General features: G+C 67.3%; 101 protein-coding genes, 1 tRNA gene and 2 riboswitches (2 of these 104 only partly in view). Of the genes, 25 read left to right on the forward strand and 77 right to left on the reverse strand.

What is annotated here, in order from left to right; genetic code table 11:
* The 5 genes from ligA to ACFOPH_RS08390 form a co-directional block, all read right to left on the reverse strand.
* Positions 1-1,263: the 5' portion of an NAD-dependent DNA ligase LigA gene (gene ligA / locus ACFOPH_RS08370; protein ID WP_379734724.1), read on the reverse strand. Its footprint begins 1,083 nt before the window's first position; only the first 1,263 of its 2,346 coding nucleotides appear in the window; it begins with the start codon at positions 1,261-1,263; its stop codon lies off the left edge, out of view.
* Between the two features lie 7 nt (positions 1,264-1,270).
* A complete protein-coding gene (locus ACFOPH_RS08375) occupies positions 1,271-2,497 on the reverse strand; it encodes a cell division protein ZipA C-terminal FtsZ-binding domain-containing protein (protein ID WP_379734726.1) in 1,227 nt (408 codons plus the stop codon).
* Positions 2,494-6,018, reverse strand: a complete 3,525-nt coding sequence (smc, locus tag ACFOPH_RS08380; protein WP_379734728.1) for a chromosome segregation protein SMC — start codon at positions 6,016-6,018, stop codon at positions 2,494-2,496. The genes ACFOPH_RS08375 and smc overlap by 4 nt, the downstream gene beginning before the upstream one ends.
* Before the next feature lie 177 nt (positions 6,019-6,195).
* Positions 6,196-6,666 (reverse strand): hypothetical protein, encoded by a 471-nt coding sequence (locus tag ACFOPH_RS08385; RefSeq protein WP_312553227.1) that lies wholly within the window; start codon positions 6,664-6,666, stop codon positions 6,196-6,198.
* Positions 6,667-6,720: 54 nt separating this feature from the next.
* Complete coding sequence (locus tag ACFOPH_RS08390; protein WP_379734730.1) at positions 6,721-9,327, reverse strand: DUF1631 family protein; 2,607 nt, start codon at positions 9,325-9,327, stop codon at positions 6,721-6,723.
* Positions 9,328-9,587: 260 nt separating this feature from the next.
* Here ACFOPH_RS08390 and ACFOPH_RS08395 point away from each other — a divergent pair, with 260 nt between their 5' ends.
* Both ACFOPH_RS08395 and ACFOPH_RS08400 read left to right on the forward strand, forming a co-directional pair.
* Positions 9,588-10,874: a methyl-accepting chemotaxis protein gene (locus ACFOPH_RS08395; protein ID WP_379734732.1), complete on the forward strand. Its 1,287-nt coding sequence runs from the start codon at positions 9,588-9,590 to the stop codon at positions 10,872-10,874.
* Between the two features lie 214 nt (positions 10,875-11,088).
* Entirely contained in the window at positions 11,089-11,409 is a 321-nt protein-coding gene (locus tag ACFOPH_RS08400) for a hypothetical protein (protein ID WP_313705641.1), read from the forward strand.
* 309 nt (positions 11,410-11,718) lie between these two features.
* Here ACFOPH_RS08400 and ACFOPH_RS08405 read toward each other — a convergent pair whose 3' ends face one another.
* Both ACFOPH_RS08405 and ACFOPH_RS08410 read right to left on the reverse strand, forming a co-directional pair.
* Positions 11,719-12,693: an IS1595 family transposase gene (locus ACFOPH_RS08405; protein WP_379734734.1), complete on the reverse strand. Its 975-nt coding sequence runs from the start codon at positions 12,691-12,693 to the stop codon at positions 11,719-11,721.
* 155 nt (positions 12,694-12,848) lie between these two features.
* The gene (locus ACFOPH_RS08410; protein WP_379734736.1) at positions 12,849-13,409 is read right to left on the reverse strand and encodes an ATP-dependent Clp protease proteolytic subunit; all 561 of its coding nucleotides are present in this window, start codon (positions 13,407-13,409) and stop codon (positions 12,849-12,851) included.
* 136 nt (positions 13,410-13,545) lie between these two features.
* A riboswitch (glycine riboswitch) is annotated at positions 13,546-13,632 on the forward strand.
* A gap of 16 nt (positions 13,633-13,648) precedes the next feature.
* Positions 13,649-13,746: riboswitch (glycine riboswitch) on the forward strand.
* A 63-nt stretch (positions 13,747-13,809) separates the two neighbouring features.
* On the opposite strand from ACFOPH_RS08410, the gene gcvT reads away from it, so the two are divergent.
* The 3 genes from gcvT (at position 13,810) to gcvP (ending at position 18,364) form a co-directional block, all read left to right on the forward strand.
* Positions 13,810-14,928, forward strand: a complete 1,119-nt coding sequence (gene gcvT / locus ACFOPH_RS08415) for a glycine cleavage system aminomethyltransferase GcvT (protein ID WP_379734738.1) — start codon at positions 13,810-13,812, stop codon at positions 14,926-14,928.
* A gap of 53 nt (positions 14,929-14,981) precedes the next feature.
* Positions 14,982-15,362, forward strand: coding sequence for a glycine cleavage system protein GcvH (gene gcvH, locus ACFOPH_RS08420; RefSeq protein WP_313705638.1), 381 nt, complete (start codon positions 14,982-14,984; stop codon positions 15,360-15,362).
* A 122-nt stretch (positions 15,363-15,484) separates the two neighbouring features.
* A complete protein-coding gene (gene gcvP, locus ACFOPH_RS08425; RefSeq protein ID WP_379734740.1) occupies positions 15,485-18,364 on the forward strand; it encodes an aminomethyl-transferring glycine dehydrogenase in 2,880 nt (959 codons plus the stop codon).
* A gap of 296 nt (positions 18,365-18,660) precedes the next feature.
* On the opposite strand, the gene ACFOPH_RS08430 is transcribed toward gcvP, so the two are convergent.
* The gene (locus tag ACFOPH_RS08430; protein WP_379734742.1) at positions 18,661-20,379 is read right to left on the reverse strand and encodes a methyl-accepting chemotaxis protein; all 1,719 of its coding nucleotides are present in this window, start codon (positions 20,377-20,379) and stop codon (positions 18,661-18,663) included.
* 233 nt (positions 20,380-20,612) lie between these two features.
* Between ACFOPH_RS08430 and ACFOPH_RS08435 the strand changes: the two genes are divergently transcribed.
* A complete protein-coding gene (locus tag ACFOPH_RS08435) occupies positions 20,613-21,686 on the forward strand; it encodes a DUF3108 domain-containing protein (protein ID WP_379734744.1) in 1,074 nt (357 codons plus the stop codon).
* 7 nt (positions 21,687-21,693) lie between these two features.
* Here the strand turns inward: ACFOPH_RS08435 and ACFOPH_RS08440 are convergent, their stop codons facing one another.
* The 9 genes from ACFOPH_RS08440 to ACFOPH_RS08480 form a co-directional block, all read right to left on the reverse strand.
* Positions 21,694-23,871 (reverse strand): TonB-dependent receptor plug domain-containing protein, encoded by a 2,178-nt coding sequence (locus ACFOPH_RS08440; protein ID WP_312551468.1) that lies wholly within the window; start codon positions 23,869-23,871, stop codon positions 21,694-21,696.
* Positions 23,872-24,098: 227 nt separating this feature from the next.
* On the reverse strand, positions 24,099-25,778 hold the full coding sequence (locus ACFOPH_RS08445; RefSeq protein ID WP_312551466.1) for a peptide chain release factor 3: 1,680 nt from the start codon (positions 25,776-25,778) through the stop codon (positions 24,099-24,101).
* Positions 25,779-25,887: 109 nt separating this feature from the next.
* The gene (locus ACFOPH_RS08450; RefSeq protein ID WP_379734746.1) at positions 25,888-30,540 is read right to left on the reverse strand and encodes a pilus assembly protein; all 4,653 of its coding nucleotides are present in this window, start codon (positions 30,538-30,540) and stop codon (positions 25,888-25,890) included.
* Between the two features lie 55 nt (positions 30,541-30,595).
* Positions 30,596-31,189: a pilus assembly PilX family protein gene (locus ACFOPH_RS08455; protein WP_379734748.1), complete on the reverse strand. Its 594-nt coding sequence runs from the start codon at positions 31,187-31,189 to the stop codon at positions 30,596-30,598.
* Positions 31,186-32,385 carry a PilW family protein gene (locus tag ACFOPH_RS08460; RefSeq protein WP_312551462.1) on the reverse strand — a complete coding sequence of 400 codons (1,200 nt, stop codon included), beginning with the start codon at positions 32,383-32,385 and terminating at the stop codon, positions 31,186-31,188. The genes ACFOPH_RS08455 and ACFOPH_RS08460 overlap by 4 nt, the downstream gene beginning before the upstream one ends.
* Positions 32,382-32,810, reverse strand: a complete 429-nt coding sequence (locus ACFOPH_RS08465; protein ID WP_312551461.1) for a prepilin-type N-terminal cleavage/methylation domain-containing protein — start codon at positions 32,808-32,810, stop codon at positions 32,382-32,384. The genes ACFOPH_RS08460 and ACFOPH_RS08465 overlap by 4 nt, the downstream gene beginning before the upstream one ends.
* A complete protein-coding gene (locus ACFOPH_RS08470; protein ID WP_312551459.1) occupies positions 32,807-33,448 on the reverse strand; it encodes a GspH/FimT family pseudopilin in 642 nt (213 codons plus the stop codon). The genes ACFOPH_RS08465 and ACFOPH_RS08470 overlap by 4 nt, the downstream gene beginning before the upstream one ends.
* On the reverse strand, positions 33,445-33,873 hold the full coding sequence (locus ACFOPH_RS08475) for a type IV pilin protein (RefSeq protein ID WP_312551457.1): 429 nt from the start codon (positions 33,871-33,873) through the stop codon (positions 33,445-33,447). The genes ACFOPH_RS08470 and ACFOPH_RS08475 overlap by 4 nt, the downstream gene beginning before the upstream one ends.
* Before the next feature lie 148 nt (positions 33,874-34,021).
* The gene (locus ACFOPH_RS08480; RefSeq protein ID WP_312551470.1) at positions 34,022-34,903 is read right to left on the reverse strand and encodes a LysR substrate-binding domain-containing protein; all 882 of its coding nucleotides are present in this window, start codon (positions 34,901-34,903) and stop codon (positions 34,022-34,024) included.
* A gap of 240 nt (positions 34,904-35,143) precedes the next feature.
* Between ACFOPH_RS08480 and ACFOPH_RS08485 the strand changes: the two genes are divergently transcribed.
* The gene (locus ACFOPH_RS08485) at positions 35,144-35,347 is read left to right on the forward strand and encodes a hypothetical protein (RefSeq protein WP_312551456.1); all 204 of its coding nucleotides are present in this window, start codon (positions 35,144-35,146) and stop codon (positions 35,345-35,347) included.
* On the opposite strand, the gene ACFOPH_RS08490 is transcribed toward ACFOPH_RS08485, so the two are convergent.
* Positions 35,328-36,653 carry a sensor histidine kinase gene (locus ACFOPH_RS08490; RefSeq protein WP_379734752.1) on the reverse strand — a complete coding sequence of 442 codons (1,326 nt, stop codon included), beginning with the start codon at positions 36,651-36,653 and terminating at the stop codon, positions 35,328-35,330. The two genes, ACFOPH_RS08485 and ACFOPH_RS08490, sit on opposite strands and share 20 nt — an antisense overlap.
* A 24-nt stretch (positions 36,654-36,677) precedes the next feature.
* Positions 36,678-37,343, reverse strand: coding sequence for a response regulator transcription factor (locus ACFOPH_RS08495; RefSeq protein WP_312550866.1), 666 nt, complete (start codon positions 37,341-37,343; stop codon positions 36,678-36,680).
* Between the two features lie 279 nt (positions 37,344-37,622).
* On the opposite strand from ACFOPH_RS08495, the gene ACFOPH_RS08500 reads away from it, so the two are divergent.
* The gene (locus ACFOPH_RS08500; RefSeq protein WP_312550867.1) at positions 37,623-38,435 is read left to right on the forward strand and encodes a Crp/Fnr family transcriptional regulator; all 813 of its coding nucleotides are present in this window, start codon (positions 37,623-37,625) and stop codon (positions 38,433-38,435) included.
* Positions 38,436-38,463: 28 nt separating this feature from the next.
* Here ACFOPH_RS08500 and ACFOPH_RS08505 read toward each other — a convergent pair whose 3' ends face one another.
* From ACFOPH_RS08505 to ACFOPH_RS08555, 11 genes are all read right to left on the reverse strand, one after another.
* Positions 38,464-40,026 carry a CHASE3 domain-containing protein gene (locus ACFOPH_RS08505; RefSeq protein WP_379734754.1) on the reverse strand — a complete coding sequence of 521 codons (1,563 nt, stop codon included), beginning with the start codon at positions 40,024-40,026 and terminating at the stop codon, positions 38,464-38,466.
* A gap of 257 nt (positions 40,027-40,283) precedes the next feature.
* Complete coding sequence (locus tag ACFOPH_RS08510; protein WP_312550869.1) at positions 40,284-40,916, reverse strand: response regulator transcription factor; 633 nt, start codon at positions 40,914-40,916, stop codon at positions 40,284-40,286.
* Between the two features lie 230 nt (positions 40,917-41,146).
* Positions 41,147-41,551: a MerR family transcriptional regulator gene (locus ACFOPH_RS08515; protein ID WP_312550871.1), complete on the reverse strand. Its 405-nt coding sequence runs from the start codon at positions 41,549-41,551 to the stop codon at positions 41,147-41,149.
* 7 nt (positions 41,552-41,558) lie between these two features.
* Positions 41,559-41,912, reverse strand: a complete 354-nt coding sequence (locus ACFOPH_RS08520) for an integration host factor subunit alpha (protein WP_290424311.1) — start codon at positions 41,910-41,912, stop codon at positions 41,559-41,561.
* Positions 41,913-42,014: 102 nt separating this feature from the next.
* Positions 42,015-44,441: a phenylalanine--tRNA ligase subunit beta gene (pheT, locus tag ACFOPH_RS08525; protein ID WP_379734757.1), complete on the reverse strand. Its 2,427-nt coding sequence runs from the start codon at positions 44,439-44,441 to the stop codon at positions 42,015-42,017.
* A gap of 96 nt (positions 44,442-44,537) precedes the next feature.
* Positions 44,538-45,554: a phenylalanine--tRNA ligase subunit alpha gene (gene pheS / locus ACFOPH_RS08530; protein WP_312550873.1), complete on the reverse strand. Its 1,017-nt coding sequence runs from the start codon at positions 45,552-45,554 to the stop codon at positions 44,538-44,540.
* Between the two features lie 194 nt (positions 45,555-45,748).
* Positions 45,749-46,108, reverse strand: coding sequence for a 50S ribosomal protein L20 (gene rplT / locus ACFOPH_RS08535; protein ID WP_078031238.1), 360 nt, complete (start codon positions 46,106-46,108; stop codon positions 45,749-45,751).
* Between the two features lie 20 nt (positions 46,109-46,128).
* On the reverse strand, positions 46,129-46,326 hold the full coding sequence (rpmI, locus tag ACFOPH_RS08540; protein WP_026354218.1) for a 50S ribosomal protein L35: 198 nt from the start codon (positions 46,324-46,326) through the stop codon (positions 46,129-46,131).
* A gap of 427 nt (positions 46,327-46,753) precedes the next feature.
* A complete protein-coding gene (gene infC, locus ACFOPH_RS08545) occupies positions 46,754-47,281 on the reverse strand; it encodes a translation initiation factor IF-3 (protein WP_312550889.1) in 528 nt (175 codons plus the stop codon).
* A 41-nt stretch (positions 47,282-47,322) separates the two neighbouring features.
* Positions 47,323-49,233 (reverse strand): threonine--tRNA ligase, encoded by a 1,911-nt coding sequence (gene thrS, locus ACFOPH_RS08550; RefSeq protein WP_379734760.1) that lies wholly within the window; start codon positions 49,231-49,233, stop codon positions 47,323-47,325.
* A 260-nt stretch (positions 49,234-49,493) separates the two neighbouring features.
* Positions 49,494-49,570, reverse strand: a tRNA-Val gene (locus ACFOPH_RS08555).
* A 146-nt stretch (positions 49,571-49,716) separates the two neighbouring features.
* On the opposite strand from ACFOPH_RS08555, the gene ACFOPH_RS08560 reads away from it, so the two are divergent.
* Together ACFOPH_RS08560 and ACFOPH_RS08565 are read left to right on the forward strand one after the other, a co-directional pair.
* Positions 49,717-50,655 carry a cation diffusion facilitator family transporter gene (locus ACFOPH_RS08560; protein ID WP_379734762.1) on the forward strand — a complete coding sequence of 313 codons (939 nt, stop codon included), beginning with the start codon at positions 49,717-49,719 and terminating at the stop codon, positions 50,653-50,655.
* An 80-nt stretch (positions 50,656-50,735) separates the two neighbouring features.
* Positions 50,736-51,728, forward strand: coding sequence for an NAD(P)/FAD-dependent oxidoreductase (locus tag ACFOPH_RS08565; protein WP_379734764.1), 993 nt, complete (start codon positions 50,736-50,738; stop codon positions 51,726-51,728).
* A gap of 26 nt (positions 51,729-51,754) precedes the next feature.
* Here ACFOPH_RS08565 and ACFOPH_RS08570 read toward each other — a convergent pair whose 3' ends face one another.
* The 8 genes from ACFOPH_RS08570 to ACFOPH_RS08605 all read right to left on the reverse strand — a co-directional run bounded on the left by ACFOPH_RS08570 (position 51,755) and on the right by ACFOPH_RS08605 (position 61,405).
* The gene (locus ACFOPH_RS08570; RefSeq protein WP_379734766.1) at positions 51,755-54,499 is read right to left on the reverse strand and encodes a bifunctional diguanylate cyclase/phosphodiesterase; all 2,745 of its coding nucleotides are present in this window, start codon (positions 54,497-54,499) and stop codon (positions 51,755-51,757) included.
* A 111-nt stretch (positions 54,500-54,610) separates the two neighbouring features.
* Positions 54,611-55,297 (reverse strand): hypothetical protein, encoded by a 687-nt coding sequence (locus ACFOPH_RS08575; RefSeq protein ID WP_379734768.1) that lies wholly within the window; start codon positions 55,295-55,297, stop codon positions 54,611-54,613.
* Positions 55,297-55,968: a hypothetical protein gene (locus ACFOPH_RS08580; protein WP_379734770.1), complete on the reverse strand. Its 672-nt coding sequence runs from the start codon at positions 55,966-55,968 to the stop codon at positions 55,297-55,299. The genes ACFOPH_RS08575 and ACFOPH_RS08580 overlap by 1 nt, the downstream gene beginning before the upstream one ends.
* On the reverse strand, positions 55,965-56,894 hold the full coding sequence (locus tag ACFOPH_RS08585; protein WP_379734772.1) for an MlaD family protein: 930 nt from the start codon (positions 56,892-56,894) through the stop codon (positions 55,965-55,967). The genes ACFOPH_RS08580 and ACFOPH_RS08585 overlap by 4 nt, the downstream gene beginning before the upstream one ends.
* Positions 56,895-56,909: 15 nt before the next feature.
* Positions 56,910-57,716: an MlaE family ABC transporter permease gene (locus tag ACFOPH_RS08590; RefSeq protein WP_379734774.1), complete on the reverse strand. Its 807-nt coding sequence runs from the start codon at positions 57,714-57,716 to the stop codon at positions 56,910-56,912.
* Between the two features lie 180 nt (positions 57,717-57,896).
* On the reverse strand, positions 57,897-60,134 hold the full coding sequence (locus ACFOPH_RS08595) for a RelA/SpoT family protein (protein ID WP_312552975.1): 2,238 nt from the start codon (positions 60,132-60,134) through the stop codon (positions 57,897-57,899).
* A gap of 3 nt (positions 60,135-60,137) precedes the next feature.
* On the reverse strand, positions 60,138-60,488 hold the full coding sequence (locus tag ACFOPH_RS08600) for a RidA family protein (RefSeq protein ID WP_312552977.1): 351 nt from the start codon (positions 60,486-60,488) through the stop codon (positions 60,138-60,140).
* Between the two features lie 26 nt (positions 60,489-60,514).
* Entirely contained in the window at positions 60,515-61,405 is an 891-nt protein-coding gene (locus tag ACFOPH_RS08605) for an alpha/beta fold hydrolase (protein WP_312552980.1), read from the reverse strand.
* Between the two features lie 137 nt (positions 61,406-61,542).
* Here ACFOPH_RS08605 and ACFOPH_RS08610 point away from each other — a divergent pair, with 137 nt between their 5' ends.
* Together ACFOPH_RS08610 and ACFOPH_RS08615 are read left to right on the forward strand one after the other, a co-directional pair.
* Positions 61,543-62,325 (forward strand): 3-hydroxybutyrate dehydrogenase, encoded by a 783-nt coding sequence (locus ACFOPH_RS08610; protein ID WP_379734776.1) that lies wholly within the window; start codon positions 61,543-61,545, stop codon positions 62,323-62,325.
* A gap of 297 nt (positions 62,326-62,622) precedes the next feature.
* A complete protein-coding gene (locus tag ACFOPH_RS08615; protein WP_379734778.1) occupies positions 62,623-63,261 on the forward strand; it encodes a CatA-like O-acetyltransferase in 639 nt (212 codons plus the stop codon).
* On the opposite strand, the gene ACFOPH_RS08620 is transcribed toward ACFOPH_RS08615, so the two are convergent.
* A complete protein-coding gene (locus ACFOPH_RS08620; RefSeq protein WP_379734780.1) occupies positions 63,251-64,768 on the reverse strand; it encodes a tetratricopeptide repeat protein in 1,518 nt (505 codons plus the stop codon). The two genes, ACFOPH_RS08615 and ACFOPH_RS08620, sit on opposite strands and share 11 nt — an antisense overlap.
* A gap of 141 nt (positions 64,769-64,909) precedes the next feature.
* On the opposite strand from ACFOPH_RS08620, the gene ACFOPH_RS08625 reads away from it, so the two are divergent.
* From ACFOPH_RS08625 to ACFOPH_RS08640, 4 genes are all read left to right on the forward strand, one after another.
* Positions 64,910-66,214 carry a metal-dependent hydrolase family protein gene (locus ACFOPH_RS08625; protein ID WP_312553589.1) on the forward strand — a complete coding sequence of 435 codons (1,305 nt, stop codon included), beginning with the start codon at positions 64,910-64,912 and terminating at the stop codon, positions 66,212-66,214.
* 503 nt (positions 66,215-66,717) lie between these two features.
* Complete coding sequence (locus tag ACFOPH_RS08630; RefSeq protein ID WP_312553588.1) at positions 66,718-68,019, forward strand: dicarboxylate/amino acid:cation symporter; 1,302 nt, start codon at positions 66,718-66,720, stop codon at positions 68,017-68,019.
* A gap of 149 nt (positions 68,020-68,168) precedes the next feature.
* Positions 68,169-68,996: an acyl-CoA thioesterase gene (locus ACFOPH_RS08635; RefSeq protein WP_312553586.1), complete on the forward strand. Its 828-nt coding sequence runs from the start codon at positions 68,169-68,171 to the stop codon at positions 68,994-68,996.
* Positions 68,997-69,198: 202 nt separating this feature from the next.
* Positions 69,199-70,425: a choice-of-anchor Q domain-containing protein gene (locus ACFOPH_RS08640; protein WP_379734783.1), complete on the forward strand. Its 1,227-nt coding sequence runs from the start codon at positions 69,199-69,201 to the stop codon at positions 70,423-70,425.
* Positions 70,426-70,646: 221 nt separating this feature from the next.
* Here ACFOPH_RS08640 and paoC read toward each other — a convergent pair whose 3' ends face one another.
* Genes paoC through paoA form a run of 3 tightly spaced genes read right to left on the reverse strand, consistent with a single transcriptional unit; the run spans position 70,647 to position 74,472 of the window.
* Positions 70,647-72,848, reverse strand: a complete 2,202-nt coding sequence (gene paoC, locus ACFOPH_RS08645) for an aldehyde oxidoreductase molybdenum-binding subunit PaoC (RefSeq protein ID WP_312552848.1) — start codon at positions 72,846-72,848, stop codon at positions 70,647-70,649.
* A gap of 2 nt (positions 72,849-72,850) precedes the next feature.
* A complete protein-coding gene (locus tag ACFOPH_RS08650; RefSeq protein WP_312552850.1) occupies positions 72,851-73,804 on the reverse strand; it encodes an FAD binding domain-containing protein in 954 nt (317 codons plus the stop codon).
* Entirely contained in the window at positions 73,801-74,472 is a 672-nt protein-coding gene (gene paoA, locus ACFOPH_RS08655; protein ID WP_312552853.1) for an aldehyde dehydrogenase iron-sulfur subunit PaoA, read from the reverse strand. The genes ACFOPH_RS08650 and paoA overlap by 4 nt, the downstream gene beginning before the upstream one ends.
* 244 nt (positions 74,473-74,716) lie before the next feature.
* Here paoA and ACFOPH_RS08660 point away from each other — a divergent pair, with 244 nt between their 5' ends.
* Positions 74,717-76,018: an amidohydrolase gene (locus tag ACFOPH_RS08660; RefSeq protein WP_379737888.1), complete on the forward strand. Its 1,302-nt coding sequence runs from the start codon at positions 74,717-74,719 to the stop codon at positions 76,016-76,018.
* A 3-nt stretch (positions 76,019-76,021) separates the two neighbouring features.
* On the opposite strand, the gene ACFOPH_RS08665 is transcribed toward ACFOPH_RS08660, so the two are convergent.
* A complete protein-coding gene (locus ACFOPH_RS08665; protein ID WP_312552855.1) occupies positions 76,022-76,726 on the reverse strand; it encodes an SIMPL domain-containing protein in 705 nt (234 codons plus the stop codon).
* 156 nt (positions 76,727-76,882) lie between these two features.
* On the opposite strand from ACFOPH_RS08665, the gene ACFOPH_RS08670 reads away from it, so the two are divergent.
* Both ACFOPH_RS08670 and ACFOPH_RS08675 read left to right on the forward strand, forming a co-directional pair.
* On the forward strand, positions 76,883-77,266 hold the full coding sequence (locus ACFOPH_RS08670; RefSeq protein ID WP_312552858.1) for a BlaI/MecI/CopY family transcriptional regulator: 384 nt from the start codon (positions 76,883-76,885) through the stop codon (positions 77,264-77,266).
* Positions 77,263-78,549 carry a TonB family protein gene (locus tag ACFOPH_RS08675; RefSeq protein ID WP_379734786.1) on the forward strand — a complete coding sequence of 429 codons (1,287 nt, stop codon included), beginning with the start codon at positions 77,263-77,265 and terminating at the stop codon, positions 78,547-78,549. The genes ACFOPH_RS08670 and ACFOPH_RS08675 overlap by 4 nt, the downstream gene beginning before the upstream one ends.
* Positions 78,550-78,620: 71 nt before the next feature.
* Here the strand turns inward: ACFOPH_RS08675 and ACFOPH_RS08680 are convergent, their stop codons facing one another.
* Positions 78,621-79,271: a 3-oxoacid CoA-transferase subunit B gene (locus tag ACFOPH_RS08680; protein WP_312551431.1), complete on the reverse strand. Its 651-nt coding sequence runs from the start codon at positions 79,269-79,271 to the stop codon at positions 78,621-78,623.
* 13 nt (positions 79,272-79,284) lie between these two features.
* A complete protein-coding gene (locus ACFOPH_RS08685) occupies positions 79,285-79,983 on the reverse strand; it encodes a CoA transferase subunit A (RefSeq protein ID WP_312551429.1) in 699 nt (232 codons plus the stop codon).
* Between the two features lie 152 nt (positions 79,984-80,135).
* On the opposite strand from ACFOPH_RS08685, the gene ACFOPH_RS08690 reads away from it, so the two are divergent.
* Entirely contained in the window at positions 80,136-80,696 is a 561-nt protein-coding gene (locus ACFOPH_RS08690; protein ID WP_312551427.1) for a PAS and helix-turn-helix domain-containing protein, read from the forward strand.
* A 185-nt stretch (positions 80,697-80,881) separates the two neighbouring features.
* On the opposite strand, the gene ACFOPH_RS08695 is transcribed toward ACFOPH_RS08690, so the two are convergent.
* The 23 genes from ACFOPH_RS08695 to ACFOPH_RS08805 form a co-directional block, all read right to left on the reverse strand.
* On the reverse strand, positions 80,882-81,517 hold the full coding sequence (locus ACFOPH_RS08695; protein ID WP_312551425.1) for a 4'-phosphopantetheinyl transferase family protein: 636 nt from the start codon (positions 81,515-81,517) through the stop codon (positions 80,882-80,884).
* Positions 81,514-81,960, reverse strand: coding sequence for an excinuclease ATPase subunit (locus ACFOPH_RS08700; RefSeq protein ID WP_312551424.1), 447 nt, complete (start codon positions 81,958-81,960; stop codon positions 81,514-81,516). Before ACFOPH_RS08700 ends, ACFOPH_RS08695 begins: the two co-directional genes overlap by 4 nt.
* A 70-nt stretch (positions 81,961-82,030) precedes the next feature.
* On the reverse strand, positions 82,031-82,618 hold the full coding sequence (locus ACFOPH_RS08705; protein ID WP_312551423.1) for a hypothetical protein: 588 nt from the start codon (positions 82,616-82,618) through the stop codon (positions 82,031-82,033).
* Positions 82,619-82,632: 14 nt separating this feature from the next.
* Positions 82,633-83,871, reverse strand: a complete 1,239-nt coding sequence (locus ACFOPH_RS08710) for a beta-ketoacyl-ACP synthase (RefSeq protein WP_312551422.1) — start codon at positions 83,869-83,871, stop codon at positions 82,633-82,635.
* Positions 83,868-84,602, reverse strand: coding sequence for a 3-oxoacyl-ACP reductase FabG (gene fabG, locus ACFOPH_RS08715; RefSeq protein WP_312551421.1), 735 nt, complete (start codon positions 84,600-84,602; stop codon positions 83,868-83,870). Before fabG ends, ACFOPH_RS08710 begins: the two co-directional genes overlap by 4 nt.
* Complete coding sequence (locus tag ACFOPH_RS08720) at positions 84,599-85,057, reverse strand: ApeP family dehydratase (protein ID WP_312551420.1); 459 nt, start codon at positions 85,055-85,057, stop codon at positions 84,599-84,601. The genes fabG and ACFOPH_RS08720 overlap by 4 nt, the downstream gene beginning before the upstream one ends.
* Complete coding sequence (locus ACFOPH_RS08725; protein ID WP_312551418.1) at positions 85,054-86,235, reverse strand: beta-ketoacyl-ACP synthase; 1,182 nt, start codon at positions 86,233-86,235, stop codon at positions 85,054-85,056. The genes ACFOPH_RS08720 and ACFOPH_RS08725 overlap by 4 nt, the downstream gene beginning before the upstream one ends.
* Before the next feature lie 8 nt (positions 86,236-86,243).
* Entirely contained in the window at positions 86,244-86,789 is a 546-nt protein-coding gene (locus ACFOPH_RS08730) for a DUF3261 domain-containing protein (RefSeq protein ID WP_312551416.1), read from the reverse strand.
* Complete coding sequence (locus ACFOPH_RS08735) at positions 86,767-89,130, reverse strand: MMPL family transporter (protein ID WP_379734791.1); 2,364 nt, start codon at positions 89,128-89,130, stop codon at positions 86,767-86,769. Before ACFOPH_RS08735 ends, ACFOPH_RS08730 begins: the two co-directional genes overlap by 23 nt.
* Positions 89,130-89,738 carry an outer membrane lipoprotein carrier protein LolA gene (locus ACFOPH_RS08740; RefSeq protein WP_379734793.1) on the reverse strand — a complete coding sequence of 203 codons (609 nt, stop codon included), beginning with the start codon at positions 89,736-89,738 and terminating at the stop codon, positions 89,130-89,132. Before ACFOPH_RS08740 ends, ACFOPH_RS08735 begins: the two co-directional genes overlap by 1 nt.
* Positions 89,735-90,169 carry an acyl-CoA thioesterase gene (locus ACFOPH_RS08745; protein WP_312551410.1) on the reverse strand — a complete coding sequence of 145 codons (435 nt, stop codon included), beginning with the start codon at positions 90,167-90,169 and terminating at the stop codon, positions 89,735-89,737. Before ACFOPH_RS08745 ends, ACFOPH_RS08740 begins: the two co-directional genes overlap by 4 nt.
* Entirely contained in the window at positions 90,162-91,721 is a 1,560-nt protein-coding gene (locus ACFOPH_RS08750; RefSeq protein WP_312551409.1) for an HAL/PAL/TAL family ammonia-lyase, read from the reverse strand. Before ACFOPH_RS08750 ends, ACFOPH_RS08745 begins: the two co-directional genes overlap by 8 nt.
* Entirely contained in the window at positions 91,708-92,655 is a 948-nt protein-coding gene (locus tag ACFOPH_RS08755; RefSeq protein ID WP_379734795.1) for an LpxL/LpxP family acyltransferase, read from the reverse strand. Before ACFOPH_RS08755 ends, ACFOPH_RS08750 begins: the two co-directional genes overlap by 14 nt.
* Complete coding sequence (locus tag ACFOPH_RS08760; protein ID WP_379734797.1) at positions 92,646-93,383, reverse strand: glycosyltransferase family 2 protein; 738 nt, start codon at positions 93,381-93,383, stop codon at positions 92,646-92,648. The genes ACFOPH_RS08755 and ACFOPH_RS08760 overlap by 10 nt, the downstream gene beginning before the upstream one ends.
* Position 93,384: 1 nt before the next feature.
* The gene (locus tag ACFOPH_RS08765) at positions 93,385-94,461 is read right to left on the reverse strand and encodes an SAM-dependent methyltransferase (protein ID WP_312554194.1); all 1,077 of its coding nucleotides are present in this window, start codon (positions 94,459-94,461) and stop codon (positions 93,385-93,387) included.
* Between the two features lie 6 nt (positions 94,462-94,467).
* Positions 94,468-96,171: an AMP-binding protein gene (locus tag ACFOPH_RS08770; protein WP_379734799.1), complete on the reverse strand. Its 1,704-nt coding sequence runs from the start codon at positions 96,169-96,171 to the stop codon at positions 94,468-94,470.
* Positions 96,164-96,709: a COG4648 family protein gene (locus ACFOPH_RS08775; RefSeq protein WP_379734801.1), complete on the reverse strand. Its 546-nt coding sequence runs from the start codon at positions 96,707-96,709 to the stop codon at positions 96,164-96,166. The genes ACFOPH_RS08770 and ACFOPH_RS08775 overlap by 8 nt, the downstream gene beginning before the upstream one ends.
* A 4-nt stretch (positions 96,710-96,713) precedes the next feature.
* Positions 96,714-96,986, reverse strand: a complete 273-nt coding sequence (locus ACFOPH_RS08780; protein WP_312550217.1) for an acyl carrier protein — start codon at positions 96,984-96,986, stop codon at positions 96,714-96,716.
* Between the two features lie 9 nt (positions 96,987-96,995).
* On the reverse strand, positions 96,996-97,250 hold the full coding sequence (locus ACFOPH_RS08785; RefSeq protein WP_229436664.1) for a phosphopantetheine-binding protein: 255 nt from the start codon (positions 97,248-97,250) through the stop codon (positions 96,996-96,998).
* Positions 97,243-98,016, reverse strand: a complete 774-nt coding sequence (locus ACFOPH_RS08790) for a lysophospholipid acyltransferase family protein (RefSeq protein WP_312550216.1) — start codon at positions 98,014-98,016, stop codon at positions 97,243-97,245. Before ACFOPH_RS08790 ends, ACFOPH_RS08785 begins: the two co-directional genes overlap by 8 nt.
* Complete coding sequence (locus tag ACFOPH_RS08795) at positions 98,009-98,743, reverse strand: beta-ketoacyl synthase chain length factor (RefSeq protein ID WP_379734804.1); 735 nt, start codon at positions 98,741-98,743, stop codon at positions 98,009-98,011. Before ACFOPH_RS08795 ends, ACFOPH_RS08790 begins: the two co-directional genes overlap by 8 nt.
* Before the next feature lie 358 nt (positions 98,744-99,101).
* A complete protein-coding gene (locus tag ACFOPH_RS08800) occupies positions 99,102-99,521 on the reverse strand; it encodes an acyl-CoA thioesterase (protein WP_379734806.1) in 420 nt (139 codons plus the stop codon).
* A gap of 52 nt (positions 99,522-99,573) precedes the next feature.
* Positions 99,574-100,350: an SDR family oxidoreductase gene (locus ACFOPH_RS08805; protein ID WP_312550213.1), complete on the reverse strand. Its 777-nt coding sequence runs from the start codon at positions 100,348-100,350 to the stop codon at positions 99,574-99,576.
* Between the two features lie 185 nt (positions 100,351-100,535).
* On the opposite strand from ACFOPH_RS08805, the gene ACFOPH_RS08810 reads away from it, so the two are divergent.
* Complete coding sequence (locus ACFOPH_RS08810; protein WP_379734808.1) at positions 100,536-102,212, forward strand: electron transfer flavoprotein-ubiquinone oxidoreductase; 1,677 nt, start codon at positions 100,536-100,538, stop codon at positions 102,210-102,212.
* Positions 102,213-102,472: 260 nt separating this feature from the next.
* Positions 102,473-103,696 carry a porin gene (locus ACFOPH_RS08815; RefSeq protein ID WP_379734810.1) on the forward strand — a complete coding sequence of 408 codons (1,224 nt, stop codon included), beginning with the start codon at positions 102,473-102,475 and terminating at the stop codon, positions 103,694-103,696.
* Between the two features lie 148 nt (positions 103,697-103,844).
* On the opposite strand, the gene ACFOPH_RS08820 is transcribed toward ACFOPH_RS08815, so the two are convergent.
* From ACFOPH_RS08820 to ACFOPH_RS08855, 8 genes are all read right to left on the reverse strand, one after another.
* The gene (locus ACFOPH_RS08820) at positions 103,845-104,507 is read right to left on the reverse strand and encodes an amino acid ABC transporter permease (protein WP_379734812.1); all 663 of its coding nucleotides are present in this window, start codon (positions 104,505-104,507) and stop codon (positions 103,845-103,847) included.
* A 10-nt stretch (positions 104,508-104,517) separates the two neighbouring features.
* The gene (locus ACFOPH_RS08825) at positions 104,518-105,378 is read right to left on the reverse strand and encodes a transporter substrate-binding domain-containing protein (protein WP_379734814.1); all 861 of its coding nucleotides are present in this window, start codon (positions 105,376-105,378) and stop codon (positions 104,518-104,520) included.
* A gap of 74 nt (positions 105,379-105,452) precedes the next feature.
* Entirely contained in the window at positions 105,453-105,860 is a 408-nt protein-coding gene (locus ACFOPH_RS08830) for a hypothetical protein (RefSeq protein ID WP_312550209.1), read from the reverse strand.
* Between the two features lie 69 nt (positions 105,861-105,929).
* Positions 105,930-106,145, reverse strand: a complete 216-nt coding sequence (locus ACFOPH_RS08835; RefSeq protein ID WP_312550208.1) for a hypothetical protein — start codon at positions 106,143-106,145, stop codon at positions 105,930-105,932.
* Positions 106,146-106,332: 187 nt separating this feature from the next.
* Complete coding sequence (locus tag ACFOPH_RS08840; RefSeq protein WP_379734816.1) at positions 106,333-106,806, reverse strand: metallophosphoesterase family protein; 474 nt, start codon at positions 106,804-106,806, stop codon at positions 106,333-106,335.
* A gap of 20 nt (positions 106,807-106,826) precedes the next feature.
* A complete protein-coding gene (locus ACFOPH_RS08845; RefSeq protein WP_379734818.1) occupies positions 106,827-107,117 on the reverse strand; it encodes a DUF378 domain-containing protein in 291 nt (96 codons plus the stop codon).
* A 108-nt stretch (positions 107,118-107,225) separates the two neighbouring features.
* Positions 107,226-107,864, reverse strand: coding sequence for a YcbK family protein (locus ACFOPH_RS08850; RefSeq protein WP_312550205.1), 639 nt, complete (start codon positions 107,862-107,864; stop codon positions 107,226-107,228).
* 116 nt (positions 107,865-107,980) lie between these two features.
* Complete coding sequence (locus ACFOPH_RS08855) at positions 107,981-108,505, reverse strand: GNAT family N-acetyltransferase (RefSeq protein ID WP_312550204.1); 525 nt, start codon at positions 108,503-108,505, stop codon at positions 107,981-107,983.
* A 222-nt stretch (positions 108,506-108,727) separates the two neighbouring features.
* Between ACFOPH_RS08855 and ACFOPH_RS08860 the strand changes: the two genes are divergently transcribed.
* From ACFOPH_RS08860 to ACFOPH_RS08870, 3 genes are all read left to right on the forward strand, one after another.
* Positions 108,728-109,741, forward strand: a complete 1,014-nt coding sequence (locus ACFOPH_RS08860; RefSeq protein WP_312550203.1) for a sulfate ABC transporter substrate-binding protein — start codon at positions 108,728-108,730, stop codon at positions 109,739-109,741.
* Positions 109,742-110,003: 262 nt separating this feature from the next.
* Complete coding sequence (locus tag ACFOPH_RS08865) at positions 110,004-110,972, forward strand: serine hydrolase (RefSeq protein ID WP_312550202.1); 969 nt, start codon at positions 110,004-110,006, stop codon at positions 110,970-110,972.
* 206 nt (positions 110,973-111,178) lie between these two features.
* Positions 111,179-111,337 (forward strand): hypothetical protein, encoded by a 159-nt coding sequence (locus tag ACFOPH_RS08870; RefSeq protein WP_379734821.1) that lies wholly within the window; start codon positions 111,179-111,181, stop codon positions 111,335-111,337.
* A 137-nt stretch (positions 111,338-111,474) separates the two neighbouring features.
* On the opposite strand, the gene ACFOPH_RS08875 is transcribed toward ACFOPH_RS08870, so the two are convergent.
* Positions 111,475-112,105 carry the 3' portion of an MFS transporter gene (locus ACFOPH_RS08875; RefSeq protein WP_312550200.1) on the reverse strand. It continues 626 nt past the right edge of the window, so 631 of the gene's 1,257 nt are visible here — the last part of the coding sequence; the start codon falls outside the window, past its right edge — the gene reads right to left on this strand; it ends in the stop codon at positions 111,475-111,477.

Genomic DNA, 112,105 nt, shown 5'->3' on the forward strand with positions numbered 1-112,105 from the left:
TTCGCGCACGACGTGCGAGCCGCACACCGGGCACTGGGCCGGCAGCGTGTACACGGCCGGTTCCGGCGTCGGGCGGCGCTCCAGCACCACCGACAATACTTCCGGGATCACGTCGCCGGCGCGGCGCACGACGACCGTGTCGCCGATGCGCACGTCCTTGCGCCGCACCTCGTCCTCGTTGTGCAGGGTGGCGTTGGTGACGGTCACGCCGCCGACCGAGACCGGTACAAGTCGAGCGACAGGAGTGATCGCTCCTGTTCGCCCGACCTGGACGTCGATCGCCGAGACCACGGTCAGCGCTTCCTCGGCCGGGAATTTATGCGCCAGCGCGAAACGCGGGGCGCGCGAGACGAAGCCGAGCGCGCGCTGGTCCGCCACGCGATCGACCTTGTAGACCACGCCGTCGATCTCGTAAGGTAGAGCGCCGCGCTTTTCGCCAATACTGCGGTAGTAGCCGAGCAAACCCTCGCAGCCGCGCACCACGGCGCGCTCTTTCGAGACCGGCAGGCCGAGACGCTCGAACCAGTCCAGCACCGCCGAATGCGATTGCGGCATCTCGGCGCCTTCCAGCAGGCCGATGCCGTAGGCGAAGAAGCGCAGTTTGCGCTGGGCCGTGATGCGCGCGTCGAGCTGGCGCAGGCTGCCGGCGGCGGCGTTCCTCGGGTTGGCGAATTCCTTCTGGCCGGCCTCGCGCTGGCGCTCGTTGAGGCGCTCGAAATCCTGCTTGAACATCAGCACTTCGCCGCGCACCTCGAGTACGGCGGGCACGTCGTCGCCATGCAGGCGCAGCGGAATCACGCGCACGGTGCGGATGTTCGCCGTGACGTCCTCGCCGGTATAGCCGTCGCCGCGGGTCGCGGCCTGCACGAACACGCCGCTCTCGTAGCGCAGGCTCATCGCCAGGCCGTCGAACTTCAGCTCGGCCGCGTAGTCGACCTGGCCGGCGTCGAGTCCTTCGCGCACGCGGCGGTCGAAGTTGTCGATGTCCTCGTCGCTGAAGCCGTTGTTCAGCGAAAGCATCGGCACCGCGTGCGTCACCTGCCTGAACTCGGGGATGGGCGCGGCACCGACCCGCGAAGTCGGCGTGTCGTTCGACACCGCTTCCGGGTGCGCCGCTTCCAGTTCCTGCAACTCGCGGAACAGCTTGTCGTACTCGGCGTCGGGAATGGTCGGCGCGTCGAGCACGTGGTAGTTGTAGATGTGGCGGTTCAGTTCCTTGACCAGCCACGCCATGCGTCCGAGATAATCCTGCGCTACGCTCATCGCGGCCTCAGCTGAACAGGCGCAGTGCACGCGTGGAGCCGGCCGGGATGTCGGCCGCTTCCATCTCCTGGTAGAAGTCCTTCACCTGGCCGGCGATCTCGTCCAGCGCGGCGTCGAGCAGCGGCTGCTCGAAGTCGTCGACGATGGTCGCGTCCAGGCGCAGCGCCAGCGCTTTCGCACACTTGACCATGGCGCCGAAGCCGTCGCGGGCCGGGGCCACGCAGGGCACGTCGAGCAGCAGGGTCAGGCGGTCGGTGGTCTCGGCGCCGAGGTTGACGTTGGTCGACAGCGTAAACAGCATGCCGCCCGCGCCGTCGGGCATCGCGAAGCGGCCGCTCGGGCCGACGTCGAAGCCGGCGTTTTCCAGCGCGCCGATCAGAGTCGTCATCGCCCACGCCGCGCCGTTCGAGCGCAGGTTCACGCCCAGCTGGGCGTCGTGGCCGGCAACGAACTTGTGCAGGGTGCGCGCATCGCTCATCACCTCGATCATGTCCGGCACGTCCGGCTCGGCGCCGATCTCGTCGGCCACCGCGCGCAGGCGCGTGACCAGCTCCGAGTATTCGAGTTCGTTCAGGGCCGTGGTGCGGGTCGCCATCTGGACGCCGGCCTGCAGCTCGGTATAAACGCCGCCGTGGACGATCGGCTCCCACTCGCCGCTGACGGCTAGGCCGACGAAGTGGATCGGCTTGTTGCCGACGCGGCGCAGCTTGAGCAGCGACGGCAGGATCCTGTCGCCGCGCGCGGCGCCTTCGAGCTTCAGCGGGATCATGCAGTCGATCAGCGGGTCGACCAGCTTCTCGGCCGCTTCCGAAGGCGCGGGGGCGGCGGCAGGCGCGGTCGCGGCGCCCGCCAGCGGCGCCAGCGGCTCGGCGGCGTCGGACGCGCCGGCGCCCGCAGCGCCGGACGACACGGTAGCTGGTGCGGCAGCCGATGCGGCAGCTGGTGCGGCGGCAGGCGCCGTGCCGGCGACGGGAACGTCGCTCACGGTCTCGGGATTCGCCGCCGCGCCATAGCTCGGCTCGACGGCTTCGGCGCCGGGCATGCCGACGTCGAGCACCGGCTCCTGGCGGTCGCCGCCGGTCGCGCCGGTGCGCATCAGGACGTCGTCATGGTCGGAGGCAAAGGCGCGCTCGACGGTTTTTCTCGCCTTGTACTCCTGCCACTTGTTGTAGGTGATGACGCCGACGACGAATACGCCGCCCGCCGCGATCAAGCTCATTTGGAAGTCTGTCATGCTGCTTGTGCCTCTTGTGCGAAGTTCGCGGCGGACTCCATGTCCACCGCCACGATGCGCGATACGCCCTGCTCCTGCATCGTCACACCGATCAGTTGATTGGCCATCTCCATCGCAATCTTGTTATGGGAGATGAAAAGGAATTGGGTATGCTCCGACATGCGCTTGACCATGCGGCAGAAGCGCTCGGTATTGGCGTCGTCCAGTGGCGCGTCGACCTCGTCGAGCAGGCAGAACGGCGCCGGGTTCAGGCGGAACATCGAGAACACCAGGGCCGTTGCGGTGAGCGCCTTTTCGCCGCCCGACAGCAGGTGGATGGTGGCATTCTTCTTGCCCGGCGGCTGGGCCATGACCTGCACGCCGGAGTCGAGGATCTCGTCGCCGGTCATCACCAGTTTCGCCTGGCCGCCGCCGAACAGGATCGGGAACAGCTCCGAGAAGTGGGTGTTCACGCGGTCGAAGGTGTCCTGCAGCAGTTCGCGCGTTTCCTTGTCGATGCGGCGGATCGCGTCCTCGAGCGTGGCGATGGCCTCGTTCAGGTCGGCGTTCTGCGAATCCAGGAAGCGCTTGCGCTCGGTGGCGGTGGCCAGTTCCTCGACCGCGGCAAGGTTCACCGCACCCAGCGCGGCAATCGCATTGGTCAGGCGCGTCACCTCGCCCTGCAGGTACTGCGGCTTCATCTCGGGATTGAGCTTTTCCGCCAGCGCCTTCTCGTCGGCGCCGGTGGCGGCCAGCGCCTCGGCGAACTGCTCCTGGTTCAGGCGCGCGGCCTGCTCCTTGAGCTGCATTTCCGTGATGCGGTCGCGCTGCGGCTGCAGGCTGCGCTCGTTGCCCATGCGCGACTCCTCGGCATGGCGCAACTGCTGGGCCACCTGGTCCAGTTCGTGGCGCGCATCGGCCAGCGCCTTTTCCTGGTCCGTCCTGCGCTCGAGCAGTTCCTGCAGGCCCTCGTGGGCGGTGCCCGCTTCCAGCGCGGCCAGTTCGGCCCTGCCGGACTCCAGGCTCTCCGCCACCTGGGCCGCCTGCTGCTGGGCGGTGGCGATGCTGCGCCGCAGTTCCTCGATCCTGGCGCGGCCGGTTTTCTCCGCGAACAGCGCCTCCTGGGCGCCGCGTTCGAGTTCGCGCAGCTTGTCGCGCGCCTCGGCCAGCGCCGCCTCGCGTTGCAGGAAGACGCTCTGGCCATCCTCGTGGCTGCCCTGCAGTTCGGCCAGTTCCATGTCGAGCTCCTCGAACTCGGCCTCCGCATTCGCTTGCACCTCGCGCTGTTCGGCTTCCTGGGCGGCGATCTCGAGCAGGTCGGCGTTGATCTGGCTGCTGCGTTGGCTGAAGCGGGCCTCGATCTCGCCCTGGCGCACCACCTCGATCTGCAGCGCGTGCACTTCGCGCGTGAGGGTGGCGACGCGGCCGCGCGCGTCCTGCAGGCGGCGCTGCAGGTCGGTGACGGCAGCCTCGGCGCGGGTGGCGCGCGCGCGCGCCTCGTCCAGCAGCAGGGCCTGGGCGCGCAACTGCTTGCCCAGGTTCTCGATGTCGTGCTGGCGCGCCAGCATGCCGTCCTGCTCGGCGTCGGCGGCGTAGAAGCTGACGCTCGACTGCGACACCACATGACCCTGGCGCGTCACGAAAGAACCGCCCTGCGGCAAGCGCGCGCGCTGCGCGAAGGCGGTCTGCGCATCGTCGGCGGCGAACACCAGGTGCAGCCAGTCGTTCAGCACGCCGCGCAGGCCGGGGTCGTTCAGTTTCAGCAGGCTGGCGAAGGGTTTCAGGCCGGGCGCTTCCGCCGCGGCCGGCGCGGCGGGCGCCGGCGAATACATCGCCATGCGTGCCGGCGGCGCATCGTTCAAGAACGCGCGGGTCCAGTCGATGTTCGACACTTCGAGCGCGCCGGCGCGTTCGCGCAGCACGGCCTCGAGCGCGGTCTCCCAGCCCTCCTCGACCTGCACCTGCTTCCACAGGCGCGGCAGCCCACCCAGCTCGTGCTTCTGCAGCCAGGGCTGGACCTTGCCCTGGGCCTGGACGCGCTCCTGCATGCCCTTCAGGGCCGACAGGCGCGCCTCCAGCTGGGCGTTGGCCGCGCTCTCGGCGGCCAGTGCCGCCTGCGCTTCGCGCCGCTCGGTCTCGACCTGCTCCTGGCGCTCGCCCGCCTCTTCCAGCAGCATGCTCTGCTCTTCCAGCGCCTGCTGCTTTTCCTCGAACTGCAGGCGCAGGTTGGCCAGCTGGGTGCTGTCGGGCGGCGCCAGGCCGTTCTTTTCCTGCTGCAGGCGCTCGCGCCGGCTGGCGAGATTGTTCAGGATGTTCGCGGCATTGCGCTGATGCGCCGCGGACAGTTCGATGCGCTGCTGGACCTGCATGATGCGCGCGCGCGATTCGTCGGCTTTACGCTGCGCTTCGCGCCAGGCTGCGTCGAGTTCCGGCAGGCGCTCGCCCGCCGCTTCGACCGCGATCTGGGCGCCTTCGGCGCGCGCGGCCAGCTCCTCGACGTTGAAGCTCGCTTCCCCGATCTGCTCCTCGTACTCGGCCGCCTGGGCCAGCCACCCGTCGCGCTGGGCCGCCAGCGTGCCGAGCTGGTTCTGCAGGCGGGTGCGCGACTCGACCACGAACTTGATCTGCGCCTCCAGGTTGCCGATCTCGGAATTGGTCTGGTACAGCGCGCCTTGCGCCGTGTGCAGGCGGTCGCCCACCGAAAAATGGTGCTGGCGCAGGTGTTCCAGTTCCAGCTCGACGTTGCGCAGCTTGGCGGTCTGCTCTTCCAGGTTGTTCTGGGCTTCTTCCATCTCGCGGAAGTAGCGCTTCTGCTCGGCCTCGGCCTCGTTCTTGCGCAGCAGCCAGAGCAGCTTCTGCTTTTCTTCCTGGTCGGCCTGCAGCTGGTGGAAGCGGTTCGCCACCGCGGCCTGGGCTTCGAGCTTTTCCAGGTTGGCGTTCAGTTCGCGCAGGATGTCCTCGACCCGCAGCAGGTTCTCGCGCGTGTCCGACAGCCGGTTCTCGGTCTCGCGGCGGCGCTCCTTGTACTTCGAGACCCCTGCCGCTTCCTCGAGGAAGACGCGCAGCTCTTCCGGGCGCGATTCGATGATGCGCGCGATCATGCCCTGGCCGATGATGGCGTAGGCGCGCGGCCCGAGGCCGGTGCCCAGGAAGATGTCCTGGATGTCGCGCCGGCGCACCGGCTGGCTGTTGATGTAGTAGGTGGAGGTGCCGTCGCGCGTCAGGGTGCGTTTCACGGCGATCTCGGCGTACTGGCCCCATTGGCCGGCCGCCTTGCCCATGCTGTTGTCGAACACCAGTTCGACCGAGGCCCGGCCCGAGGGCTTGCGGTGGGTCGAGCCGTTGAAGATCACGTCCTGCATCGACTCGCCGCGCAGTTCCGAGGCTTTCGATTCGCCCAGCACCCAGCGTACGGCATCGATGATGTTCGACTTGCCGCATCCATTCGGGCCGACGACGCCGACCAATTGACCAGGCACCTGGAAATTGGTGGGATCGACGAAAGACTTAAATCCCGACAATTTAATGGAGGATAGGCGCACCTTGCTTCGGCTACTCGGGAATCGTTAAAGAATGCATCATACCACCTGTCGCTTGCATTTCGGCCAAGTTTGGACTATGGCGGACACGGCAGGCAAGCGCCGGGGCGGCGGCATTCTACAGAAGATTAACGAAATGAAACAGTAGCGACGGCCGGCGGACGACGCTAGCCCGGCGCATCAGCCGGGCCCCTGGAAGTGGCGCACCAGGGCAAGCACCAGCACCACGCCGAGGAACAGCAGCTTCACGCCGGTCGCCACCTTGCGTCCACGCGCCATGCTGGGCGGGCGGCGGGCCGCGGCGATGGCGGCGTCGCGCTCGGCCTTGTCGTCCGGGTGCACGTAGCTGTCGTTCGGGCTGCGCAGGGTCTCGAGATCGTCGTTGCGCACGCGCGCGCCGAGGTGGCCGGCCAGTTCGATCATGGCCTCGACCAGGGGCTCGCCGGGGTTCTTCGCCCATAGCTCCTCGTCTTCGCAGACGATGAGGTCGCGCTCGTCGCCGAGGACGGGCATGTAGAGCTGCGTGCCTTCGCTGCCGGGCAGGAAGGCAAGCTTGCCGTTCATCCGCGCCAGCGCCTGGTCGAGCTCGTCCTTCGGGATGCGCCGCGGCTTTCCCGACTCGGTGCGTACGATGTAAAGGTAGTAGCCCATGCTGAATGTGCCCCGCGAATCGATCCGGACATTCTAGCAGGACACCCTTGCCGTTCAGGCCAGCGCCGACAGCGGCGCCGGGTCGTTGACCGCCTCGCGCAGCGCCTCGGTCAGCACGCGGCCGACCACCCCTTCCATGGCGACCAGGGTGACGCTGCCGCTGCGGAAGGCTTCGACCAGCTTCTCGGCCGGCAGCGAGAAGGCTTCCTGGCGCGGTCCGGTGGAGAAGATGAAGAGCGTGCGGCGCGGACTGACCCAGGCCAGCTTGACCTTGCGCACGCTGCCGTCGGGCTCGGCGAATTCGAGGCGCATGCCGCGTTCCAGGTCGTCGACCCGGGCCGCGGCCTCGTCCCCGTCCTCTTCGGCGGCCGCTTCACCGGCCGCCGCGGCCTGCTCCTGGGCGATGCGGCGCAGCGCGTCCTGCTGGGCCGCCTCCACCGCCAGTTCCAGCTGGCGCTCGGGCGAGAGCTCGAGCGGCGCGCGCACGATCTGCAGGTGGCATTCGGCCAGCTCGGCGAAGAAATGCAGGCGGTCGGCGTCCTGCCACTTGATCGCGTCGAGCCACTTGTTCAGCGTGGCCAGGAGCGGCGGCAGTTTCGCGATCAGGGCGCGCCGCTCTTCCTGGGTCGCCTTCGGCTTCACGGTCCAGACCAGGTCGTCCATCGCCCGGGTCGCGTTCTCGACCGCGCCGGGCCGCTCCTCGTCGATCAGGTGGGCGAAGGTCAGCACGTCGACCCAGCGGCGTTCGAGGAAGCGCGCCACCACAGCCACCAGGGCGCCGTCCCCCAAACGCTGCTCGACGACGCGGCGCGCCGAGCGGGCCGCCACAGTCTGCCTTTCCACCTTGGTGGCGCGCGCGATCGGCTGGGCGATGGCGGCCTCGGTCGCCTGTTCCTCGGCCGCCAGCTCGGCCTCGACCTCGGCCACCGCTGCCGCAAAGGCCTGCGGCTCCGCGCCCGGCTCGCGGCCGATGCGGTCGACCCCGCGCCGCATCGCCTGCACCACCGGGTCGTCCGCGGCCTGGCGCTGCTCCCAGCCCATGCGCGAGAGCAGGTCGATCATGCGCCGCGCCGGATGCATCTCTTCGAAAAAGAAGCTCTGGTCGAGCAGGGCCGCCTTCAGCACCGGCACCTGCAGGAAGCGGATCAATTCGCGCGTCTCGAGCGGAATGCTGTCGTCGAGGAGGACGGTCTCGAAAATGCGCGACAGCAGGTCGAGCGTGTTTTCCTCGCCGCGCGACAGGCTGCCCTGGGGCAGGCTTTGCTTCAGGCGCGGCAGGTAGAACACCTGGTGCGGGCCCGCGCTCGCGCTGGTGCCTGTGCTGGTTCCTGCGCTGATGCCTGCCATTGCGGCCGGCGCCGGCGTATCCGGCGCGACCAGCTGGATCGCGGCGAGCAGGTCGAGCAGGCTGCCGGCCTGCGGCTGCGGCGTCCCGCCAGGCGCCAGGCCCGGCTGGCCGGGCAGTCCGGCGGCTGCGAAGAAGGGAGCGCCCGCCGCCATGAAGCCGGCTGCCGCCACCCCGCCCTCCACGTTCGGGCCGCCGGCAGCCGCTTGCGGCGCCCCGGCCAGGAAGCCAGCCGGCGCCGCGCTGCCCTGCCCCGCCACCACGAACAGCGGCAAGCCGCCCGGCACTGCGCCCGCGGCGATCGTCCCGGTAGGCGCCTCGCCTGGCATCGCCTGCAGGCCAGGTCCCACGGCCGCAGGCGGCGCCGTGCCGGCGAACGCTTGCGCGCCGGGCTGGCCCGTCGTTGCCGCATGCTGTCCCGCCACGCCGGCGCCCGGGACGCCCGGCGCGGCCGCGCTGAAACCGGCCGCCGCGCTCGGACGCCAGCCGCTGCCCTGCGGCATGTGCGGCAGCTCGGGCACCAGGGGCGCCGCCGGCTCGCCGTCGGCATCGCCCAGCAGCTTGCGCAATTGCTGGGCCAGCGCGGCATCCATGCCGGAACGCCTGGCGCGCGCCGCCGCCGTGTCGTCGGTCTTGCGGATGTGGAAGCGCTCGCGCGCCTGCTTGCCGTGGGCGCGCAGGGTCTTGTCGGCCGCTTCCAGCAGCTCGCCGAGGTCGAGAAAAAGATCCGGCTGCAGCAGGGGCAGCAGCAGCTCGTGCGCGCCGGTATCCGGCTCGAATTCGCACCAGGCCTCGTGCACCGCGGTCAGGAAAACTTCCGGGTGCAGCGGATTCTGGTTCGGACGCAGCACCTCGCGCCCCAGCAGCAGGCCGAGGCGCACGCACAGGCTGGCCAGCACTTCGGAATGCGCGATCTCGAACGGGCGGCACAGCGCGCCAAAGGCGACCCGCGTGTCCATGACCTCGAGCGGCACCAGGCTCAGATTGTCCAGGCCGGCGTCCGGAGGCGGGGCCAGGGCCGGGGCCAGCTCGGCGGCCGCCTGCGCGAGCGAGCGCTCGATCGCCTGGCTGGCCAGGTGGATGAAGGCGTAGGAATTGTTCTTCAAGAGATTACCGGCGCGCGTGCGCCGGTAGACCAGTTGGGCATCGTTGCCGGCCGTGGTCATGTCGAGCAGGACCGTCACCAGCCGGTTGACCATGGCGCCCAACTGCCCGCCCGCCCCGCTCGCCGCTGTACGGACGAGCTCGAACAGCATCTCGCGCGGCGGCGCGGGTTGCGGTCGGGTGCTGGATGTCTCGTTGGAAGCGTGAGCCATGGTGAAGTCCTTCGACAGGCGGGCCATCCCTGCCATTGTTGCACATTCTTGCCATATGGCAACAGCGGAACGGCGGAGATCGCGCCATTTCCTTGTGGGCGAGTGCGACGCCCGGGGGCCACAGTCTGGGGTCACAGCTTGGGTCACAGTTCATTAACGGCCTGTTTTCTATTGACCTTAGACAAATTCGCGACATTTCCTTTCCCTAACATAACAAGGTCAAGCCAAGCCCAACTTATCCCACCCGCCAGGAGCGCTTCATGAAGTTCATACGCCAACTCGACAGCCGGCTCAAGATCCATGCCGCGTTTGCCCTGCTTTATGCCGTCTTCGCCGCGCAGATGCTGCTGGCGACGCCGGCCGGGAGCTCGCCGCTGCGCGCGGCCGTGGTGCTGCCGCTTGCCGCCGCCCTGGGATTGGCGGTGGCGCTCTCGCTCTGGCTGGCGCGGGAAACGACGCGCCCGCTGCAGGACGCCAGCCAACTGGCGCGGCGCCTGCTCGACGGCGACCTGCGGGTGCGCGCCGAGAACGTCCAGCCGGGCGACGCCGGCAAGCTGATGGGCACGCTGGCCAGCCTCGGCGCCAGGATCGCGGCGATGGTGGCCGAGGTGCGCGCCGGCGCCGAGCAGATCGGCACCGGCAGCGGCGAAATCGCCAGCGGCAACCTGGACCTCTCGAACCGCACCGAACAGCAGGCCGCCTCGCTCGAAGAGACGGCCTCGTCGATGGAGGAACTGACCGCGACCGTGCGCCAGAACGCCGACCACGCGCACCAGGCCAGCAAGCTCGCGATCTCGGCCTCGGAAGTGGCGGTCAAGGGCGGCCAGGTGGTGCTCGACGTGGTCGACACCATGGCGTCGATCAACGATTCCTCGAAGCGGATCGCCGAGATCATCGGGGTCATCGACGGTATCGCCTTCCAGACGAATATCCTGGCCTTGAATGCCGCCGTGGAGGCGGCGCGTGCCGGCGAACAGGGGCGCGGTTTCGCGGTCGTGGCCTCGGAGGTGCGCAGCCTGGCCCAGCGCTCGGCGGCGGCGGCCAAGGAAATCAAGGCGCTGATCGACGATTCGGTGGCCAAGGTCGACGCCGGCACCGCGCTGGTCGACCGCGCCGGCAAGACGATGGAGGAAGTGGTCGGCAGCGTCAAGCGCGTGACCGGCATCATCGCCGAGATCGCCGACGCCAGCATGGAACAGACGTCCGGCATCGAACAGGTGAACGGCGCGATCGCCGCCATGGACCAGGCCACCCAGCAGAACGCGGCCCTGGTCGAACAGTCGGCCGCCGCCGCCGCCGCGGTGCGCGACCAGGCCACGGCGCTGGCGCGCGCCACCAGCGGCTTCGTGCTGGCCGAACCCGCCGTTCCGAAGACCGCCGCGAGGCCAGCGGCGGCGCCCGTACCGGCGCCGGTCCGGATCGCGGGCAAGCCGGCCCTGCGCCCGGTGCCGACCACGCGCCGCGCCGCCGCCCCGGCCGCTGCCAAGGCGGCACGGCCGGCGCAGCGCAGCGCGGCCGAATCCGACGCCGACTGGGAAGAGTTTTAAAACGCGTTTTAATGCCGGCGTGCGAATTAGATTGAACTATTTGGGGGAAATGATTATTTTTAATGTGTAGGAGTCTTTCCTACACGGACTCTGGCGATCATCCGATACCGGTTCAGCAGTATGAATCGCATGATTGCACTACCGAATCAACTGCTCACTTATCCGACGCAGTTATTCGGCGAGTAAATGTATTTCAACATTGAAAGGAATAATCATGGCCTCGAATCAAAAACGCACGCAAGGCGGCACCCCTGAGCAGCACGCGGAAGCCGGTCGTCAAAGCCACAAGAACGACGGCAACAAACAGTCCGGTTCGGGCTCGGGTTCGCGTTCGGGCTCGGGTTCCGGCATGCGCGGCGGCACGCCTGAGCAGCACGCCGAAGCCGGCCGCCAGAGCCACAAGAACGACGGCAACAAGCAGTCCGGTTCGGGCTCGGGTTCGCGTTCCGGCTCGGGTTCGGGCATGCGCGGCGGCACCCCTGAGCAGCACGCCGAAGCCGGCCGTCAAAGCCACAAGAACGACAACAAGCGTTAATTCGCTTTCTACTGTCTGCTGACGCGACGGTAGATGAATAAAAAGCCTGGCACGCAATGCGTTCCAGGCTTTTTTAATTTATTACATTCCATTTATCGATTTGCGGAATATATCGGCGTTTGCAAAAAACGCGGAATATGCAAATGTTTTATTGTCGAGTTAGCTCGACTGCAAATATTATTTGCACGAAATAATCGCCACCATATCGCTTGGAATTGGCACTATTTTCCGGCCGCCGAAAACATTTCCGCGCGCCGCGCCGGGTATTTTCAGGACATGACGGTGACAGCACCATAAAAAAAGGCGCTGTCACCGTTCGCTGTGGATGAGCCCGATTGCAAGGCGAAACAACTGATCGGCAGAAGTAACCTTGCCGCCATCAAGCATTCGGCGCCATCCCAGGTAGTTCGGCAGGTAGCGCGATGCGACCCCATGGAAGGGCGCCAGCCATGCGCGCAGGCGCTGGTGATAGGCGTTGACGTTCTGTATGTGGATGGCGCCCTTCGGGCCTGGCCGGACACGCTCGCCGGCGGCCACATTGATGGCCTGGTGCGCAATACCGTGGGCACGGGCGAAAGCACGATAGGCGGCGTTCGCGTCCGTCACGAGCAAGACATCTTTGTCCAGGAAAGGCAGCAGGTGGCGCTCGAGCTGGAGCTTGCTGACGGGGCCGCGGCCGGTGACGGCATCGACGGTCTGCTTGTTGCGGTCACGCGCCACGAGGATGCAGTCGAGTTCGCGTGAAATGCCGCGCCTGCTGGCCGCGCCACCCCGCTTGCGCGCCGGCCGATCGAGCCTGCGCGAACCTTTTTGGGATTCCAGGATGAACATTTCGTCGGCCTCGGCGATACCGTTCAGGGATTCTGGCCGGTCCGCCTTTAACCGCTCCAGGAAGCGATGCCGCCAGCGAAAAGCGGTGTTACGGTGTGCCTTGACGCCGTCCGCCGCCGCCCGCACGGGGCGCGATGCCCGCAGCGCATCGAGATAAGCCAGCCATTTTCCACGCAGCCGCAAACCTGCCAACGGCGTGCCGGTCAAATCATTGAAGGTGCGTCGGCACGCGCGGCAGCGGTAGCGCTGCAGGTCGTTGGCATGGCCATGCCGGTGCCACCGTTCGCACCGGCAATGGGGGCAGCAGCGTCCGGCCGACCTGACTTGCGCGATCAGCGCGAGCACCTGGTGCAGCCCGGCAGCCGGTCGCAAGGCGTCGAGAACGCGCAGCCGCTGGGGCCCGTTCAGTGCGGGCAAGGCCGCAAACCACTTCGTGAAGCGAGGCGCTTTCATGGTCGACCCGTATCGATGACGATGCGGATTGGACCGTGAATGAGCTCGACAGTTCACTGCTCATCCATAGCTAACGGTGACAGCGCCATAAAAAAGGCCGACAGCGGCCTTCACCGCCGCAGCGGTGACAGCCCTGCCGGCCGCGCGACGCGCCTTCAGATATTGCGCAGGATGGCCCCCTTGGGCGGCGCGAAATCGGCGACGTCGTCGATCATGCGCGCGCTCTTGGCGTCGCGCGAGTTCAGGTGCAGGTCGGAGTACTGGTGAATGGCCCACTGATCGGGCGTCAGCTCGATGTGCTTGCGCAGGATGGATTCGGTGCGCGCATCGTCGGCGCGCAGGCCCTCGACGATGATGTTGAGCGCATCCGGCCGCGAACCCGGGGAGGCAGTCGCGTGCGACTTGTGCACCATGAAACGCGCCGTCTCGCTGGCGTAGCGTTTCTTGCCGGCCAGGTACATGATGACGGCGATCGAGGCGACCGCCCCGCCGTTGTACATCACGAACTCGACCGGCGAGTTCGACATGAAGTTGTACAGGCACAGCCCGTCGCTGACGTAGCCGCCGTTCGACTGCACCAGCACGTGGGCCCGCTCGATCCCATCCTCGGTCATGTGGCCGACCGCCTCGAACACCCGGTGCACCATGTCGCTGTTGACGTCGCCCGACAGCGTGAACCAGGCTTCCTTCTCGTGTTTGGTCTGATCTTCGCTCATAGTCTTTTTACCCGAAAAGTGACGGCCCCAGTGTAACAAATGGAGGAAAAAGCCCGCGCGCACGCCCTCCAACGGTGCGCGCGGGCGGCAAACCCCTCCTTTTGTTGACAGCCACCCAAGGCTCGCCTATCCTCCACAGTCTTGACCGGGAGAGCGCAGCATCACGCTGCCGCCGAAGGGGCATCACCCAAAAACTCTCAGGCAAAAGGACCGGTCAGGGGTCGGCGCGCGATGCGGGCCGGACCAACTCTGGAGAGCGGCCGGCGAACAGCCCGGCCCACCGAAGGGGCAGGCGGACATCCGCTATCTCTCAGGTACCAAGGACAGAGGGGCGCGCAGCACACGCAAGGCCGCACCGCGGCGGCGTGCAGCTCCCCTATATTTCTGCCCTGAGGACACCATGACGCTCAAAGCGACCCCGCTCAATTCCGCACACCGCGCACTCGGCGCCAAGATGGTCGATTTCGGCGGTTGGGACATGCCGGTCAACTACGGTTCGCAGATCGAAGAACACCACGCCGTGCGCAGCGACGCCGGGATGTTCGACGTCTCGCACATGTGCGTGGTCGACCTCGAGGGCGCCAACGCGCGTGACTTCCTGCGCGGCCTGCTGGCCAACAACGTCGACAAGCTGCAGACCCCGGGCAAGGCGCTGTACTCGGCCATGCTCAATCCCGAAGGCGGCGTGATCGACGACCTGATCGTCTACTTCTTCCGCGAAGACTGGTTCCGCCTGGTCGTCAACGCCGGCACCGCCGAGAAGGACGTGGCCTGGATGCGCCAGCAGAACGACGCCACCGGCAGCGGCCTGACGATCACCCAGCGCCGCGACGGTGAGAACAGCATCGCCCTGGTCGCCGTGCAGGGCCCGAACGCCCGCGCCAAGGTCTGGCAGGTGCTGCCCCAGGCCCGGGCCGCCACCGAAGCCATGAAGCCCTTCAACGTCGCGATCGTCGCCGACACCGCCTTCGGCGAAGCCATGGTCGCGCGCACCGGCTACACCGGCGAGGACGGCTTCGAGATCGGCGTGCCGGCAACCCAGGTCGAAGCGCTCTGGAACGCCCTGATCGCCGCCGGCGTCAAGCCGGCCGGCCTGGGCGCACGCGACACCCTGCGCCTGGAAGCGGGCATGAACCTCTACGGCCAGGACATGGACGAGAACGTCAATCCGCTGGACGCCGGCCTGGGCTGGACCGTCGACCTGGCTTCGGAACGCGACTTCATCGGCAAGGCGGCGCTGCAGGCGAAAGGCCAGCAGACCCAGTTCGTCGGCCTGATCCTGCGCGAAAAAGGCGGCATCCTGCGCGCCCACCAGAAAGTGATTGCCGCCTCCGGTAACGCCGGCGAAATCACCAGCGGCACCTTCAGCCCGACCATGCAGCAGGCGATCGCGCTGGCGCGCGTGCCGATGGACGTGCAGGTCGGCGACACCGTCCACGTCGAGATCCGCGACAAGAAGCTGGCCGCTTCCGTGGTCAAGCTGCCATTCGTGCGCAACGGCAAAGTGCTGGCCGCCTGAATCGAACATCCCAGACATATAATTACGCCTCATCCCAACCAGGAGCCCCCTACATGAACATCCCAGCCGACCTGAAATACACCGAGTCCCACGAGTGGGTCCGTCTCGAAGCCGACGGCACCCTGACCGTCGGCATCACCGAATACGCACAGGACGCCCTGGGCGACATCGTGTTCGTCGAACTGCCGCAGGTCGGCAAGGCCTTCACCGCCGGCGACGACGCCGCCGTGGTCGAGTCGGTGAAAGCCGCCAGCGACATCTACGCGCCGGTCTCGGGCACCGTCACCGCCGTCAACCAGCCGGTCGCCGACGCGCCGGACTCGATCAACCAGGACGCCTACGGCGCCTGGCTGTTCAAGCTGCAGCCAAGCGACGCCAACGCGATCAACGGCCTGATGGACGCCGACGCCTACGGCAAGACCACCGATCACTGATCGAACCCTGAATGACGCGCCGGCTCCGCCGGCGTCCGTGGTGCGCGGTCCGCGCACCACCCTTGCTTGTCCAAATTCCCAATCCCACGGCGCTTCCCGCGCCAGCTCTTTTGGCCTCTACCATGACCCGCACCAGCCTCACCCAACTTGAAGCACGCGACGCGTTCATTCCGCGCCATATCGGTCCCTCCGAATCCGAACAGGCAGCCATGCTGTCGACCCTCGGCTACGCATCGCGCGCCGCGCTGATCGACGCCGTCGTCCCCGCGAACATCCGCCGCAAGGACGTCCTGGACCTGGGCCAGTTCGTCGAGCCGCGCAGCGAAGAAGACGCGCTCGCCACGTTGAAGGCGCTGGCGTCGAAGAACAAGGTCATGAAGTCGATGATCGGCCAGGGCTACTACGGCACCCATACCCCGAAGGTCATCCTACGCAACATCTTCGAGAACCCGGCCTGGTACACCGCCTACACGCCCTACCAGCCTGAAATTTCGCAGGGCCGCCTGGAAGCGATCCTGAACTTCCAGCAGATGATCACCGACCTCACCGGCATGGGCATCGCCAACTCGTCGATGCTCGACGAAGGCACCGCCGCCGCCGAAGCGATGACGCTGCTCCAGCGCGTCGGCAAGTCGGCCTCGAAGGTCTTCATCGTGGCCGACGACGTGCTGCCGCAGACCCTGGAAGTGGTCCAGACCCGCGCCAAGCCGATCGGCGTCGAGGTGCGCGTCGTGCCCGCCGCCGACATCGAAAAGCTGGAGGAGACCTGCTTCGGCGTGCTGCTGCAGTACCCGGGCGTGAACGGCGAAGTGCGCGACTACCGCGCCGCCGTGGAGCACCTGCACGCCGCTGGAGCAATGGTCGTGGTTGCCGCCGACCTGCTGGCCCTGACCATGCTGGCCGCGCCCGGCGACTGGGGCGCCGACGTGGTCGTCGGCAACAGCCAGCGCTTCGGCGTGCCGCTCGGTTTCGGCGGCCCGCACGCCGGCTACCTGGCCACCCGCGACGAATACAAGCGCAGCATGGCCGGCCGCCTGGTCGGCGTCACTGTCGACGCCCAGGGCAACCAGGCCTACCGCCTGGCGCTGCAGACCCGCGAACAGCACATCCGCCGCGAAAAGGCGACCTCGAACATCTGCACCGCCCAGGTGCTGCTGGCCGTGATGGCCGGCATGTACGCGGTCTACCACGGCCCGGAAGGCCTGAAGCGCATCGCCCAGCGCGTGCACCGCCAGGCCGCGATCCTGGCCGCCGGCCTGAAGTCGCTCGGCGTCGAAGTCCTGAACACGAGCTATTTCGACACCCTGACAGTCAAGGGCGACGCGCAGGCGCTGCACGCCGCCGCCGAAGCCGCCGGCGTCAACCTGCGCCGCATCGACGGCGAGCACGTCGGCGTGTCGCTGGACGAAACCACCACCCGCGACGACCTGGCCCTGCTGTTCTCGATTTTCGGCAATGGCAAGCAGGTCGATATCGACGCCCTGGACAGCGACGTGCAGGACGCCTACCCGGCCGCCCTGGCCCGCACCAGCGCCTACCTGACCCACCCGACCTTCCACCGCTACCACGCCGAGCACGAGATGCTGCGCTACCTGCGTAGCCTGGCCGACAAGGATCTGGCGCTGGACCGCACCATGATCCCGCTGGGTTCGTGCACCATGAAGCTGAACGCGACCTCGGAGATGATCCCGGTCACCTGGCCCGAGTTCTCGAACATCCACCCGTTCGCACCGGAAGACCAGACCGTCGGCTACCGCGAGATGATCGCCCAGCTGGAAGCCATGCTGTGCGCTGCCACCGGCTACGCCGCGATCTCGCTGCAGCCGAACGCCGGCTCGCAGGGCGAGTACGCGGGCCTGCTCGTCATCCAGAAGTACCACGAGTCGCGCGGCGAAGGCCACCGCAACGTCTGCCTGATCCCGTCGTCGGCGCACGGCACCAACCCGGCGTCGGCCAGCATGGTCGGCATGAAGGTGGTGGTCACCGCCTGCGACGAGAACGGCAACGTCGACCTGGCCGACCTGAAGGCCAAGGCCGAGCAATACAGCAAGGATCTCGCCTGCGTAATGGTCACCTACCCGTCGACCCACGGCGTGTTCGAAGAGGGCATCAAGGAACTGTGCGAGATCGTGCACCAGCACGGCGGCCAGGTGTATGTGGACGGCGCCAACATGAACGCGATGGTCGGCGTGGCCGCGCCGGGCGCCTTCGGCGGCGACGTCAGCCACCTGAACCTGCACAAGACCTTCTGCATCCCGCACGGCGGCGGCGGCCCCGGCGTCGGCCCGATCGGCGTCGGCGCCCACCTGGCACCGTTCCTGCCGAACCAGCTGTCGACCGGATACGTCCGCAACGAAGCCGGCATCGGCGCGGTCAGCGCCGCGGCCTACGGCTCGGCCTCGATCCTGCCGATCTCGTGGATGTACATCGCGATGATGGGCGCGGAAGGCCTGACCGCGGCCACCGAGACCGCGATCCTGAACGCCAACTACATCGCGCGCCGCCTGGCTCCGCACTACCCGGTGCTGTACACCGGCCACGACGGCCTGGTCGCGCACGAGTGCATCATCGACCTGCGTCCGCTGCAGGACAAGACCGGCATCAGCAACGAAGACGTGGCCAAGCGCCTGATGGACTTCGGCTTCCACGCCCCGACCATGAGCTTCCCGGTGCCGGGCACCCTGATGATCGAGCCGACCGAGTCGGAGTCGAAGGCGGAACTGGATCGCTTCATCGAGGCGATGATCACCATCCACGCCGAGATCGTGAAGGTCGAGCGCGGCGAGTACGACAAGATGGACAACCCGCTCAAGGGCGCCCCGCACACCGCGGAAGTCGTCACCGCCGACGACTGGCAGCACACCTATACCCGCGAGGTGGCGGCGTTCCCGGTCGCATCGCTGCGCAAGAAGAAGTACTGGCCGCCGGTCGGCCGCGCCGACAACGTCTACGGCGACCGCAACCTGTTCTGCGGCTGCGCGCCGATCAGCGATTACGAGTAATCCGCGCCGACTTGACGTGATGTGAAGAAGCCCCGTGGCGCGCAAGCGCCGGCGGGGCTTTTTTCATGGACGGCGGCGGGGCGTAGGGTGGGCGCCCCTGTGCCCACGCGGGAACGATGAGCAGACGCTGCGCTTCATGAACGCCAACTCGACGCAGGCGTCACGCGTGGGCACAGGGCGCCCACCCTACGTCATGAACGCCAACTCGACGCAGGCGTCACGCGTGGGCACGGGGCGCCCACCCTACGATCAATCCCGCCGCCGACCGGTTCGGCGTGAATCCATCCCGGCGCCCGTCAATCCCGCCGCGAAGCCAGGTGCAGATGCGGCCGCGCATGCTTGCGCCGCTCCACGCCCCCCGGCGCCTGTACGGCAGCCTCGGTCACCAGCCGCGACCAGTTGCACACCGCGCTCTGCTTCTCGTGCTTCCCGGGCGCAGGCGGCGGCGCTTGCGCCGTCACCGCCTCGTCCAGCCGGAATGCCGCCACCGCGCGCGACAGGGTCAGGGCCTGCATCTGCAGGGTGCGCGCCGCGTCGGCCGCCTCTTCCACCAGCGTCGAATTGCGCTGCGTGACCTGGTCCATCTGCACGATCGCCTCGCTGACCTCGTTCAGCCCGCTGGCCTGCTCGGCGCTGGCAGAGCTGATCCGGCTGACGATGTCGCCCACCTGCTGCACCGACATGGCGATGGTCGCCATGCTGTTGCCGGCCTGGGCGGCCCAGGCGGTGCCGCCCTCGATCTCGGCCACCGATTGCGCCATCAGCTCGCGGATCTCGCGCGCCGCGGCGCCGGCGCGCAGCGCCAGCGAGCGCACGTCGCTCGCCACCAGGGCGAAGTCGCGGCCACCCTCTCCCGCGCGCGCCGCCTCCAGCGCCGCGTTCAGCGCCAGCGTACCGGTCTCGTTGGCGATCGCGTCGATCTGGCCGACGATGTCGTCCACGCGGCGCGCGCTGCCCTTGACCGATTCCATCGTCGTCACCAGGCGGTCGACCACGTTTTCGCCTTCCTGGGCCACGCTCGATGCCGAGGCGGCCAGGCGGTTCGCGGCCTGCGCGCTGTCGGCGGTCTGGTTGACGGTGGCGGCCAGCTCCTGCATCGAGGACGCCGTGTGTTCCAGCGAGCTGGCGCGAAACACCGCGCGCGTGGTCAGGTTCAGGTTGCCGAGCGCGATGTCGCGCGAGGCGCTGCCGATCGAACGCGCCGATTCGAGGATGGTGCGCAGGGTGAAGTTCAGGTTGCGGATGCTGGCGTCGAGCGCGCGCGACGTATCGGCGATCTCGTCGTTGCCGTAGACCCGCTCCTTGACCGTCAGGTCGCCGCTCGCCAGGTCCACCGCGGCGGCACCGATGCCGCGGATCTCCAGCAGCAGCGCGCGCCGCACCGCCATCGTGATGCGCAGCGACACCGCCACCGCCAGCAGGATCACGCAGGGCATCGCCCAGGTCATGATGCGGAAGTCGGCGGCCGCGCTGTCCGACGCTGCGCGCGAGAGCGCCTGCTCCAGTTCCGACAATTCGGTCAGGCGCTGCGCGACCACGGCGAAGGCGCTGTCGGCCTTGCTCATGGCGTTGGCCCCGATCGACTGGTCGTCGCGCACGATCTCGAGCACGTCGCGCACCGCCGCGGTATACGCGCGGTAGGCCTCGCGCGCCTGCTCGACATAGCGGCGCTCGGCGCTGCCGGCCTGCGTCATGCCCACCACCCGCGCCAACCCGCGTTCGGTGACGGCGTGCTGGCGGTGGATCTCGCGGATCAGCGGCTCGAGGCGCTTCTTCGGGAAGCTCCCGGCGATCCAGGTCTGCAACTGGTAGACCTGGGCATGGCCGCGCTGGGCCGCCACCACCAGGTCGCTGGCGGCGCGCATCTGGACGGCCCGCTGGTGGACGATGACCTCGAGCGAATCGTTCTGCCGCACCATCGCATACCAGGCGCCGCTCGAGAGCAGCACCAGCAGCACCAGCACGACCGCAGGCGCCAGCAGCAGCTTGGGGCCGATCTTCAGACGGGCGAGCATGATGGGACGCCGCGGGTGAGGGATGGGAACACGGCCGGACCGGCCGCGGCGGGGAGAAGCGGGATGATCGTCATAAGGCCCTCGATGTCGGCAACGCGCAAAATTTCTTCAACGCATTTGACCAATCTACGGCATCGCCCCGGCCCCGCTGTTGCGCGAAATCAAGACCATTCCTGCCGGGGCCGTCGACGTGGCGCCATGGACAATTGCGTTCGCGCAGTTAAACTAGCGCCATGAAGATCGCCGTCCACCTGGCCCGGCACCGGCGCCTGCTGGCGCTGTGCGGGCTATCCCTGTTGCTGCACCTGCTCGCGCTGGCCTGGATCGGGCCGCGCCTGGACGTCGACCAGCGCGACGCGGCCGGCGGAGCGATCACGCTGCGCCTGGCGGACGTGGCGCCGCCGCGGCAGCCGCAAGCCGCCCAGCCGGCCCCACCGCACACACCGTCGGCGCCGGCCTCGCAACCGGCCACCGCGGCCGCGCGTCCCTCTCTCCCTGCCCCTGCCCTGCCGCCACTGCGGCCGCTCCTGCCTGCGCCTTCCGCCCCTTCTGCATCCCCGTCCGCGGACGCGCCGGCAGCGCCGCCGCCAGCCGCGGCCGGCGACGCGCCGCAGGGAATGCCCGGACGCTACCTGGTGCGCACGCCGCCCGCGGCGCGCCTGCTCTACAGCGTCAGCCGCACCCGGCCCGGCCGCCCGCCGACAAACGAGGGCGAGGGCGAGGCGCAGATCGTCTGGGAAGCCGACGCCGGACGCTACCAGCTTCGCGTCGAAGGCGTGCTCGGCCTGCTCGAAAGCGAAGGCGGCGGCGACGACGCCGGCATCGCGCCGCTGCAGGCCAGCGAGCACCAGGACGATGGCAGCGACCGCATCACCCGCTTCGACCGCGCGAACGGACGCATCGTCTTCGCATCGAACGGAGGCAGTGCGCCCCTGCACCTGGGCAGCCAGGACCGGGCCTCGGTGCTGATGCAGCTGGCCGGCATCGGCCTGGCCCAGCCGGAGCAGATGCAGGACACGATCGAGATCGTGGTCGGCGCTCCGGACGGCGCCGAGGTTGTGCGTTTCCAGGTGCTTGGGCGCGAGCAGCTCGCCACCGGCGCCGGCACCCTGTCCACGGTGCGCCTGGCCGAGCTGGACCAATCTGCCGGAGCGCGCCGCTCCCGGCTGGAGCTGTGGCTGGCGCCCGGGCACGACTGGATGCCGGTGCAGCTGCGCGTGACCGCGCCGGACGGCAGCGTCGCCACCCAGGTGGTGACGCGCATCGAGACGGCGCCGCCGGCCGGCGAACACGCCCCGGCCATGTGACCATCGCTCAGAACGTCATCTCGAGCGTGGTGCGCAGCTTGACGCTCTCCGGATAATCCCAGGCGCGCGTCTCCGTGCCGCTGGCCGGATCGGTGTAGCTCGGCCCGAACCGGTTGTGCTCGCCCAGCAGGTTCGACAGCACCGCGCGCAGCTGGATTGTCGGGGACAAGGTCCACACCGCATAGGTCTCGAGGTCGGTCCGCGCTTCCGAATAAAACCCGCGGTTGGCCGCGACCCGGACGAAGCCGCCGCGGCGGTGGGCAAGACTGCCGCCGGCCGCCAGTGCGCCGCGCTTGTAGTCGATGCCGAGGTTGGTGCTCAGGGGCGTCTGCTGCTCCATCCGGTTGTGCGGTCCGGGCACCGATTCGACCCGCGACCAGTTGCGGCTGACGCTGGCGCGCAGGTCGATGGCGGGCGCACCGTGGAGCAGCGCGCGCAAGGGAAAGCGCGTCTCCAGCGCCAGGCTGCGCAGGACGGCGCGGTCCGCGTTCACCGGGGTGAAGATCCAGCGCGTGCCGTCGAAATAGACGCGGTTGCTGGTGTAGTTGTCGATGCGCCGCAACGCGGTACTCACCGACACCATCGCGCCTTGTGCCCAGTAATGCTCCCAGGCGGCGTCGACGCCCCAGGCCAGCTCCGGTTCCAGGTTCGGATTGCCCTGGTAATCGGCCTCGGTGGCGCTGTTGTTTTCCCAGGCCGAACGGCGCGGCACGAGGCTGTACAGGTCGGGCGCCTTGTAGGTGCGGCTGAGGGCCAGGCGCAGTTGACTGCCCTGGCCCTCCTGCTCCCCTTCCCTGCCCGGGAGCTTCCACAGGGTCTGGAAGATCGGGCTCAGGACGCTCGAGCGCACCCGGGCCGGGGCGAAGGTGTTGCCGCTCACGCGGGTGCGCACGCCCTCCCAGCGCGCCCCGAGATAGACCGACCAGCGCGGCGTCAGCGTCCATTCGTCCTGCGCATAGACGGCGGCGCGCGCCACCCGGGCGGCGAAGTCTTCCTCGGGCGGCTGGGCGGGCGGCAGCGCCCGGATCGCGTCGCGCTCGGCGCGCAGGTCATCGCTCGCGTTGACGCCGGCATCCCAGCCGAGGGCCACTACGTGGCCGCCCTCGACACTGCGGCTGTACTTGCCGGTGCTGCTCGCGCCCTTCTGCCGCGTATCGGCCCGCACGCTGCCGTTCGTGGCGGGACGCCCCAGGCTGTCGGCGCCGACGCGGCGCTCCAGGGATTTGCTGCGCTTGCCCTCGACGCCGATCCTGGTCTCGAGTTTCGCGCCGGATGCCAGGGCATGGGTCCAGCGCAGGTCGGACTTGAGCATCCTGTCGTCGATCTCGCCGAAGGTATGCAGGTCCGGCACCGGCGGCGCCGCGCCGGTCGCGGTGCTCACCAGCGCATGTCCATGGTTGCGAAAGCCGCTGCCGTTGGCCAGGGTCTCCCAGGCGAGCGTGTCGCCGTTCTCCAGCGTCCAGCTAAAGCGCGGTTCCAGGTTCAGGCGGTTCATGCGCCCTTGTTCCCGCAGCAGCGTGGTCCTGCACAGGTCCACCACGCCGTCCGGCCGCGTATTGCGCTCGCTGCCGGTCGACTTGCGTGCAAGCGCGTCGTGGTTGCCGCTGGCCGTAAACGACCACGAGGAGCGCTCTCCCCGGTCCGCCAGCCGGGCGCTGAAGGTCGGTCCGCGGAACTCGCGCGACAACAGATAACCCGGCTTGAGCTCGCGCTCGCGCGCACGCACCTTCTTGCGCAGGACGATATTGATGGTGCCGGCCACCGACTCGGTCGGGAACTCGGCCATGGCGGCGCGCAGCACCTCGATGCGCTCGATGCTCTCGGGCGCCAGGCTGTCGAGCGTAAACCCGGCCGGCGTGCGCTCGCCGTTCAGCAGGACCTGGGTGTAGCCCTCGCCCAGGCCGCGCATCCTGACCTGCGCCTGGCGTCCGGCGCCGACCGTCACCGTCACGCCCGGAATGCGCTTGAACAGGTCGAACACGCTGGTGTCGGCGTAGCGTTCGATCTCCTCGCGGCCGAGCACGAAGCGCGCGGCGGTGTCGTCGCGCCGCGGGTCATGGCGCGCCGCGCCGCCCCTGACTTCGACCCGGGCGACGGGCTCCGCCGGCTCCGACTGCTGGGCCAGCGCCGGGACGGGCAAGCCCGCGACCAGGAACAGCAGGTGACAACGATGCAGCAACGCCATACTCCACCTCCGAAAGTAGTTATTCTCTTATTATGAATAACTATATGCCAGAACGTGGCAATCTGTAAACTTTTTCGAGAACTTGAGATTGCCACATTCGAGCAATATAAATTACTCACGCATGGAATCAAAGCACCAGCCGCAGTCACAGCGCAAAAAAAAAACGGATCCACGATGTGGATCCGTTTCGCAGGAGCGGCCGGCGCCCGGCCGGCGCTCTTGCCGTATCAGTCCAGCTTGGCCGCGTGCTCGCGGGTCGCGTGGAAAGTCAGCTTCGGCCAGCGTTCCTGGGTCAGGCGCAGGTTGACACCCGAGGTCGCCAGGAAGGCCATGTTGCCGGCGGCATCGTAGGCGACCTGGTGGCCGAGCTGGTTTTCGAAGTCGGCCAGCGCCTTCTTGTCGTCGCTCGACACCCAGCGCGCGCTGCTGATGCTGGAAGACTCGAATACGGCGTCCACGCCGTATTCATTCAACAGGCGGCTCGCCACCACCTCGAACTGCAGCACGCCGACCGCGCCCAGGATCAGGTCCGAGCCCAGCACCGGCTTGAACACCTGGACCGCGCCTTCCTCGCCCAGCTGCTGCAAGCCCTTGTGCAGCTGCTTCACCTTCAGGGGATTCCGGATGCGCACCGTGCGGAACAGGTCCGGGGCAAAATAAGGAATGCCGGTAAAGGTCAGCATCTCGCCTTCCGAGAAGCTGTCGCCGATCTGCATGTTGCCGTGGTTCGGCAGGCCGATGATGTCGCCCGCATACGCTTCCTCGACCTGTTCGCGGCTCGATGCCATGAAGGTCACGACCGACGACAGCTTGACTTCGCGCCCCAAACGCAGGTGCTTGACCTTCATGCCCTTCTCGAAGCGGCCCGAGCACACGCGCAGGAAAGCGATGCGGTCGCGGTGGGCCGGGTCCATGTTGGCCTGGATCTTGAAGACGAAGCCCGAGAACTTCGGCTCTTCCGGCTTCACGGCGCGCACGGTGGCGTCGCGCTCGCGCGGGCCCGGGGCCCAGTCGACCAGCGCCGACAGGATCTCGCGCACGCCGAAGTTGTTGATCGCCGAACCGAAGAACACCGGGGTCTGCACGCCCGACAGGAAGCGCTCCAGGTCGAAGGGATGCGAGGCGCCGTGCACCAGCTCCACTTCCATCTTGAGCTGCTCGATCTCGAGCGGGAACATCTCGGCCAGCTTCGGGTTGTCGATGCCCTTGACGATTTCGAAGGCGCCGTCGGCCTTTTCCTCGCCGGCCTTGAACAGCATGATCGTATCGTTCAGCAGGTGGTACACGCCGCGGAAGTTCTTGCCCATGCCGATCGGCCAGGTCACCGGCGCGCACTCGATCTTCAGCACCGATTCCAGCTCGTCGAGCAGCTCGAGCGGGTCGCGGGTTTCGCGGTCGAGCTTGTTCATGAAGGTGACGATCGGGGTGTTGCGCATGCGGCAGACCTCGAGCAGCTTGATCGTCTGCTCTTCCACGCCCTTGGCGGCGTCGATCACCATCAGCGCCGAGTCGACCGCGGTCAGCACGCGGTAGGTGTCTTCCGAGAAGTCCTGGTGGCCCGGCGTGTCGAGCAGGTTGATCACGTGGTCGCGGAACTCGAACTGCATCACCGAGGACGCGACCGAGATGCCGCGCTGCTTCTCGATGTCCATCCAGTCGGAGGTCGCATGGCGGCCGCTCTTGCGGCCCTTGACGGTGCCGGCGAGCTGGATCGCGCCCGAGAACAGCAGCAGCTTCTCGGTCAGGGTGGTTTTACCGGCGTCCGGGTGGGAGATGATGCCGAAGGTGCGGCGGCGCGCGACTTCGCGAGAAATAAGAGCCGGCTGGCGTGTCGCCGCTGACGCGGCCCCACTGGCCGCCTCGGCGCCTGCGCCGTCCGTGGCAAGGATGTCAAGTTCGTTGGACATAGTCGAGCCCCAATGGCCCCAATGAAGAAAACCCTCGATTTTACCGATTCCGGGGCGGATCGTGTGAAATGAATGGGGTGCGGAGCCAGCGGCCGGTGCACCCCACGTGTTATTCCCGCACCCGGCGCCAGCCGGCGCGCGAGGCGCCCTCGGACTCGGCCGGGGCCACGCCCGAGGTGATGGTGTTGCCGTCGGCCGTGGTGGTGATCATCTTCAGCGCGCCGGACGGCAGGCGCACGATGATGAAGCCGACCGCCGCCGAGGCATTCGACAGGGTCTGGCCGGCGATCGTGAAGCTCTGCCCGGTGCTGTCCTTGACCGTCTGGCCGAGCGGCTCGCCGGTGCAGACGTTGAGCTGGTAGACGTTGCTGGTGCCGCCCACCTTGCAGCTCGACGAGGAACTCGGCAGGTTGGTCACGATGTTCAGGCCGCCGGAGACGATCTTCGGATCCAGGTTCACGCGTTCGCCGTCGTTCAGGGCGAAGTCGACGTACCAGCCGTGCTGGGTCGAGAAATCGATCGCGGTGCCGCTGATCGAATAGGCGGTGCTGGTGCCGCTGATGCGGCGCAGGGTCTGCTGCGCCATCTTCGAGGCGCTGCGCCACTCGGCCGGCGGGATGCTCGCGCCCGCGTCCTTCAGCACGTAGGCGCTCTGGACCTCGGTGTTGCCGATGTCGACCTGGTCGAGCAGGCGGCCGGTGCCGAAGGCCACCACGCGTTCGAGCCTGGTGCTCTGGCTGCCGTCCTCGGCCACGCTGGCGACCTGGCACATCGTCACGTCCGGGCGCGTGGTGACCGGCTGGCCGCCGCCGCTGCCGCCCATCCTCAGCACCGTCGGGTTGCCCTTGGTGGTGAAGTCGAAGCGCCACATATAGCCGTCGTTGTCGCCGCCGTAGACATGGGTCACCAGCGGGTCGGTGTTCGGATTGCTGCTGATCGCCGTGATGCGGGCGAAGCCGGACGGGGTCTGGACGTAGTTGCGGTCGGCGGCGGTCACGGGGGTCGCGGTCTTCGACAGCACGCGGCCGGTGGCGATGTCGACCACGTACAGGATGCCCCTGCCGTTGCCGCCACTGACGCCGTCGCTGCCGGGGATGTTGTTGTAGCCCGAAGTCAGGAACACCACCCAGTGCTCGGCGTTCGCGGCGTCCTTCCAGGTGCCGAACTGGGGATTGCCGAACGAGAGGCCGATGTCGGCGTCGTAGTTGATGCCGCTGCACACCGCGGCATCGGCGCACAGTTCCCACAGCGCCTTCGGGTTGTCGGGATCGGTGACGTCGAGCGCGTAGTAGCCGCGTCCGCCCGCGTTCAGGCCGGCCACCAGCACGCTGCGCCACTCGCCGCCGATCATCACGTCGGCCACCTCGGGCGAACCGTCGGTGGTGAACTGGTGGGCCGTGCCGTAGGTCGTGCTGGCCTGCTTGTACAGCTTCTTCATCGTGATGCGCGGCGCGTAGGCCCAGATCTCCTCGCCGGTGCCGGCGTCGAAGGCATGCAGCATGCCGTCGTTGGCGGCGACAAACACGGTCGGCTGGCGGCTCGCGTTGTCCAGCTTGTACTGGTTGTAGCCGTTGCGCGTATAGGCCTTGCGCGGCTCGCGCAGGTAGGCCGGCTTGGACGAGGCGATATCGCCCAGCACGATCGGCAGCGGCGCCGCGAGGCCGGCCGGGATCGTCGGCGTCTGCGAGTAGGCGCGCAGCACCGTGTCGTTGGCGTGCTGCTGCTGGCCGCGCAGCCAGTTGACGATGTTGGCGCCGTCGTTGACGATGGCGCGGCCCGCGTCCGACAGGGTGGCGCACTGGGCCAGGCCGTTGCACTTCTCCTTGAACCAGCCCTGCTCGAGCTCGGTCATGACCGAGAAGTCGAAGTCTTTCATGCCGTCGCTGCTGTCCGGGCGATTCGGATCGGTGCCGGCCATCAGGATGCGGCGCGTGTCGGTATCGGGACCGACCTTGCGCCCGACAGTCTCCGACGAGTTCCAGCTGACGTCCTTGCCGACGATGCCGGTGACGGTGTCGATCTTCTTGTCCGACAGCTCGCCGTACCAGCGCACCGTGGTGAAGGTGGCCGAGAAGATGTCGTTGTCCTGCTGCGAGATGTTCGGGGTCGAGGTCGCCGCCGCGGCCGCCGCACCAATCTTCACCTCGATGTTCGAGAGCGCCGCGCGCAGGCCGTCGATGACCTGCAGCGGGTCGGAGGCGCTGAAGTACTTGCCGTGGCCGTTGATGGCGGCGTGCCACAGGTCGTCCACGCGCGACTGGTAGGCCGCGCCGCCGTCGGAGACGTCGGTGTAGGGGTTCGGCCAGACGTAGGGGCCGTTGTTGTTCCACGGGCAGCCGGTGGTCACGCCGGTGATCAGCTTGTAGAAGTCGCTGCCGGGCTTGGGCGCGGTGTCGTACTTGTCATCGTAGGTCATGATGCCGTCCACGCCCAGGCCGAGTGCGTAGGTATTCATGTGCAGGCGGGTGTTCTCGCCGGCGGCGGCGGCCACCAGGCCGTCCGGCGCGTTCCAGTCCTCGAGCTCGTCGCGCAGCGAAGCCACGCCGTCGTTCGAGCCGCCGTTGTACCAGTACAGGGCGACGTCGGCCAGCGAGTTGGCGGCCTGGTTGCTGGGGTCGACGCAGCCCTTGGCGCGCGAACAGAAGCGCGCGGCGCTCTCGACGTTGTCGTTGCTGACCACGCCGTCGGCGGCGCCGCCGTTCCAGTAGCCGTCGGTGGTGACGAAGGTGAAGTTTTGCTGGCAGGGGAACTGCACCACCTCGCTGCCGGCCGCGTATTTGTAGGGCGAGCGGTTGGCGTACATCTTGCCCACCGCATGCAGGGCCTGGCGCACCGGGGTCGAGCCGCTCGGGCTCATGCCGTAGAGCGCGCTGTACCAGGCGCTGCGGTCGGTGCCGGTGAACGGTTTCGGCGGCTGGCGGATCGTGCCCTGGGCGGCGGCGGTCGAGAGCGAGACGATGCCGACGTTGTAGTTGTCGGCGATCGGCTGGAAGGCCTGGCCGACCGCGGTCTTCATCATCTGGTTGCGCGTCTTGTAATAGGCGTACCAGTTGGCGAAGTTGGTCATCTCCTCGGCGTAGGTGCAGGTGGCGCCGACGCAGTCGGTGCGCTTGAGGTCCTTCGGATAGCTGTTGCGGGTCGAGACGATGTCGGTGCGCACGAACACCGAGGCGCCCAGCGGCGTGACCTCGGTCGGGACGCCGTCGCTGACGCCGGCGCTGGCGCCGAAGCTCAGGTTGGGATCGCGGCTGCTGCCGTTGTTCGAGAGCGAGCCGAGCGCGATGTTGGCGCCGATCATGCCCATGTCGCCGGTCACCAGGCAGACTGTCGAGCTGTTGGCGGCGGAGCAGATCGGGCCGGCGGTGTTGGCGCTCGTGCCGCCGATGTAGGCGGTGACGCCCTTGGTGGTGCCGATCTTGTTCTTGATCTGGGTCGCGACCGAGGAGCTCGATGAACGCAGGTCCAGGCTCAGCGAGCTGGAGAACAGCGATACGCCGCCCAGGCTGACGCCGCCCAGGACCTGCTTCTTCGAGCTGTTGGCGGTGCCGCTGACGCTCAGCAGCGCGGTGACGCGGGTCCCGGAGTTGACGATCAGGTCGCGCCCGGAGCGGCTGCCGTCGTTGACCAGGCTGCAGGCATTGGTCCCGACCGTCTTGCCGGTGTTGCCGGCCGGGCAGCTGATCGGCACCACGGCCACGATGTTGCTGGCCTCGAGGCTGATGCCGAAGCTCGAGCAGGCCGGCACGCCGCCGGTCGCGGTGCGCAGGCAGGCGGTGTACTGGTTGGCCAGCCCGCTCTTGGCGATGATCGAGGCCGCCAGCGCGGCGGCGACGGCATTGCGCCTGGCGCTGGTGTCGGTGCCGTTGGCGGCGGTGACCGCGGTGTTGGTGAGGGTGAAGGTGCCGTTCGGCTCGACCACCTGCACGCTGCTGATGGTCATCGAGTTGGTGGTCGACGAGGCGCCGATGGTGATGGTGCCGAACCAGTCAGGGTTGCGGTTCGGGTCGGAGTAGCGCGGGTATTTGTAGTTGCCGACGTACTTGGCCTGGCAGTTGGTCAGCGCGCGGTCGCTGCAGAAGCGCACCCGGGCCGGTTCCGGGTAGCCGGCCGGCGCGGCGGCGCCCACTGCCGTTACGCGGCAGTTGGTGAGCGTGGTGTCGGTGCAGTACTCGGCGACGTTGATCGTATAGTAGTAGGGGTTGGCGGCGAAGTACTCGGCCGTATAGCGGCTGTCGTTCGGATAGGTGTAGCCGGAAGTGTTGTAGCCGCAGCTCGATCCATCGCACCAACGCAGGTCCGGGAAGCCCCCGACCAGGTCGGTGGTGTCGACGTTGCGGCCCAGCAGGTCGGTCTTGTCGACGTTGAAGGGGTCGGTCTTCACCGCGGTCCAGCTGCCGGTGGCGGCTGCGTCCTGCGATGGGTAGGAGCTTCCGTCCGCCTTTACCGGCGGCAGGTAGCGCACCTTCGGGTTGTAGTACTGGCGGTTGAAGTCGGGGCTCATGTAGGGCGGATCGCCCGGACGGCAGGCGCGGATGCCGTTGGCCATGGTCGCGCGCGCGCGGCAGCTGCTGGTGTCGTTCACGTAGTCCGGCGTGTACGTGCTGGTCATCGAACCCGAGTTGTCGTACAGGAGCATCAGGTTCGGCTTGACCGTGCCGGTGCCGCTGATGTTCAGCAGCGGCACCTGGGCGATGCTGGTGGGCGCCGCCTGGACCAGCGGGGCCAGGAGGGCCAGGACTAACAGGGAAAACAGGCGATTCATGCGCGATTCCATTCTCGTTGACCGGCCTGGCGGCCGGAATGTTCTTGCCGCGGCGTCAGCCGCCGATCAGCACCACCAGCTGGTTGACGACGTTGCCGCCGCGCGCGCCGGACAGGCGCGCGGTGACCACGTAGTGCACCTTCGGCGTCGATGCGAACTGCGGCGAGTCGGCCGCCAGGCTGTCGCCGGGCGAGACGATGGTGCCGCCGCTCGACCCGTTGTCGGCGGTCTGCACGCAGGCGTTGCCGTTGCCGTCGTAGGGTCCGGTGAGCAGGCAGTGGCGGTGCACCACGTACTCGATCTGCTGGCCCTCGTGGGTCACCGTGCGCTTGCCGTTCCAGAAAGCGTCCGAGCGCACGCCCTGGCGGGGGTCGAGCGTGGCCAGGTAGCCCTGGTCCGGCACGTCCTCGTTGAGCAGCGCCTTGTTGCCGCCGGCGGTCTCGCTCAGCCACTTGAAGCCGGCGTGCAGGCCGAAGTCGACCGCGCGGCTCTGGGCCGAGTCGTAGGCCAGGTTCGAGGCCGTCAGGGTGGTCGAGTTGCTCGACTTGAGCAGGTAGATGCTCGAGATGAGCATCACCAGCAGGATGATCAGCATGACCGGCAGCGCCAGGCCGGCCTGGCGATGGAAATTCATACGATGCATGTTCATGGCCTCCAGCCCGCGTTGCGCAGCGGGACGATGGTCTCGAAGACGCGGTAGCGGTAGCAGCGCCAGGCGGTGTCGGTGGCGCTGGCCGCGACCTCGACCGTGATCGGCACGGCCGTCACGCCCTGCGGCACGGCGCTGGCGAACACCACCGGCTTGGCGCTGCTGGCGCTGCACTGCCCGCCCGCGTCCGGACGCTCGCGCGCGGCGCTGCGCGCCACCACGGCAATGCGCAGCGCGGCGATGTGCTGGTAGTCGCCGGCGCTGCCGACGACCGTATCGCCGTCGGCGTCGATCATGGTTGCCGACCAGCGCGCCACCCGCAGGCCGTCCTGCGGGATGAAGGCGGCGCCGCTGCGCGTATCGAAGCCGTACTGGGCCTTGATCGAGACGATATTGTCGGCCACCGTGCTCGGCTCGGCGCTCGCGCCGGCCAGGTCGGTCGAGCGCAGGCGCAGGAAGCCGTTGTCGACCGACCAGGTATGGAAGGCCAGGGTCTTCGCCGGTCCCAGGTTGAACACGCGCGTGGTGCCGCCGGTGTAGTTGGCGCCGAGCGAACCGCTGTTGTAGCGGAAGCCCGCGCCGCCCGCGACCATCACGTACTGCTGTTCCGGCGGCGCGGCGTGGTCGCTCGGATCGTCCGAGATCTGGGCCAGCGCGCAGTTGCCGCTGCCGACGTTGTCCGGCGCGACCACCACCACGTCGCCCTCGTTGAAGCCGTAGGGCACGCGGTCGACGTTCAGGCGCGTCCCGCCGATATAGTCGCTGGTCACGCGCAGGGTGCCGGTGCCGCTCATCGAGCTGCCCGAGTACAGGCTGATGCGATCGGGCCCAGCGCCGCCGGATTCGATCACCACCGGCGCCAGCGGGCGCACGGTGGCGCTGGCGCCGCGCGGCGCGCTGGCGAGCGCGTAGCCGCCGGTATCGGTGAAGCGCGTGTTACAGCCGATCAGGATCGGGTCGTTCAGGCCGAAACCGGCCTGCTGGGCGTCGCCGCTGATCGAGAACATCGCCAGCATCCCGTTCTGCATGGCGTCGGACCCGCCCAGGGCCGAGGCCTTGTTCTGCTCGGCGCCGGTGATCAGGCGCGTGGCGAACACCAGGGCCAGGAGGCCGACCAGCACGCTGACCAGCAGCTCGACCAGCGAGAAGCCGGCGGCGCGGAACGAGGGACGGCGGACGGAAAGATGAGCGATCACAGCGCCCCCGACAGGAAGGCGCGCACCTCGTGGCGGTTGCGCGGGGCATCGTCCTTGCGCTGCCAGCCGATCGCGATCACGACTTCGTTCGGGTCGGGTGCGCTGCCCTCCTCCACGCTGACCGTGATGCTGGCGCCAGGGATGCGGGCGCGGGTGTCCTGGTACCAGGCCGCCAGGCGCTCGCCCGGCTCCGCGCCGGCGGCCAGCGCATAGTCGCCCAGGTGGGTCGGATCGGCGCTCATCACGCCGAGCAGCTGGTCGGCGGCGATGGTCGCCTCGGCGCGCAGGCCGGCGTCGGACAGGGCCGAGTAGGCGCGCGCCTGCAGGCCGATGGTGCCGAGCAGGCCGATGGCCAGCAGCACGGCGGCGAGCAGCGCCTCGATCAGGGAGACGCCGGCCTGGCGCCGAAGTGGATGCATTCTCATGGCGGGCACCTGTGGGGATCGGTATCCGGCGCGTCGGGCTGGCACTTGGCGGCGATCCCGGCCAGGGTCAGCACGACGGCGGCGGCGCGAAAATCGTCCTCGCGCCCGCTGGCCGGCTCCAGGTCGATGCGCTCGACGCGCGGCGCCACGGCCGGGTCGACCCAGCCGAGCGGGGTGAAGTAGACGGCCTCGGCGTCGTCCGGCCCGACGGTCTGCACCAGCACGTCGGTGCCCGGCAGCGCGTCGGCGCGGCGCAGCACCGACTTGAAGCCGGCCTCGCCTTCCGGGTCGCGCGCGGCGGGGTCGGTCGTGCTCGACCAGCCGCCGCCGTCTTCGTTGCATGGGGTATCCGGGCGCGGAAAGCAGATGTCGACCTGCCAGTCGAGCTGGCCATTGCCTGCGTTTTCGCTCAGCACCAGGCGGCTGGCGCTGTTGTGCGCAAGCGCCTGGGCGCGCGCCAGCGCGAAGCCTTCGGCATAGAACTGGGCGGCGGAAGCGGCGCGGCTGGCATTCACCCAGGCGGCCATGCGCGGCATGCCAAAGGCGAGCAGCCCGGCGAGGATCGCCAGCGCGATCAGGGACTCGGTCAGCGTGAAGCCGCCGGCCGCGCGTGCCCGCGCCCTGGTCCGCCGCGTCATTCGCTGCACTTGCCGTCCTTGTCGCTGATCCAGCAGGTGTCGCTGGTGTCCCAGCCGTCGGGCGCGGCGGTGGTGACGCGGTTGCCGTTCTGGTCGATGGTGAAGGCGAAGCCGGCGGCGCCGTTGCGGCCGGTGGCGGTCACGGTGTAGGCGGTGTCGCTGGAATCGCTCAAGGCGTAGGTGAAGTTCTCGGTGGCCGCCGGCAGTACGTTGACGCCGGGCGCATCCATGTCGTCGTAGCTGCGCTCGTTGGCCCAGAACTGCTCGGCCAGCGGCTGCATGCCCGCCAGGCCGGCATAGGCGTCGGTCAGGCGCGTGCGCAGGACGTAGTTGCCATAGGCAGGCACCGCGACCGCGGTCAGGATGCCGACGACCACGAGCGTGATCAGCAGTTCGATGAGCGTGAAGCCAGCCTGGCGTTTCATGGAATCCTCGGGTCGGGGCGCGCTGCTCGCGAATGCCGCGCGCGGAAAGAAAAGTTGCCGCAGGAGAATAATACCCGAGGAAGCTTGCATTACCCTGAGGAAATGCTGACAGAATCCTGACAAGCGAACGCGGATTTACCGGGACCGCTCATGGCGTCCGCTCCAGCAATTGCTGGGCAAGCAAAGCCGCGTGCGGCGTCAGGGCGGCGAAGTCGCGGCTGCAGAGGTAGAGCCGGCGCGCGGCCCAGGCTTCCGCCAGCGGCAGGACGGCCAGGTCATGCCGCAGCGTCCGCGCCAGGGCGCCGGACAGGATCGAAATGCCGATCCCGGCCGCGACGTGCATGCCGACGTGGTCGGGACTCCGCAACTGGATGCGGTAGTCGAGCTGGCGGCCGAGGCGCGCGGCGCGTTCGGACAGGTGGGTTTCGAGGGCGGTGTCCTTCATGCCGACGATGGGCTCGCCGAGGATGTCGGCGAACACGACGTCCTGCTGCCGCGCCAGGCGGTGCGCGCGGCCGACGACCACGAACAGCTGGTCGCTGGCCACCAGGTGGGTCTGCAGGGAGCCGAGATCGGTCACGTCGGCAACCATGCCCAGGTCGGCGCGGCGGTCGGCCAGGGCCTGGACGATTTCCAGGCTGGGCCGCTCCTCGAGGTCGATCGCCAGGTCCGGATGGGCGGCCAGGAAGCGGCACAGTTGCGGCGGCAGGAAGTCGGCCATGGCGGCGGTATTCGACAGCAGGCGGATGCGCCCCTTGAGGCCGGTGGCATAGGTGCGCAGTTCGCCGCGCATCTGCTCGACCTGGCCCAGGATGGTGCGCGCATGGCGAACCAGGGCCTCGCCGGCGGCGGTGGCGCGCACGCCGCGGCGGTTGCGCTCCAGCAGCGGCGCGCCCAATGTCTCTTCCATGCCCGCGATGCGCTCGCTGACCGAGGCCAGCGCCAGGTGCATGGCGCGGGCGCCGCCGGTCAGGCTGCCGCACTCGACCACGCTCAAAAACACCCGCAGGTCGGTCAGGTCGAAGCGCATGTTCGTCTCCAGCATTCGGAATTGCCGAAGTCTAGCACCGGAATTGCCAGATTGCCTAGCGTTCGGAGCCGACCTAAGATCGCCTCATGGACCCGACGATTCCCGCCTTGCAGACTGGGAGCGATCGCAGGAAGTGCCGGGGCGCGGGCGGAACACTGCGTCTCCCTCCGGTCCAGGCGAATGCTTGCGGCAACGCCGCCCCCTTGACCCTGACCTGAGGACGCTATGCTCGACGCTTTGTTGGCAACCATCGGAACCCTGGGCATCCTGCTCACGCTCGCGATCAAGTTCAAGGCCGGCGCCGATACCGTGCCGGGCGAGGCCGGCCGCCAGGACGACATCGAGGCCGACGCGAGCGACGCTGCTGCGCCGACGCCGGACGGGCGCCGCATTTGTCCGCACCGCCGCGCGCGCCGGCGCCTGCTCAAGGGAACTGGACGGTAAACACGGCCCCGCTGCCCTGCTCCGGGGCGCCGATGCGCAGTTCGGCGCCGTGCAGGTTGGTGATGTCGCGCACGATCGCCAGCCCCAGGCCACTGCCCGTGCTGTGCTCGTCCAAGCGCACGAAGCGCTCGAACACGCGCTCGCGCAGGTGGACCGGAATACCAGGGCCATTGTCCTCGACCCGCAGCTCGCTGCCAGGGCTGCCCGCCGTCCCTGGCCCGCAGGTGACGGTCACGCGCCCGCCGGCCGGCGTATAGCGCAGCGCGTTGTCGACCAGGTTGTCGACCAGGTCGCGCAGCAGGAAGCGGTCGCCCTCGATGCGGGCCGGTTCCAGCTCGAAGCCGAGGTCGATGTCCTTGGTCGACGCCTGCTGGACGAAGTGGCCGACCGTCTCGGCCACCAGTTCGGACAGGTCGAGCGGCGCCAGGCGCGCGCGCGCGAAGCGATTGGGCTCGGCGCGTTCGAGCGAAAGCTGCTGGTTGGTCTGGCGGATCATGCGCTCGACCGCGCCCAGCAGCAGCGCGGTCGAGCGCGCGGATTCGGGGTCGCCCGCATGGCGTGCGGCCAGCCACTCGAGCTGCAGCTTCAGGCCGGCCAGCGGCGTGCGCAACTGGTGCGCCACATTGGCGCGGAACTCGTCCTGGGCACGGGCGCCGGCCTCGATCCGGCCCAGCAGGGCATTGAAGGCGTCGACCACCGGGACCAGCTCGCGCGGCATGCCGGCGTCGTCGAGCGGCGCCAGGTCGGCGCTGCCGCGCGCATCGAGCCGCGCACGCAGGCGCGCCAGCGGCGCCAGGCCATTCCCGACCGAAAACCAGACCAGCCCGACCAATGCCAGGCTGAACAGCCCTTCGAGCAGCACCAGCGAACGCACGATGGCGGCGCGCACCTGCTGGCGCGCGCGCACCGTGCGCGCCACGCTGACCCAGGCCTTGCGTCCCTGCCACTCCAGCCCGGCGACCGCGACACGCACGGTCTCGCCTTGTAGCTGCGCATCGAACAGGCCCGCATTCCGGGGCCGCGGCAGCGCGGCGCTGCCGGCCAGCACGCGCCCGTCGGCGTCAACCAAGGATGCCCAACTGGTCTCGCCGGCGCCATCGGCGGCCGGGCTGGCCTCGTGCAGCGCCCCCGGGCCCGCGCTTTGCACACGCGCCGCCAGCGCGCCGGCGGCGGCGCGCAAACCCTCGTCGAAAGCAAGCTGGGCCGGGGTCCAGGCCAGCAGGTAGGTCAGCGCGGCGGCGCCCAGGTTGACGACCAGGATGGGCGCGACCAGCCATTTGAGCAGGCGCAGCCGGATGCTGCTCATGAAGGCGTGCTCATGCAGGCGCGCTCATGGCAGCGCTTCGAGCAGGTAGCCGAAGCCGCGGATGGTGCGCAGGGTGACGCCGGCGCCATCGAGCTTGAGGCGCAGGCGTGAAACGTAGACCTCGACCGCGTTCAGGGTCAGGTCCTCGCCCCAGGGCGCGATGGCATCGACGATCTGCTGCTTCGACACCACCCGGCCCGCGTGCTGGAGCAGGTATTCGAGCACGGCCCACTCGCGCACCGACAGCTCGAGCGGGCGTTCTCCGACACGCGCGCGGCGTGCACCGCTGTCGAGCACGATGTTGCCGAGAGCCAGGATATTGCTCTTCGGCGCGTTGCGGCGCGCCAGGGCGCGGATCCGCGCCACCAGTTCCGGGGTGGCGAAAGGTTTGACAAGGTAGTCGTCGGCGCCGGTTTCCAGGCCGCGCACGCGGTCCTCGACGGCGTCGCGCGCGGTGAGCAGCAGCACCGGGGTGGCATCGCCGCGCGCACGCAGGCGCCGCACCACTTCGAAGCCGTCGATACCGGGGAGGCCAATGTCGAGCACGGCGACGGCAGGCGCATTGCGCTGCAGGAGAGTGTCGGCGTGGAGGCCATCGCAGGCGAGCTCGACCTGCATGCCCTGGGCTTGCAGGGTGCGGCTCAGGCCGTCGGCAAGGACGGCGTCGTCTTCCACGAGCAGGATGTGCATGCGCGAACGGGATGGAGAAAAAAGCGTTGGCGCACATTATGGTCCAAATTCTTTCCGGACCCAAACAAAAGGAAAAACCGGGCAATGATTTGCCGCATCTTTCCTAGTAGGACTGGACTGACAAAACATCCTACGTCCAGCCTACACAGGGGCAACCCCTAATCTTATGTTCGGCAACAGACGATAGCTTTAATGTACACACATCGCGATGAGGCAATGTCAACAGTGCCTCCAGCAATCGCCCCTGACGTAGTAAAGCTAGAGATAAGAGGACAGAAAATGAACAACGCTCAACTTGGTGGTGCCACGCAAAAAGCGCAATCGGTCAACCAGATTCCTTCGACCAAGGAGGCAATCAAAGCTGCGTCGCGTCCAGTTGTCAGTGTCAGCGGTACCCAGCAGAACGAACTGCTGGCCGCGCTCCCGCGCCAAGACCTGGAAACCCTGTTCGAGCACCTGGAACTGGTTCCCCTGCCATTTGGCAAGGAACTGTTCGAGTATGGCAGTAAATTGGAATACGTGTATTTTCCGACGACGGCAATCGTGTCGCTGTTGTATGTGATGGAAGACGGCGCCACGACCGAGATCGCCGTCGTAGGACATGAGGGCGTGGTCGGCGTGTCGCTGTTCATGGGCGAGCGCGCCATGTGCAGCGCCGTCGTGCAGAGCGCCGGCTACGGCTACCGCCTGAAAACCCAGTACCTGCGTGATGCCTTCATGGCCGGCGGCGCCCTGCCCCAGCTCCTGATGCGCTACACCAACGCCCTGTTCGCCCAGATGGCCCAGAACGCCGTCGGCGGCCGCCACAGCTCGATCGAGCAGAAGCTGTGCCGCTGGCTGCTGGACCGCCTGGACCGTTCGCCGGGCAACGAGCTGAAAGTGACCCAGGAACTCATCTCCATCATGCTGGGCGTGCGCCGCGAGAGCATCACCGCCGCCGCCGGCAAGCTGCAGGACGAGGGCCTGATCCAGTACCGCCGCGGCAATATCACCGTCCTCGACCGCGCCGGCCTGGAAGAGTACGCCGGCGAATGCTACAAGGTCGCCAAGACCGAATACGACCGCCTGCTGATGGACGTGGCCGCTCGCTAAGCGAGCATGGCGAGGGGCGCGGCGCCTGTCAGGCGCGGCCGCCCCTTTCACCTGCCGAGGCCACTTCCAGGCCGAGGCCTTCCCCGAGATCGTCGTTCCCCATCGCCGGCAAGACTGGCGATGGGACCGGCGATTTTGCTTTGGGAGCATCCACCGGGTAGACCGGTACGGCCGGCATGTCCGGCGCAAGGTGCGCTGCCGGACCGTCACCCCCGCCGTCCAGCGGAATGCTGGCGCGTACGCAGGTTCCTACCCCGTTGACGCCGCGACTGACGTCGAGTTTGCCTCCCAACAACAGCGCGCGCTCGCGCATGCCCAGCAGGCCATGCGACTTCGAACGCATCAAGGCGTCCGGCGCGATGCCGATGCCGTCGTCCGTGACTTCCAGGCTCAGCTCCCCGTCTTCCCGGCCCAGGTGGACGATGACGTTGCGCGCCCGTGCATACTTGGCGATGTTGTTGAGCGACTCCTGGACGATGCGGAACAGCGCGATCGCATGCATCGGGCCGGCGGCATCGATGTCGCCTTCGACCAGCACGTCGCAGTCGAGTCCGGTGACGCGGGCGTAATCCTCGCAATAGCTCTGCAACGCGGCGGCCAGGCCCAGGTTGTCGAGCAGGCTCGGGCGCAGGTCCTCGACGATGCGGCGCTTCAGCTGCACGGTGTCGACCAGGGTGCCGCGCGCCCGGACGAGCATGGCGGCCAGGTCCGGCCGACTGCCCTGCAATTGCTCGGCGACGCTGTTCAGGTCCATGCCGATCGCCGTCAGGTTGGCGCCCATTTCGTCGTGCAGTTCGCGCGCCAGCTTCGCCTTTTCTTCTTCCGACACGTGGATCAGGTGGCGCGACAGCACCGACAACTGCTCGGTGCGCCGTGCAACGATGAGTTCGAGCTGTTCGTTGGTTTGCTGCAGCGCGTGCTCGGCGTCGATGCGGGCGGCGAAACTGCTGCGGATCAGGCGGTAAAACAGCAGCAGCACGAAGATCGCGGCCGCGTTGATGCCCAGGCCGAGGATGACGGCATGCTGGTACTGGCCGTAGAAGCCGGCACTGCGCGCTTTCAACAACTCGTTCTGCTCGCTGAGCATGATCACCACCTGCAGGCGGATCTCGTCGCTGTCGCCGTCGCTGGGCGCGCCGGTGATGGCGAGGATGTCGTTCAGCCCGCCCTGGCGATAGATGGTCAGCGCCTGCTGCATCATGCCGAGCTGGCGTTCGACCAGCTCGCGCAACTGGGACAGGTTCTTCTGCTGCGAGGGATTATCCGCCAGCAAGGTGCCGAGCTTGCGCAACTGGCTGTCGATGCGGGTCGGCGCCATCTGCACGCTGCCCAGGTAGAGATCCGAACCCGACAGGAAATAGCCGCGCAGATTGCTTTCGGCATCGGTCACGAGCAGGTTCAGGTGCTGCAGCTCGTCGGTGACCTGGGAAGTACGCTCCTGCAGGCTGTTGGCGGCCTTCAGGCCGTCGAGGTTGCGCAGCAGGAAGTAGCCATTGACCACCAGGATCAGCACGCAGACAAAACACAGCAGTGTCTTGTACAGCGGCAGCGCACGCGCGCGCTGGGGAGCAGGATCAAGGGTGAAGTACATCGACTGGGTTCCTTTCGCGCAACTTTGGCGGACCGGGCGATTATAGCCCCGTACGGGTTCGAGCGCAGCCGCCAGGGGGCTGGATTGTAGGCGGGAGGAAACAGAAAGCGCGTGAGCGGCAAGCAGTGAACCGGAGCGCGGTCACGACGCGAGGACTTGCGTGCGGCATGCGCCAGGTGCGGCATGAGGCCGCATGTTGCCGCAGGTTGCCGAATAGGTCCGGCGAAGGCGGACGCCGGACGGCGTCCGCATCCTGCTTAGTCGAGCAGGTTGTTCTTCATTGCGTAGTAGGTCAGGTCGCTGTTCGACTGCAGGCCCATCTTTTCCATGATGCGGGTGCGGTAGGTGGACACGGTCTTGATCGACAGCGAGAGCGCATTCCCGATGTCGGACACGGTCGCGCCCTTGGCCAGGCGCAGGAAGACCTGGAACTCGCGGTCCGACAGCTCGGTATGCAGCGCGGTGTTGGGGTCGCGGTCGAAGCTCTGGGCCAGCAGTTCGCCGACGGTCGACGACACGTAGCGCCGGCCCTGGTAGACGGTACGCACGGCGGTCTTGAGCTCGTCGGCGTCGCACTCCTTGTTCAGGTAACCGTTCGCGCCCATCTTGAACAGGTTGAGCGCATATTGTTGTGCCGGATAGCCGGAGAGAATCAGCACCGGCAGGTTGGGTTGGCCCTGGCGGATGGTGCGCAGGATATCGATCCCGCTCTGGTCCGGCATGGCGATGTCGAGCAGCAGCACGTCGCAGATCTCGCGACGGGCAATGTCCAGCGCCTCGCGACCGGTGGCGCCTTCGGCGACGACTTCGAACTCGCCGGAGGACGAGAAAATCTGTTTGAAACCTGCTCGAACTATCTGGTGATCGTCACAAATGGCAACGCGTATCATTGTCTTCCCTTAAATTTTCCTGGCACAGGAAAGAGCCGGAGGAACGTTTTCACGCCCGGCTGTCATGCGTTGGATGAGCTAAGCGCATGTAACATTTTAGCACTTCGCGGCTTTAGTACAACAACCGCACGAATGCATGAGTTAAGCTGGACTTAAGAGCGTATTCCGGTCAGAAATAAGCATTGCTGGCGTGCATGTCGCCATCAATCGCTTCCCTGAGTGGAGAGGCGCTAAGCCGGCCGGGAACCGTGTTTTAACAATGCGAGGATACCGAGCAGCTCTTCGCGCAGTTTCGGCACGTCGACAGTCGGCGCTTCCTCGATCGGGGCTGGTTCGATGCCGCCGGCCAGGTCGCTGGCGCGGCTGTCGAGGCGATTGCGGGCGCCGCTGATGGTGAAGCCTTGCTCGTACAGCAACTCGCGGATACGCCGGATCAGCAGCACCTCGTGGTGCTGGTAGTAACGGCGGTTACCACGACGTTTGACTGGCTTCAGCTGAGTAAATTCCTGCTCCCAGTAGCGCAGCACATGCGGCTTGACCCCGCACAATTCGCTGACTTCGCCGATCGTGAAGTAGCGCTTGGCCGGGATCGGCGGCAAGGCAGCGAGTTCGTTCTTGTTCGGACGGTCGTTCATGGCTCACTTATGCAGCGCGCGCCAGGGATGCCGGACTGGTCTCTTCGACCATGCCCTTCAGTTTCTGGCTGGCGTGGAAAGTCACGACGCGGCGCGCCGTGATCGGGATCTCTTCCCCGGTTTTCGGATTGCGGCCCGGCCGCTGCGGCTTGTCGCGCAACTGGAAGTTGCCGAAGCCCGACAGCTTGACGGCCTCGCCGCGCTCGAGCGCGTTACGGATCTCGTCGAAGAAGGTCTCGACCATGTCCTTGGCCTCGCGCTTGTTCAGTCCGACCTGCTCGAACAGCAGTTCGGCCAGCTCGGCCTTGGTGAGGGTCGGCAGGTCCTTCTCGGCTTCCTTCCGTACCCGCGCCACCTGCATCGCGCGATGCAGGTCGGCCGCCAGTGCTTCCTGGAATACGGCCGTGTCTACGTCGTTATGGTTAATTTTGAAGCCCTGCCTTCAGATCAAACGTTTTGGAAATTACCCGCGCAATTTAGCGCTGTGTTTTTCTTTTGCCGCCTCGGCCACGGCAGCCATCACGGCCTCCACGGCGTCGTCCTGCAAGGTCGATTGAGTATCTTGCAAGCTAAAGCGGAAAGCAAGCGATTTTTCGTCCGCTTTCAGCCCCTTGCCGCGGTATTCATCAAACAAAACAACGGCTTGCAGAATCTTGCCGTTCGGATGCACGCTGGCGGCGGCGCTCAGGGAATCGAGCACGGCCTGGGCCGGCACGTCCTGTTTCACCACCAGCGCCAGGTCGCGCGTGGCGCCCGGGAACTTCGAAATCTCGGTGTGGCGCGGCACCGAACGCGCCTGCAGCGCGGCGGCATCGACCTCGAACAGCACCGGCGCCTGCGGCAGGTCGTACTTCTGCAGCCAGCGCGGATGCAGTTCGCCGATGAAGCCGACGACCTTGCCGTCGACTTCGACCGTCGCGCAGCGGCCCGGATGCAGCGCTGCGTGCTCAGCCTTATTGAAGCGTACCACACGCGGGGCAAACAGGGCTTCCAGGTCGGCCTTCACGTCGAAGAAGTCGACCGCGCGGGTCGCCGCGCCCCACTGCTCGTCCAGCGCCGGACCGTAGGCGATGGCGCCGACGCGCTTGGGCTGGTCGAAGCCGGCCACCGACAGCGGACCGTCGACGGCATCCGGGTTGCGCTTGAACACGGCGCCGACCTCGAACACGCGCACGCGTCCGGCCTTGCGGTTCAGGTTGTAGCGCACGTTGGCCAGCAGGCCGCCGATCAGGGTCGAGCGCATCACGCTCATCTGGCTGGCGATCGGGTTCTGCAGCCTGATCGGCTGCTCGTTCGCGGCGAAGTCCTGCTCCCAGGCGCTTTCCACGAAGCTCATGTTGACCACTTCCTGGTAACCCAGGTCGGCCAGCTGGTGGCGGACGGCGAACAGCGAGCGCGTGTTTTCCGGCTCGATCAGCATCGCCGACGGCGCCACCGGCGGGTTGGCCGGAATGTTCTCGAAGCCGTAGACGCGCGCCACTTCCTCGATCAGGTCTTCCTCGATCTCGATGTCGAAGCGGTAGGACGGCGCGGTGACCGCGAACTGCCCTTCCTCGCGGATGAACGGCAGGCCCAGGCGGGTGAAGATGTCGGCCACCATGTCGTCGGTGATGGCGACGCCGATGACCTTCGCGGCGCGCGCGGTGCGCAGCACGACCGGCGCGCGCTGCGGCAGGTTGACGACCTGGTCGTCGACCGGGCCGATTTTCGTGTCCGAAGTGCCGCAGATCTCGACGATCAGCGCGGTGATGCGCTCGATGTTATCGACGGTGCCGGCGAAATCGACGCCGCGCTCGTAGCGGTGCGCCGCGTCAGTCGAGAAATTGTAGCGGCGGGCGCGGCCCTGGATCGCGTTCGGCCACCAGAAGGCCGCTTCCAGGTAGATGTCGGTGGTGTCGAGGGTCACGGCGGTGGAATCGCCGCCCATGATGCCGGCCAGCGATTCGATTTCCTTCTCGTCGGCGATCACGCCGACCCATTCGTCGACTTCCACGGTGTTGCCGTTCAGGAGTTTTACGCTCTCGCCTTTCCTGCCCCAGCGTACGTCCATGGAACCGTGGATCTTCGCCAGGTCGAACACGTGCGAGGGCTGGCCGGCTTCCAGCATGACGTAGTTGGAGATGTCGACCAGGGCCGACACCGAGCGCTGGCCCGAGCGTTCCAGGCGGCGCTTCATCCATTCCGGCGTCGCGGCTTTCGCGTTCAGGCCGCGGATCACGCGGCCCGAGAAGCGGCCGCACAGCTCCGGCGCCGAGACTTTCACCGGCAGGACCTCGTCGGTGGTGACGGCGGCCGGGCGCGGGGCCGGGAAGCTGAGCGGCGAGCCGGTCAGGGCCGACACTTCGCGCGCCACGCCCAGCACCGACAGGCAGTCCGCCTTGTTCGGGGTCAGCTTGATGGTGAACTTCAGGTCGTTCAGGCCGAGGTAGTCGCGGATGTTGGCGCCGACCGGCGCGTCTTCCGGCAGCTCCATCAGGCCGCTGCTCTCCTCCGAGATCTTCAGTTCCTTGGCCGAGCACATCATGCCCTGCGACTCGACGCCGCGCAGCTTGCCGACCTTGATTTCGAAGGGCTTGCCGTCGGCGCCCGGCGGCAGCACGGCACCGGCCTTGGCGCAGATCGCCTTCATGCCCGCGCGCACGTTCGGCGCGCCGCAGACGATGTTGAGCAAGGTGCCCGTGCCGACGTCGACCTGGCACACATTCAGGCGGTCGGCGTTCGGGTGCTTCGCCACTTCGACCACTTCGGCCACCACCACGTTCGAGAACGGCGGCGCGACGGCTTCGACTTCCTCGACTTCGAGGCCGGACATGGTCAGCAGGTGGGCCAGTTCGTCCGAATTCATTTTCGGATCGACCAGGGAACGGAGCCAGTTTTCGGAGAATTGCATAATCTTTTTACCTTGTAGCTGCGCTATTTATCAGGTTTTCTTATCAATGACCGAGGAGGCCGGAGCATGCTCGACGGCTCCCTCCATGTGCCATTTTCAGTTGAACTGCTTGAGGAATCGCAGGTCGCCCTCATAGAACAGGCGCAGGTCGTTGATCCCGTAACGCAGCATCGTCAGGCGCTCGAGGCCGGAGCCGAACGCGAAGCCGATGAACCGTTCCGGGTCCAGGCCGAAGTTACGTACGACGGTCGGGTGGACCTGGCCGGCGCCCGACACTTCCAGCCAGCGGCCTTTCAGCGGACCCGAACCGAAGGCGATGTCGATCTCGGCCGACGGTTCCGTGAACGGGAAGTAGGACGGACGGAAACGCACCTGCAGGTCGTCGGTTTCGAAGAAAGCCTTCACGAAGTTCAGGTAGACACCCTTCAGGTCGGCGAAGGAAATGTCTTCGCCGATCCACAGGCCTTCGACCTGGTGGAACATCGGCGAGTGGGTGGCGTCGGAGTCGACGCGGTAGGTGCGGCCCGGCGCGATCACCTTGATCGGCGGCGTGTGGGTGCGGGCATAGCGCACCTGCATCGGGCTGGTGTGGGTGCGCAGCAGCAGCGGTTTGCCGGTGCTGTCTTCACCCTCGATATAGAAGGTGTCCTGCATCGAACGCGCCGGGTGGTTCTCGGGGCTGTTCAGGGCGGTGAAGTTGGTCCAGTCGGTTTCGATTTCCGGGCCGTCGGCCACGTCGAAGCCGATCGAGCGGAAGATCTGCTCGACGCGCTCCCAGGTGCGCATCACCGGGTGGATGCCGCCCATCGAGCGGCCGCGGCCCGGCAGGGTGACGTCGATGCTTTCCGCGTTCAGGCGCGCTTCCAGCTGGGCGTTGGCCAGGGCCTCGCGGCGCGCGGTCAGTGCCTGTTCGATTTTTTCTTTTGCGGCGTTGATCAGGGCGCCCTGGGCCTTGCGCTGTTCGGGCTCGAGCTTGCCGAGACCCTTCATCAGTTCGGTCACCTGGCCGGTCTTGCCCAGGTATTTGGCTTTCGCGTTTTCCAGCGCGGCCGCGTCGAGCGAGGCGCCAAAGTCAGCCTGTGCCGAGACGACGAGTTCTTCCAGCGAGTTCATGCGTATTCTTTTCCTGTTTTTGGGTGGCGGGAGGCGCCACAAGGACCTGGGAATGGCGCGGCTGGCAGTTGCGAAAACGCGACAGGCCGCTGCTCTTTTCGGGTACTTATAATCAAAAACGGGGCACAGGTCTGAACCTCTGCCCCGCTTCTAAGGCGCCGCTCGCGCGGCGCCGGTCTTGCTAACCGGTTGCTTTAGGCAGCCAGCTTGGCCTTGACGGTGTTGACAATCGCGGCGAACGCCGGCTTGTCGTGCACAGCCATGTCGGCCAGGACTTTACGGTCCAGTTCAATCGCGGACTTCTTCAGGCCGTTCATGAATGCGCTGTAGGTCATGCCGTGCGAACGCGATGCAGCGTTGATACGGGTGATCCACAGTGCGCGGAAGACGCGCTTCTTGTTGCGGCGGTCGCGGTATGCGTACTGGCCAGCGCGCATGACTGCTTGCTTGGCAATACGGAATACTTTGCTGCGACGGCCACGGTAGCCTTTGGCAAGTTCAAGAACCTTCTTATGACGGGCACGTGCAGTAACCCCACGTTTTACTCGAGGCATATTCGCTCCTTAGTGTGAGATTAAGCAGATGGCATCATGCGGTAGACGCTGGTCACGTCCGACGCATTGATGTTACGGGTGCCGCGCAGCTGGCGCTTGTTCTTGGTCGTCTTCTTGGTCAGGATGTGACGCTTGAACGCCATGCCCGACTTGACGGTACCGCCCGGACGCACGCGAAAACGCTTCTTCGCGGAGCTCTTGGTTTTCATTTTTGGCATAGTCTTCTGTCCTTTGACGGACAGCCTCATATGTAACAGGATTGCAGGTGGCGGCAACGCCGCTCTTGGATGCCTGCTTTCACTTGTTTTGCAGCGAGTGTGAACCCACTACAACCTGTTTCGAGAAACAGGAACCGTAGATTCTAGCACAGGTTGCGGGGAAATAGTGTTGTGGATCAGGGGTTTGTAGGGTGGGCTCTCGAGCCCAAGCGGTAGAGCGGTCGCTCAGCCGCGGCAGAAGCAAACATCGATTCGTCCGCATCCCGGATGCGTTTTGACGGCGCAGGCACGGACACGGTGAGACCGCTTGGGCTCAAGAGCCCACCCTACGAAAAACCAAAACCAAAACAACAAAGGCCAGGCCCGGCGCGGCAGCTTGCGCTGCGGCGCCGGACCTGGCCCATGGCGAATCTGGCGAAACGAAGAATTACTTCTTCTTTTTCGGCGCGATGATCATGATCATCTGGCGCCCTTCCATCTTCGGGAACTGCTCGACCTGGCCGTAAGCCTCGAGGTCGGCCTTCAGGCGCTCGAGCATGCGGAAACCGATGTCCTGGTGCGCCATCTCGCGGCCGCGGAAGCGCAGCGTGATCTTGGTCTTGTCGCCCTCGTCCAGGAACTTGATGAGGTTACGCAGCTTGATGCTGTAGTCGCCCTCGTCGGTACCCGGACGGAACTTGACTTCCTTGACCTGGATGACCTTCTGCTTCAGCTTGGCTTCATGGGCCTTCTTCTGCTCCGAGTACTTGAACTTGCCGTAGTCCATCAGACGGCAAACCGGCGGCGTCGCGTTCGGCGCGATTTCCACCAGGTCGACGTTCTTTTCCTCGGCCATGCGGAACGCTTCCGCCAGGCTCACGATGCCCAGCGGTTCGTTGTCCACACCGTTCAGGCGCATTTCCGGATAAGTGATTTCGCCGTTGATGCGATGCTGTTTGTCAGTAGCTATGTCTATTCCTTCGAAAGTATTAAATTTGACCGGACGTATTGTAGCGTTTATTTCGCTTTCGCAGCGACTTCGCCTACCAGACGCTCCACAAGCGCGTCGACCGACATGACACCCAGGTCGACGTTGCCGCGGGCACGCACGGCCACCGTATTCGCTTCACGTTCCTTGTCGCCCACCACCAGGATGTAAGGCAGCTTTTGGACGGAATGTTCGCGAATTTTATAAGTAATCTTCTCGTTCCGCAAATCAGCGTGAACGCGCAGGCCGGCTTGACGCAGCTTCGCCTCCACCTGCTTGACGTAATCGGCTTGCGCGTCGGAAATGTTCAGCACCGCGACCTGGACCGGAGCCAGCCACAGCGGCAGCGCGCCGGCGTAGTTCTCGATCAGGATGCCGATGAAGCGCTCCATCGAACCGACGATCGCGCGGTGCAGCATGACCGGGACCTTGCGGGTGTTGTCTTCCGCAACATACTCGGCGCCCAGGCGGCCCGGCATCGAGAAGTCGACCTGCATGGTGCCGACCTGCCATGGACGGCCCAGGCTGTCCTTCAGGTGGTACTCGATCTTCGGGCCGTAGAAGGCGCCCTCGCCCGGCAGCTCGGTCCACTCCACGCCGCAGCTGCGCAGCGCCGAACGCAGGGCTTCCTCGGCCTGGTCCCAGACCTCGTCCGAACCGATGCGGTTTTCCGGACGCAGGGCGATCTTGACGTCGATGTTGCTGAAGCCGAAGTCGTCGTAGACCTTCATCGCCTGGGCGTGGAAGGCGGTCACTTCGCCGGCGATCTGGTCTTCGGTGCAGAACACGTGGCCGTCGTCCTGGGTGAAGCCGCGCACGCGCATCAGGCCGTGCAGCGCGCCCGAGGACTCGTTGCGGTGGCACTGGCCGAACTCGCCGTAACGCAGCGGCAGGTCGCGGTAGGAACGCAGGCCGGCGTTATAGATCTGCACGTGGCCCGGGCAGTTCATCGGCTTCAAGGCATAGGTGCGGTTCTCGGAATCGGTCGTGAACATGTTGTCACGGTAGTTATCCCAGTGACCGGTCTGCTTCCACAGCGAGACGTCGATGATCTGCGGCGCCTTGACTTCGCTGTAGCCGGTGCTCTGGTAGGTCTTGCGCATGTACTGCTCGACCTGCTGCCAGATGGTCCAGCCCTTCGGGTGCCAGAAGATCAGGCCCGGCGCCTCCTCCTGGAAGTGGAACAGGTCCAGGGCCTTGCCGAGTTTGCGGTGGTCGCGCTTCTCGGCCTCCTCCAGCATGTGCAGGTATTGCTCCTGGTCTTCCTTCTTGGCCCAGGCGGTGCCGTAGACGCGCTGCAGCATCTCGTTGTTCGAGTCGCCGCGCCAGTAGGCGCCGGCCAGCTTCATCAGCTTGAAGACCTTCAGCTTGCCGGTCGAGGGCACGTGCGGGCCGCGGCACAGGTCGGTGAAGCCGCCTTCCGAGTACAGCGACACGTCCTCGTTCGCCGGGATCGAGGCGATGATCTCGGCCTTGTAGTCTTCGCCGATCGACTTGAAGTAGGCCACGGCTTCGTCGCGCGGCAGCACCTTGCGGGTGACCGGCTCGTCCTTCTTGGCCAGCTCCTGCATCTTCTTCTCGATCGCCTGCAGGTCTTCCGGGGTGAAGGGACGCTTGTACGAGAAATCGTAGTAGAAGCCGTTGTCGATGACTGGGCCGATGGTGACCTGGGCTTCCGGGAACAGTTCCTTGACCGCATAGGCCAGCAGGTGGGCGGTCGAGTGACGGATGACGTCCAGGCCTTCCGGATCCTTGTCGGTCACGATGGCGAGATCGGCATCGGACTCGATCAGGAAGGAGGTGTCGACCACCTTGCCGTCGACCTTGCCGGCCAGGGCCGCCTTGGCCAGGCTCGGGGCGATATTCTGGGCCACCTGGGCAACGGTGACCGGTCCTTCGAATTGACGGCTGGAGCCGTCCGGGAGTCGCACATTCAACATCTTGATCTCCAATCGGCGCCGCTTGCGCCCGCTAACATTGATAAATTTGAAATGGAAAGAATAGGGACGAAAAAAAACGCGCACCAGGCGCGTTTTCTTCAGTGTTGTCGAGTCTGTTCGGACAAAAGGCCACCGTACCGCGTCTAGCGATTCCCCCACAACCAGGTTGTAGTTCGCGGTGTCATAACCGTTTGTGCCTTTCTCGCTCTTACTGACGACAAGAGCGGAAAACCGTAGTTCCCCGCGCTTATCTGATGTTCTGGTGGGCGGTGCAGAATTCGAATCTGCGACCCCTTGGATGTCGACCAAGTATTCTAACCAGCTGAACTAACCGCCCGATGACGTGCATTATAGAGACAGCAGGCCGCTCGTGCAAGGGTTGATTGGAGTTAAGTCAATCCGGCCCGCAGCCGCTCCCTTCCTTCGGCCACCGCGGCCGATATCCATTACACTTCGGGATTGTCGAAATCTTACGCAACACCCATGTCATCCCAGCCAGCCCACGACCACGCCCCGACCTCGGAACACCTGCACGCCCACCTCGACGGCGACGCCCGCCACGGCCATACCATCGAGTCGCGCAGCCACAAGGCCCTCTCGTTTGCGCTGGTGCTGACCCTGGTGTTCGCGCTGGTCGAAGTCGTCACCGGCTTCGTCTCGAATTCGCTGGCCCTGATTTCCGACGCCGGCCACATGGTGACCGATGCCGCCGCCCTCGGCCTGGCCCTGCTGGCCCAGCTGATCGCCAGGCGGCCGCCGTCGAGCCGCCATTCCTTCGGCTTCGTGCGCGCCGAAGCCCTCGCCGCCTTCGTCAACTGCCTGGCGATGCTGGCCCTGGTGGCCTGGATCGTCTACGAGGCGGTGCAGCGCCTGAGCCACCCGGAGCCGGTGCAGGGCGGCGTGGTGCTGGTGGTGGCGGCGCTGGGCGCGGCCATCAACATCGTGGTGGCCTGGGTGCTCTCGCGCGACACCGACAGCATCAACACCCGCGCGGCCCTGGTCAACGTGCTGGGCGACCTGCTCGGCTCGGTGGCCGCGATCGCCGCCGGCGCCATCATCTATTTCACCGGCTGGGTGCGGATCGACCCGATTCTCTCGATTTTCGTGTCGCTGCTGATCCTGAAGTCCACGGTCGGCATCCTGCGCGAGTCCTACCACTTCCTGATGGAAGGCGTGCCCCACGGCATCGACTACCTGCAGGTCGGCGCCGACCTGGCCGAAGTCGAGGGCGTGCTCTCGGTGCACGACCTGCACGTCTGGGACATGTCGCCCGGCCACCCGGCCCTGATCGGCCACCTGGAGATCGCCGACCTGGCCGAATGGCCGGCCGTGCTGCGCCGCGTAAAGGCCATGCTGCTCGACAAGCACGGCATCGACCACGTGACCCTGCAGCCAGAAGCATTGGACGGCAAGTCGCTGTAGGCACGTTGTAAGTATCTTCTTACCCGGGCTGGGCTCGCGCGCCGATAGGAGCCGCTCGCCCTCTTCCCGATAATCGGCGCATGGATGACATCACCGAACACGTCTTCGACACGCTGATCATTGGCGGCGGCCCCGGCGGGCTGACGGCCGCCATCTACCTGCGCCGCTTCACCCGCAACATCGTCCTGGTCGACAAGGGCAACAGCCGGCTCTGCCTGATCCCCGTCTCGCACAACTATCCGGGCTTTCCCGAAGGGGTGCCGGGTTCGCAGCTGCTGGTCAACCTCACCGAACAGCTGACACGCTATGGCGGCGAGGTTCGCCACGGCGAGATCGTCGGGCTACGCCTGGAAGACGGCATGTTCGTGGGCGACTACCTCGACGACGCAGGCGACACCCGCCCTATCCGGGCCCTGACCGTGTTGCTGGCCACCGGCGTGGCCGACGCCGGCCTGCCGATCGAGAACTGGCGCGAGGCGGTGGCGGCCGGCGCGGTGCGCCTGTGCCCGGTGTGCGACGGCTACGACGTGATGGACAGGCGCATCGCCGTCGTCACCTCGGAAACCAATCCGGTCGGACACGCGCTCTTCATGCGCTCCTTCAGCGCCGACGTCACCCTGTTCGACCGCGGCAAGGAATCGATGCTGAGCGAGGACGAGCGGCGCCAAATCGAAGTGGCCGGCGTGCGCTACGTCGAATCGCCGCTGCTGGGCGTGACGATGAGCCCGGAGATGAAACCGGTCCTGAACACGGCCGATGGCGAAAGCCGCGAATTCGACGTGTTCTACCCGATGCTGGGCGAGTCGGCGCGCTCGAAACTGGCCGCCGACCTGGGCGCAGAGACCGGCGACTGCGACAAGCTGGTGGTCGACGACCACCAGCGCACCACGGTGCCCGGCCTGTATGCGATCGGCGACGTGGTGATGGGCCTGAACCAGATCGCGGTGGCGGCGGGACAGGCGGCGATCGCGGCCACCACCATCCACAACGCCCTGCCCTGGGCCCTGCGCCCGCCGGTCGAAGCCAGGCCGGCCATGCGCCCCCGCGTCGCGTCGCTCGGCCACGCCCTCTGACGGCGCCGTCCTGCCATCCCGGGTGTTCAGACCCGTGCTGATGCCTCGTGCAGCAGCCGCTCGAACCCGGCCGCCGGCAGCGGGCGGCTGAACAGGTAGCCCTGGATCTCGTCGCAGCCGCGCTCGCGCAGGAAGTCGCGCTGCGGCGCAGTCTCCACGCCTTCCGCGATCACCCGCATGCCAAGGTCGTGCGACAGCGAGACGATGGCCGAGACCATGGCCGCGCTGCCGGCATCGGTCTCGATGTCGCGCACGAAGGAGCGGTCGATCTTCAGGACGTCGATCGGGAAACGCTGCAGGTAGGCCAGGCTCGAGTAGCCGGCACCGAAGTCGTCGATCGCCAGCTGCACGCCCATCGCCTTCAGTTCGTGCATGGTCGCGATCGCCAGCTCGACGTCGTCCATCACCAGGCTTTCGGTCAGCTCGAGCTCCAGGCAGGAAGGCGGCAACCCGGTCTCGTCCAGGGTGGCGCGCACCAGCTCGGCCAGCCCGGGCTCCCTGAACTGGCGCGAGGACAGGTTGACCGCCACCCGCAGCGGCCCATGGCCGGCGCGCTGCCACGCGGCCGCCTGCAGGCAGGCACGGCGCAAGGCCCAGGCGCCGATCGGCACGATCAGGCCGGTGTCCTCGGCCAGCGCGATGACGCGGTCCGGGCCCAGCATGCCCAGCTCCGGATGGCGCCAGCGGATCAGCGCCTCCATGCCGGCGACCTGACCCGACGCCAGCGCCAGCTGCGGCTGGTAATGCAGCTCGAACTGGCCGTCGCGCAGTGCGTCGCGCAGCGCCTCGGCCAGCGCCAGGCGGTCCAGCACCCGCTCGTTCATGCCGGGCAGGTAGAAGCGCAAGGTGTTGCGCCCGGCCTCCTTGGCGCCGTACATCGCGATCTCCGCGTGCTTGACCAGGGTTTCGGCGTCCTCGCCGTCGGCCGGAAAACTGGCGATGCCCGCGCTGCAGCCGACGTGGATGCGCTGGCCCTCGTGCTCGAACGGCTGGCCGACCGCGTGCAGCACGTCGCCGACCGTGGCCGCCGCCTGGTCGGCGCCGGCGCGGTCGACCAGCAGCAGGACGAATTCGTCGCCGCCGGTGCGCGCCGCGGTGTCGGTCGGGCCCACGGCGGTACAGATGCGCTGGCCGGCCAGCTTCAGGAGGCGGTCGCCGGCGGGATGCCCGAGGCTGTCGTTGACGTACTTGAACTGGTCGAGGTCGAGCGCGACCACCCACAGCGCCTGCCCATGCTGGCGCGCATAGGCGATCGCGCGCTCGATGCGGTCGCCCAGCAGGACGCGGTTGGGCAGCCCGGTCAGGGTGTCGTAGCGCGCCCGGTGTTCGAGCTGGGCCTCGTATTGCTTGGTGGTCGTGACGTCGTACTCGGTGATGACGAAATGCTCGACCCTGCCGCGCTCGTCCAGCACCGGCGCCACATACACCTCGGCGAACAGTTCGCTGCCGTCCTTGCGGCGCAGCCGCAGCAGCGCATGCCCTTCGCGCTCCTTGCGCATGCTGTTCTGCAGCTCGTACACGGCCGCCTGCTCGGGCAGGGTGTCGATCAGGTCCTCGAGCGGCTTGCCGACCAGCTCCGCGGCGCGGTAACCCCGCATGCGTTCGAAGGCCGGATTGACGTACTCGATCGGGTAGCCCTCGCCCCTGGCGTCGACCAGGACCACGGCGTTCGCGCTCGACTCGATGGCGCGGAAATACAGGCGCATGGTCTCCGAGGCGCGGCGCAGGTCGGCGGTGCGCAGGTCGACCAGCTGCTCGACCCGGCGCCTGCTGCTGACGCTGGCCTGGACATAGCTTGTGAGGGCCAGCGAGAATGCAAGGCTGACCACCAGCAGCGCGATCGACCCGGCGTGCAGCGAGGCCGGCTCGCGCGTACGCGCGTGCAGCTCCCAGGGCTGGCCGTAGACGTCGAAGCGGCGCTTGCGCTCGACCATGTGGGAGCCGGCCAGGCCGGTCCACCAGGGCCGCTCGCCGGGAAAGGCGCTGCCGAAGCGCGCCACTTCCAGCATCGCGCCCTTACCGCCGGCTTCGCCGTCGGCCCTGCCGAACAAGGCCAGCTCGACGTCCCCGTGCCTGAGCAGGCTGGCGCGCAGCAGGTTCTGCTCGACCAGGTCGGCGACATTGACCACCACCTCGGTCACCCCATCGGGCTGGCCGCCGGCCGAATCGGCGCTGCGCAGCGGCAGCGCGATCACGATGCCGTGGCCGCCGTGCGGCTCGATCAGGCGCACCACGCCGCTGGCGGTCCAGGAACCGCTCGCCAGCGCGCGATCGACGAGCGCACGGTGCGGCGGAAAGGCCCAGATGTCGTAACCGTGGGCGACGTGGTCGACCGGCACCGGAATGATCTTGTCGAGCGCCAGGTAGAGGGGACGCTCGGCGGCGCGCACGAAACCGCGGCCGCGGCGTTCGCGGATCTCGAAACCCGGCCAGTCGCGCCGCCGCCGCGCCTCGTAGGCGGCGCGCTCGTCGCCGCGCACGAAGTGGAACATCGTCAGCGCCTGGATATAGGGATGGGTGCTGGCCAGCGGCGCCGCGAACGCCGCGAACTGGGCGTCGCTCACATCCCTGGTCGAACTGAACAGCAGATTGACCGCGCGCACCGCTTCCGCGGCATCGTCGAAACTGCGGGACACCGCCGCAGCCCGGGCGTCGACGCGGCGGTCGACCGAGGCATCGTGGCTGGCATGCTCGGAGGCCTGCAGAAAGTAGAACAGCAGCCAGCTGACAGCGACGCCGCACAAAAGCGTGGCCAGCGTTGCGGGATGCAACGCACTCGATGCTCACGGGAAGTCGACGATATAGCCATGGGGCCAGTCTAGCAGAAGGCGGACCGGATCAGCGGCGCCGCTCGCCGGGTCCTGCGCCAGTGCCCAGCCGCTTCAGCTCGTCGCTACCGACACCCTGCCGATCACTGCGCCCGGCTGCAGCGCTCTCGCCTGGCACAGCAACTGCGCCGTGACGTGCCAATCGACCTCGACGTCGGTCGGTTTCATGTTGTCCACTTCATACTCGCCGCCCATGAACAGGGGCAGCGCCATGCCGGCACAGGCTTGCCGTTCGAGACGCCGCTTCCCGGTCGCCGCCAGGAAGCGGCCGAACAGGGGCGCCTCCAGCGCCGAGTCGTAGTGCGCAACCAGCGCGGTGTTATGGAATTCCTCCAGGTTCATGGGAATGTCGACCACCAGGTCGTTCAGGTGACTGAACATCACTAGCGTTGGGGCGCCATCGGCAACGGCGTCGAAATCGACGCAATAGATGCGGTTCAGCCAGTCGTAGGCGAAGGGACAAATCCGCTGCGCGTATGCCGGCCACGCAGCGGCCACGCGCGCAGCATATGCGGCGATCTCGGCAGGGGCCAGGCTGCGGTAGACGCCGCGGTTGAAGGAAACGCCAGGCCATGTGCCGAGAAAAGCGATCAGCGCCGCATCGCCGCGCAAAGCGGCAAGCGCGACATCGCCAGCGCGACTGGCCGGGACCAGCCAACGGCGATCCGGTTCGAAGCGCCGGCCAAAGGCGGCAAAGCGCGGATGCGCGGCACGCCGGAACAGCAGGTCGGCCAGGCCCATCAGCGCACCGCGCCGTTAGCGGAGGCGCCGGTAGTGGGCGTACTAGTCCCGGACGCGAGCGCGATGCGCCGTTCGATCCGCTCGACGGCAGCCGTGTCGCCCGCCGCCCGCGCCCGCTCCAGCGACACGCCCAGCCACGTCAGGAGCGGGCGGCGCCAGCCCTGGCCGGACGCGGTTTCGGTGGCCGTCTCGATGTCGCTTGGGGTGATGCGTCCGGCCTTGAGCAGCGCGCCGGCGGCGACCAGCTGCGCCAGCGGATCGGCCGCGGCGGGCAGCCTGCCCTGGGCCACCACCGGGCGGTGCTGTTCCGGCAGCAGCGCCGCGTCCAGCCCCTCCCAGCGTCCGGCGAGGTAGGCGGCATACGCGCGCTGCTGCGCCGTGGCGTCCGGCGCCAGCGCGGCGAAGCCGGGGCAGTCGTCGAATTCGAGGCTGGCGGCGCGCGCGGCGCAGCGCACCAGTTCGACCTGGGCTACCAGGTCGGCGCGGCCGGTGCTGGCCGTTTCGCGCCGTGCCCGTGCGAAGTCGGCTTCGGCGGCGGCGCCATGGCCGCGCAAATAATCGTCGGTATAGGCATCGATCGCGTCTTTCGCGTCCGCCTGCCAGCTCGGCGCCAGCGGCTTGCTGGAACAGGCCGCCAGCAGCAGCGCGCACAGGATCACGGAAGTCTTCATGGCAGCTTGATCTCCTGGCTGGCGCGGCCGAAAGGCCACTTGCGGTTGACCTCGTCCACGAGGCGGTTCACCTTGCGCAGGCTGGCGTCGACCTCGCCGCGCAGGGCGCCCAGGTCCTCGGTGGCGACGCGCGCGTTCGCGCCCACGGCCTGGGCCTCGACCAGCACCGCGTCGACCCGCTTCAATGTAGCGCGCGCATCCTGCAACACACCCTGCAACTCGATCACCGCGGCCTGGGCGTCCTCGACCATGCCCTTCTTGCCGTACAGGCGCTGGTCGGTCTTGGCCAGCAGCGCGTCGACCCGCTGCAGGGTCTGCACGAACTTCGCCGCCTCGTCGTCGCCGAGCGCCCCGCCGAGCAGGCCGTACTTGCCCGACAGGCGCCCGGTGACGGTCTGGATGTTGTCCAGGCTGCCGCTGATGGCCGAGCCCTCGGAGGTCAGGTTGTCGAGGTTGTTCAGGACCGAGCGCGCGGTCGCGACCAGGCCCGGGATCTCGGCCGTCACGTCGCCGCGCAGTACCGGGCGCACGGCTCCGCCCGGCAGCGGCGGGTCTTCCAGCAGGCCGGTAAAGGCGCGGATGCGGGTCTCGCCGACGACGCTGCGTTCCAGCGTGAACACGCTCGAGGTGCGCAGCCACTTGGCGTCGTCCTTCGACACGTCGATCACGATGTTGACCTTGCCGTCCTTGGCCAGGTCGACCAGGCGCACGCGCCCGATCGGGAAGCCGGCGAAGGTCACGTCCATGCCGGGGATGACGCCCTCCGAGTTATCGGTCTCGAGGATCAGCTTCTGGGTCGGCTCGAACACGCCGCGCGCGTACATCACGTACAGGATGAAGGCGACGATCAGGGCGGCGACGACGACCAGCAGGATCATCGCCTTTCTTTCCACGTTGGCCGGTTCGTCGGGAGTGTTGTCGATCATGGTGGCGGATGGGTATCAGATGTATTTGATGGCGAGCGAGGCGCCCTCGATCAGCAGCAGCACGAACAGCAGGCGCAGCGCGCCCGGCTGCACGCTCGAGGCGAGTCGGCGCGGGTAGCGCTGCAGTTCCAGGATGGCGGCGGTCGGGATCACCGCCACCGCGAGGCCGAACAGCACCGTCTTGAGCACGAAGCCGGTAGTGACGACGGGATCGAACACGCGGCCGACGGTGCGGGTGTAGTCCGGCAGGCCCCAGGGCGACAGGCCATAGACGTTCAGGTAGGCCAGCACCAGCACGATGGTGGAGCTGACCATCGCCAGACTCAGTACCGAGAAGGCGTTGGCGAACAGTTGCGGCACCAGGTCGCGCCGGAGGCGGCGCAGCGCCTCGGCGTTGATGTCGGCCGTGGGCAGGCCGGCGCGCGCCAGGCCCAGGGCCGTGGCGTCGAAGGCCATGCCGGCGCGCAGCGCCGCGAACAGCGCGGCCGACAGCGGAATCAGTTCCAGCACCAGCACCCGCACCACCATCTCGAGCGCGTAGCGCGACAGGCCGTAGCTCAGCGCCGTCACCAGCACGATGCGGATGATGACCAGGCTGATCAGGGCCGAGAGCAGCGTGAACCAGGGCAGCACCTGCCAGGTGCCGGCATGGATGTAGCGCGCGGTGGCGTGGCGGGTGGCGCGGCTGTAGGTCGAGGGCGAGAGGGCCGTGACCAGGGCGATGGCGCCGAGGTGGAACATGTACCACCAGCTGCGCAGGTAGCGGACGAAGGCGTGGCCCCAGAGGCTGGGCCTGGTGCCGAGGTGGAGGGTGCGGCGCATCGTCATATGATACGGTTTTGATGGGCGGGTGCGGCGGTTTGTATCATGTCATGGCGTGGGCGCGATGCCGCGATGGCGTTCGGTGGTACGCCCGCCTGCGCGGCAGTCGACGGATCACACGTTCGCGTGGGCACGGAGTGCCTACGCCGGCCGCGCCCACCCTACGGAAGCGCGTCGCCATCATTGGCGACGCGCTTCCTGCACGCCCGACACCTCGGCGATCGCCGCCAGCGCCTTCTGCAGCTGGCTGGTCGAGCCGATTTCGGCGGTGAAGACCATGCGCGCCTGGCCTTTCGCGCTTTGCGTGTTGACGCCGGTGACGTTGATCTTCTCGCGCGAGAACACCTCGGAAATGTCGCGCAGCAGGCCCTGGCGGTCGCCGGCGAGGATGAAGATGTCGACCGGATAGACCGTGTCGGACAGCGCCGCGCCCCATTCGGTCTGGATCACCCGCTCGGGCGCCTTGGCGCGCATCTCGGCGAAATTCTTGCAGGTCAGGCGGTGGATCGAGACGCCCTTGCCGCGCGTGACGAAGCCGACGATGGGGTCCGGCGGCGCCGGCTTGCAGCACCTGGCCAGCATCGTCATCAGGCCCTCGGTGCCGACCACCAGCACGCCGGACTTGGCGCCCTGCTCCACGCTCGAGGCGCGGCTCTTGTTGACCACCGCCGCGTCTTCCAGCGGCGGCGCTTCGACCGTTTCGTGCAGCGCCGCTTCCACGTGGCGCAGGCTGAATTTTTCCTTGCCGACCGCGATGAACAACTCGTCGACCTTGGCGAAACCGAGCTTGTGCGCCAGCGCTTCCAGGTTGACCGCGGTCTTGCCCTCGCGCTGCAGGGACTTTTCGACCAGCGCCCGGCCCTGGGCCAGGGTCTCGGCCAGGTCCAGCGCATGGAACCAGGCGCGGATCTTCGAGCGCGTGCGGCTGCTCACCGCATAGCCCGGGCTGAGCCAGTCGCGCGAGGGTCCGGCGCTGCCGGCCGGGCCCTTGGCGGTGATGATCTCGCAGGTCTGGCCGTTCCTCAGCGGGGTGTTCAACGGCACCATCGCGCCGTCGATCTTGGCGCCGCGGCAGCGGTGGCCGACCTCGCTGTGCAGGTGGTAGGCGAAGTCGATCGGCGTCGCGCCCACCGGCAGCTCCAGCACCCGCGCCTGCGGCGTGAGCACGAAGATGCGGTCGTCGAGCGTCGTCGCCTTGAGTTTCTCAACCCACTCCTTCTGCACGTCCTCGCCCGCCACCGCGTCGGCGACGTCGCTCTTCCAGGCCAGCAGCTGGCGCAGCCAGGCGATCTTTTCGTCGTACTTCTCGCCCTTGAAGGTCGAGCCGCCGGTTTCCTTGTAGCGCCAGTGGGCGGCGATCCCGTACTCGGCGAAGTTGTGCATCTCCTGGGTGCGGATCTGCACTTCCAGCGGCCGGCCGTCCTCGGCGGTGACGACCGTGTGCAGCGACTGGTAGCCGTTCGGCTTCGGACGCGAGATGTAGTCGTCGAACTCCTTCGGGATCGGGGTCCAGATGTTGTGCACCAGGCCCAGCACCGTGTAGCAGGCCTTGATGTCGGCGACGATGACGCGGAAGGCGCGCACGTCGTAGAGCTCGGAGAAATCGAGGTCCTTGCCGCGCATCTTGCTCCAGATGCTGTAGATGTGCTTCGGCCGTCCGCTGACGTCGGCCTTGATGCCGGCCGCCTGCAGTTCGCCCTGCAGGCGCTCGATCGCGGACTGCACGAAGCCTTCGCGCGCCATGCGCTTTTCTTCCAGCATCTTGGCGATGCGCTTGTAGGTTTCCGGCTGCAGGAAGCGGAAGGACAGGTCTTCCAGCTCCCATTTCAGCTGCCAGATCCCGAGGCGGTTGGCCAGCGGCGCGTACAGGTCCATCACCTCGCGCCCGTAGTCGCGGGTGACATCGTCGAAGCGCTTCTGCTCGGCGAAATAACGCAGCATGGTCACGCACGAGGACAGGCGCACCAGCACCACGCGCATGTCGGACGCCATCGCCAGCAGCATCTTGCGCAGGGTCTCGATGTGGGCGGCCGCTTCCTGGGCCGCGTTCTTGCCGCGCCCGACCGCCGGCTGGCCGAGGGTCAGGTCGCGCAGGCGGATCAGCTGCTGGACGCCGCGCACCTGGGTCGCCACCTCGGCGCCGAACAGCTGCTCGAGCTTCTCGACCAGCTCCGGCTCGAACAGGGCGAGCTCGAACAGCAGGCCGGCGATGCGCGTTTCGACGTCGCTGCGCAGGTAAGCCAGGGTGCCGGCCACCCCGAGCGAGAACTCGAAGGCGTTCTGGCCCGAGGCGATGACGCGTTCGCCATAGGCGGCAGCGGCATAATCGAGCGCGTGCTGCACGCGCGCGCATTCCTCGGGACTGAGACCCTGGATCAGCTGGGTGGTGGCGTCGCCGAGCGCGGCGGTGGATACCATTGCCTAGCGCAGCGCGGCGGTGACGACGATCTCCACCAGGCAGGCCGGATTGGCCAGCTTCGATTCGACGGTGGCGCGCGGCGGCGTGTGGCCCTGGGCCACCCATTCGTCGTAGACCGCGTTCATGCCGGCGAAGTGGGCCATGTCGGAGATGTAGATCTGGCACATCAGGATGCAGGTCTTGTCGCTGCCGGCTTCCATCAGCAGGCGGTCGACGTGGCCCAGCACTTCGCGGGTTTGGCCCTCGATGTCCTGGGTCGTGTCTTCGGCGATCTGGCCGGCCAGGTAGACGGTGCCGTTGTGGATGGCGGTTTCGGAGAGGCGCTTGCCTACGTGGTGACGTTTGATTTCCATGGTCTCTTTCTAAAACGAAGGGCTGGTCAGCCCAGTAAAAATTCGCGTGCGATCGCGATCTGGTCGGGATGGACGAAGGTCGGCGCATGGCCGACACCCGGGATCTCGACCAGCTTCGGGTGCGGCCCGCGCGTGGTCATCTCCTGCGCGGTCTCGCGCGAGAGCAAATCCGACAGCGCGCCGCGCACCAGCAGCGTCGGGCAGCGGATGGCGTCAAAAGCGCGCCACAGCGCGGCCTGGTCGCGCCCGGCCCGCTCATCGGTGATGGCGCGGAAGCTCTCGGCCAGCGCCAGGTCGTAATGGCGCACCCACTCGCCGTTCGGCGCCTGGCGCAGCACGTCGCGCGCCAGCTTGTTCCATTCGTCGTCCGAGTGCGGTCCGAACGAGGTCGAGACTTCTTTCACGAAGCGCGCCCCGGCCTCGAAGTCCGGGAAGCGCAGGTCCTGGCCGATGTAGTCGGCGATGCGGCGCATCGCGCCCTGGTCCAGCACCGGGCCGATGTCGTTGAGCACCAGCTTGTCGATCGGCGTGCCCGGCATCGCGGCCAGCACCATGCCGATCAGGCCGCCCATCGAGGTGCCGAACCAGTCGACGCGGCCCGCTTCGCTGTTTGCGGTGACGCGGGCGATCAGCGTCACCATGTCGGCCACGTACTGCGGCACCGCGTACAGCCGCGGGTCGCGCAGGCGCTCCGAGCGGCCGCGGCCGGCGACGTCGGGGCAGACCACCCGGTATTGGTCGCACAGGGCGCGCGCCAGGTCGTCGAAATCGTCGCCGACCCGGGTCACGCCGTGCACGCAGACCAGCACGCGTGGATTCGCGGGATCGCCCCACTCCTTGTAGGCGATGCGGTGCAGGCCGGCCGGCGAGCTGCACTGCACGCTTTTCACTCTCGCTTCGTTCCGTCCCTGCGCCATCGCCTGCTCCATCCTGACAATATTGTCTGCCTCTACCGCCGTCGCCAACATTTTAGCTGGCAGTGCGATTAGAATTCTACCAATTCTGAGGAGACACCCCGATTCCAACACTTACGGAGGGAACAATGAAATCAAGCATGTTATCCGGTAAAACGGCACTCGTGACCGGCTCCACCTCCGGCATCGGCCTGGGGATCGCACGCGCGCTGGCCGAACAGGGAGCAAACATCGTCTTCAACGGCTTCGGCGACGCCCAGCAGATCGAGAAACTGCGCATCGACGTCGGCGACGCCTACGGGGTCCAGACCGCCTACCACAACGCCGACATGTCGAAGCCGGACGAGATCGAGGCGATGATGGCCTTCGCCAGCGCCAAGTTCGGCGGCGTCGACATCCTGATCAACAACGCCGGCATCCAGCACGTGGCCAACGTGGAGGATTTCCCGGCCGAGAAATGGGACGCGATCATCGCGATCAACTTGAGTTCCGCCTTCCACACCACGCGCCTGGCCCTGCCCGGCATGCGCCAGAAGAACTGGGGCCGCATCATCAATTTGGCCTCGGTCCACGGCCTGGTCGGTTCGGCCGGCAAGTCGGCCTATGTCGCCGCCAAGCACGGCCTGGTCGGCTTGACCAAGGTGACTGCGCTGGAAAACGCCCAGACCGGCATCACCTGCAACGCCATCTGCCCGGGCTGGGTCCTGACCCCGCTGGTGCAGAAGCAGGTCGACGACCGCGCCGCGCGCGAGGGCCTGTCGAACGACGAGGCGCGCCGCGCCCTGCTGCTCGAGAAACAGCCTTCGGGCGAATTCGTCACGCCCGACGAACTGGGCGCGCTGGCGGTGTTCTTCTGCTCGCCGGCCGGCGCCCAGGTGCGCGGCGTGGCATGGAACATGGACGGGGGCTGGGCGGCGCAGTAATCTTGTCGTAGGGTGGGCACCTGTGCCCACGCGGCCTGACCGGTTGATCGGAGGCGAATGTGAGCGTAGCCGACGGCGCTTGTATTCAACCGATGAGACAGCGTGGACACAGGTGTCCACCCTACAACCTGCTGTTTATGTAGGGTGGGTTCTTGAACCCACGCGGTCTGGCCGATGGATCAGAGGCGAACACAAACCTGGCCAATGCCGCGTATCCGCAAGCGATGATCCAGCGTGGGTTCGAGAACCCACCCTACGTGCGACAATCCTGCCTTTTCAGTCACTGGCAGGATCTGCATGCAGCATTTTGAACGGCGGCGCGACCGCTTCGACCTCTTCGACCGCATGGACAGCCCGGCGGTCAACCTCAGCTTCACGCTGGACCTGCCGGACTTGCGGCCCTGGTGCAAGGAACAAAAGCTCGGTCCCTTCCACGTCCTGCTGTGCGCCGTGCTGCGCGCGGTGCTGGCGATCCCGAGCTTCCGCTACCGCGTCTTCGAAGGCGAGGTCATCGAGATCGACCGCCTGATGCCCTCCTTTACGGTCACCAACCAGCACCACGACCTGAATTTCGCCCTGTTCGACTGGTCCGACGACCTGCGCGAATTCGTCGCCCGCAGCGTGGCCGCGCGCGACGAGGCAAGCACGATGCAGGCGCTGAACAACAAGTACGCCGCCCTCTCGCCGCGCCAGGTCAAGGACCAGGTCTTCATCACCTGCATTCCCTGGCTCGATTTCACGGCGATCCAGCACCCGGCCGCCACGCTCGGCGCGCCCGACATCCCTTCGCTGGCCTGGGGCCGCTTCAAGGACGGTCCCGGCGGCCGCCTGGCGCTACCGTTCTCGGTCCAGGCCCATCACGGCTTCGTCGACGGCTACCACATCCACCTGCTCGCGCAGCGCATCGCGGCCGAGCTCGACGGCCTCATGCAATAGGCGCGCGCAGGACGGCGACCTGGCCGACGATGGCCGCGCCGTTCTCGCTGCGCAGCGGCGCCGCGTCCAGCAGCAGGATCTCGAAGCCCTGCGCCGCCGCCAGCGCGCGCAGGTAGGCGCTCGCGTGGGCGTAGCGGTTCGAGGCCTGCAGCACGAAAGCATCCCCGTCGCAGGTCTCGGTCGAGAAACAGAACACGCCGCCCGGCCGCAGCGCGGCGCGCACCTGGGCGAACAGCGCGGCCAGCTCGCCGAAGTAGACGAAGACGTCGGCCGCGACCACCAGGTCGTAGGCGTCGCGGCAATCGTCCAGGAAGGCCGTGATGTCGGCGCAGGCCAGGCGGTCGTACAGGCCGGCCTCGCGCGCCTTGTCCAGCATGCGTTCGGACAGGTCGACACCAAGCAGGCTGCGCGCCCGCGGACGCAGGAAAGGCGCGCACAGGCCGGTGCCGCAACCGAGATCGAGCACGTCGCCGTCCGCCGCCACGCCGGCACGCACCAGCGCCGCGTCGATGGCCTGCGGGGTGCGGTAGTCGAGCACCTCGGTCAGGTGCTGGTCGAAGTGGCCGGCGTACTGGTCGAACAGGGCCTTCACGTAGTCCTGCGGCGCGCGCTCCGGCGCCTGGCCCTCGCCCAGTGCGGCGAGCGCGAAGGCGATGCGGCCGACATCGGCGGAATCGGCGGAATCGACGCCCTGGGCCGCGAGCAGGCGCTGCGCCGCCCGGTACTCCGCGACCGCGTCGACCCGCCGCCCCAGCGCCGCCAGGGTCGCGGCGCGCTGCTCGCGCGTGCCCGCGTGCTGCGGACGCAGGGCCAGTGCGCGGTCGTGGGCGCGCAGGGCCTCGTCGAAACGCTGCATCCGGTGCAGGGCCATGGCGCGGCCCGCATGGGCTTCGGCCAGCGTGTCGTCGAGAGCGAGCGCATGCTCGTAGCTGTCGAGCGCGTCGCGCAGGCGGCGCAGCAGGTAGAGGGCATTCGCGCGCACGCACAGCGCCTGGGCATGACGCGGCTGGCCGGCCAGGGCCTGCTCGGCGCCGGCCAGCGCGGCCGCGGGCTCGCCCAGGTCGAGCAGCGTCGCCGCCCGGTTGCAGGCCGCTTCCGGATAGCGCGGCTGCAGCGCCAGCGCGCGTTCGTAGCTGTCGATGGCCTCACGCGGCCGCCCGAGCCGGCGCAGGGCGTTGCCGCGGTTGGCCCAGGCCATCGCGTAGCGCGGGTTGAGGCGCAGCGCCGCGTCGTAGCTGGCCAGCGCCTCCTCGCCGCGCCCGAGGTCGTGCAGCGCGGCGCCCAGGTTGCAATGGGCGTTGGCCTGGTCGGGCTTGAGCGCGAGCGCCTGTTCGATCAACGTCACCGCACGCGCCGCATCGCCCTGCTGGCGCGCGATCACGCCGAGCAGGTGCAGGGCGTCGAACTGGCGCGGCGCCAGGCGCAGCACCTCGCCGTACAGTTGTGCGGCCTGCTGGAGCCGGCCTTGCTGGTGGAGCGCGACCGCCTGCTGCAACAGCGGCGTCACGTTGGGTGTTCCTGCCTGATTCATGCGGGATGTGTTCTATGTGTTCTTTAACGCGCGAAGCCGCAAGGATACCGCAAGCACTGGACGCAAAGGCAGCCTCGTCCATTATGATTACATCTTCACAAGCTTCGGAAGAATGCCATGCCTCGCTGGACCAGCACACTCGCGTTCGCCACCCTTGCCGTGCTTGCCGTTGCCGCCCATGCGGTCCAGGCGGTCCACGCCGCCGAGCCGCGCAGCATCCTCCTGACGGCCGACCGGGTCTGGACCGGCGACGGCCAGGCGCGCGCCGGCTGGGCGGTGCTGGTGGAGAACGGCCGCATCAAGGAAGTCGGCCCGGCCGACCGCGTGAGCGCCCCTGCCGACGCCGAGCGCATCGCCCTGCCCGGCAAGACCCTGATCCCGGGCCTGATCGACCTGCATTCGCACGTGCTGCTCCATCCCTACAACGAGACCACCTGGGACGACCAGGTGATCAAGGAGCAGGTCGAGTTCCGCACCCTCCTCGCCGGCAAGCATGCCAGGGAGACGCTGCAGGCCGGCTTCACCACCCTGCGCGACCTCGGCACCGAAGGCGCGAACTATGCCGACGTCGGCGTCAAGCGCGCCATCGAACAGGGGGTGATCGAGGGTCCGCGCCTGCTGATCGCCACCAAGGCCATCGTCGCCAGCTTCAGCTACGGCCCGGCCGAGCGCAGCTACCGGCCCGACATGGAGATTCCCTACGGCGCCCAGGAAGCGACCGGCGTCGACGAAGTGACGAAAGCCGTGCGCGAGCAGGCCTCGCACGGCGCCGACTGGATCAAGTTCTATGCCGACTACCGCACCGGCGTGGACGGCAGCAGCCGCCCGACCTTCACGCTGGAAGAGATGAAGGCGATGGTAGCCGCGGCCCACGTCACGGGACGCAAGGTGGCGGCCCACGCCAGCACCGACGAAGCGATCCGCATGGCGGTGCTGGCCGGCGTCGACACCATCGAGCACGGCTACGGCGCCAGCGAAGCGACCCTGCGCCTGATGAAGGAGCGCGGCACCGCCTACATCCCGACCCTGACGGCGCCTGAGGCGATCGGCGAATACTTCCAGAAGCACGTGCGCGGCGGTGCGCCGACGCCCTCGATGAAGGAAGCGGCGCGCGCCTTTGCGCTGGCGCGCAAGCTCGGCGTCTTGATCGGCAACGGCAGCGACGTCGGCGTGTTCGCCCACGGGACCAATGCGCGCGAGCTGGAGTGGATGGTGCGCCTGGGGATGACGCCTGTGGAGGCACTGCGTGCGGCGACCTCGGTGGCGGCCGACATCCTCGGCAAGGGCAAGGAGCTCGGCCGCCTGGCGCCCGGCGCGCTGGCGGACGTGGTCGCGGTCGAGGGCGATCCGACGGCGGACATCGGCGCGCTGCGCCAGGTCGGGCTGGTGATGAAGGGCGGGACGATCTACCGCCGCCCGTAACGGTGGGTTCGAGAACCCACCCTACGCCACCAGTGATGCACTTGTAGGGTGGACTCCCGAGTCCACGCCGTCTTTCGTGTCGATGCGTTCCCGGCCGCTTGCAAGCAGTTCGACACGCAAGCGCCGTACCGCGTGGACTCGGGAGTCCACCCTACCAACCCCGGCACGCGATACCACTTGCCTCCGCTCAGCCCGTAGGGTGGGTTCTCGAACCCACCGTGCTTTCGTGCGTCGCGAGCCCGATGGATGGCGATGCAGCGACACGCACGCGCCGTACGCCGTGGGTTCGAGAACCCACCCTACGGAACCGCGAACTCAAATACGCACTCTAACAGTGCACCGCGGCACCATCATTTGTCATGTCGATTCTTGATACCTGCCATCAATACGGTAATCACGAATCGCTATGACGGCCATTCACGGACATGCGGATATCCACAATATCCACGCCTGTGGGTTTTTGTGATGATGTCTTCACCATCAACCTCTCGTGAAGAGTTGTCATGAAAAAGCCATTCTATAAAATCCTGTATGTACAGGTGCTGTTCGCCATCGTGTTGGGCGTACTGCTCGGCGTGTTCTACCCCGAGCTGGGCACCAAGATGAAACCGCTGGGAGACGGTTTCATCAAACTGATCAAGATGATCATCGCTCCGGTGATCTTCTGTACCGTCGTCGCCGGTATCGCCGGCATGCAGGACATGAAGAAGGTCGGCCGCGTCGGCGGCAAGGCCCTGCTCTACTTCGAAGTCGTGTCCACCTTCGCCCTGGTTATCGGCCTGGTCGTGGCCAACATCGCCAAGCCGGGCGCCGGCTTCAACGTCGACGTCGCCCACCTCGACACCAAGTCGATCGCCCAGTACACCGAAAAGGCTCAGCACCAGAGCACGGTGGACTTCATCATGAACATCATCCCCAACACCTTCGTCGATGCCTTCGCCAAGGGCGACATCCTGCAGGTGCTCCTGATCGCGATCCTGTTCGGCACAGCGCTGTCGATCCTCGGCGAGCGCGGCCGCGCGACGACCCGCATCATCGAGGACTTCTCGCACGCCATCTTCGGCGTGGTGAACATCGTCATGAAGCTGGCCCCGATCGGCGCCTTCGGCGCGATGGCCTTCACGATCGGCAAGTACGGCCTGGCCTCGCTGATCCCGCTGGCCAAGCTGATGGGTTCGTTCTACCTGACCTGCGCCCTGTTCGTCTTCGTCGTCCTCGGCTTCATCGCCAAGATGACCGGCTTCTCGATCTTCAAGTTCATCTCCTACATCAAGGAAGAACTGCTGATCGTGCTGGGCACCAGCTCGTCGGAATCGGCGCTGCCGGCCCTGATGCGCAAGCTCGAAAAGCTGGGCTGCTCGAAGTCGGTGGTGGGCCTGGTGGTCCCGACCGGTTACTCGTTCAACCTGGACGGCACCAACATCTACATGACCATGGCCGCCCTGTTCGTTGCCCAGGCAACCAACACCGAGCTGACCCTGACCCAGGAGCTGACCATCCTGGCGGTGGCGATGCTGACCTCGAAAGGCGCTTCGGGCATCACCGGCGCCGGTTTCATCACCCTGGCGGCAACGCTGGCCGTGGTGCCGACCATCCCGGTGGCCGGCATGGCGCTGATCCTCGGCATCGACCGCTTCATGAGCGAATGCCGCGCCCTGACCAACTTCGTCGGCAACGGCGTGGCCTCGGTGGTGGTGTCGAAGTGGGAAAACGAGCTGGACAAGGAGCGCATGCACGCCGTGCTGTCGGGCACCTACGTCGACGACGACGCCAAGGGCCTGCAGCCGGTGCGCGAAGCCGCCTGATCCACGCTCTTCGCAGCAAAAAACCGCGCCTCGGCGCGGTTTTTTTACGTCCCGAATTTTTCCCGAACGCGTCCCGCTCCGGCACTCCCGCCCGGGCAATGCTAAGATCGCTTGCTGGAAAGACAAGCACGAATAAAGGGGACAGCGACATGAATGCACACGGCAACGACAGCAGCACCCGGCACGTCTTCGACACCGCCATCGCCCTGACGGGCGAGGACGGCACGGCCCTGCAGGGCCAGACCCATCCCGACTACGGCAACATGGTCGGCCCCTTCGGCGGCGTGATCGCGGCGACGCTGATGAACGCGGTGATGCGCCATCCGCAGCGCCTGGGCGACCCGGTATCCCAGACCGTCCACTTCGCCGCGCCGATCGCCGATGGCGGCTTTTCGGTGCAGGCGCGCATCATGCGCACCAACCGCACGACCCAGCACTGGCAGGTCGAACTGCTGCAGCAAGGCGAAGTGGCGGCGTTTGCCACCTTCGTCACCGCCGTGCGCCGCGAGACCTGGTCCGCCCTCGACGCCGCCTTCCCGGAAGTGCCGCCGCCCGTCAGCATCGAACCGGCCGCGCCGATCGCCCGCGCCGCCTGGACCGCGCGCTACGAGATGCGCTTCGTCGACGGCGCCCCGCTGGTCGCGCACGCACACACCGACAGTTCCCAGACCCGCCTCTGGATCCGCGACACGCCCGGCCGGCCGCTCGATTTCCTGTCGCTGGCGGCGATGTGCGACGCCTTCTACCCGCGCATTTTCGTGCGCCGTCCAAAGTGGGTGCCGATCGGTACGGTCGCGCTGACCACCTACTTCCACGCCGACGCCGGCCAGCTGGCAGCCCTGGGCAGCGCGCCGCTGCTGGGCGTGGCGCGCGCGCTGCGCTTCGGCAACGGCTTCTTCGACCAGAGCGCCGAAATGTGGAGCGAACAGGGCGAGCTGCTGGCCACCAGTCACCAGGTCGTCTATTTCAAGGAATAGCGCGGCGGCCCGGCGGCAAGCTGGCGCGGATGCGCTGCGACGGATGGCGCCGGCCGCCCAGCCCGATGGGTTGATTTGCTCTATAGAAATTGTATGTACGCATTGATAATGCGCGGAAATTTTCCCTCAAAACTGTTGAACTAAGGAAGTTTCCACCCCTCAAAGCTTACTCTTTCACGCTATTTAGCAAGGGTAAGTTTTGATGACATTCGCTTCTGTTGCAACCGCTCGTATCCACCACGTCCTGGCCGCCAGCATCATGCTCGCCTTTGCCGGCGCTGCCTCGGCCCAGACCGCCAAGACGCTCGTCGAGCCAGCCTTCGATTCCCCGGCCGCCAGCAGCGCGCCGACCGTCGCCGCCGCCGCCGTGCTGCCTACCGCCACCACCGTCACCGGCCACCTGTACGTGTCCCCGACCGGCTCCGACTCGAACCCGGGCACGCAAGCCAAGCCCGTAAAGACCATTGCCCGCGCCGACGCGCTGGCGAAAGCCGGCTACGTGATCCACGTGGCGCCGGGCACCTACAACGTCGCCGCGCCCTCGACCGGCAGCGCCGGCATCCGCACGACCAAGAGCGGCACCGCCACCGCCCGCATCAGGTTCGTGTCCGACGTCAAGTGGGGTGCGAAGATCGTCTTCTCGGGCACCGGCATGGGCTGGAACTCGAAAGGCGCCTATGTCGACATCGAAGGCTTCGACATCACCGGCAGCGGCCGTATCGGCATCCTGGCCGAGGGCGGCAAGGAACGCATCGCGAACAACTTCGTCCACGACCTGAAGGTCAGCGGCGGCTGCAACGGCGGCGGCGGCGCGGCGATCGACGCCTGGGGTCCGGGCGGCGGCGCGGTGATCGATTCGAACGTCGTGCGCAACATCGGCGCGCAATGGGTCGCGGCGCAAAGCTGCAACACCGTGCAGGGCATCTACCTGACCAACCAGAACAACGTCGTCTCGAACAACATCATCTCGGGCGTGGCTTCGGTGGGCATCAACAGCTGGCACGGCGCGACGTCGAACATCTACGTCAACAACACCATTTTCGGCAACAAGATGGGTATCGTGATCGGCCACGGCGACAGCGGCGCGACCTCGGCCGGCACCAGCAACAACTACGTGGCCAACAACATCGTCTACCGCAATGCCTACGGCATCACGGAGATGGGCACGGTCGGCAAGAACAACCGCTACGCCAACAACCTGGTGTTCAATACCGGCCGCGCCTGGCTGGTGAAGGGCACTGTCAGCGCCACCGTCGCGGCCGAACCGCAGTTCGTGAACTACCAGGCCAACGGCACCGGTGACTATCGCCTGAAGAGCACCTCGCCGGCCGTCAACAAGGGCAGCGCGACCTCGGCCCCGGCGCTCGACTTCGCTGGTGTCGCCCGTCCGCGCGGCGGCGCCCACGACATCGGCGCTTACGAGTTCTAAGCCGGCAGGCTAACGGAACGAAGCCCCGCAGGCTGTACGCCTTGCGGGGCTCTTTTCGTTTACGGCAGGATGCCGTGCTGGCCGACGTTGCAGGACGTAGGGTGGGCGCCCCGTGCCCACGCGTGAAGTCTGCGTCGTGTTGGCATTCATGAAGCGCCGCGTCTGCTCATCGTTTACGCGTGGGCACAGGGCGCCCACCCTACGCTCGCAACATCGCGACATCACGCGCGCAACGGCATCTTGCTCAGCAGCTTGTCCAGCGTGATCGGATAATCCCGGATCCGCACCCCGGTCGCGTTGTAGATCGCATTCGCCACCGCCGCGCCGACGCCGCAGATGCCCAGTTCGCCCACGCCCTTGGCCTTCATCGGCGAGGATACCGGGTCGGTCTCGTCGAGGAAGACCACTTCCTGGTGCGGGATGTCGGCGTGCACCGGCACTTCGTAGCCGGCCAGGTCGTGGTTCACGAAGAAGCCGCGCCGCTTGTCGACCACCAGGTCCTCCATCAGCGCCGCGCCCACGCCCATGGTCATCGCGCCGATCACCTGGCTGCGCGCCGACTTCGGGTTCAGGATGCGCCCGGCCGCGCACACCGCCAGCATGCGCCGCACCCGCACCTCGCAGGTGTCGACGTCGACGCCGACCTCCACGAAGTGGGCGCCGAAGGTCGACTGCTGGAACTTCTTGTCGAGGTCGCCGTACTCCATGGTGTCCTCGCCGACAATCTCGCCGCCCTGGGCCACCTGGGCCAGCGGCACCGAACGGCCGCCCGCGCGCACCGCGCCGTCGACGAATTCGGCCGTGGCCACGTCCAGCCCGGCCCTGGCCGCGATCGCCTCGCGCAGCTTGACGCAGGCGGCATAGACGCCGGCGGTGGAGCTGTTCCCGCCCCACTGCCCGCCCGAGCCGGCGGACACCGGGAAGGTCGAGTCGCCCAGCTTCACCGCCACGCGCTCGAGCGGCAGGCCCATCATCTCGGCCGCGGTCTGGGCGATGATGGTGTAGCTGCCGGTGCCGATGTCGGTCATGTCGGTTTCGACCGTCACGCTGCCATTGCGTTCGAGGCGCACGCGCGCCGCCGACTTCATGACCATGTTGTTGCGGAAGGCCGAGGCCACGCCCAGGCCGACCAGCCAGCGGCCGTCGCGCACCTGGCCCGGCTGGGCATTGCGCTTGTTCCAGCCGAAGCGCTCGGCGCCCTGGCGCATGCACTCGACGAAACGCCGCTGCGAGAACTTGCGGCCCGGCTTCTCGGGGTCGCTGGTGGTGTCGTTGACGATGCGGAAGGTGACCGGGTCCATCTTCAGTTTTTCCGCCATCTCGTCGATCGCGATCTCGAGCGCCATCATGCCCGGCGCCTCGCCCGGCGCGCGCATCGCGTTCGCCTCGGGCAGGTCGAGCACGGCCAGGTTCAGGCGCGTCAGGCGATGCTCGCCCGCGTACAGCAAGCGCGTCTGCTGCACGGCGGTCTCGGGCTGGCCGCCCGGCAGGTCGCCGGACCAGCTTTCGTGGGCGATCGCGGTAATGCGGCCCTCGCGGGTGGCGCCGATGCGGATGCGCTGGATGGTCGCCGGCCGGTGCGTGGTGTTGTTGAACATCACGGCGCGGGTCAGGTTCACCTTCACCGGCCGCTGCGCCGCGCGCGCGCCGAGCGCCGCCAGCAGCGCCTCGGCGCGCAGGAACAGCTTGCCGCCGAAGCCGCCGCCGATGTAGGGCGAGATCAGGCGCACGTTCTCGACCGGGATGCCGAGCGTCTTGGCCATGTCCTGGGTGCCCCAGTGGATCATCTGGTTCGAGGTCCACAGCGTGAGCTTGCCGTCGTTCCAGGCGGCGACCGAGGCGTGCGGCTCCATCATCGCGTGCGACTGGTCCGGCGTGGTATAGGTGGCGTCCAGCTTCACCGGGGCGCCGGCGAAACCGGCGGCGAAGTTGCCGTGTTTCGTTTCCGGCTTGTCGTCGGTCTTCGGCAGCCTGGCGCTCTTCTTCGCGCGCTCGAGGTCGTACTCCCCTTTCTGCTCGACGTATCTGACCTTCACCAGCGGCGCGGCGGCGCGCGCCTGCTCGAAGGTCTGGGCAACCACCACGGCCACGGCCTGGTGGTAGTGCTCGACCTCGGGCCCGGCCAGCAGCTTCGCGGTGTTGTACTTGCCCTTGCCGAGCTGGCCGGCGTTCTGGTACGTGACGATCGCGAGCACGCCCGGCGAGCGGCGCGCGGCCTCGACGTCGATCGAGGCAATGCGCCCCTTGGCGATGGTGGCGCCGACCACGTAGCCGTAGGCGGCGTCGGGCACGGTCTCGTGCTGCTCGTAGGCGTAGCGCGCGGTGCCGGTGGTCTTGAAGGGGCCGTCGATGCGGTCGACCGGTTGGCCGACGACCTTCAGCTGGTCGATCGGATTGGTGGTGGCGGGTGTCGTGAATTTCATGGTCAGGCTTTCCTTCCTTCAGCCAGCACGGCGGCGAGCGTACGCTCGACCAGGGGAACCTTGAACGCGTTCTGGTCGGTGGGTTTCGCGCCGGCCAGCAGGCGCTCGACCACGGCATGCGCGCCGCCCGGCATGGCGCTTTCCGCGGCCGGGACGCGCCAGGGCTTGTGGGCGACGCCGCCCAGCGCCACGCGGCCGCTGCCGTCCGGCAGCACCACGGCCGCCACCGACACCAGCGCGAACGCATACGAGGCGCGGTCGCGCACCTTGCGGTAGAAATGCCGTCCGCCGAGCGGCGCCGGCAGCGTCACGGCGGTGATCAGCTCGCCGGCCGCGAGGGTGTTCTCGATGTGCGGGGTATTCCCGGGCAGACGATAGAAGTCGGCGATCGGGATCACGCGCGTGCTGCCGTCGCCGCGCACGGTCTCGACGCCGGCGTCGAGCAGCTGCATCGCCACCGCCATGTCGCTCGGGTGGGTCGCGATGCAGGCCTCGCTGTGGCCGACGATCGCATGGTTGCGATTGTAGCCGCCGATGGCCGAGCAGCCGCTGCCCGGCACGCGCTTGTTGCAGGCTTGCGCGGTGTCGTAGAAATACGGGCAGCGCGTGCGCTGCAGCAGGTTGCCGGCGGTGGTTGCCTTGTTGCGCAGCTGGGCCGATGCGCCGGCCAGCAGGGCACGCGAGAGCACGCCGTAGTCGCGCCGCACCCGGGCGTCGCCCGCCAGGTCGACGTTCAGCACCTGGGCGCCGATGCGCAGCCCGCCCTGGGGCGTGGCCTCGATCCGGTCCAGGCCGAGGTGGTTCACGTCGATCAGGTGCGGGGGCGTTTCGATCTCGAGCTTCATCAGGTCGAGCAGGTTGGTGCCGCCGGCGACGAAGCGCGAACCCGGCGTGCGCTCGGCGGCCAGCGCCGCCTCGGCCGGCGTGCGGGCGCGCTGGTAGGTGAATGCCTTCATGCCTTGCCTCCTGTGCTGGCACCGGCGACCTCGGAAATCGCCTCGATGATGTTGGAGTAGGCGCCGCAGCGGCAGATGTTGCCGCTCATGCGTTCGCGGATCTCGTCGACCGACAGCAGCGGCTTCTGGTTCAGGTCGGCCGTCACGTGGCTCGGCAGGCCCTTGCGGATCTCGTCCAGCACCGACACCGCCGAACAGATCTGCCCCGGCGTGCAGTAACCGCACTGGTAGCCGTCGTGTTTCACGAAGGCCGCCTGCATCGGATGCAGCTTGCCGGGCTGGCCCAGGCCCTCGATGGTGGTGACCTCGCCGCCGTCATGCATCACGGCCAGGCTGAGGCAGGAATTGATGCGGCGGCCGTCGGCGATCACGGTGCAGGCGCCGCACTGGCCCTGGTCGCAGCCCTTCTTGGTGCCGCTCAGGTGCAGGTGCTCGCGCAGGGCGTCGAGCAGCGTGGTGCGGGTGTCCAGGTTCAGCTCGTGGACCTGGCCGTTGACGCGCAGCCTGACTGTGGAGGCCACCGGCGGCGTGGCGGGCGCCGTCGCGTTATTGGCTGCGACAGGCGCCTGGGCAGCGGCGCCGAGCGGCACCGCCGCGGCCGTGGCCGCCAGCGCGCCGGTCTTCAGCAGGCCGCGCCGGGAAATTTTCGCTTCGATGGGATCGTCCATGGTTTGGTCTTTCCGGGAATATGTGTCTGTTGGGCCACGCCGTGCCCATATGGCAGCGCAGCAGGTCGACTTATAGTAAATGCATTTTTCCGATGACGCGGCACGGTAGACTCCGCACACGACGGCAAGAATTCGGCGCGGGGACGATGTATCATTTTAGAAACTCAGCCCTCGCGTTCCCCACCTTTTACCGAAGGAAGCCGCCTTGAAGATCCGCCTGCGCCACACCGCCCCGCTTGCCGCCATGAGCGCCCTGTCCCTGCTCGCCCCGAGTGCCCAGGCACAGGTCCAGGCCCAGCAGCCCGCCCCGCTGAAGACCCAGGTCGCCGCCAGCGTGAACGCCAGCTACCCCTGGCTCGACGGCATCTACAAGGACCTGCACGCCCATCCCGAACTGGCCTTCCAGGAAGTGCGCACCGCCGGCAAGCTGGCGGCGGAGATGCGCAAGCTCGGCTTCACGGTGACGGAAAAAGTCGGCAAGACCGGCCTCGTCGCGATCTACAAGAATGGCCCCGGCCCGACCGTGATGGTGCGCACCGAGCTCGACGGCCTGCCGATGGAGGAAAAATCCGGCCTGCCCTGGGCCAGCCGCGCGAAAGCGACGAGCGACGGCCGCGAGAGCTTCACCGCGCACAGCTGCGGCCACGACATCCACATGTCGGCCTGGCTGGGCACCGCCCGCACGCTGCTGGACATGAAGTCGCAGTGGAGCGGCACCCTGATGTTCGTCGCCCAGCCGGCCGAGGAAACGGTGTCCGGGGCAAAAGCGATGCTGGCCGACGGCCTGTTCACCCGTTTCGCCAAGCCCGACTATGCGTTTGCCCTGCACTCCTGGCCGCTGGCGCACGGCACGGTCGGCTACAACGCGGGCGCGGTATCCTCGAACTCGGACGCGATCGAGATCGTGTTCAAGGGCCGCGGCGGCCACGGCTCGGCGCCCGACCAGGCGATCGACCCGATCGCGATCGCGGCGCGTTTTGTCGTCGACGTCCAGACCGTGGTCAGCCGCGAGAAGGACCCGAAGGAATTCGGCGTGGTGACGATCGGCGCGATCAATGGCGGCACGGTCGGCAACATCATCCCCGACAGCGTGCAGGTGCGCGGCACTATCCGCTCCTACAGCCCGCAGGTGCGCGCGAAGCTGCTTGACGGCGTCAAGCGCATCGCCGTGGCCTCGGCCGCGATGGCGAATGCGCCTGCGCCCCAGGTCGAGCTGATCCCGGGCGGCGCGACGATCGTCAACAGCGAGGCGCTGGTGCAGAAGCTCGAACCCGTGTTCAAGGATGCCTTCGGCGCGGACAAGGCCCAGCGCATGCCCGCCATGACCGCCAGCGAGGACTTCTCCCAGTTCGTCAACCAGGGCATCCCCTCGGTGTTCTTCTTCACCGGCGTGTACGACCCGAAGGACGTGGCGGAAGCGGCGCGCGAAGGCGGCAAGCCGGTCGCCTTCAACCACTCGCCCTTCTACGCGCCGGTGCCGGAACCGTCGATCAAGACCGCGGCCCAGGCGATGAGCCTCGCCGTGCTGAACGTACTCAAACGATAGCGCTCATTCGAGTTTGAAAACGACGTCGACCGGCTGCACCAGCTTCAGCGCCTCGACGGCCAGGTACTCGCTCGCCTCGACCCGCGCCGCGCTGCCGCGGCGCTCCATGAAGTCGGCGCGCAGCAGGCCGATGCTGTAGCCGACGTTCTTCACCCCGCCAGGCGTCACGGCGGTGACGGGGCCCAGCTTGCGGCGCGCGCCCTTGGCGATCAGTTCGGCGCGGCGGCGCGCGTCGCGCAAGGCATTCGTCATCAGTTCGGCCTCGACCTGCTCGCGCTCGCTGGTGTCGAAGGAGGTCGCGAAGCTGTTCAGGTTCGGCATGCCGAGCAGCGGCGCCACCACCGCGCGCCACTTCGACAGGTCGCGCATGTTCACGCGCACGCTGCTGCGCACTTCGTACACCGGCGCCTCGACCGGCACACCCTTGCGCAACTCCTTGCGCACGTCGCGCGTTTCCAGGTCGTCCAGCGGGACGCCCTGCCCCTCCAGCAGCGCGCGGATCTCGGCAATCCTGGTCTCGACCGTGCCGCGCGCCAGCGCCGGGTCGGCGTCGGCCGCCAGGATCTCGAAATCGATCGCGCCGATATCCGGCATGCGGTAGACCGATGCGTCGGCGCTCACGTGCACGAAGGGGTAGGACGGCAAGGGCGAGGCCTGGGCGGCGGGCAGGGCCGCGATCGCGGCGGCGATGGCGAATTGCTTCAGCATGAAGTCTCCTCTAGGCATTGGAAGTCCGAGCATAGGCGAATCTAGACAGAATTGTCTATTATATTTTTACTCGTCTCATCCCGCACACGAATTAAGTAGACAATCGTTTCTAGACAAGCTATTCTGGTTTTCAGCAAGCTTGCCAAGGAAACCATCATGCCCAGCACACCCGACATCCCGAAGCCGACCGCGGCCGAACTCGATCTCCTGCAGGTACTGTGGCCGCTCGGCGCGGCCACCGCGCGCCAGGTGCACGAGGCGATGCAGAAGCACCGTCCCGAGGTCACCTATGCCACCGTGCTGCGGCTGATGCAGATCATGCACGGCAAGGGCATCCTGATCCGCGACGAGAGCGAACGTTCCCACGTCTACGCGCCGGCCCAGCCCCAGGATTCGCTGCAGACCAACCTCCTGAAAGACCTGATGCAGCGCGCCTTCGCCGGCTCCGCCAAGGCCCTGGTCATGGCCGCGCTCAAGAGCGGGATCTCGAAGAAGGAGCGCGCCGAGATCGAGAAGCTGCTGAAGGAGGAAGACAAATGACGGCCCAGGCTTTCGTCGCCCAGCTCGGCTGGGTGCTGGTCGACTTCCTCTGGCAGGGCGCCCTGGTCGGCTGCGCCACGGCGCTGTTGCTGACGGCGCTGAGGAATGCGCGCGCCGAAGCGCGCTACCTGGTCGCCTGCGGCGGCCTGCTGCTGTGCCTGCTCTGGCCGGCCACGGCCCTGGTGCTGCGCCTGGCCGGCGACGACGCGGCCACGACGAGCGCCGCCCTGCTCCTCGGCCAATGGCTGGCCGACGGCGGCGCGGCCCAGGCGGGCGGCTGGAGCGGCCTGTTGCAGGGCAGCCTGTCGTGGATCGTCGGCGCCTGGGCCTGCTGCGCCGCCCTGCTGGGCCTGCGCATGGTCTTCGGACTGCTGTGGGTCAGGCAGGCCGCGCGCGGGCACGGCACCGATGCGCACTGGCAGGCGCGCGTTGCCGGCATGGCGCGCGGCTTCGGCATCGCGCGCCAGGTCGGGCTGCGCGTGGTCGAGGACCTGGCCAGCCCGGTTACGGCCGGCTGGCTCAGGCCGGTGGTGCTGGTGCCGGCCGCGCTGGTGACGGGCATGCCGGCGCATCTGCTCGAAGCGCTGCTGGCGCACGAACTGGCGCACGTCAGGCGCTGCGACTACCTGGTCAACCTGGTCCAGAGCGCGATCGAAACCCTGCTCTTCTACCACCCGGCTGTGTGGTGGATCTCGCACCGTATCCGCGTCGAACGCGAACACATCGCGGACGACCTGGCCGCAAGCGCACTGGGCGAACCACGCCGCCTCGCGCTGGCGCTTTCCGAACTGGAGAAGCTCCAGTTTTCCCACCACCACCTGGCCCAGGCGGCCAACGGAGGAGATCTCATGCAACGCATCAAACGACTGGTACGTCCCGACACCGAGGCCCTGAACTGGAAGGCCGCAATCCCCGTACTGGGCCTGGCCGTGGCCTGCATCGCCGGCTGCGCGCAGACGCCGGCCGCGGTCGATGAAAAGGGGCAGCAGGCGCAGGCCGCCGATGCCGTCGCGACCAAGCCGATTGCCCAGTTCCACAGCTGCGCCAAGCCGCACTATCCGGCCGAGGCCTTGGCCAAGCGCGTGGAAGGCACGGTCACGCTGCGCTTCAGGATCGAGCCCAACGGCAGCGTCTCCCAGTCGAGCGTGCTGAAGTCCAGCGGCGACGTGTCGCTCGATGAAGCGGCCCGCGTCGCGATCGCGAAGTGCACCTTTACTCCGGGGACCGTCAACGGCAAGCCGCAGGCGGCCTGGGTTCCGGTGCAGTACGTCTGGAAGCTCTGATCCCTCCGGGTCTCGGAATGACAAAGGGCGCTGGAAATCCAGCGCCCTTTTGTTTTACCGCCTGAAATGGATCAGACCGCCGACACGTCCAGCTCGGCGCCGGTGGCCGCCAGCACCTGTTCCTTGCTCACGCCCGGCGCCAGCTCGACCAGCTTGAGGCCGGTCTCGGTGACGTCGATCACGCCCAGGTCGGTGATGATGCGGTCGACCACGCCCACGCCGGTCAGCGGCAGGTCGCACTTCTTGAGGATCTTGTGGGAGGTGGAACCGTCCTTGGCGGTGGCGACGTGTTCCATCACCACGACCACGCGCTTGACGCCGGCCACCAGGTCCATCGCGCCGCCCATGCCCTTCACCATCTTGCCCGGGATCATCCAGTTGGCCAGGTCGCCGCGCTCGGAAACCTGCATCGCGCCCAGGATGGCGAGGTTGATCTTGCCGCCGCGGATCATGCCGAAGGAATCGGCCGAGCTGAAGTAGGCAGCGCCCGGCAGCGCGGTCACGGTCTGCTTGCCGGCGTTGATCAGGTCGGCGTCGACCTCTTCGTCCGTCGGGAAGGGGCCGATGCCGAGCAGGCCGTTCTCGGACTGCAGGAAGACCTCGATATCCTCCGGTACGTAGTTGGCGACCAGGGTCGGCAGGCCGATACCCAGGTTCACATAGAAGCCGTCCTGCAGCTCTTTCGCTGCGCGCGCGGCCATTTCATCACGAGTCCATGCCATGTTCTGTCTCCGATCAGTTCGTGCGCACGGTGCGCTGTTCGATGCGCTTTTCCGGCGAAGGGTTGTGGACGATGCGGTGCACGAAAATGCTCGGGGTATGCACCTGGTCCGGATCGATCTCGCCGATCTCGACCAGTTCCTCGACTTCCACGATGCAGACCTTGCCTGCGGTGGCCACGTTCGGATTGAAGTTGCGCGCGGTCTTGCGGAACACCAGGTTGCCGGCCTTGTCGGCCTTCCAGGCCTTGACCAGCGAGACGTCGGGCAAGAGCGCGCGTTCCATGACGTAATGCTCGCCGTCGAATTCGCGGGTTTCCTTGCCTTCGGCGACGATGGTGCCGTAGCCGGTCTTGGTAAAGAAAGCCGGGATGCCGGCGCCGCCGGCGCGCAGCTTCTCGGCCAGCGTGCCCTGCGGGGTGAATTCGAGTTCGAGTTCGCCGGCCAGGAACTGGCGTGCGAACTCCTTGTTCTCGCCGACGTAGGAAGCGATCATCTTCCTGATCTGGCGGGTTTCGAGCAGCTGGCCGAGGCCGAAGCCGTCGACGCCCGCATTGTTCGAAATCGCGGTGAGGTTCTTGACGCCCGAATCGCGCAGCGCCTCGATCAGCGCCTCGGGAATGCCGCACAGGCCGAAGCCGCCGACGGCGATCGTCTGACCATCTTGGACGATACCGGCCAGCGCCGATCTCGCATCAGGATACACTTTGTTCATACCCGTCCCTTGTATAGGTTAAGCAAACGCTTTTTATGTACTGCAGAGTAGAGAATCCAGCATAGAATACGCGTCTCGAAAGCACAATACCGTAGAAATACCGGGCCGGAGCAACCCCGCCCCGCTCCCTGTCCCTCACAGGCCTGCACCAGATGAATCCATCATACGCCATCGATTACGAAATGATTTTCCAGCATGCGCCGGTCGGCATGTGCATTTCGGTGAACCGTGTGATCCAGTCCTGCAATGCGGCGCTCGCCGGCATGTTCGGCTATGAGCGCGGCCAGCTCGACGGCCAGTCCTTCGCCGTGCTCTACCCGACGATGGACGAATTCCTGCGCACCGGGGACCGCATCGTGCCGATCATGAACGCGCGTGGCCGCTATTCCGACGAACGGATCATGCGCCGCGGCAACGGCGAACTGTTCTGGTGCCATGTGACCGGACGCGCGCTGAACGCCGCCGAGCCGCTCGGCGCCGGCGTCTGGACCTTCGAGGACGTGAGCGAGAAACGCCCGGTGACGGCGGAACTCACCCCGCGCGAGCGCGAGATCGCGGCGCTGCTGGTGGAAGGGAAAACGAGCAAGGTGATCGCGCGCGAGACCGATCTCAGTCCGCGCACGGTGGAGATGCACCGGGCCAAGCTGATGCGCAAATTCTCGGCCTCGACCTCGTCGGAGCTGGTGCACAAGCTGGTGGGCGTGGCGCGCTAGGGTGTGTCTGGCTGAACGCCGATGAGCGGGAATACAATTGTTGCCGCGACGCGTAGGGTGGGGTTATTGAGGCTGGGGGCCTCAATAACCCCACCCTACTATTGTCATGCGCTAGCTGAACGCGCAAACGGCCCCCGCCCACTCTGCTGGCGGAGCCAAAACGCCTGAATTCAGTCAGATAGCCCCTAGGGGCCTTCGAGGGACACCAGCAAGGGCTGCGGCGCGGCGGGAAGCGGCGCGGCACAGCTCAGCGCGCCGGCCAGGCCGGGGAATGCGAACGGGTAGTCGCCGCCGGGCAGGCGCGCCAGCTTGATATGGGCCTCGTACCGGCACCACAGGCGGTAGAACATCATCATCCGCTCTTCCGGCGGACAAAGGCGCAGGGCCTCGACATCCTGGGGAGAAAAACTCTGTTCGGCCAGCGCCATGACGTCGCGCGCGGGATCGATGCGCTCGATGTCGAGGCCGACTTCGGTGGCGGTGCTCGCCGCGCAGGCCACCCACGAGCCGCTGTGCGAGATGCTGAAGGACACGCCGGCATCGGCCGGACAAACGAGCGCGGGCGCTCTGCCCGGCCTTTCCTCGATCGCCAAGGCTTCGGGGGCCAGGCCGAGCAGCCGGCCCAGCGCCAGGCGCAGCAGTGCGCGCCCGGCGACGAACTGGCGGCGGCGCTCGGCGCGCACGAAACGCGCGAGGCGGGCGCGCTCGGATTCGCCGAGCCAGGCGGCGTAGCGCGTCCAGGCGGACGCGGGCAGCAGCGCGGTGTCGCTCAGCCACACGAGCGTATCGGGCTTCGCCATCGCGCCGCCGGCCTGCTTCACTGCTTGATCTTGACGAAATCGCCCTTGAGCGCGACGCCGGCCATCACCGCGCCTTCATGGCATTCGAATTCGGTCTCGCTCGAATTCTCGATGTTCTTGTAGTTGCTGACGATGTTCACGACGGCGTTCGCGCCCAGTTCCTGGGCACGTGCCTGCAGGCGCAGCATGGCCGACAGGAAGGCCCAGTTGCAGGCGGTCTCGGCCGACTTGCCGAAGGCATTCGTCTTCTGGCTGGTCTGGTCGGTGGAGAGCTTTTGCAGCACCTTCGGGGTCGCCTGCTTGCCGAAGTAGAACTTCACGGAGTCGCCCAGGCGCTCCCTGGCGTTGTTCGCCGACATGGCCGCTTCCAGCGGCAGCATCAGCTTGGTGTCGCGGGCCTGCGCCGGCAGGGTGCTGCCGAAGGCGGCTGCGGTGACGGCGATGCTCAGAATAATTTCTTTCATGTTGTTATTTGCTTTCAAGGATAGTGGGAAGGCGCGGCCCCGCCTGCTGCCGGGCCGCGCCGGCGGAACTTCAGTTCGCGGCAACGGCGTTGTCGTCGGCGCCCGACGGGCCGCCGACCGCGGCGTCGTAGTTGGCGACGATGTAGTTGCTGGCCAGCTGGGCCACGCGGGTCAGCATCATGTTGTCGTTCACACCCAGGGTGAAGCCGCCGCTCATGGCGCTGGAACGCTGGAAGAATTCCGGCGTGGCGACGACCTTGCCGGTCTCGTCGCGGAAGGTCACGCGCATCAGCACGCCCGAGCTGCCGGCCAGCGGCCCCAGGAACACGCGCTTGGTGGTGCTCTTGAACGACATCTCTTCGACGATCGGCTCGACGGTCAGGGTGCGGCCGTTGGCCGGACGGCTGTTCCACTGCTGCAGCGACGGCGCCAGGTTCTTCTCCAGGTTGGCGCCGATCTTCGCCAGCGCGGCCGGGTTGCCGTTGTAGCCGGCCTTGTAGGCCACCGGCTTGACGTCGATGCGGCCATAGGACTTGAAGGCGGTAGCCGGGGCTGGATTGTGGGTGGACGAGGCCTTGATGCTGGTGGCGCAGCCCGTCACCAGCGGCAGTGCAACGACGATCGAGGCTGCCAGCAGTGCGCGGCGGGTAGTTTTCATTCTTGTTTCCCTTCTCAAGTGGTGGAAGAACATCGTTTGAAAATCAACGACGTGTTGATACCGCCGAACGCAAAGTTGTTCGACATGACGTATTCGCAGTCGAGGCTTCGTCCTTCGCCCCGGATATAGTCCAGTTGCCCGCACTGCGGGTCGACCTCGTTCAGGTTCAGGGTCGGCGCGAACCAGCCCTCGCGCATCATCTCGATGCTGAACCAGGCTTCGAGCGCGCCGCAGGCGCCGAGCGTATGGCCCATGTAGCTCTTCAGCGAGCTGATCGGCATACGGCTGCCGAACACCGCGTGCGTGGCCTGGGTCTCGGCCAGGTCGCCCTGGGCGGTCGCGGTGCCGTGGGCGTTGACGTAGCCGATCGCATCCGGCGCCAGGCCCGCGTCCTGCAGCGCCAGCTGCATCGCCACCTGCATCGTCGCCGCGTTGGGCTGGGTGACGTGGGTGCCGTCGCTGTTGGTGCCGAAGCCCACCAGCTCGGCGTAGATGGTGGCGCCGCGCGCCAGGGCGTGCTCGCGCTCCTCCAGGATCAGGCTGCCGGCGCCCTCCCCGATCACCAGGCCGTCGCGTTCGGTGTCGAAGGGACGCGGCGTGGCTTCCGGGGTGTCGTTGCGGGTGCTGGTGGCGAACAGGGTGTCGAACACCGCCGCCTCGGTCGCGCACAGCTCCTCGGCGCCGCCGGCGATCATCGCCACCTGGCGGCCAGCCTTGATCGCCTCGTAGGCGTAGCCGATGCCCTGGCTGCCCGAGGTGCAGGCCGAGGACGTCGTGAACACGCGCCCGGTGAGGCCGAAGAACACGCCGATGTTGACCGGCGCCGTGTGCGCCATCATCTTGATGTAGGTGGTGGCGTTGATACCGCGCGTGGTGCGCTCCTCGATCATGCGGCCGAAGTCGCCGATCGCGCTGGTGGTGCCGGCCGAGGAGCCGAAGGAGACGCCCATCTGGCCGCTGGTGAGCAGCGGATGCTCGAGCAGGCCGGCGTCGATCAGCGCCAGTTCGCTGGCGCGGGTGGCCAGCAGCGCCACGCGTCCCATGCTGCGCGTGGCCTTGCGGTTGTAGCGCTCGGACAGTTCGAAGGGCGCGGCGGGCGCGCCCAGGCGCGTGTTCAGGCCTTCGTAGTCGGCCCAGTCCTGCATCCGCACGATGGCGTTGCGGTATTCGCCGAGGCGGGTGCGCACGCTGGCCCAGTCGTTGCCGAGCGGGCTGATGCCGGCCATGCCGGTGACGACGACGCGGCGGTTCATGCCAGGCCTCCGTTCACCGACAGCACCTGGCGCGTGACGTAGCCGGCGTCGTCCGACATCAGGTAGCTGACCGCCGCCGCCACCTCTTCCGGGCGGCCGACGCGGCGCGCCGGGATCATCTTCAGCGCTTCTTCCATCGGCACCTCGTCGATCATGTCGGTCTCGATCAGGCCGGGCGCGACGCAGTTGACGGTGATGTTGCGCTTGGCCAGTTCCAGCGCCAGCGCCTTGGTGGCGCCGATGATGCCGGCCTTGGCCGCGCTGTAGTTGACCTGGCCGCGGTTGCCGACCAGGCCGGACACCGAGGCCATGGTCACGATGCGGCCGGGCTTGCGGCGCTGGACCATGGGCATCACCAGCGGGTTGAGCACATTGAAGAAGCCGTCGAGATTGGTGCCCAGCACCTGGTCCCACTCTTCGCCGGTCATGGCCGGGAAGGCGGTGTCGCGCGCGACGCCGGCATTCGCCACCACGCCGTAGTAGCAGCCGTGGGCCTCGATGTCGGCCGCCAGCGCGGCGGCCGTGGCCTCGCGTTCGGCGATGTCGAACTGCAGCACGCGGGCCTTGCCGCCGGCCGCTTCGATCTCGGCGGCCACCGCATCCGCCTCAAGACGGCGGCTGCGGCAATGCACCACCACCTGGTAGCCGTCGCGCGCCAGGCGCAGCGCGATCGCCTTGCCGATGCCGCGCGAGGAACCGGTCACCAACACAGTTTTGTCGATACTACTCATTCGGAACTCCGTTGCAAAAACTCTTCAACATGATCGGGTTGGAACACGGTAATCGTGGCGGTCGCCAGCTCGAGACCGCCGTTCGCATCATCGATGCGGCAATCGAAGGCGCCCAGGCCGTTCTCGCCCTGCAGCGCGCGCTGCACGTGGATGTGCAGCACGCTGCCGAGCGCGAACGCCGGCACGGCGCAGGCATAGCGCCGGCTGCCGAGCAGGAAGCCGACGCGCACCGGTTCGCCGCGCTGGCGCGCCGCATGGCCCGCGTGGGCCGCCACCGCCTGCGCCATGTACTCGACGCCGACCCAGGCGCCGACCGCGCCGTCGACCAGGAACATGGTGTCGCGCCGGATCGTCACCTGGGCGGTGAGCGTCTCGGCATCGACCGCCAGCAGGGTGTCGAGCAGCGACATGGCGCCGCTGTGCGGCACCAGGGAATGGATGTCGGGCAGGCTCACTGCATCCTCCCGAACACCAGGGCCGCGTTCGAGCCGCCGAAGGCGAAGGAATTGCTGAGCGCGTAGCGGATCGGCCGCCCCAGGCGGGCGCCGGGCGCCGCCACGTTCAGTGCGGGCAGCGCCGGATCGGGGACGCCATCCCACAGGTGAGGCGGCAGCTTGCCGTCGGGATTATCGTCCTGCATCGCCAGCCAGCAGAACGCCGCCTCCACCGCCCCGGCCGCGCCCAGGGTATGGCCGGTCAAGGGCTTGGTCGAGCTGACCGCGACCCGCTCGCCGAACAGCTCGGCCACCGCGCGCGACTCCATCGCGTCGTTCTGGACCGTCGCGGTGCCGTGCAGGTTGATGTAGTCGATGGCGGACGCTTCGATGCCGGCGCGGCGCAGGGCCTCGCTCATGGCGATGCGCGCCCCGCCGCCGGCCGGATCGGGCGCCGACATGTGGTGCCCGTCCGACGACTCGCCCCAGCCGCACAGGGCAACCGCAGCCGGCTCGCGGCTCATCAGGAACAGCGCGGCGCCCTCGCCCAGGTTAATGCCGTTGCGGCCGGCGCCGAGCGGATTGCAGCGCACGGCGCTGACCGATTCGAGCGCGGAAAAGCCCGCCACCGTGAAGCGGCACAGGGTGTCGACGCCACCGGCGACGACCGCGTCGACCAGGCCCATGCGGATCAGGCGCGCGGCGCTGGCCAGCGCCTTGGCGCTCGATGAGCAGGCGCTCGAATGGACATAGGCCGGGCCTTGGGTGCCGAGTTCGCGCGCCAGCAGCGCGGCCGGCGAGCCCATCTCCTGCTGGCCGTAGTGGAAGTCCTCGGGCAGCGCGCCGGTTTCCAGGTGGGCGGCCAGCGCGGCCTCGGTCGCGCCCACGCCCGAGGTGCTGGTGCCGACGATGACGCCGACACGCGCGGCGCCGTAGCGCGCGATGGCAGCGTCCACCGCGGGACGGATCTGCGCCATGGCGGCCAGGGCCAGCGCATTGTTGCGGCTCCTCAGCGGCAGCGGCAGGTGGCTCACATCCGGCAGCGCGCTCGCGACCTGCCCCAACGGCAGCGGACGGCCGGGCGAGCAGGCGTCCGACACGGTCAGTCCGGACACGGCCTCGTCCAGCAGGCGGCGCTTCAGCGTTTCGCGCTCGTCGCCAAGGGCGCAGACGAGCGCGCAGTCGTTCAGGTAAAGCATTGCGGACCTCATTCGGTGGCCGACACGATGGTCAGCCGGTATTGGTAGCGCCGGTTGTCCAGCACCGCGGTGCCCTGCCAGCGCGGCGTCCCGCTGTAGGTGATGGTGGCCACCACCTCGCCGTCCAGGCGCAGCGTGCGGCGCAGGCCCTGCTCTTCGATCTTCCAGCCGGGCGGCAGCGCCTTGGCGATCGCCTCGACCGGCCACAGGGTCAGCTGCACGTCTTCCAGCACGTCGGCCGCGCGCACCTGGCTCGGCAGCATCGGGTGGCGCCACTCGGTCAGTTCACGGCCGTCGTACTGCAGGCTCAGGACGCGCATGCCGAGCGCCAGCCCGACCAGGTTGACCTTGGCGGAATCGACTTCCAGCGCGGCGTCGAGGTCGTTCGTTGCACTGCCGCGCTGCACCGTCAGGTGCTGCTGCACGCTGATGGTTTCGCCGAGCGCCGCCGGCGCCAGGCGCAGGCCCAGGCGCGCCGGGCCGGTTTCCTTGGTCGCGCAGCCTGCCAGGGCGGCACACAATACGAAAGCCTTAAGCCAGGACAGCCGATACATGAGGTTCCTCCTTGGTCACGGTAAAGCAGGGAGCGCCGAGCCAGACCAGCGCGGTGCCGAGCAGCATGGTGAGACCGAAAGCCTGCAGCGCCGGGGTGCCGGACAGGCCCAGCAGGCCGAACCCGAGCAGGGTGCTGGCCGCCGACAGGCCGACCGCGAGCCAGGGCGCATCGGTGCCGCGCTCGTGCTCCTCCTGCATGAAGATGCCGTAGTCGACGCCGACACCCAGCAGCAGCATCAGCGCCAGCACGTGGAACAACTGCAGGCCCTGGCCGACATACCCGAGCAGCGCCAGGGTCAGGGCGCTGGCCAGCGCGGTCGGCGCCAGCACGCGCCAGGTGCGGCCGCGGTAGCGCGGCAGCAGCACCACGAACACGACCGCGTAGGCGGCCAGCACCACCCAGCCCATGTAGGCGCGGTAGCGGCCCAGCACCGAGGAGATGCCGCCGACCTTGTCGACCCACTGCACGCCCTCCATGCCCTCCGCGGCGCGGCCCAGCACGGGAATCGAGGCATATTGCATGCCGCGCAGGCCGACGATGCTGGCGTAGACGCCGTCTACCTTGCCCAGCCAGAGGTGGCGCCAGGGCTCGCTGGCCTGGGCGCGCATGAAGGCCTCCAGGCGCATCGGCGCGGCGGTGCTGCGCAGGTGCGCGGCCGTTTGCGCGGCCCAGTCGGCGTCTTCGCCGATCTCGCGCGCCAGCGCCGCCAGCGGACCGTTCGCGCCCAGCAGTTTGGCGTCGACCAGGGCCAGGCGCTCGGCCTGGGCGCGCGCGGACGGCACCCAGTTCGACAGCGCCTGGTAACCGGCGATATGGCCTTCCTCGACCAACGGATCGAGACGGCGCTTGAGCGCCTCCTCGCGCTGCAGCACCTCATCAGGCGAGCCGCCGCGCACCAGGTAGTACTGGACCGGACTCGGCGCGTCGAGCAGCTTGCCGAGCTTGATCTGGTCGCTCACCAGCGCGGCCGGCGAGGATTGCAGCGAGCGGATGTCGTCGTTGGTCTTCAGGCGCGACCAGCCCAGCGCCACGAACACGCCGAGCAGCGCGGCCAGCACCAGGGTCAGCGGCCCGTTCGAGAAGCGCGGCCACCTCGCTATGACGACGCGGTAGCGGCGCGCGATCGGGCCGGCGCGCAGGGTGTCGGCCTTGATCAGCAGCGGGAACCAGCACACCACGGTCAGCCAGGCGAACACGAGGCCCAGTGCCGAGAACACCGCCATGTGGCGCAGGCCTGGGAAAGGCGTGAGCGCCAGGCCCATGTAGCCGATCACGGCGGCCAGCAGGGTCAGGCCCAGGCCGGGCAGCAGGCGGCGCAGCAGGCGCGGCGAATCGAGCCCGCGGTCGGCGCCGAGCCGGTGGCAGAGGAAATAGATGCCGTAGTCCTGGGCCACGCCGATCAGGCTGGCGCCGAAGACCAGGGTCAGCAGGTGGATCCGCCCGAACAGCAGCCAGCAAACCGAGAGCGCGCCCAGGAAGCCGACGCCGATCGCCAGCAGGGTCAGGCCGATCGGTTTCACCGAGCGGAAGGTCAGCCAGGTGAGCAGCACGATGCCGATCAGCGAGCCGAGCCCGATGGTATGCACTTCGCGGCTGGCCTGGCTGCCGGCGGCCGCCGCGTGCAGCACCACGCCGGCCTTGATCACCTCGGCCGCGGGCACGGCCTGGCGCACGGCCTGGGTGGCCTCATCCAGCAGCGGCACCACGCGCTGCTGGGCGCCCAGCGAGAAGGCCGAGGGTTTCATCGTATAGGTGAGCAGGACGTACTGGCGCCCTTCCCCGGCGACGAACAGGCGGCCGTCGCGCGGACGCACCGGGGTCTCGCCGGCACGTTCCTGGGCCCAGCCGGCAAACAGGCCGAAGGGGTCGTCGCGGAAGGCGCCCAGCTTCGGTCCGGAGAAGGCGCTGTACAGGCGCGCCAGCGCATTGCCGGTCCAGAACGCGGCCGGCTCCTCGCGCAGCTGCTTTTCCTGGGCCGCGCCGAGCAGCAGCGTGGCGTGCGGCTGCAGGCCGGCCAGCCAGTTGGCCTGGCCCTCCTCGCCCACGGTGTCGAGCGCGATCAGTTCGGCATGCGGCGCCAGCACCGCGCGGAAAGCATCGGCGGCGTGTCCGGCATCAATCCACTCGCGCGCGCCGACCAGCACCACCACGCGCTGCTGGGCGCTGTCGACCATGTGGGTGAAGGATTCCTGCAGCACCGCGTCGCGCTCTTCCAGCGGCAGCAGCGCCAGGATGTCGGTATCGGGCACGACGCGCTTGCCCAGCCACAGCCAGGCGTTGTGCCCGACCAGCAGGCAGACGATCAGCGCCCACAGGAGCGCCAGGCGCTTGTGCGTCATCACAGCAGCGCCGCCTCTTCAGGCAAGACCGCGCCGGGGCCGGTCTTGATGTCGGTGAAGCTGATGTCGGTGCGGTCGCCGCTCTCCTCGACCATGCGGATGCCGCGCACGTAGGCGCCGCCGTCGAGCGAAATGGCGCCGATCGCGCGCGCCAGCGCCGGACTGCGCGCCTTGAGCGTCACCTTCCAGGAATCGCCCGCGACCGATCCGTCGACCTCGAACAGGGAATCGAGCTGGCCCAGGTCGCCGGCCAGCAGCGAGAACAGCACGCCGTTGATCATGCGTACCGTCGGCTCCTGGCTGGCATCGAGGCGCATGGACACGCGCTCGCCCTGCAGGTGGACGATCTCGTCGCGCTTCAGGCGCAGTGTGTTCGGGAAGGGTTTCAGCGTGCGCCACAGCACGCCCTTGCCGGCGACGACGCAGAAGCGTCCGCTCGAGGCCAATGGCTTCTTCATGCCGGCGAGCCGCTTGGTCTGCTCGAAGCGGCCGCACAGCTGCTCGGGCTTGGCCAGCATGGACTGGATCTTAGTGATAGGTGCTGCCGCGTTGGCACCGCCGCCGATGGCGGCGGTCGCCAACACGACAAAGGCGAGGATTCGTTTCATGGTGCCTGTACTCCAAGCTTCTCGAAAAGGATGGGGGGCGAGACGAAGCACATCTCGCCGCTGGCGATATCGACCGCCACCTGCGTGGTGGTGGCGCGGTTCAGGCGCTTGCCGCTGTCCGCATCCAGGATCAGGTAATCGATGCGCAGGCGGTTTTCCCACTCGACGATCTCGGCACGCAGCAGCAGGCGCTGGCCGAAGGTGGCGGGACCGGCATAGCGCAGGTTCATCTCGATGATCGGCCACATGTAGCCGGAGTCCTTCATCTGCTCGTAGTTGTAGCCGATCCTGTCGAGCAGCGCGCAGCGGGCGACCTCGAGGTACTTGACGTAGTTGCCGTGCCAGACGATCTGCATCGGATCCAGGTCGAAGAACTGCACCTGCATCTCGACCTCGGCCGACCAGCGGCTCGGGCTCTTCGCCTTACGCATACAGGCTCCAGGCCTGGTCGCGGATGCGGCCCAGCAGCAGCTGCAGCTCGCGGTCGAGGCGGCGGTCTTCCAGCACCGGCGCCACATCCTGGCCCAGCAGCGCCATCATGCGCGCCAGCGGCGCCGGCAACGCGCGCTGCGTATCCACGCGCTGGCGCAGCCAGACGCCCTGGCGCACCGTGACCAGCAGGCTTGCCGCAACCTGCTCGGTCAGCTCGAGCACGCGCAGGCAGTCGCGCGCGGCGATCGTGCCCATGCTGACCTTGTCCTGGTTATGGCACTCGGTCGAGCGCGAGAAGACCGAGGCCGGCATGGTCAGCTTCAGGGCTTCCGCGGTCCAGGCCGAGGCGCTGATCTGCAGGGCCTTCAGGCCATGGTTGATCGCGGCGCGCTCGCCCTCGATGCCGGTCAGGTTGGCCGGCAGGCCCCCGTTGTAGCGGGCGTCGACCAGCAGCGCCATCTGGCGGTCCAGCAGGTCGGCCAGGTTCGCCACCGCATTCTTCATGCCATCCATCGCAAAGGCGATGTGGCCGCCGTAGAAGTGGCCGCCGTGCAGCACGCGTTCGCCTTCGGCATCGATGATCGGGTTGTCGTTGGCGCTGTTCAGTTCATTCTCGATGGCGTCGCGGAAGAACGGCAGTGCGTCGGCCAGGACGCCGATCACATGCGGCGCGCAGCGGATCGAGTAGCGGTCCTGCAGGCGCTTGCCGTTGCGCTCGCGCTGGCCGGCGTATTCCAGGTCCTGGCGCAGCCAGGCGGCCACGCCCTGCATGCCGGCGTGCGGCTTGACCGAGAACAGGGTCTCGTCGAAATGGTGATCGTTGCCGTCCAGCGCGAACGAGGCCAGCGCGGTGATGCGCGTGACCAGGCGCGTCAGGTACTCGGCGCGGTCCCAGGCCAGGCAGGCGAGACCCGTCATGACGGCGGTGCCGTTCATGATCGCCAGTCCCTCCTTCGGGCGCAGACGCAGCGGCGTGATGCCGGCGTCCGGCAGCGCCTGGGCGGCCGGCACCTGCACGCCGTCGCGCAGCACCTCGCGCTCGCCGCACAGCACGGCCGCGAGGTAGGACAAGGGGGTCAGGTCGCCGCTGGCGCCGACCGAACCTTCGCTCGGGATCAGCGGCAACAGGCCGGCATCGAACAGGCGCACGATCTGCTCGAGCAGGCCGACGCTGACGCCGGAAAAGCCTTTCGACAGCGAGGCCAGGCGCGCGGCCATCACGGCGCGCGTCTGCGCCGGGGTCAGATACGCGCCGAGGCCGCAGCCGTGATAGGTGTAGAGGTGGTGCGGCAATTCCGGCACCAGCGACATCGGGACCGGCACGGTGCAGGAGTCGCCGTAGCCGGTGGTCACGCCATAGATGGCGCCATCCTCGCGCAGCAGGCGGTCGAGGAAGTCGGCGCCGCGCGCGATCGCCGCGCGAAAAGCCGGGTCGCTGGAGAGTTCCGGACGGGCGCTGCCGCGTGCGATGTCGACGATGTCGCGCAGCGCCAGGCGCTCGCGGTCGAAGCGCACGGCGCGCTGGGGAGTCTTCAGGTCAGTGAGCTGCATGGGGACGTTCCGATCCGGGCAAATGCCAAAAGTCGTAGAAGTTGAACCACTCGAGCGGCGCGCTGCGCACGTGGCGCTCGAGACGGGCGGCGTAGTCGCCGGCCAGTTCCGCCAGCGCGGCGTCGCGCTCGCGGCGCGGCAGGCTGACCGTTTCGCGCAGGCGCTCGAAGTGGAGTTCGTAGTTGTCGCCCTGGCGCAGGGCGAACATGGTGTACAGCGGGCAGCCGAGCACCGAGGCCATCACGTAGGGGCCGACCGGGAAGGCCGCGCTCTGCCCAAGGAAAGGGGCGAGCGCAACGCGCGGATTGTGGGACACCGGCACGCGGTCGCCGGCGATGACGACGAACTCGCCCTGGGCGATGCGTTCGGACAGCGCCATCGCCATCGCCGGCGTCATCTCGGTCACCTGCATCAGGTTGAGCTGGCTGCGCGGGTCGAGTTTGGCTAGCATGTTGTTGAAAGCCTGGGCGTGGCGGGTGTGCACCAGCACCGTGATCTTCAGGCCCGGCGTGCGCAGTGACAGCGCGCGGCACAGGTCGAGGTTGCCGAGGTGGGCGCAGACCAGCAGCGCGCCCTGGCGCGCGCGGATGCGCTGCAGCAGCGGCTCGGCGCCGTGCACGCTCACGCGCGAAAAATCGAACAGGCCGCCCCAGAGCAGCATCTTGTCGAGGATGGCGTCGGCGAAAGCGCCGAAATGGCGCAGTACGCCCATCAGGCCGGCGGGCGCGCCAACGCGTCGCAGGTAGTCCTGCGAGACCCGGCGTGCGCGGCCCTGGGTCGCCACGTACCACAGCAGCACCGGATACAGCACGACGCGGAAGGGCCAGCGCCCGAACACCCGGCAGACCCAGAACAGCAGGCGCATGCCGGCCACGAAGCTCGCTTCGTTGATGGCGGCCCAATGGCGCGTGTCCTTGGCCGGGCTCAGCGCCATTTGCGCACCAGCAGCGAGGGAATGCGCGGCAGCATGCCGAAGAACAGCGCCACGTGCAGGCGCGTGATCAGGACGTTGTCGGTCCAGGCCTTGAAGTGCGAAATGCCGTCTTCCGGGTAACCTACCTTCGTCGGCAGGTTCACCACCTCGACGCCGTCCCAGTACAGGCGCACGAGGATCTCGATGTCGAAGTTCATGCGCAGGCCGAGGCGGCGGCGCCTGGCCAGCGCCAGCACCGGCGCTACCGGGTAGACCCGGAAGCCGCACATCGAGTCGCGGATCGCCAGCGACAGCGTGTTGATCCAGACCCAGACGTGGGTCAGGTAGCGCGCGTACAGGCGCAGCGCCGGCACCGACTCGTCGTACAGCGGGCAGCCGGCAACCACCGCCTGCGGCCGGGCGCGCGCGGCGTCGAGGAAGCGCGGGATGTCGCCCACCGCATGCTGGCCGTCGGCGTCGACCTGCAGCACGTGGCTGTAGCCGTCGCGCGCGGCGCGCGCGAAGCCGCTCAGGACCGCCCCGCCCTTGCCCTGGTTGACGGCGTGGCGCTCCAGCACCACGCGGCCCGGGTGGGCGGCGGCCAGGGCGTCGAGCACGGCGGCGCAGCCGGGCGAGCTGCCGTCGTCGACCAGGATGCAGGGCAGGCCGTGCGCCAGCACCTGGTCCAGCACCTTGCCGATCGCGTGCTCGTGGTTATAGACCGGGATGACGACACAGGGAGCGAACACGTCAGGCCGCCTTTGCGAAGCGCAGCAGCGAGTGGCAGTAGCCGATGCCGTCGCGCGCGGTCACCAGCTCCAGGCCGGCTTCCTGCGCCAGGCGGATGTAGTCGCCGCTTTCGTAGACCTTGCTGTTGCCGCTGGCGAGGTTGTTGAAGTACGGCGAGGTGTTGATCAGGCAGTAGGCCGCGATGTCGTAGCGCTGGCGGTCCCAGAAGGTGTCCATCACCAGCACCTGGCCGCGCGGCGCCAGCGCCGCGGCGACGCGCCGGAAGATGCTGGCGATCGCTTCTTCCGAGAAGCAGCTCAGGAACTGGCTCATCCAGATCAGGTCCATCTCGGCCGGCAGCGGCCTGGCGTAATCGAGCAGGTCGGTCGGGTGCAGTTGCGCACGCTCGCGCAGGCCGGCTTCGATCAGCCTGGACTCGGCCACGGCGAGCTGGCCCGGCAGGTCGACCAGGTGCAGCTTGACGGCGTCATTCGCCGCCAGCGCCGCCAGCGTGAACTTGCCGGTGTTGGCGCCGATGTCCATCACGCGCTTGGGCGCGGTCGCGAACACGTCCGGCATGATCTCCGGGAACGAGGTGTCCGAATAATAGTGATCGAAGGCGAGCCAGCTGGTGCGCGCCGGCTCCGGCAGCTGCGACAGGCCCTGGTACAGGGTCGGCCAGTCGCCGAACACTTTCAGGCCCAGCGGCTTTTCCGCGTCCAGCGTTCGTTCCAGGTCGAACAGCGCCTGGTAGCAGACGTCGTGGTTGAAGTCGATGTTGACCTGGGTGATCGGGTCGGTCAGGACCACGAACCCCGTCTTGTCGAGCACATAGCGGCCTTCGCTCAGGTAGACCACGCCGGCCGACAGGCAGGTCTCCAGCACCACTTTCAGCACATAAGGGGTCCAGCGCCCGCCCTGCGCCAGCTCCTCGACCGACAGGCCGGTGTCGCCGGCGTCGGCGATCGCCTGCAGCATGCCGCGCTTCCAGGCGTAGCGCACGCACTGGAACACCACCGGGCCATAGGCGATCTTCTGCGCCTCGAAGCGGGCTTCGAACGCACTCTGGCGCTGCGGCGAAAATTTTTTGTTCAACATGCTGGTTCAGGTCCCAAGGAGTACGCGGCCGCTCGCATGCGCGCCCGCTTCGGAGAAATAGCGAAAATTCAGGCTGCCCTTGGCGGCGTCGTGCACCAGTTCGAGCCGCACCGGCTGTCCGGGCCGGATCATCTGCTGGAATTTCAGGGCATTGATGCCGGCGAAGCCGCCCGGGAGGCCCAGGTAGTGGCGGCCGTAATGGATGGCCCAATCGACCTGGACCACGCCCGGCAGCACCGGCGCGACCGTGAAATGGCCGTCGAAATACAGCAGCTCGGCCGGCACCGTCAGCTCCAGCAGCACACGGGCCGGCTCCTGTTCCAGCAGGCGCAGCGCCGGATGGCGCGGGCGTTCGGCGGCGCCGTCGAGCAGGGCCAGCAACTCGGCCTGGGTGGTCTTGCCCTGGGCATTCACCGGCAAACGGTCCAGGTAGCGCCAGCGCCGCGGCAGGGCTACCGCTTCCAGGCTCGGCGCCAGCAGCGTGCGCAGGCGCTGGTTCAGCGCGTTCTTGCCGCCCTCCTCCAGCAGCGCCGTGCCGGCGGTGGCGGGCACCACGAAGGCGGCCAGCGCCTGGCGCGCCGTGCCGGTCTCGGGACAGGCCAGCACCCGCGCCTCGCGCACCAGGCCGGTCGCCAGCAAGGCCTGCTCGACCGCATCGAGCGAGATCCGCTTTTCCTCGATCTTGACGATGCGGTCGGCGCGGCCGCGCAGCAGGAAGCGCCCGCCGTCCAGCGCTTCGACGCGGTCGGACTGGCGCTGCCAGCCTGGCCCCGCCTGCACCGAGTTCACCTCGAGCAGGCCCTCGGCATCGACGCGCCAGGCCACGCCGGGCAAGGGCGTCCAACCCTCGTCGGCGGCTTCCCCGCGCCGGCGCCAGGCGACGCCGCCGGTTTCCGAGCTGCCGTAGACTTCGATCGGCGCGCGGCCGAGCAGCGCGCGCGCGTGCAGGCTGGCACCCGCTTCGAGCATGCCGCCGGACGAGAACACGGCACGCAGCCGGCCGCGTGCGCGGCCCCAGTCGAGGTGCTCGGGCAGGCGCTTCAGGTGCGCCGGGCTGGCCAGCAGCAGGCAGGGACGCAGGGCCAGCGCCTCGACCAGGGTTTCGGGGAATTCGTGGCGCTCGGCGTGGATCGCGCGTCCGGCGAGCAAGGGCCACAGGACGCGGAACAGCAGGCCGTAGATGTGCTGGTGCGAGACCGTCGCCAGCACATCAAGCCCGCCCAGCCCGGGTCCGAACTGGGCGTCCAGCGCCTCGACTTCGCCCAGCAGCTGCGCGAGCTGCTTGCGGATCGGCGTGGGCGCGCCGGTGCTGCCCGAGGTGTAGACCACCATCGCCGGGAAGTCCGGCGCCGGGGCGTCCCAGGGAGCGCGGCAGTCGTCGCCGTCGGCCGGCGCACTCGGCGCCCAGGAATCGGGGAAGCTGCCCCAGAAGGCGCCGACCTCGCCGGCCAATGCGGCGCAGCTGGCCGGCAAGGCGTCGGCGGTCATCCACACGGTCTTGCCGGACAGCCAGGCGCCCAGCAACGCGGCCGCGAACTCCAGGCTGTCGTCATGGAACAGCGCGACCTGGGTCGCTTCGGTGCGGCGCCCGAGCGCTTTCCAGGCGCGCACGCGGCCCAGCAAGGCGCCGTGGCGCACGGCGTCGCCGCCGCGCCAGCCGGCCAGCGCGAGCGGGTCGCGCGCGGCGATACGGGCAAAGAACTCAGACATGATGCAGCCGCTTGAAACGCATGCGCAGCAGGTATTCGCCGCCGAACATCAAACCCATCAGCACGTAGGAGACGACGCCCGTGTAGAGCGACCAGACGGCTTCCGGGGAAAACAGCGCGGTGCCCAGGGCGATGGCGCCGTTCACGACGAAGAAAGCGCACCAGGCCTGGGTCACGCGCCGGGTATAGGCCACCGCCGCGGGCGGCAGCTCCGGCTCGCGCAGGCGCGCCAGGCGCTCCACCATCGACGGGCCGGACACCAGGCTGTAGCCGAAGGCCGCCAGCAGCGCGCCGTTGACCAGTACCGGATAGAGCTTGAGCGGCAGCACCGCGTTCGAGGCGACGGCAAGGGCCACCAGCGCCAGCGCGCCGGCTGCCGACCAGCGCGCCGAGGCGTTCAGCTTGAGCGCCGGCAGCCGGGTGGCCACGGTCAGCAGCAAGAGGCCGGCCAGCCAGCGCGGCTCGATGCTGCCGTGGCCGAGCCAGATCGCCAGCGGATACAGCAGCGTCAGCGCGGCCGCCAGGACATTCCAGGCCACGTACTTAAGCCGCCTGCTCTTCGGCCAGGCCCAGCAGCGCGTTGACGACGTCGTCGATGGTGCGGATGGTCTTGAACACTTCCGGCTGCAGACGCTTGCCGGTCATCTGCTTGAGCTTCACGGCCAGGTCGACCGCGTCGATGCTGTCGATGTCGAGATCGGCGTACAGGTTCGACGCCGGGGTCAGCGCGTCGCGGTCCAGCTCGAACATCTCGGCCAGCAGGTCGGCGATCCAGACAAACAGTTGGTCGCGGTTCATATCGTTAATGACTACCATGGCCTTCTCCTACTTCTTGCGGTTAGCTTCAATCATCGCTGCCAGCGCGCGCACCGATGCGAAATGACGGCGCGTCTCCTGCGATTCGGCCGACAGGGTGATGCCGTAGCGCTTCTGCAGCGCCACGCCGATTTCCAGCGCGTCGATCGAGTCCAGCCCCAGCCCTTCCACGAACAGCGGCGCCTCGCTGTCGATGTCGGCGGGGGCAATGTCCTCGAGCTGGAGGACATCGATGATCAGTTCCTTCACTTCCTGTTCAAGCATGTTGCTGGCCTTCTTCCATAAAATAACGTTGCAGGTATTCGGTCAGGCGGCGTGCCGCCATCACCTCGCTGACGCCGGGCGCCGCGAAGCGCTCGACCCCGATGTCGTCCTTGACCTCGATGCAAAAACGCGCCTGGCGCGGCGGGACATGCCACCACTTGTCGCCCTTGCCCAAGGTCGGCGGCTCGCAGCGGATCAGTACCGGCGTGACCGCGCGCGCGCCGCGCACCGCGATATTGGCCGCGCCGCGCTTGAGCTCCACGGCGCCGTCGCGCGGCGTGCGCGTGCCCTCCGGGAAGATGATCAGGTTGCCGCCGGCGTGCAGCGAGGCGATGCAGTCCTCGACCAGTTCCGGACCGCGGTCGTTGCAGATGTAGCGCGCCGCCCGCACCGGGCCGCGCGTGAAGGGATTGCTCGACAGTCCGCCCTTGACGATGCAGTCGGCGTTGCGCACGAAAGCGATCAGGAACACGGTGTCGATCAGGGTCGGATGATTGGCGAGGATCAGCTGGCCTTCGCGGTCCAGCTTCTCGATGCCGCGTACTTCGTAGCGCAGCACGCCCAGCAGGCGCATGATGCCGACAAAGGCGCGGAAGCTGAGGCGGATGACGGCGCGCGCGGCGCGCATGCGGGCGTCGATATCGCGCACGCACAGCGCCAGCAGCGGGAACACCAGCACCCGCAGCAGCAGGCCGCCGAGGCCGAACAGCGCGAAACTCAGGCCGGTCGCGACCACCCGCCAGCCGAGGCAGGCCTTGTCAAGCATCGCGGCTCCAGGTCCAGCGCTGGCCGCAGGCGTGGCGCACCAGGGGCGCGCCCTGCCCTTGCGCCAACTGGAAGCGCAGCACGTCCAGGCCGCCCGGGATGCGGGTGGCCGCTCCTTCTCCGGCGCTCCACGACAGGCGTACCGCATCGGGGCCGGCCGGGACCATCGCCCAGGCGAAGGCCCATGGCTGTTCGTCGCAATCCTCGAAGCGGGACAGCAGGCTTGGAAGCGGCTCGTCGCAGGCCACAAGCAGCACCATGGGCGCGCCGTCGGCGAGCAGGCCGCAGGCCTCGATCACCGCATGCTCGATGCTCGCCTGGCCGCCGGCCAGGGCGATGTGGTTGGCGCGGTCGGCGCGCGCGATCGAGAACAGGCCGGCGCTGGCATTGTGCACGGCCAGGCCGAAGGCGGTCGGCGACAAGGGCTCGGCGCGCGCCAGGTCGCCCAACAGGTCGACGGCGCGTCCGACTTCGCCATGGCGCGAGCAGAACACGGTCGGAACGTCGGTCTCCTGGCCCAGGCATTCGTAGGCGACTTCCAGCGCCATGCGGCCGAGGAAGCCGGCGCGGCGGCGCAGCATCGCCGGCATCCGCGGCACCTTCGGCTCTTCCCCGCGCGCCAGCGGCCAGGGCGCATCGGCCCAGGCAGCCCATTGCTCGGGCGAGGTCACGCCGGGTGCCCACGCGGCATGCCGGGCGATGGAAAATGCGACCTCGTGTTTAGACATAATCGAACCGGCAGTGGAAAGACATGTGCGCAAGCGTGCGCCGTCAGTTATTGAACGGAATTATAATCGGCGGCCTTGCTTGTAGGAACAGTCCTGCAAAAAGCGGCGTTGTTTTGCAACACTGTCATGCAGGGCGGATGACTGCCGGCCCACGGGCGACACGCGGCCTGCGCCCTTCCCTGGCGACAAAGGCGCGATCTTGCCACAGTACAAGCTCACAAAAACTCACGAATTGTCACAAAAGCCCGAGAGAATCCTCTAGCACGCGTGTCGTGCGACGGGGGCCGTACTGCGGCTAGGCGAAAAAAAAGCGCCCGCAGGCGCTTCGCTGGAGCAGGAGTACTGCCGCCAGCCGTGCTCAGTCCGCCGGCAACAACGCCCGTATCGCGTCCGGCAACGGCACCGACTTCTCCGCCGCGAAATCGACCCACACGATCTTCGCGGCGCCTTGCGCATGCAGCGCGCCGGCCTGGCCGTCGGCGCCGACCAGGCGGATCTCGTGCGCGACCTCGAAGCTCGAACGGCCCGGCGGACCGACCCAGGACGTCACCTCGATCTCGGCCGGGTATTTCAGCTGCTTCAGGAACGAACACTGGGCGTTGATCAGCACCGGGCCGGTGCCGGTCGGGTCGGGCAAGGCGCCGACCTGGTCGAGCCAGGCGATGCGCGCCGTTTCAATGTAGCGGAAATAAACCGTATTGTTGACATGGCCCATCGCGTCCATGTCGCCCCAGCGGACCGGCATCCGCATCGTGTGTACCAGCTTCTTGTTGCTCATGCTTCCTGTTTCTCGTGTTGCCACGTTCGTTACAAAAATCTTACTTCGAATCCTACTGCGCCGTCATGCCGTCGTCGGCCGTGATGATGGCGCCGTTGATGAAGTGGGCTTCGTCGGCCGCGAGCAGGAGCAGCAGGCCGTCCAGGTCTTCCGGCTTGCCGGGGCGCTTGCGCGGCAGCAGCTCGATCAGCTTCCTGCCCTGCTCGGTCTCGAAATATTCCTCGTTCATCTCGGTCGAGATGTAGCCGGGGCAGATGGCATTGACGTTGATGCCGTACTTGCCCCATTCCACCGCCATTGCCTTGGTCATCTGCACCACGGCGGCCTTGCTCATGCAGTAGACGCCGATCTGCGGCAGCACGCGCAGGCCGGCGACCGAGGCGATGTTGACGATGCGGTGCTGCTTGCGCGGATCGCCCTTGGCGCGCTGGATCATGCGTTTCGCCGCCTGCTGGGCGACGAAGAAAGCCCCGCGCAGGTTGGTGTCCATGATGTACTGGTAGTCGTCCTCGGTGACGTCGAGCAGGCGCTGGGTGCTCTGCACGCCCGAGTTGTTGACCAGGATGTCGATCGGGCCGGCCTCGGTCTCGGCATGGGCGATCGCCGACTTGATGCTGGCCAGGTCGGTGACGTCGAGCGCGACCACGTGGGCGGCGCCGCCGTCGGCCTCGATCTCGGCGCGCAGCTCCTTCAGGCGCTCGATGCGGCGCGAGGCCAGCACGACCTGGGCGCCGGCGCCGGCCAGCGCTTTCGCGAAGCGTGCGCCGAGGCCGCTCGAGGCGCCGGTGACCATGGCAATCTTCCCCTCATAATTCACTTCGATGCCCACGTTGGCTCCTGTGCTGGTGGTTGCTGATGTGTGCTGCGCGACGTACGACCTAAGCATAATGATGTCACAGAATCAGCTATTAGATTGCAGCATCTAAATTTGGCTCTAAAATAGCTGGCTAAGTTGCAAATGGCCCCAAAAACCCGCACACTCGTGCTTAAATTTTTTTAACCCATCAGAAGACCATGACAGAGCCTAACAACATCCTCGAACAATACGGCCCGCGCGAAGCAATGGAGTACGACGTTGTCATCGTCGGCGGCGGCCCGGCTGGCTTGTCTGCGGCGATCCGCCTGAAGCAGCTCGCCAGCGAGAAAGGCCAGGACGTTTCGGTCTGCGTGCTCGAAAAAGGCGGCGAACTGGGCGCCCACATCCTGTCGGGCGCGGTCATGGACCCGATCGCGATCAATGAGCTGTTCCCGAACTGGAAGGAACTCGGGGCGCCGCTGAACACGCCCGTGACCGAAGACCAGGTGCTGTTCCTGACCGAGTCCAAGTCCTACGCGACACCCTCGTTCATGGTGCCCAAATCCCTCACCAACCACGGCAACTACATCGTCTCGCTGGCGAACGTGGTGCGCTGGCTGGGCCAGCAGGCCGAAAGCCTGGGCGTCGAGATCTTCCCGGGCTTCCCGGCGGCTGAAGTGCTGTACAACGAGGATGGCTCCGTCAAAGGTGTCGCCACCGGCAACATGGGCGTGAAGCGCGACGGCGAGCCCGGTCCCGACTTCCAGCTCGGCATGGAGCTGCATGCGAAATACACCTTCTTCGCCGAGGGCTCGCGCGGCCACCTGGGCAAGCAGCTGATCGCGAAATATGATTTGAACCGCGGTAAGGATCCGCAGACCTACGGCATCGGCATCAAGGAACTCTGGGAGATCGACCCGGCGAAACACAAGCCGGGCCTGGTGATCCACACCGCCGGCTGGCCGCTGCCTTCCGACACCTACGGCGGCTCCTTCCTGTACCACCTGGAGAACAACCTGGTGGCCGTGGGCTACGTGGTCGGCCTGGCTTACCAGAACCCGTATCTGTCGCCGTACGAGGAATTCCAGCGCTATAAAACGCACCCGGCGATCCGCGGCTACTTCGAAGGCGGCAAGCGCATCTCCTACGGCGCGCGCGCGATCACGGCCGGCGGCCTGCAATCCCTGCCGAAGACCGTGTTCCCGGGCGGCGCCCTGATCGGCTGCGACGCCGGCTTCCTGAACGTGTCGCGCATCAAGGGCAGCCATGGCGCGATCAAGACCGGCATGCTGGCCGCGGAATCGGCGTTTGCCGCCCTGGCAGCCGGCCGCCAGCACGACGAACTGGCGAGCTATCCGGAAGCCTTCAAGGCGTCCTGGCTGCACGAGGAACTGCACGTGGCGCGCAACTTCAAGCCGTGGATGAGCAAGGGGCTGTACCTGGGCACCTTCATGACCGGCATCGACCAGATCCTGTTCAAGGGCAAGGCGCCCTGGACCCTGCGTCACAAGCATGCCGACCACGAGTGCCTGCGTCCGGCATCCGAGTTCCAGCCCATCGTCTATCCTAAGCCGGACGGCAAGCTGACTTTTGATCGCCTGTCGTCGGTGTTCATCTCGAACACGAATCACGCGGAAGACCAGCCGGTACACCTGACGCTGAAGAACCCGGCGATTCCCGTGGACGTCAACCTGGCCAAGTTCGCCGGGCCCGAGCAGCGCTACTGCCCTGCCGGCGTCTACGAGTTCGTGAAGACCGACGAAGGCCAGGACCGCCTGCAGATCAACGCCCAGAACTGCGTGCACTGCAAGACCTGCGACATCAAGGACCCGACCCAGAACATCGTCTGGGTCACGCCGGAAGGCGGCGGCGGGCCGAACTACCCGAACATGTAAGACGGTTCGGTCGTCGTGTTGAAAACAGCCCGCCTTGCGGGCTGTTTTTGTTTTTGTTCTTGTATGTGTTTGCGACCGCGGTGTTTTGCTGGCGCTCGGGTTGGCATCGACACGAAAGACCGCGTGGGCACAAGTGCCCACCCCACACTAAACGAATGTTGCTTTATAACAACAATTGTCAAGCCTGGCGTCTTTGCTTGAGGCCGCCATTTAACCCTATGGGATAATGCCACTCTGCAATTCTCACCAATATTATCCAAATGTCACGCATCTCCATTGGCCAGCGCCCGCTGCGCCGCGTCCTGCTCTGCGCCATCCTCGCCACCAACTTCGCCCCGGCCGCCCATGCGCAGGCCGCCCCCTCCTACCTGATGACCCGCCTGGCCCAGCTGCCCGAATACGGTCGCGGCGCGGATGCCGTACGCGTCTACGGGACCGTCGACCTGGGCGCGATGTATGCGACGACCGACCATGCGAGCGGCCGCTGGCAGATGCAAAGCGGCGGCAACTACAGTTCCAAGCTCGGCGTGTACGCATCGGAAAACCTGGGCGGCGGGCTGCAGGCGGAGATGAAGCTCGAAGCCGGCTTCAATGCCGACACCGGCACCCAGCAGGCCAGCGCGCTGTTCAACCGCGAATCCTGGGTCGGCCTGCGCTCGCGCACCTGGGGCGCGGTCCGCATCGGCAACCAGATCAATGCGATGCTGCCGCTCCTGATCGATCCCTTCATGCTGGTGAACACGAATTCGGTCTACACCTGGGTCGGCGGCGGCGCCATGCAGACGCCGCGCGGCGCCGGAGCCAACACCGACCTCGGTCCGGGCGCCGCCACCCTGCCGGTGCGCGTGCCGAAATCGATCACCTATGCCACGCCGACCCTCGGCCCGGTGGCGGCCCAGTTCATCTACGCCGCCAACCCGACCGGCGCGAACGCGCCGAAGGTCGGCACGCGCGGCGGCGTGGCTTCCTACCAGCACGGCCCCTTCTACCTGGCCGCGAGCCTGATCCAGACCTGGAGCGGCCCGGTCGTCGTCGAGGCCGGCCTGCCGGCGCAGAGCGTGCGCACCGACATCCCGTCGGCGGGCGCGATCTTCGACAATGGCAAGGTCGTGCTGTCCACCTCCTACGCACGCATCCGGCCGAAGACGGCCCAGGCCGGCGAAGCCGAACTGGTGACGCTGGGCGCGATCCTGCCGCAGGGCCGCCTGACCTGGCGCGCCTCGGCCGTCTACCGCGACACCGAGGGCGCGCGCGACAATGCCGGACGCTTGGCGCCATCCTCGGCCCTGGGCCTGATGCTGGGCGTGGACTACGACCTGTCGCGCCGTACCGCGCTGTACGCGCGCGCAGGCTCGGTGCGCAACTTCGGCGCCTCGACCATCGTCCTCAACGGCGTGGCCCTGCCGCTGGCCGCGGGCAGCACCATGCCGCAGACCGGGATCGAAACGCGCAGCTTCGCGGTGGGGATGTATCACCACTTCTAATGGCTAGTGTAGGGTGGGCGCCCCGTGCCCACGCGGGAACGATGAGCAGACGCGACGCGCGATAAACGTCAACACGGCGCATGTTTTACGCGTGGGCACGGGGCGCCCACCCTACGTCTCGACACGGGCCGAACATTCCCGACAACCCTCAACGTGCCGCGTGCGCGCGGTTCAGGCGCCGCTCGGCGCGCCTTTGCAGCCCTTCGAAGAACAGGCTGAGCACCCAGTAGATCGCGGCCGCCGCGAGGTAGAGCGGCAGCGGCCGGAAGCTGGTCGCGATCGCTTCCTTCGTGGCCAGCATCAGTTCGGTCAGGGCGATGACCGACACCAGCGAGGTATCCTTGATCAGGCTGATGAGCGTGTTGCTCATCGACGGCACCGCCACCCGCAGCGCCTGCGGCAGCACGATGTACACCAGGGTCTGGCCATAGCCCAGTCCGAGGCTGAAGCTGGCGCGCCACTGGCCCTGGCCGATGCTGGCGATCGCCCCGCGCACGCTCTCCGACAGGTAGGCGCCGGCATTCAGCGAAAGCGCCAGCACGCCCGCCGTCACCGGCGAGAATTCGATGCCCACGCTCGGCAGGCCGTAATAGATGACGAAGATCTGCACCAGCAGCGGCGTGCCGCGCATGACGCTCACGTAGAGCGCCGCCGGCCAGCGCAGCAGGGCCCAGGGCGCGAGGCGCAGCAGCGCCACCGGAAAGCCGATCGCCAGGCCGCCGGCCATCGCGGCCAGTGCGAACAGCAGCGTGTAGCCGGCGCCCTGCAGCATCACCGGCGCGGCGTCTTCCAGCAGCGCGATCAGCTCCATCGTGCGGGACTTATCGAGCCGCAGGCGCGGCAGGAACCGCAGGCGCCGGACGGCTGGCGTCGCTGCCGAACCACTTGGTCGAGATCGCCTTCAGGCTGCCGTCGGCCTCCATTGCGCCGAGCGCGCCGTCGATCGCCGCCTTCAGCTTCGGGTTCCCCTTGCGCATGGCGATGCCCATGCGCTCGACCTGGCCGACGCGCGCACCGGCCCGGATCGGCAGCTTCGAATTCTTCAGCAAATACGCCACCATCAGGCTGTCGTTCAGCGCCGCGTCGACGCGCCCGAAAGCCAGGTCCTGCAGGTTCTCGGGCGCCGCCGGGTAGCTCCTGACCTCGATGCCCGGCACCCGTTTCGCCTGCTGCTCGAACACGCTGCCCTGCCCCACGCCGAGCTTCTTGCCCTTCAGGTCTTCGAGGCTGGCGTAGTGCGCCTGTTCGTTCCTGCGCACGATGAGCTGCGGGCTCGAATACGTATACGGCCGGGAGAAGTCGAAAGCCTGCTGGCGTTTGTCGGTGATACCGACCTGGCTGACGATGACGTCGTACTTGCCGGCGGCGAGACCCGCAAGGATGGCGGCCCACTCGGTCGTGACGAAGGCCGGTTTCAGGCCCAGCCTGGCGGCCACCGCCTGGGCGACCTCGACGTCATAGCCGGCCAGCTGCCCGGTCTTCGGGTCGCGGAAGTTGAATGGCGGGTAGGTTCCTTCCAACGCGATACGCAGCGTGCCGCGCGCCCTGGCCGTGTCCAGCAGATCGTCGGCGGCGGTAGCCGGCATGACGGCGCCCAGCGCCAGCAGCACGGCGCCCAGCGCCAGCAGCACGGCGGCCAGCCCGAAGGCACGGCGGGAATGGTGGAAGGGTTCCTTGCGCATCGGGCAGCTCTCCTGGAAAAAGCGTCTGCCTCTTTTATAACCCGAAAGCGCGACGGTGCGCGAAAAAAGTTTCGTCAGTACATCATGCGTCGGCCATGCGAACCGAAGCGGTGCCCGACCACCAGCGTGGTGCTGGCGACCAGGCTCGACAGCCCGATGATGAGCTGCACCAGCCGGTCGGCCGGCAGCAGCCAGTACTGGCCCGGCGGCGGCTCGGCCCCGGTGGCGGCGACGATCAGCGGCGCAATCCAGCTCGCGTCCGGCTCGACGTCGAGCACCACCGCGTCCTCGGCGGTCTGCATATAGATGTTGCCCCCTTCGGCCAGCGTGAAGCAGATGCCGTAACCGGTCTCCTGCGGCCGGATCAGCTCCTGCATCGCCTGGTTGTGCTCGTCGATCCAGAATTCGACGTCTTGCGGGGTTTCGAGGTGGATCCAGGGGCGGGGGCGGAAGCGCGGCGGATTGTCAGCGGAAGCGGTCATGAAATGCGAATCGAATACGAACACCAAAAACGTATGCTAAGGCATTTCCGTCCGACCGTGTGTACTGGCTTAGCGCACCGGCCTGGCAGCGCGACGCCGGTCCTGTTTGCGGAAATGGTCGGGGGAGCACAGCACCCGCAGCGCGACGGGACGCGGCACGCCTTGCCGCTCCATCAGCAGCAAGGCCGGATGGATGCCCTGGCGGGCGCACAATTGCAGCGCGTCCTCCACATGATTGGCGGTAGTCTGGTCGGTTCGTGCGTCATTCCTGCTCACTTCGCCCATGTTTTCCTCCATGCAAGCGTAGGATGCTAACAGAGCCATACACACACTTAAAGTAGTTTCTGAAGAAGTTATCGCAAGCGGATGATTTTGTGTCTTATCCGCAAAGTTTGCCGGTTTGCCATTGCAGACTGGTCCGCACCGGGTTAGCGCGGCAGCCAGCGTGCGCCGCGGCCACGGCGTTCGTGACCTAGCCGTCGACGAGCGTGACGATGCGCGGCCGTACGGCTTCCCCGTCCAGCACCAGTTCGCCGCAGGAAATCGGCAGGCTGAAACGGCGGCGCCCCGCACTACCGGGATTGATGTAGAGAACGCCCGCGCGCTCGACGCAGGCGGGCTTGTGCGAGTGGCCGGACACGACCACCCGTACGCCGAGCGCGGCCGGGTCGATCTCGAGTTCCTTCAGGTCGTGGATCGCGTACAGCGATACCGGACCGAAGCGCAGCAAGGCGGTCGCGGGCAGGTCCCGGGCCCAGGGCTCGCGGTCGTTGTTGCCGCGCACCACGGTCAGGGGCGCGAGCGCGGCCAGGCGCTCGAGGATGTCCGGCTTGCCGATGTCGCCGCCGTGGACGATGTGGTCGCAGCCGGCCAGGAAGTCCAGCGCTTCCGGACGCAGGAGCCCATGGGTATCGGAGATCAGGCCGATACGCAAGCGCCCCGGCACCGTTGTCCTTGCCTGCGCCGTCAATGGCGCTTGGCCGACGCCATCTTCGCCGTCGTGTAGATCGAGTACAGCACCGCCAGGCCCACCACCACGTAGACCAGGCGGGTTGCCGGACTGCCCGGGCCGAAAATGGTGGCGACGATGTCGACATCGAACAGGCCGACCATTGCCCAGTTCAGGCCGCCAATGATCAGGAGCGCCATCGCCAGGTAATCCATGGCCGACATGGCCGAACGGCGGCCTTCGCGCAAGGCGAGGCGACGCTCGGGGCTGGTACGGCGATCCATCGTGGGTGCATTCATCGTTGCCATCGTTTTCTCCTTCCGTCAGTGATGTCGGGTCTTCCGGCGTATACATTGCCGGCCCGGCCCTTCGACAGCGAAAACCCGTGCAAGTTGGCGGCCCCTACCGCGTGGACATCAGCCCTTCCAGGTGCGGTTGAGCCCCGTATCGGCATGGATCCAGCCGCCTTTGGGACCGGAACGGTAATAATACCCCACTCCTCCCGTACGGAAGCTGCGCACGAGTCCGCCCAGGACTTCCTCTGTCAGGCTGGAAATGCGGATGTCGGCCGCCTTGCCCGTCATGTGCAGCGACTTGCGCGCCGCCGGCACGCCGGCTTCGATCAGGCGCGCGTTCGAGGCGGGGGTGCGGTAGCCCGACAGGATCTCGAGCGGCTGCTCGAGGCCGTAGCGGGCGATGAAGGCCTGGGTGCTCCACAGGATCTCCAGCAGCTTCGGATCGATCGGCGCGGTTTCCTTGCCGTTGACGTCGCGCAGCAGGTGGCACAGTTGCTGGTAGGCGGAGTCGATCACCTCGCCATCCTTCCAGTACAGCAGCTTCGCCTTTTCGCCGCTGGCCGGACGGGTCACGCTCAGCGTGCGCGGCTTGACCCAGAAGTCGAGGTCGAGCACCTGGGCGTCGAACAGGTCGGGCGGAGGCGTCAGGTCGGCCGGCGCCTGTGGCGCGGCAAGGACATTGCTTGACAAGGCAGGACCGAGCACGCCGAGGGCGGACAGGCGCATGCCTTGTTGGAGGAAATCTCTACGGGAAGACATAACGTACTCATCAATGCGAAGTTGCGTACTATAACTTAACAACTTCGCAGAAAAAAGCCGTTACACGTTGCGAATTGGTTGCAAATGAATTTCGCAGCAAAAAGATGCTGCTTTATTTATTGACTGCAATTGCAGAAGCGTTTGCTCTGGGCGCTGCCGCAGTCCTGGTCGGCGTCGAGCGACTTCCACATCAGGTTGCAGTCGAGACCGAAGCAGGCCTTGTCCATGCCGGAATTGGCATAGCCGTGGCGCTCGAAGAACATGGCGGCGCTCTCCGGGCTGTGCAGGAAGAGCTTGCGGATGTTCCAGGCGCGCGCCTGCGCTTCCACCGCCGCCAGCAAGGCGCGGCCGACGCCGATGCGCAGGGCGTCCGGCTCGACGTAGCACAGCGCCAGCTTGCCGGCCTGGGTCAGCAGGGCCAGGCCCAGCAGTCGGCCGTCCTGCTCGGCGACGATGGCGTGGTTGGTCGGGGAGGCGAACCAGGCGGCGACGTTTTCCGGCGTCTTGTTGCCGAGCCAGGAATCGAGGACGTCGGGACGGCCGCGATGGTCAGGCTCGCAGCCCTGCTCGATCGAGCGGCGCAACAGCGCGCAGGCGGAAGCGGCGTCGGCCGGTGCTGCTTTGCGAATGTCGATACCCATACTTCTGACCCACTAAAACGTGACTTGTAGCCGTTGCTTTCGAACGCGCCCTCCTGTTGGGATAACGCCTGACCGGACTATACACCGAAAGCGGCTTAGTCTGCCGGATGCCATGCATACCTCGATCAGCCTCTAAGCATATGACAAAAGTATTCTTCCGTTTTGTTCCGAATTTACGGAACATGCACACTGTCTTCAAAGCATTCTAAAAAGCGAGAACATATGCCGAACAAATCCTTCCTGCCCCTGCGCCGCCTGATCCTGGCGCTGGCCGCCGGCGCCGCGCTGCCGCTGTCGGCAAGCGCCGCCAATGTCGAGCTGCTGAACGTGTCCTACGACGTGGCGCGCGAATTGTACAAGGACGTCAACCCGGCCTTCATCGCCGACTACAAGAAAGCCACCGGCGACACCGTTACCATCAAGCAGTCGCATGGCGGCTCGAGCAAGCAGGCGCGCGCCGTCGCGGACGGCCTGGAAGCCTCGGTCGTGACCATGAACCAGGCCAACGACATCGACATGCTGGCCGACCGCGGCCTGGTCACGAAGGACTGGGCCAAGAAATTCCCGAACAATGCCGCGCCCTACTACTCGACCATGGTCTTCCTGGTCCGCAAAGGCAACCCGAAAGGCATCAAGAACTGGGACGACCTGGCGAAGCCGGGCGTGCAGGTCGTGATCCCGAACCCGAAGACCGCGGGCAATGGCCGCTACACCTACCTCGCGGCCTGGGGTTCGGTGCTCAAGAAAGGCGGCAACGAAGCGCAGGCGCGCGACCTGGTCGCCCGCATCTTCAAGAACGTGCCGATCCTGGACGCCGGCGGCCGCGCCGCCACCACCACCTTCACCCAGCGCCAGATCGGCGACGCCCTGGTGACCTTCGAGAACGAGGTGAGCATGGTGCGCAAGGAGTTCGGCGACAACTTCGAAGTCGTGTACCCGCAGACCTCGATCCTGGCCGAGTCGCCGGTGGCCGTGGTCGACAAGGTGGTCGACCGCCGCAACCTGCGCAAGCCGGCCACCGCCTACCTGAACTTCCTGTACTCGCCGGCGGGCCAGGAAATCGGCGCCAAGCACTTCCTGCGCGTACGCAATGAGGCCGTGATGAAGAAGTACGCCGCCAACTACAAGCCGATCGCGCTGTTCTCGGTGGACGAGCTGTTCGGCGGCTGGCGCAACGCCCAGAAAAAACACTTCGACGACGGCGGCGAATTCGACAAGATCTACCAGTCGAAATAAACGCATCGCGATCGGCGTATTGACGGATCGATGCGCTTAGTGAAGCACTTCCTTGCCAGTCTAAAAAGGCCCTGCTACAACGCAGGGTCTTTTTTTTGAGCAATTTTCATACATGAGCCCGCTTTTTGCCTGTGCGCCATGGACATGCAGAAATCGCAGTGCTATCTTTCAACACTTAGGTGAGCCTTACGCATGACGCGTAAAACGGCTGCCGCAACGGCAGCCTGGCCCCACCCCGACCCCATACCCGACACCGACACCCATGATGAAAAAACTGTTTGCCGCTGTCCTGTTGTCGATCTCGTCTGCCGCCGCAGTCGCGGTGCCGTTCGGTTCGCAATCGGTCCTGGTGGTAGAAGATGACACCGGCAAAGTTCTGCTGGAAAAGAACGCCAGCGCCGTCGTCCCGATCGCTTCGTTGACCAAGCTGATGACCGCAATGGTCGTGCTGGACGCGAAGCAGGACATGAACGAACTGATCGAGATCGACCGCAGCGACGTCGACACGCTCAAGCACAGCACCTCGCGCGTGCCGGTCGGCGCCAGCATTCCGCGCGGCGACGTGCTGCAACTGGCCCTGATGTCTTCCGACAACCGCGCCGCCGCCTCGCTGGGCCGCACCTACCCGGGCGGCCTGCCGGCGTTCAAGGAGGCCGTGCGCCGCAAGATCGCCGCGCTGGGCATGAGCAACACCGTGATCGAAGAGCCGACCGGCCTGTCGCCGAACAACCGCTCGACCGCGGCCGACCTGGTCAAGATGGCGAATGCCGCCAGCAAGTACAAGGAAATCACCGACCGCACCACCGATGCCAAGAACCTCATCAGCATCAACAGCCGCGAAGTCGAATTCCGCAACACCAACCGCCTGGTCGGCGCCAAGGGCTGGGAAATCGGCCTTTCGAAGACCGGCTACATCCAGGAAGCCGGCCGCTGCCTGATCATGAGCATCAAGGCCGGCGGCAAGAACGCGACCATGGTCCTGCTGAACGCCGGCGCTTCGTCGGCGCGCATCATGGACGCGCTGAACATCCGCCGCTTCATCAACGGCAAGGACCCGGTCGTGGCCAGCGCGCCGCGCTCGGTTGCCAAGGCGAGCAGCCGCGCGCCGCGCATCAAGGCCAGCGCCGGCCGCGTCAAGCTGAAGGCCAAGGCTTCGTCGCGCAGCAAGTCGAAAGTCGTGGTGGCGCCGAAGAAGAAAAAGGCGGTGGTGACGCGCAAGCGCCGCAACTGATCCATGCCGCCGCAGGGCGGCAATGCAGCAACGAAAAGGGACGTCCGCGATGTGGAGGTCCCTTTATTTTGCCTGCCACTGCCGGGTGGCGACGCGCTCCGCAGACGCCGTGGCAAAAATGCAACGCAAGGAGTTGCCTTTCTTTAAAATAATTTTCTGTAAAGCTATACTTCCACGCTGCAATCTTTACTTAGACGCGGCATCGTATGAAATACCTTATTCCGGCGGATATCACCGCCAATCACGCTACGCAAGACGACCAGGAACCCGGCCGCAGCGGGTGGTATCCCTGGCTCGGCCTCGCGCTTGTCATGGCGACGGCCGCCGTCACGTATGGCGCCCTCGCCTTCTTCCTGATCGACTAAGAGCGCCGAACAAAACCTTCATGGCTGCGTTGCATCGTCTCGCCGTACACGCGTACTGTCTTCGCGGTCCGCCGCTGCGGCGCTGCACCTTGCCCTGAAGGTTTTGTTAGGCGCTTTAAGCCAAGTCTGTTCAGGCTTCAGTTGCGCGCGTAAACGGCGGGCGCCATCAGCGTGAAGCCCTTCAAGGGCAGGCGCAGCGACACGAAGGCGGCGATCACCAGCAGCACGCCGGACATGCCGAACGCCACCCAGTGGGTGCCGAAGTGCTCATAGCCCCAGCCTCCCAGCCAGGAACTGAGCATGGCGCCGACCTGGTGTCCGAGGTAGGCGGTGCCGTACATCACGCCGACCAGGCGCACGCCATAGATATCGGCCAGCATCGCCGACGAGGTCGCGATGCTGCCGGCCCACACCATGCCGCCGATCGCCGCGGCGATGTAGAGCTCCCAGTGGGTGCCGACCACCAGCAGCGCGAAGAAGCCGAGGCCGCGCACCAGGTAGATGGTGCCGAGGATGTTGCGGCGCGGCAGGCGGTCCGACAGGCGGCCCAGCACCAGCGTCCCGAGGATCGCCACCAGGCCGATCAGGCCGATGCCGTAGGAGCTCGTCATCGCATCGAAGCCATGGTCCATCAGCATCGGCACGCCGTGGGTGCCGAGCAGGTTCATGCTGAAGCCGCAGGCGAACAGGCCGATCACGATCTTCCAGAACGGCGAGGTGCGCACGGCTTCCCCGAACGACAGGCTGACCGGCGCCGGCTTGCCGCTC

The organism is Massilia haematophila, assembly GCF_042647645.1.
GTDB lineage: Bacteria > Pseudomonadota > Gammaproteobacteria > Burkholderiales > Burkholderiaceae_D > Telluria > Telluria haematophila.

What these genes read in the sequence shown, in the direction of transcription:
- ACFOPH_RS08780 (WP_312550217.1), bottom strand. Translation starts at nt 96,986, where the DNA reads ATGGTAGTCATTAACGATATGAACCGCGACCAACTGTTTGTCTGGATC.
- ACFOPH_RS08395 (WP_379734732.1), top strand. Translation starts at nt 9,588, where the DNA reads ATGAAGTTCATACGCCAACTCGACAGCCGGCTCAAGATCCATGCCGCG.
- ACFOPH_RS08585 (WP_379734772.1), bottom strand. Translation starts at nt 56,894, where the DNA reads ATGATCGACAACACTCCCGACGAACCGGCCAACGTGGAAAGAAAGGCG.
- ACFOPH_RS08440 (WP_312551468.1), bottom strand. Translation starts at nt 23,871, where the DNA reads ATGGCGTTGCTGCATCGTTGTCACCTGCTGTTCCTGGTCGCGGGCTTG.
- ACFOPH_RS08750 (WP_312551409.1), bottom strand. Translation starts at nt 91,721, where the DNA reads ATGCAGCTCACTGACCTGAAGACTCCCCAGCGCGCCGTGCGCTTCGAC.
- rplT (WP_078031238.1), bottom strand. Translation starts at nt 46,108, where the DNA reads ATGCCTCGAGTAAAACGTGGGGTTACTGCACGTGCCCGTCATAAGAAG.
- ACFOPH_RS08765 (WP_312554194.1), bottom strand. Translation starts at nt 94,461, where the DNA reads ATGTTGAACAAAAAATTTTCGCCGCAGCGCCAGAGTGCGTTCGAAGCC.
- ACFOPH_RS08690 (WP_312551427.1), top strand. Translation starts at nt 80,136, where the DNA reads ATGAATCCATCATACGCCATCGATTACGAAATGATTTTCCAGCATGCG.
- paoA (WP_312552853.1), bottom strand. Translation starts at nt 74,472, where the DNA reads ATGGACGATCCCATCGAAGCGAAAATTTCCCGGCGCGGCCTGCTGAAG.
- ACFOPH_RS08845 (WP_379734818.1), bottom strand. Translation starts at nt 107,117, where the DNA reads ATGGCAACGATGAATGCACCCACGATGGATCGCCGTACCAGCCCCGAG.
- ACFOPH_RS08505 (WP_379734754.1), bottom strand. Translation starts at nt 40,026, where the DNA reads ATGTACTTCACCCTTGATCCTGCTCCCCAGCGCGCGCGTGCGCTGCCG.
- ACFOPH_RS08390 (WP_379734730.1), bottom strand. Translation starts at nt 9,327, where the DNA reads ATGGCTCACGCTTCCAACGAGACATCCAGCACCCGACCGCAACCCGCG.
- ACFOPH_RS08470 (WP_312551459.1), bottom strand. Translation starts at nt 33,448, where the DNA reads ATGACGCGGCGGACCAGGGCGCGGGCACGCGCGGCCGGCGGCTTCACG.
- ACFOPH_RS08490 (WP_379734752.1), bottom strand. Translation starts at nt 36,653, where the DNA reads ATGAGCAGCATCCGGCTGCGCCTGCTCAAATGGCTGGTCGCGCCCATC.
- ACFOPH_RS08610 (WP_379734776.1), top strand. Translation starts at nt 61,543, where the DNA reads ATGTTATCCGGTAAAACGGCACTCGTGACCGGCTCCACCTCCGGCATC.
- ACFOPH_RS08740 (WP_379734793.1), bottom strand. Translation starts at nt 89,738, where the DNA reads ATGAAACGAATCCTCGCCTTTGTCGTGTTGGCGACCGCCGCCATCGGC.
- ACFOPH_RS08445 (WP_312551466.1), bottom strand. Translation starts at nt 25,778, where the DNA reads ATGTCCAACGAACTTGACATCCTTGCCACGGACGGCGCAGGCGCCGAG.
- ACFOPH_RS08700 (WP_312551424.1), bottom strand. Translation starts at nt 81,960, where the DNA reads ATGAAAGAAATTATTCTGAGCATCGCCGTCACCGCAGCCGCCTTCGGC.
- ACFOPH_RS08785 (WP_229436664.1), bottom strand. Translation starts at nt 97,250, where the DNA reads ATGCTTGAACAGGAAGTGAAGGAACTGATCATCGATGTCCTCCAGCTC.
- ACFOPH_RS08475 (WP_312551457.1), bottom strand. Translation starts at nt 33,873, where the DNA reads ATGAAACGCCAGGCTGGCTTCACGCTCATCGAACTGCTGATCACGCTC.
- ACFOPH_RS08495 (WP_312550866.1), bottom strand. Translation starts at nt 37,343, where the DNA reads ATGCACATCCTGCTCGTGGAAGACGACGCCGTCCTTGCCGACGGCCTG.
- ACFOPH_RS08375 (WP_379734726.1), bottom strand. Translation starts at nt 2,497, where the DNA reads ATGACAGACTTCCAAATGAGCTTGATCGCGGCGGGCGGCGTATTCGTC.
- gcvH (WP_313705638.1), top strand. Translation starts at nt 14,982, where the DNA reads ATGAACATCCCAGCCGACCTGAAATACACCGAGTCCCACGAGTGGGTC.
- ACFOPH_RS08710 (WP_312551422.1), bottom strand. Translation starts at nt 83,871, where the DNA reads ATGAACCGCCGCGTCGTCGTCACCGGCATGGCCGGCATCAGCCCGCTC.
- ACFOPH_RS08615 (WP_379734778.1), top strand. Translation starts at nt 62,623, where the DNA reads ATGCAGCATTTTGAACGGCGGCGCGACCGCTTCGACCTCTTCGACCGC.
- ACFOPH_RS08600 (WP_312552977.1), bottom strand. Translation starts at nt 60,488, where the DNA reads ATGGAAATCAAACGTCACCACGTAGGCAAGCGCCTCTCCGAAACCGCC.
- ACFOPH_RS08465 (WP_312551461.1), bottom strand. Translation starts at nt 32,810, where the DNA reads ATGAGAATGCATCCACTTCGGCGCCAGGCCGGCGTCTCCCTGATCGAG.
- fabG (WP_312551421.1), bottom strand. Translation starts at nt 84,602, where the DNA reads ATGAGTAGTATCGACAAAACTGTGTTGGTGACCGGTTCCTCGCGCGGC.
- ACFOPH_RS08790 (WP_312550216.1), bottom strand. Translation starts at nt 98,016, where the DNA reads ATGCTTGACAAGGCCTGCCTCGGCTGGCGGGTGGTCGCGACCGGCCTG.
- ACFOPH_RS08725 (WP_312551418.1), bottom strand. Translation starts at nt 86,235, where the DNA reads ATGCTTTACCTGAACGACTGCGCGCTCGTCTGCGCCCTTGGCGACGAG.
- thrS (WP_379734760.1), bottom strand. Translation starts at nt 49,233, where the DNA reads ATGTTGAATGTGCGACTCCCGGACGGCTCCAGCCGTCAATTCGAAGGA.
- ACFOPH_RS08400 (WP_313705641.1), top strand. Translation starts at nt 11,089, where the DNA reads ATGGCCTCGAATCAAAAACGCACGCAAGGCGGCACCCCTGAGCAGCAC.
- ACFOPH_RS08820 (WP_379734812.1), bottom strand. Translation starts at nt 104,507, where the DNA reads ATGGAGCTGATCGCGCTGCTGGAAGACGCCGCGCCGGTGATGCTGCAG.
- ACFOPH_RS08665 (WP_312552855.1), bottom strand. Translation starts at nt 76,726, where the DNA reads ATGCTGAAGCAATTCGCCATCGCCGCCGCGATCGCGGCCCTGCCCGCC.
- ACFOPH_RS08810 (WP_379734808.1), top strand. Translation starts at nt 100,536, where the DNA reads ATGACAGAGCCTAACAACATCCTCGAACAATACGGCCCGCGCGAAGCA.
- ACFOPH_RS08455 (WP_379734748.1), bottom strand. Translation starts at nt 31,189, where the DNA reads ATGAACATGCATCGTATGAATTTCCATCGCCAGGCCGGCCTGGCGCTG.
- ACFOPH_RS08830 (WP_312550209.1), bottom strand. Translation starts at nt 105,860, where the DNA reads ATGACCGCTTCCGCTGACAATCCGCCGCGCTTCCGCCCCCGCCCCTGG.
- ACFOPH_RS08430 (WP_379734742.1), bottom strand. Translation starts at nt 20,379, where the DNA reads ATGCTCGCCCGTCTGAAGATCGGCCCCAAGCTGCTGCTGGCGCCTGCG.
- ACFOPH_RS08865 (WP_312550202.1), top strand. Translation starts at nt 110,004, where the DNA reads ATGATGAAAAAACTGTTTGCCGCTGTCCTGTTGTCGATCTCGTCTGCC.
- ACFOPH_RS08815 (WP_379734810.1), top strand. Translation starts at nt 102,473, where the DNA reads ATGTCACGCATCTCCATTGGCCAGCGCCCGCTGCGCCGCGTCCTGCTC.
- ACFOPH_RS08755 (WP_379734795.1), bottom strand. Translation starts at nt 92,655, where the DNA reads ATGGCGCTGAGCCCGGCCAAGGACACGCGCCATTGGGCCGCCATCAAC.
- ACFOPH_RS08675 (WP_379734786.1), top strand. Translation starts at nt 77,263, where the DNA reads ATGACGGCCCAGGCTTTCGTCGCCCAGCTCGGCTGGGTGCTGGTCGAC.
- ACFOPH_RS08405 (WP_379734734.1), bottom strand. Translation starts at nt 12,693, where the DNA reads ATGAAAGCGCCTCGCTTCACGAAGTGGTTTGCGGCCTTGCCCGCACTG.
- ACFOPH_RS08800 (WP_379734806.1), bottom strand. Translation starts at nt 99,521, where the DNA reads ATGAGCAACAAGAAGCTGGTACACACGATGCGGATGCCGGTCCGCTGG.
- ACFOPH_RS08705 (WP_312551423.1), bottom strand. Translation starts at nt 82,618, where the DNA reads ATGAAAACTACCCGCCGCGCACTGCTGGCAGCCTCGATCGTCGTTGCA.
- ACFOPH_RS08385 (WP_312553227.1), bottom strand. Translation starts at nt 6,666, where the DNA reads ATGGGCTACTACCTTTACATCGTACGCACCGAGTCGGGAAAGCCGCGG.
- ACFOPH_RS08500 (WP_312550867.1), top strand. Translation starts at nt 37,623, where the DNA reads ATGAACAACGCTCAACTTGGTGGTGCCACGCAAAAAGCGCAATCGGTC.
- ACFOPH_RS08855 (WP_312550204.1), bottom strand. Translation starts at nt 108,505, where the DNA reads ATGGGTATCGACATTCGCAAAGCAGCACCGGCCGACGCCGCTTCCGCC.
- ACFOPH_RS08580 (WP_379734770.1), bottom strand. Translation starts at nt 55,968, where the DNA reads ATGAAGACTTCCGTGATCCTGTGCGCGCTGCTGCTGGCGGCCTGTTCC.
- ACFOPH_RS08480 (WP_312551470.1), bottom strand. Translation starts at nt 34,903, where the DNA reads ATGCGCTTCGACCTGACCGACCTGCGGGTGTTTTTGAGCGTGGTCGAG.
- ACFOPH_RS08730 (WP_312551416.1), bottom strand. Translation starts at nt 86,789, where the DNA reads ATGTATCGGCTGTCCTGGCTTAAGGCTTTCGTATTGTGTGCCGCCCTG.
- ACFOPH_RS08510 (WP_312550869.1), bottom strand. Translation starts at nt 40,916, where the DNA reads ATGATACGCGTTGCCATTTGTGACGATCACCAGATAGTTCGAGCAGGT.
- ACFOPH_RS08560 (WP_379734762.1), top strand. Translation starts at nt 49,717, where the DNA reads ATGTCATCCCAGCCAGCCCACGACCACGCCCCGACCTCGGAACACCTG.
- ACFOPH_RS08650 (WP_312552850.1), bottom strand. Translation starts at nt 73,804, where the DNA reads ATGAAGGCATTCACCTACCAGCGCGCCCGCACGCCGGCCGAGGCGGCG.
- ACFOPH_RS08630 (WP_312553588.1), top strand. Translation starts at nt 66,718, where the DNA reads ATGAAAAAGCCATTCTATAAAATCCTGTATGTACAGGTGCTGTTCGCC.
- ACFOPH_RS08835 (WP_312550208.1), bottom strand. Translation starts at nt 106,145, where the DNA reads ATGGGCGAAGTGAGCAGGAATGACGCACGAACCGACCAGACTACCGCC.
- ACFOPH_RS08565 (WP_379734764.1), top strand. Translation starts at nt 50,736, where the DNA reads ATGGATGACATCACCGAACACGTCTTCGACACGCTGATCATTGGCGGC.
- ACFOPH_RS08685 (WP_312551429.1), bottom strand. Translation starts at nt 79,983, where the DNA reads ATGAACAAAGTGTATCCTGATGCGAGATCGGCGCTGGCCGGTATCGTC.
- ACFOPH_RS08660 (WP_379737888.1), top strand. Translation starts at nt 74,717, where the DNA reads ATGAGCGCCCTGTCCCTGCTCGCCCCGAGTGCCCAGGCACAGGTCCAG.
- ACFOPH_RS08590 (WP_379734774.1), bottom strand. Translation starts at nt 57,716, where the DNA reads ATGCGCCGCACCCTCCACCTCGGCACCAGGCCCAGCCTCTGGGGCCAC.
- ACFOPH_RS08410 (WP_379734736.1), bottom strand. Translation starts at nt 13,409, where the DNA reads ATGAGCGAAGATCAGACCAAACACGAGAAGGAAGCCTGGTTCACGCTG.
- ACFOPH_RS08870 (WP_379734821.1), top strand. Translation starts at nt 111,179, where the DNA reads ATGAAATACCTTATTCCGGCGGATATCACCGCCAATCACGCTACGCAA.
- ACFOPH_RS08595 (WP_312552975.1), bottom strand. Translation starts at nt 60,134, where the DNA reads ATGGTATCCACCGCCGCGCTCGGCGACGCCACCACCCAGCTGATCCAG.
- ACFOPH_RS08670 (WP_312552858.1), top strand. Translation starts at nt 76,883, where the DNA reads ATGCCCAGCACACCCGACATCCCGAAGCCGACCGCGGCCGAACTCGAT.
- gcvT (WP_379734738.1), top strand. Translation starts at nt 13,810, where the DNA reads ATGACGCTCAAAGCGACCCCGCTCAATTCCGCACACCGCGCACTCGGC.
- ACFOPH_RS08640 (WP_379734783.1), top strand. Translation starts at nt 69,199, where the DNA reads ATGACATTCGCTTCTGTTGCAACCGCTCGTATCCACCACGTCCTGGCC.
- rpmI (WP_026354218.1), bottom strand. Translation starts at nt 46,326, where the DNA reads ATGCCAAAAATGAAAACCAAGAGCTCCGCGAAGAAGCGTTTTCGCGTG.
- ACFOPH_RS08625 (WP_312553589.1), top strand. Translation starts at nt 64,910, where the DNA reads ATGCCTCGCTGGACCAGCACACTCGCGTTCGCCACCCTTGCCGTGCTT.
- ACFOPH_RS08515 (WP_312550871.1), bottom strand. Translation starts at nt 41,551, where the DNA reads ATGAACGACCGTCCGAACAAGAACGAACTCGCTGCCTTGCCGCCGATC.
- ACFOPH_RS08435 (WP_379734744.1), top strand. Translation starts at nt 20,613, where the DNA reads ATGAAGATCGCCGTCCACCTGGCCCGGCACCGGCGCCTGCTGGCGCTG.
- ACFOPH_RS08575 (WP_379734768.1), bottom strand. Translation starts at nt 55,297, where the DNA reads ATGGGCCTGGCCGACCTGCTGTTCCGGCGTGCCGCGCATCCGCGCTTT.
- ACFOPH_RS08795 (WP_379734804.1), bottom strand. Translation starts at nt 98,743, where the DNA reads ATGTCTAAACACGAGGTCGCATTTTCCATCGCCCGGCATGCCGCGTGG.
- pheS (WP_312550873.1), bottom strand. Translation starts at nt 45,554, where the DNA reads ATGAACTCGCTGGAAGAACTCGTCGTCTCGGCACAGGCTGACTTTGGC.
- gcvP (WP_379734740.1), top strand. Translation starts at nt 15,485, where the DNA reads ATGACCCGCACCAGCCTCACCCAACTTGAAGCACGCGACGCGTTCATT.
- ACFOPH_RS08635 (WP_312553586.1), top strand. Translation starts at nt 68,169, where the DNA reads ATGAATGCACACGGCAACGACAGCAGCACCCGGCACGTCTTCGACACC.
- ACFOPH_RS08520 (WP_290424311.1), bottom strand. Translation starts at nt 41,912, where the DNA reads ATGCAGGTGGCGCGGGTACGGAAGGAAGCCGAGAAGGACCTGCCGACC.
- ACFOPH_RS08850 (WP_312550205.1), bottom strand. Translation starts at nt 107,864, where the DNA reads ATGTCTTCCCGTAGAGATTTCCTCCAACAAGGCATGCGCCTGTCCGCC.
- ACFOPH_RS08745 (WP_312551410.1), bottom strand. Translation starts at nt 90,169, where the DNA reads ATGCGTAAGGCGAAGAGCCCGAGCCGCTGGTCGGCCGAGGTCGAGATG.
- pheT (WP_379734757.1), bottom strand. Translation starts at nt 44,441, where the DNA reads ATGCAATTCTCCGAAAACTGGCTCCGTTCCCTGGTCGATCCGAAAATG.
- ACFOPH_RS08735 (WP_379734791.1), bottom strand. Translation starts at nt 89,130, where the DNA reads ATGACGCACAAGCGCCTGGCGCTCCTGTGGGCGCTGATCGTCTGCCTG.
- ACFOPH_RS08770 (WP_379734799.1), bottom strand. Translation starts at nt 96,171, where the DNA reads ATGTCTGAGTTCTTTGCCCGTATCGCCGCGCGCGACCCGCTCGCGCTG.
- ACFOPH_RS08860 (WP_312550203.1), top strand. Translation starts at nt 108,728, where the DNA reads ATGCCGAACAAATCCTTCCTGCCCCTGCGCCGCCTGATCCTGGCGCTG.
- ACFOPH_RS08680 (WP_312551431.1), bottom strand. Translation starts at nt 79,271, where the DNA reads ATGGCATGGACTCGTGATGAAATGGCCGCGCGCGCAGCGAAAGAGCTG.
- ACFOPH_RS08825 (WP_379734814.1), bottom strand. Translation starts at nt 105,378, where the DNA reads ATGCGCAAGGAACCCTTCCACCATTCCCGCCGTGCCTTCGGGCTGGCC.
- ACFOPH_RS08605 (WP_312552980.1), bottom strand. Translation starts at nt 61,405, where the DNA reads ATGGCGCAGGGACGGAACGAAGCGAGAGTGAAAAGCGTGCAGTGCAGC.
- ACFOPH_RS08450 (WP_379734746.1), bottom strand. Translation starts at nt 30,540, where the DNA reads ATGAATCGCCTGTTTTCCCTGTTAGTCCTGGCCCTCCTGGCCCCGCTG.
- paoC (WP_312552848.1), bottom strand. Translation starts at nt 72,848, where the DNA reads ATGAAATTCACGACACCCGCCACCACCAATCCGATCGACCAGCTGAAG.